At 67.2% G+C, this 111983-nt stretch carries 107 protein-coding genes, 1 tRNA gene and 1 riboswitch (1 of these 109 running past the window's edge); of the genes, 39 read left to right on the top strand and 69 right to left on the bottom strand.

Translation table 11 applies throughout. The features are described from left to right. Positions 1-284, top strand: partial view of a vWA domain-containing protein gene (locus AC3FMM_RS14715; protein WP_115708845.1) — the 3' portion only. It extends 892 nt beyond the left edge of the window; 284 of the gene's 1176 nt are visible here — the last part of the coding sequence; its start codon lies off the left edge, out of view; its stop codon occupies positions 282-284. A 107-nt stretch (positions 285-391) separates the two neighbouring features. Here AC3FMM_RS14715 and AC3FMM_RS14710 read toward each other — a convergent pair whose 3' ends face one another. Next, positions 392-1300, bottom strand: a complete 909-nt coding sequence (locus AC3FMM_RS14710; RefSeq protein ID WP_488686871.1) for a LysR substrate-binding domain-containing protein — start codon at positions 1298-1300, stop codon at positions 392-394. A gap of 130 nt (positions 1301-1430) precedes the next feature. Here AC3FMM_RS14710 and AC3FMM_RS14705 point away from each other — a divergent pair, with 130 nt between their 5' ends. The 3 genes from AC3FMM_RS14705 to AC3FMM_RS14695 all read left to right on the top strand — a co-directional run bounded on the left by AC3FMM_RS14705 (position 1431) and on the right by AC3FMM_RS14695 (position 4366). Then, positions 1431-2417 carry a tripartite tricarboxylate transporter substrate binding protein BugE gene (locus tag AC3FMM_RS14705; protein WP_115679867.1) on the top strand — a complete coding sequence of 329 codons (987 nt, stop codon included), beginning with the start codon at positions 1431-1433 and terminating at the stop codon, positions 2415-2417. A gap of 14 nt (positions 2418-2431) precedes the next feature. Next, entirely contained in the window at positions 2432-3319 is an 888-nt protein-coding gene (locus AC3FMM_RS14700) for an N-formylglutamate amidohydrolase (RefSeq protein WP_115679866.1), read from the top strand. Positions 3320-3568: 249 nt separating this feature from the next. Then, entirely contained in the window at positions 3569-4366 is a 798-nt protein-coding gene (locus AC3FMM_RS14695; RefSeq protein WP_373429496.1) for a BspC domain-containing protein, read from the top strand. Between the two features lie 82 nt (positions 4367-4448). On the opposite strand, the gene AC3FMM_RS14690 is transcribed toward AC3FMM_RS14695, so the two are convergent. After that, positions 4449-5582 carry a M14 family metallopeptidase gene (locus AC3FMM_RS14690; protein WP_116294731.1) on the bottom strand — a complete coding sequence of 378 codons (1134 nt, stop codon included), beginning with the start codon at positions 5580-5582 and terminating at the stop codon, positions 4449-4451. 38 nt (positions 5583-5620) lie between these two features. Further along, complete coding sequence (gene yaaA / locus AC3FMM_RS14685) at positions 5621-6406, bottom strand: peroxide stress protein YaaA (RefSeq protein ID WP_115711604.1); 786 nt, start codon at positions 6404-6406, stop codon at positions 5621-5623. A 49-nt stretch (positions 6407-6455) separates the two neighbouring features. On the opposite strand from yaaA, the gene AC3FMM_RS14680 reads away from it, so the two are divergent. After that, positions 6456-7004 (top strand): PIN domain-containing protein, encoded by a 549-nt coding sequence (locus AC3FMM_RS14680; RefSeq protein WP_116312346.1) that lies wholly within the window; start codon positions 6456-6458, stop codon positions 7002-7004. Positions 7005-7077: 73 nt separating this feature from the next. Next, positions 7078-8250 (top strand): pyridoxal phosphate-dependent aminotransferase, encoded by a 1173-nt coding sequence (locus AC3FMM_RS14675; protein ID WP_115708838.1) that lies wholly within the window; start codon positions 7078-7080, stop codon positions 8248-8250. 108 nt (positions 8251-8358) lie between these two features. Here the strand turns inward: AC3FMM_RS14675 and AC3FMM_RS14670 are convergent, their stop codons facing one another. Next, positions 8359-9000: a glutathione S-transferase gene (locus AC3FMM_RS14670; protein WP_115708836.1), complete on the bottom strand. Its 642-nt coding sequence runs from the start codon at positions 8998-9000 to the stop codon at positions 8359-8361. Between the two features lie 187 nt (positions 9001-9187). Here AC3FMM_RS14670 and AC3FMM_RS14665 point away from each other — a divergent pair, with 187 nt between their 5' ends. The 4 genes from AC3FMM_RS14665 to AC3FMM_RS14650 all read left to right on the top strand — a co-directional run bounded on the left by AC3FMM_RS14665 (position 9188) and on the right by AC3FMM_RS14650 (position 13470). After that, complete coding sequence (locus tag AC3FMM_RS14665) at positions 9188-10711, top strand: 3-hydroxyacyl-CoA dehydrogenase (RefSeq protein WP_488686870.1); 1524 nt, start codon at positions 9188-9190, stop codon at positions 10709-10711. Between the two features lie 41 nt (positions 10712-10752). Beyond that, a complete protein-coding gene (locus AC3FMM_RS14660; protein WP_488686868.1) occupies positions 10753-11532 on the top strand; it encodes an oxepin-CoA hydrolase, alternative type in 780 nt (259 codons plus the stop codon). Positions 11533-11605: 73 nt separating this feature from the next. Continuing rightward, positions 11606-12334, top strand: a complete 729-nt coding sequence (locus AC3FMM_RS14655; protein ID WP_116312343.1) for a histidine phosphatase family protein — start codon at positions 11606-11608, stop codon at positions 12332-12334. Between the two features lie 59 nt (positions 12335-12393). Further along, a complete protein-coding gene (locus AC3FMM_RS14650) occupies positions 12394-13470 on the top strand; it encodes a phosphotransferase (RefSeq protein WP_115679858.1) in 1077 nt (358 codons plus the stop codon). Positions 13471-13696: 226 nt separating this feature from the next. Here the strand turns inward: AC3FMM_RS14650 and ggt are convergent, their stop codons facing one another. Continuing rightward, positions 13697-15577 (bottom strand): gamma-glutamyltransferase, encoded by a 1881-nt coding sequence (gene ggt / locus AC3FMM_RS14645; protein WP_488686867.1) that lies wholly within the window; start codon positions 15575-15577, stop codon positions 13697-13699. 207 nt (positions 15578-15784) lie between these two features. Between ggt and AC3FMM_RS14640 the strand changes: the two genes are divergently transcribed. The 3 genes from AC3FMM_RS14640 (at position 15785) to AC3FMM_RS14630 (ending at position 19386) form a co-directional block, all read left to right on the top strand. Then, entirely contained in the window at positions 15785-17503 is a 1719-nt protein-coding gene (locus AC3FMM_RS14640) for a vWA domain-containing protein (RefSeq protein WP_488686866.1), read from the top strand. 75 nt (positions 17504-17578) lie between these two features. After that, positions 17579-18193, top strand: coding sequence for a sigma-70 family RNA polymerase sigma factor (locus AC3FMM_RS14635; RefSeq protein WP_473703068.1), 615 nt, complete (start codon positions 17579-17581; stop codon positions 18191-18193). Beyond that, positions 18190-19386, top strand: coding sequence for a hypothetical protein (locus tag AC3FMM_RS14630; RefSeq protein WP_488686865.1), 1197 nt, complete (start codon positions 18190-18192; stop codon positions 19384-19386). Before AC3FMM_RS14635 ends, AC3FMM_RS14630 begins: the two co-directional genes overlap by 4 nt. A gap of 19 nt (positions 19387-19405) precedes the next feature. On the opposite strand, the gene AC3FMM_RS14625 is transcribed toward AC3FMM_RS14630, so the two are convergent. Continuing rightward, positions 19406-20602: a CAP domain-containing protein gene (locus AC3FMM_RS14625; protein ID WP_488686864.1), complete on the bottom strand. Its 1197-nt coding sequence runs from the start codon at positions 20600-20602 to the stop codon at positions 19406-19408. A gap of 289 nt (positions 20603-20891) precedes the next feature. Beyond that, positions 20892-21830, bottom strand: a complete 939-nt coding sequence (locus AC3FMM_RS14620) for a LysR family transcriptional regulator (RefSeq protein WP_062797837.1) — start codon at positions 21828-21830, stop codon at positions 20892-20894. A gap of 177 nt (positions 21831-22007) precedes the next feature. Between AC3FMM_RS14620 and AC3FMM_RS14615 the strand changes: the two genes are divergently transcribed. Then, positions 22008-23270: an acyl-CoA dehydrogenase family protein gene (locus tag AC3FMM_RS14615; RefSeq protein WP_115679851.1), complete on the top strand. Its 1263-nt coding sequence runs from the start codon at positions 22008-22010 to the stop codon at positions 23268-23270. A 166-nt stretch (positions 23271-23436) separates the two neighbouring features. Beyond that, positions 23437-24129, top strand: a complete 693-nt coding sequence (locus AC3FMM_RS14610) for a glutathione binding-like protein (protein WP_115679850.1) — start codon at positions 23437-23439, stop codon at positions 24127-24129. A gap of 35 nt (positions 24130-24164) precedes the next feature. Here the strand turns inward: AC3FMM_RS14610 and AC3FMM_RS14605 are convergent, their stop codons facing one another. After that, complete coding sequence (locus tag AC3FMM_RS14605; protein WP_116312338.1) at positions 24165-25010, bottom strand: hypothetical protein; 846 nt, start codon at positions 25008-25010, stop codon at positions 24165-24167. Between the two features lie 296 nt (positions 25011-25306). Between AC3FMM_RS14605 and AC3FMM_RS14600 the strand changes: the two genes are divergently transcribed. Further along, positions 25307-25726: a helix-turn-helix domain-containing protein gene (locus AC3FMM_RS14600; RefSeq protein WP_240073985.1), complete on the top strand. Its 420-nt coding sequence runs from the start codon at positions 25307-25309 to the stop codon at positions 25724-25726. On the opposite strand, the gene ureG is transcribed toward AC3FMM_RS14600, so the two are convergent. The 14 genes from ureG to urtA form a co-directional block, all read right to left on the bottom strand. Then, complete coding sequence (ureG, locus tag AC3FMM_RS14595; protein ID WP_062797828.1) at positions 25723-26352, bottom strand: urease accessory protein UreG; 630 nt, start codon at positions 26350-26352, stop codon at positions 25723-25725. The two genes, AC3FMM_RS14600 and ureG, sit on opposite strands and share 4 nt — an antisense overlap. A gap of 14 nt (positions 26353-26366) precedes the next feature. Then, the gene (locus AC3FMM_RS14590) at positions 26367-27059 is read right to left on the bottom strand and encodes an urease accessory protein UreF (RefSeq protein WP_488686863.1); all 693 of its coding nucleotides are present in this window, start codon (positions 27057-27059) and stop codon (positions 26367-26369) included. Then, positions 27056-27406 (bottom strand): endonuclease domain-containing protein, encoded by a 351-nt coding sequence (locus tag AC3FMM_RS14585; RefSeq protein WP_326346775.1) that lies wholly within the window; start codon positions 27404-27406, stop codon positions 27056-27058. The genes AC3FMM_RS14590 and AC3FMM_RS14585 overlap by 4 nt, the downstream gene beginning before the upstream one ends. Before the next feature lie 260 nt (positions 27407-27666). Beyond that, the gene (gene ureE, locus AC3FMM_RS14580) at positions 27667-28305 is read right to left on the bottom strand and encodes an urease accessory protein UreE (RefSeq protein ID WP_488686862.1); all 639 of its coding nucleotides are present in this window, start codon (positions 28303-28305) and stop codon (positions 27667-27669) included. A gap of 30 nt (positions 28306-28335) precedes the next feature. Further along, positions 28336-30051: an urease subunit alpha gene (gene ureC, locus AC3FMM_RS14575; protein WP_116312334.1), complete on the bottom strand. Its 1716-nt coding sequence runs from the start codon at positions 30049-30051 to the stop codon at positions 28336-28338. Continuing rightward, on the bottom strand, positions 30051-30356 hold the full coding sequence (locus tag AC3FMM_RS14570) for an urease subunit beta (protein WP_062797820.1): 306 nt from the start codon (positions 30354-30356) through the stop codon (positions 30051-30053). Before AC3FMM_RS14570 ends, ureC begins: the two co-directional genes overlap by 1 nt. Positions 30357-30367: 11 nt before the next feature. Further along, positions 30368-30979 carry a HupE/UreJ family protein gene (locus AC3FMM_RS14565; protein WP_473703073.1) on the bottom strand — a complete coding sequence of 204 codons (612 nt, stop codon included), beginning with the start codon at positions 30977-30979 and terminating at the stop codon, positions 30368-30370. 50 nt (positions 30980-31029) lie between these two features. After that, a complete protein-coding gene (locus AC3FMM_RS14560) occupies positions 31030-31332 on the bottom strand; it encodes an urease subunit gamma (RefSeq protein WP_018005472.1) in 303 nt (100 codons plus the stop codon). 39 nt (positions 31333-31371) lie between these two features. Next, a complete protein-coding gene (locus AC3FMM_RS14555) occupies positions 31372-32241 on the bottom strand; it encodes an urease accessory protein UreD (RefSeq protein ID WP_116312332.1) in 870 nt (289 codons plus the stop codon). A gap of 34 nt (positions 32242-32275) precedes the next feature. Next, positions 32276-32968, bottom strand: coding sequence for an urea ABC transporter ATP-binding subunit UrtE (gene urtE, locus AC3FMM_RS14550; RefSeq protein WP_488686861.1), 693 nt, complete (start codon positions 32966-32968; stop codon positions 32276-32278). A 2-nt stretch (positions 32969-32970) separates the two neighbouring features. Next, entirely contained in the window at positions 32971-33819 is an 849-nt protein-coding gene (gene urtD, locus AC3FMM_RS14545; RefSeq protein WP_115708801.1) for an urea ABC transporter ATP-binding protein UrtD, read from the bottom strand. Beyond that, complete coding sequence (gene urtC, locus AC3FMM_RS14540; RefSeq protein ID WP_240074624.1) at positions 33816-35024, bottom strand: urea ABC transporter permease subunit UrtC; 1209 nt, start codon at positions 35022-35024, stop codon at positions 33816-33818. Before urtC ends, urtD begins: the two co-directional genes overlap by 4 nt. Next, positions 35024-36667, bottom strand: a complete 1644-nt coding sequence (gene urtB / locus AC3FMM_RS14535; protein WP_488686860.1) for an urea ABC transporter permease subunit UrtB — start codon at positions 36665-36667, stop codon at positions 35024-35026. The genes urtC and urtB overlap by 1 nt, the downstream gene beginning before the upstream one ends. Before the next feature lie 100 nt (positions 36668-36767). After that, positions 36768-38024, bottom strand: coding sequence for an urea ABC transporter substrate-binding protein (gene urtA, locus AC3FMM_RS14530; RefSeq protein WP_115679837.1), 1257 nt, complete (start codon positions 38022-38024; stop codon positions 36768-36770). A 453-nt stretch (positions 38025-38477) separates the two neighbouring features. Here urtA and AC3FMM_RS14525 point away from each other — a divergent pair, with 453 nt between their 5' ends. Further along, positions 38478-40535 carry a gamma-glutamyltransferase family protein gene (locus AC3FMM_RS14525; protein WP_488686859.1) on the top strand — a complete coding sequence of 686 codons (2058 nt, stop codon included), beginning with the start codon at positions 38478-38480 and terminating at the stop codon, positions 40533-40535. Positions 40536-40602: 67 nt separating this feature from the next. Here the strand turns inward: AC3FMM_RS14525 and cyoD are convergent, their stop codons facing one another. From cyoD to AC3FMM_RS14365, 32 genes are all read right to left on the bottom strand, one after another. Next, positions 40603-40971 (bottom strand): cytochrome o ubiquinol oxidase subunit IV, encoded by a 369-nt coding sequence (gene cyoD, locus AC3FMM_RS14520; protein ID WP_488686858.1) that lies wholly within the window; start codon positions 40969-40971, stop codon positions 40603-40605. Further along, positions 40971-41615 (bottom strand): cytochrome o ubiquinol oxidase subunit III, encoded by a 645-nt coding sequence (cyoC, locus tag AC3FMM_RS14515; RefSeq protein ID WP_115708793.1) that lies wholly within the window; start codon positions 41613-41615, stop codon positions 40971-40973. The genes cyoD and cyoC overlap by 1 nt, the downstream gene beginning before the upstream one ends. Positions 41616-41620: 5 nt before the next feature. Then, positions 41621-43594, bottom strand: a complete 1974-nt coding sequence (cyoB, locus tag AC3FMM_RS14510; protein WP_116313250.1) for a cytochrome o ubiquinol oxidase subunit I — start codon at positions 43592-43594, stop codon at positions 41621-41623. A 14-nt stretch (positions 43595-43608) separates the two neighbouring features. Further along, positions 43609-44571 carry a ubiquinol oxidase subunit II gene (cyoA, locus tag AC3FMM_RS14505; RefSeq protein ID WP_025582408.1) on the bottom strand — a complete coding sequence of 321 codons (963 nt, stop codon included), beginning with the start codon at positions 44569-44571 and terminating at the stop codon, positions 43609-43611. 605 nt (positions 44572-45176) lie between these two features. Then, positions 45177-45653, bottom strand: a complete 477-nt coding sequence (locus AC3FMM_RS14500) for a MaoC family dehydratase (RefSeq protein ID WP_115708790.1) — start codon at positions 45651-45653, stop codon at positions 45177-45179. A 32-nt stretch (positions 45654-45685) separates the two neighbouring features. Then, positions 45686-46129: a MaoC family dehydratase gene (locus tag AC3FMM_RS14495; protein ID WP_116312327.1), complete on the bottom strand. Its 444-nt coding sequence runs from the start codon at positions 46127-46129 to the stop codon at positions 45686-45688. Positions 46130-46284: 155 nt separating this feature from the next. Continuing rightward, positions 46285-47403 (bottom strand): acyl-CoA dehydrogenase family protein, encoded by a 1119-nt coding sequence (locus tag AC3FMM_RS14490; RefSeq protein WP_116312326.1) that lies wholly within the window; start codon positions 47401-47403, stop codon positions 46285-46287. 13 nt (positions 47404-47416) lie between these two features. After that, on the bottom strand, positions 47417-48619 hold the full coding sequence (locus tag AC3FMM_RS14485) for an acyl-CoA dehydrogenase family protein (RefSeq protein ID WP_092314032.1): 1203 nt from the start codon (positions 48617-48619) through the stop codon (positions 47417-47419). Positions 48620-48712: 93 nt separating this feature from the next. Further along, on the bottom strand, positions 48713-49159 hold the full coding sequence (locus AC3FMM_RS14480) for a DUF1178 family protein (RefSeq protein ID WP_115708784.1): 447 nt from the start codon (positions 49157-49159) through the stop codon (positions 48713-48715). A 116-nt stretch (positions 49160-49275) separates the two neighbouring features. Further along, positions 49276-49929 (bottom strand): NUDIX domain-containing protein, encoded by a 654-nt coding sequence (locus AC3FMM_RS14475; protein WP_115679831.1) that lies wholly within the window; start codon positions 49927-49929, stop codon positions 49276-49278. A 44-nt stretch (positions 49930-49973) separates the two neighbouring features. Further along, positions 49974-50282, bottom strand: coding sequence for a DUF2818 family protein (locus AC3FMM_RS14470; RefSeq protein WP_062797778.1), 309 nt, complete (start codon positions 50280-50282; stop codon positions 49974-49976). A 13-nt stretch (positions 50283-50295) separates the two neighbouring features. Then, on the bottom strand, positions 50296-51771 hold the full coding sequence (gene nuoN / locus AC3FMM_RS14465; RefSeq protein WP_414248020.1) for an NADH-quinone oxidoreductase subunit NuoN: 1476 nt from the start codon (positions 51769-51771) through the stop codon (positions 50296-50298). Between the two features lie 18 nt (positions 51772-51789). Beyond that, positions 51790-53256 (bottom strand): NADH-quinone oxidoreductase subunit M, encoded by a 1467-nt coding sequence (locus AC3FMM_RS14460; RefSeq protein ID WP_115708782.1) that lies wholly within the window; start codon positions 53254-53256, stop codon positions 51790-51792. A gap of 27 nt (positions 53257-53283) precedes the next feature. After that, on the bottom strand, positions 53284-55371 hold the full coding sequence (gene nuoL / locus AC3FMM_RS14455; RefSeq protein ID WP_115708780.1) for an NADH-quinone oxidoreductase subunit L: 2088 nt from the start codon (positions 55369-55371) through the stop codon (positions 53284-53286). A 58-nt stretch (positions 55372-55429) separates the two neighbouring features. After that, positions 55430-55735, bottom strand: a complete 306-nt coding sequence (nuoK, locus tag AC3FMM_RS14450) for an NADH-quinone oxidoreductase subunit NuoK (protein WP_029044763.1) — start codon at positions 55733-55735, stop codon at positions 55430-55432. Between the two features lie 16 nt (positions 55736-55751). Further along, on the bottom strand, positions 55752-56396 hold the full coding sequence (locus tag AC3FMM_RS14445; RefSeq protein WP_115706417.1) for an NADH-quinone oxidoreductase subunit J: 645 nt from the start codon (positions 56394-56396) through the stop codon (positions 55752-55754). A gap of 175 nt (positions 56397-56571) precedes the next feature. Next, positions 56572-57063 carry an NADH-quinone oxidoreductase subunit NuoI gene (gene nuoI / locus AC3FMM_RS14440; RefSeq protein WP_022534067.1) on the bottom strand — a complete coding sequence of 164 codons (492 nt, stop codon included), beginning with the start codon at positions 57061-57063 and terminating at the stop codon, positions 56572-56574. Positions 57064-57134: 71 nt separating this feature from the next. Continuing rightward, positions 57135-58199 carry an NADH-quinone oxidoreductase subunit NuoH gene (gene nuoH, locus AC3FMM_RS14435; RefSeq protein WP_115679827.1) on the bottom strand — a complete coding sequence of 355 codons (1065 nt, stop codon included), beginning with the start codon at positions 58197-58199 and terminating at the stop codon, positions 57135-57137. A 21-nt stretch (positions 58200-58220) separates the two neighbouring features. Next, positions 58221-60587, bottom strand: a complete 2367-nt coding sequence (gene nuoG / locus AC3FMM_RS14430; RefSeq protein WP_488686857.1) for an NADH-quinone oxidoreductase subunit NuoG — start codon at positions 60585-60587, stop codon at positions 58221-58223. A gap of 12 nt (positions 60588-60599) precedes the next feature. Continuing rightward, positions 60600-61895, bottom strand: a complete 1296-nt coding sequence (gene nuoF, locus AC3FMM_RS14425; protein WP_115708776.1) for an NADH-quinone oxidoreductase subunit NuoF — start codon at positions 61893-61895, stop codon at positions 60600-60602. Between the two features lies 1 nt (position 61896). Then, positions 61897-62394 (bottom strand): NADH-quinone oxidoreductase subunit NuoE, encoded by a 498-nt coding sequence (gene nuoE, locus AC3FMM_RS14420; protein WP_115681423.1) that lies wholly within the window; start codon positions 62392-62394, stop codon positions 61897-61899. A gap of 184 nt (positions 62395-62578) precedes the next feature. Beyond that, positions 62579-63832, bottom strand: a complete 1254-nt coding sequence (locus tag AC3FMM_RS14415) for an NADH-quinone oxidoreductase subunit D (protein ID WP_115706415.1) — start codon at positions 63830-63832, stop codon at positions 62579-62581. A gap of 9 nt (positions 63833-63841) precedes the next feature. Then, positions 63842-64441, bottom strand: coding sequence for an NADH-quinone oxidoreductase subunit C (locus AC3FMM_RS14410; RefSeq protein WP_115708774.1), 600 nt, complete (start codon positions 64439-64441; stop codon positions 63842-63844). A 1-nt stretch (position 64442) separates the two neighbouring features. Then, on the bottom strand, positions 64443-64925 hold the full coding sequence (locus tag AC3FMM_RS14405; protein WP_011297145.1) for a NuoB/complex I 20 kDa subunit family protein: 483 nt from the start codon (positions 64923-64925) through the stop codon (positions 64443-64445). Between the two features lie 6 nt (positions 64926-64931). Continuing rightward, positions 64932-65291: an NADH-quinone oxidoreductase subunit A gene (locus AC3FMM_RS14400; RefSeq protein ID WP_010809131.1), complete on the bottom strand. Its 360-nt coding sequence runs from the start codon at positions 65289-65291 to the stop codon at positions 64932-64934. Positions 65292-65457: 166 nt separating this feature from the next. Next, positions 65458-65542 (bottom strand) — tRNA-Leu (locus AC3FMM_RS14395). Positions 65543-65729: 187 nt separating this feature from the next. Further along, positions 65730-66104, bottom strand: a complete 375-nt coding sequence (secG, locus tag AC3FMM_RS14390; protein ID WP_111519561.1) for a preprotein translocase subunit SecG — start codon at positions 66102-66104, stop codon at positions 65730-65732. Between the two features lie 51 nt (positions 66105-66155). Next, positions 66156-66950, bottom strand: a complete 795-nt coding sequence (tpiA, locus tag AC3FMM_RS14385) for a triose-phosphate isomerase (protein ID WP_198035963.1) — start codon at positions 66948-66950, stop codon at positions 66156-66158. An 18-nt stretch (positions 66951-66968) separates the two neighbouring features. Next, positions 66969-67973, bottom strand: a complete 1005-nt coding sequence (locus AC3FMM_RS14380) for an NAD(P)H-quinone oxidoreductase (protein WP_115708770.1) — start codon at positions 67971-67973, stop codon at positions 66969-66971. A 144-nt stretch (positions 67974-68117) separates the two neighbouring features. Beyond that, complete coding sequence (pnp, locus tag AC3FMM_RS14375; protein WP_115679820.1) at positions 68118-70292, bottom strand: polyribonucleotide nucleotidyltransferase; 2175 nt, start codon at positions 70290-70292, stop codon at positions 68118-68120. 439 nt (positions 70293-70731) lie between these two features. After that, positions 70732-71001, bottom strand: coding sequence for a 30S ribosomal protein S15 (rpsO, locus tag AC3FMM_RS14370; RefSeq protein ID WP_010809136.1), 270 nt, complete (start codon positions 70999-71001; stop codon positions 70732-70734). Between the two features lie 160 nt (positions 71002-71161). Beyond that, positions 71162-72418, bottom strand: a complete 1257-nt coding sequence (locus AC3FMM_RS14365) for a branched-chain amino acid ABC transporter substrate-binding protein (protein ID WP_116294689.1) — start codon at positions 72416-72418, stop codon at positions 71162-71164. A 206-nt stretch (positions 72419-72624) separates the two neighbouring features. Here AC3FMM_RS14365 and AC3FMM_RS14360 point away from each other — a divergent pair, with 206 nt between their 5' ends. Further along, positions 72625-73155, top strand: a complete 531-nt coding sequence (locus tag AC3FMM_RS14360) for a hypothetical protein (RefSeq protein WP_115708766.1) — start codon at positions 72625-72627, stop codon at positions 73153-73155. Positions 73156-73279: 124 nt separating this feature from the next. Here the strand turns inward: AC3FMM_RS14360 and AC3FMM_RS14355 are convergent, their stop codons facing one another. The 7 genes from AC3FMM_RS14355 to AC3FMM_RS14325 form a co-directional block, all read right to left on the bottom strand. Further along, the gene (locus AC3FMM_RS14355; protein ID WP_488686856.1) at positions 73280-74821 is read right to left on the bottom strand and encodes a 2-isopropylmalate synthase; all 1542 of its coding nucleotides are present in this window, start codon (positions 74819-74821) and stop codon (positions 73280-73282) included. Between the two features lie 327 nt (positions 74822-75148). Continuing rightward, positions 75149-75652: a peptidoglycan-binding protein LysM gene (gene lysM, locus AC3FMM_RS14350; RefSeq protein ID WP_062797740.1), complete on the bottom strand. Its 504-nt coding sequence runs from the start codon at positions 75650-75652 to the stop codon at positions 75149-75151. Between the two features lie 118 nt (positions 75653-75770). Next, on the bottom strand, positions 75771-76652 hold the full coding sequence (pssA, locus tag AC3FMM_RS14345; RefSeq protein ID WP_115708762.1) for a CDP-diacylglycerol--serine O-phosphatidyltransferase: 882 nt from the start codon (positions 76650-76652) through the stop codon (positions 75771-75773). A gap of 25 nt (positions 76653-76677) precedes the next feature. Continuing rightward, positions 76678-77328 carry a phosphatidylserine decarboxylase gene (locus AC3FMM_RS14340; protein WP_115708761.1) on the bottom strand — a complete coding sequence of 217 codons (651 nt, stop codon included), beginning with the start codon at positions 77326-77328 and terminating at the stop codon, positions 76678-76680. Positions 77329-77576: 248 nt separating this feature from the next. Beyond that, on the bottom strand, positions 77577-78593 hold the full coding sequence (gene ilvC, locus AC3FMM_RS14335; protein ID WP_115708759.1) for a ketol-acid reductoisomerase: 1017 nt from the start codon (positions 78591-78593) through the stop codon (positions 77577-77579). Between the two features lie 117 nt (positions 78594-78710). Then, positions 78711-79202: an acetolactate synthase small subunit gene (gene ilvN / locus AC3FMM_RS14330; protein WP_012352317.1), complete on the bottom strand. Its 492-nt coding sequence runs from the start codon at positions 79200-79202 to the stop codon at positions 78711-78713. Beyond that, positions 79203-80966: an acetolactate synthase 3 catalytic subunit gene (locus AC3FMM_RS14325; protein WP_111519551.1), complete on the bottom strand. Its 1764-nt coding sequence runs from the start codon at positions 80964-80966 to the stop codon at positions 79203-79205. A 378-nt stretch (positions 80967-81344) separates the two neighbouring features. Here AC3FMM_RS14325 and AC3FMM_RS14320 point away from each other — a divergent pair, with 378 nt between their 5' ends. From AC3FMM_RS14320 to AC3FMM_RS14275, 10 genes are all read left to right on the top strand, one after another. Further along, the gene (locus AC3FMM_RS14320) at positions 81345-81914 is read left to right on the top strand and encodes an RNA polymerase sigma factor (RefSeq protein WP_115708758.1); all 570 of its coding nucleotides are present in this window, start codon (positions 81345-81347) and stop codon (positions 81912-81914) included. Then, positions 81911-82342: a DUF3619 family protein gene (locus tag AC3FMM_RS14315; RefSeq protein WP_062797732.1), complete on the top strand. Its 432-nt coding sequence runs from the start codon at positions 81911-81913 to the stop codon at positions 82340-82342. Before AC3FMM_RS14320 ends, AC3FMM_RS14315 begins: the two co-directional genes overlap by 4 nt. Position 82343: 1 nt before the next feature. Further along, positions 82344-83141, top strand: a complete 798-nt coding sequence (locus tag AC3FMM_RS14310) for a DUF3106 domain-containing protein (protein ID WP_116312323.1) — start codon at positions 82344-82346, stop codon at positions 83139-83141. A gap of 119 nt (positions 83142-83260) precedes the next feature. Further along, entirely contained in the window at positions 83261-83794 is a 534-nt protein-coding gene (locus tag AC3FMM_RS14305) for an RDD family protein (RefSeq protein ID WP_116313248.1), read from the top strand. Beyond that, the gene (locus tag AC3FMM_RS14300; protein ID WP_326346760.1) at positions 83791-84771 is read left to right on the top strand and encodes an esterase/lipase family protein; all 981 of its coding nucleotides are present in this window, start codon (positions 83791-83793) and stop codon (positions 84769-84771) included. The genes AC3FMM_RS14305 and AC3FMM_RS14300 overlap by 4 nt, the downstream gene beginning before the upstream one ends. A 129-nt stretch (positions 84772-84900) precedes the next feature. Then, entirely contained in the window at positions 84901-85878 is a 978-nt protein-coding gene (locus AC3FMM_RS14295) for a UDP-2,3-diacylglucosamine diphosphatase (RefSeq protein WP_115679811.1), read from the top strand. Positions 85879-85962: 84 nt separating this feature from the next. Next, on the top strand, positions 85963-87102 hold the full coding sequence (locus AC3FMM_RS14290; RefSeq protein ID WP_116312320.1) for a glycosyltransferase family 4 protein: 1140 nt from the start codon (positions 85963-85965) through the stop codon (positions 87100-87102). Continuing rightward, a complete protein-coding gene (locus AC3FMM_RS14285) occupies positions 87029-87514 on the top strand; it encodes a diacylglycerol kinase (RefSeq protein ID WP_115708754.1) in 486 nt (161 codons plus the stop codon). The genes AC3FMM_RS14290 and AC3FMM_RS14285 overlap by 74 nt, the downstream gene beginning before the upstream one ends. 107 nt (positions 87515-87621) lie before the next feature. Next, positions 87622-88323 carry a TetR/AcrR family transcriptional regulator gene (locus AC3FMM_RS14280; protein ID WP_115708753.1) on the top strand — a complete coding sequence of 234 codons (702 nt, stop codon included), beginning with the start codon at positions 87622-87624 and terminating at the stop codon, positions 88321-88323. Beyond that, entirely contained in the window at positions 88320-88904 is a 585-nt protein-coding gene (locus AC3FMM_RS14275; protein ID WP_116312319.1) for an LOG family protein, read from the top strand. The genes AC3FMM_RS14280 and AC3FMM_RS14275 overlap by 4 nt, the downstream gene beginning before the upstream one ends. 34 nt (positions 88905-88938) lie before the next feature. On the opposite strand, the gene AC3FMM_RS14270 is transcribed toward AC3FMM_RS14275, so the two are convergent. From AC3FMM_RS14270 to AC3FMM_RS14250, 5 genes are all read right to left on the bottom strand, one after another. Then, a complete protein-coding gene (locus AC3FMM_RS14270; RefSeq protein ID WP_115708749.1) occupies positions 88939-89535 on the bottom strand; it encodes a DUF924 family protein in 597 nt (198 codons plus the stop codon). 44 nt (positions 89536-89579) lie between these two features. Next, positions 89580-89996, bottom strand: a complete 417-nt coding sequence (locus AC3FMM_RS14265; RefSeq protein WP_115679806.1) for a group II truncated hemoglobin — start codon at positions 89994-89996, stop codon at positions 89580-89582. 36 nt (positions 89997-90032) lie between these two features. Continuing rightward, a complete protein-coding gene (locus tag AC3FMM_RS14260; RefSeq protein ID WP_116312318.1) occupies positions 90033-92648 on the bottom strand; it encodes an ABC transporter permease in 2616 nt (871 codons plus the stop codon). Between the two features lie 85 nt (positions 92649-92733). Next, positions 92734-93333, bottom strand: coding sequence for a DUF4126 domain-containing protein (locus tag AC3FMM_RS14255; RefSeq protein ID WP_115708746.1), 600 nt, complete (start codon positions 93331-93333; stop codon positions 92734-92736). Between the two features lie 108 nt (positions 93334-93441). Then, positions 93442-94539 (bottom strand): substrate-binding domain-containing protein, encoded by a 1098-nt coding sequence (locus AC3FMM_RS14250; protein WP_414248025.1) that lies wholly within the window; start codon positions 94537-94539, stop codon positions 93442-93444. Between the two features lie 143 nt (positions 94540-94682). On the opposite strand from AC3FMM_RS14250, the gene AC3FMM_RS14245 reads away from it, so the two are divergent. Further along, the gene (locus AC3FMM_RS14245) at positions 94683-95516 is read left to right on the top strand and encodes an ABC transporter substrate-binding protein (protein WP_488686854.1); all 834 of its coding nucleotides are present in this window, start codon (positions 94683-94685) and stop codon (positions 95514-95516) included. 24 nt (positions 95517-95540) lie between these two features. Here AC3FMM_RS14245 and AC3FMM_RS14240 read toward each other — a convergent pair whose 3' ends face one another. After that, the gene (locus AC3FMM_RS14240; protein WP_010809162.1) at positions 95541-96488 is read right to left on the bottom strand and encodes a LysR substrate-binding domain-containing protein; all 948 of its coding nucleotides are present in this window, start codon (positions 96486-96488) and stop codon (positions 95541-95543) included. Positions 96489-96719: 231 nt separating this feature from the next. Here AC3FMM_RS14240 and xdhA point away from each other — a divergent pair, with 231 nt between their 5' ends. The 7 genes from xdhA to AC3FMM_RS14205 all read left to right on the top strand — a co-directional run bounded on the left by xdhA (position 96720) and on the right by AC3FMM_RS14205 (position 106505). Further along, positions 96720-98222, top strand: coding sequence for a xanthine dehydrogenase small subunit (xdhA, locus tag AC3FMM_RS14235; protein ID WP_488686853.1), 1503 nt, complete (start codon positions 96720-96722; stop codon positions 98220-98222). A 27-nt stretch (positions 98223-98249) separates the two neighbouring features. Then, positions 98250-100610 carry a xanthine dehydrogenase molybdopterin binding subunit gene (gene xdhB, locus AC3FMM_RS14230; RefSeq protein ID WP_488686852.1) on the top strand — a complete coding sequence of 787 codons (2361 nt, stop codon included), beginning with the start codon at positions 98250-98252 and terminating at the stop codon, positions 100608-100610. A gap of 143 nt (positions 100611-100753) precedes the next feature. Next, positions 100754-101743 carry a xanthine dehydrogenase accessory protein XdhC gene (gene xdhC / locus AC3FMM_RS14225; protein ID WP_488686851.1) on the top strand — a complete coding sequence of 330 codons (990 nt, stop codon included), beginning with the start codon at positions 100754-100756 and terminating at the stop codon, positions 101741-101743. 55 nt (positions 101744-101798) lie between these two features. Then, the gene (locus tag AC3FMM_RS14220; RefSeq protein ID WP_062797700.1) at positions 101799-102854 is read left to right on the top strand and encodes an adenosine deaminase; all 1056 of its coding nucleotides are present in this window, start codon (positions 101799-101801) and stop codon (positions 102852-102854) included. 76 nt (positions 102855-102930) lie between these two features. Next, a complete protein-coding gene (guaD, locus tag AC3FMM_RS14215; RefSeq protein ID WP_116312312.1) occupies positions 102931-104253 on the top strand; it encodes a guanine deaminase in 1323 nt (440 codons plus the stop codon). Positions 104254-104443: 190 nt separating this feature from the next. Further along, on the top strand, positions 104444-105616 hold the full coding sequence (locus AC3FMM_RS14210; protein ID WP_488686850.1) for a fatty acid desaturase: 1173 nt from the start codon (positions 104444-104446) through the stop codon (positions 105614-105616). A gap of 49 nt (positions 105617-105665) precedes the next feature. Then, a riboswitch (yybP-ykoY riboswitch) is annotated at positions 105666-105902 on the top strand. A 27-nt stretch (positions 105903-105929) separates the two neighbouring features. Further along, positions 105930-106505, top strand: coding sequence for a TMEM165/GDT1 family protein (locus AC3FMM_RS14205; protein ID WP_115708726.1), 576 nt, complete (start codon positions 105930-105932; stop codon positions 106503-106505). A 165-nt stretch (positions 106506-106670) separates the two neighbouring features. On the opposite strand, the gene AC3FMM_RS14200 is transcribed toward AC3FMM_RS14205, so the two are convergent. Together AC3FMM_RS14200 and uraH are read right to left on the bottom strand one after the other, a co-directional pair. Next, on the bottom strand, positions 106671-107876 hold the full coding sequence (locus tag AC3FMM_RS14200; protein ID WP_115708724.1) for a urate hydroxylase PuuD: 1206 nt from the start codon (positions 107874-107876) through the stop codon (positions 106671-106673). Between the two features lie 31 nt (positions 107877-107907). Beyond that, on the bottom strand, positions 107908-108261 hold the full coding sequence (gene uraH / locus AC3FMM_RS14195; protein ID WP_012352291.1) for a hydroxyisourate hydrolase: 354 nt from the start codon (positions 108259-108261) through the stop codon (positions 107908-107910). Between the two features lie 299 nt (positions 108262-108560). Here uraH and AC3FMM_RS14190 point away from each other — a divergent pair, with 299 nt between their 5' ends. The 3 genes from AC3FMM_RS14190 to puuE form a co-directional block, all read left to right on the top strand. Next, entirely contained in the window at positions 108561-109337 is a 777-nt protein-coding gene (locus AC3FMM_RS14190) for a GntR family transcriptional regulator (protein ID WP_115708723.1), read from the top strand. Between the two features lie 170 nt (positions 109338-109507). Next, positions 109508-110914, top strand: coding sequence for a nucleobase:cation symporter-2 family protein (locus AC3FMM_RS14185; protein ID WP_115708721.1), 1407 nt, complete (start codon positions 109508-109510; stop codon positions 110912-110914). A gap of 155 nt (positions 110915-111069) precedes the next feature. Further along, positions 111070-111983, top strand: a 914-nt coding sequence (gene puuE, locus AC3FMM_RS14180; RefSeq protein WP_488686849.1) for an allantoinase PuuE, incomplete at its 3' end; no start/stop codon positions are given.

Below are 111983 nucleotides of genomic sequence, written 5' to 3'. Positions count from 1 at the left end.
ACACGCCCGACTACAAGATCATCTTCGTCGGCGACGCCACCATGAGCCCGTACGAGATCCTGCAGCCCGGCGGCTCGGTCGAGTACAACAATGCCGAGGCCGGCGCGGTGTGGCTGAACCGCATGACCGAGCAGTTCCCGCACTTCGTCTGGCTCAACCCCGAACCCGAAGGGCTGTGGCAGTACCGGCAGTCGATCACGGTGATCAACCAGCTGATGAAGGGACGGATGTTCCCGGTCACGCTGGCGGGGCTGGAGCAGGCGATGAAGGTGCTGTCGAAGTAGGACTTGAAACGCGCAACGCGCGCCGCAGCCAACGCCGCGCCAATAAGGCTCCCCTCGCTCGCTTGCGGGAGAGGGGAGCAAACCACCGGCATGCTGCAACCTCTGACTCACCCGGGCCGCGCCAGATCCGCCCCCTCCATCACCCAGGCCCTGAACGTGCGCAGCGCCGGCAGGTGCTGCTTCTGCTCCGGATAGCACAGGTAATAGCCCTTCTTGGCCAGCACCTGGGCGGGGTGCGCCACCACCAGCGCGCCGCTGGCCAGCTCTGCCTCGATCAGGCACCGCGGGATCAGCGCGATGCCCAGTCCCGACAGCGCCGCCTGCGTCAGCAGCGAAAACTGGTCGAAGCGCGCCCCGCTCCAGGCGTCGCGCGTGGGCAGGCCCAGCGTGGCGAACCAGTCGGGCCAGGCCTCGGGCACGGTGGTGTGGTGCAGCAGCGGATAGCGCAGCAAGGCCGCCGGCGTCGGCGCGACGCCATCGGGCTCGGACGCCAGCAGGCCCGGCCGGCATACCGGCAAGACCTCGCGGCCGGTCATGTAGTCGGCCAGGCTGCCGGGCCAGACGCCATCGCCGAAGCGGATCGCGGCATCGAGATCCGGCTCTGAAAAATCATAGCCCTGCGCATGCGGCACGAACTCCAGCGTCACCTCCGGATGCCGCGCGAAGAACTGCGGCAGGCGCGGGATCAGCCACTTGGCGCCCAGCGTCGGCATGCTGGCGATATGCAGCACGCCGCCCCGCCCCTGCCCCGCCATCAACTCCACCGTGGCGGCTTCCAGCTCGTTCAGGCTGGGCGCGATGCGCTCGAGGTAGCGCTCGCCCGCGGGGGTCAGCACCAGCCGCTGGCGCACCCGCTCGAACAGCTCGACGCCGAGGTAGGCCTCGAGGCTGCGCACCTGCTTGCTGACCGCGCCCTGCGTGACATGCAGCTCACGGGCGGCTACGGTAAAGCTGTTATGGCGCGCTGCCGCCTCGAAGGCGTGCAACTCGATCAGCGACGGACATAGGCGTCGCATAAATCACCTCTACTTCACGACCAAATGGAATGAGCTAGGGATTTTATTTCGTTTGCGAGGGTCCTGCTTGCACGAGCAGAATCGTGAAAACGCCTTTGTCTCTTCCTTGATACCTTTCGCCACAAAGATCATGCAACGTCGCCACCTGCTCCGCGTCCTGGCCGCCACCTCGGCCGCCCTCGCCACCGGCCTGTCGTTCAGCGCCGCCGCCCAGTCCGGCTACCCGACCAAGCCGATCACGCTGGTGGTGCCGTTCCCCGCCGGCGGCACCACCGACATCGTCGCGCGCATCGTCGCCGACAAGCTCGGCCAGCAGCTGGGCCAGGCCGTGGTGGTCGACAACCGCGGCGGTGCCGGCGGCAGCATCGGCACCACCTTCCTGTCCAAGGCCGCGCCGGACGGCTATACGCTGGGCATCGCCACGGCCTCGACCCACGGCATCAATCCGGCGGTCTACCCGCGACTGTCCTACGATGCCACCAAGGACTTCACTCCCATCACCAACCTGGCCTCGGTGCCGAACGTGATGAGCATCCACCCGTCGGTCAAGGCCACCGACATGAAGTCGTTCATCGCGCTGGCGCAGGCGCAGCCCGGCAAGCTGGCCTATGGCTCGGCCGGCAACGGCAGCGTCTCGCACATGATGGGAGAGCTGTTCAAGCTGAGCAGCAAGACCGAACTGCTGCACGTGCCGTACAAGGGCGTGGGCCCGGCGCTGAACGACGCGCTGGCCGGCCAGGTGCAGGTGCTGTTCGACAACCTGCCGTCGTCGCTGCCGTTTATCGAAGGCGGCAAGCTGCGCGCGCTCGCGGTGGCGGCACCCAAGCGCGTGGCCGCGCTGCCCAATGTGCCGACCTTTGCCGAACTCGGCCTGGGCGAAGTCAACGACGCCGCCTGGTTCGGCCTGATCGCGCCGGCCAACCTGCCGGCCGACCTGCAGACCAAGCTGCATGCCGCCGCGGTCAAGGTGCTGGCACTGCCGGAAGTCAAGGCCAAGCTGGAGAAGCTCGGCGCCACGCCGGTGGGCGACACCCCGGCGCACTTTGCCGCGCAGATCAAGACCGAAGTCGCCAAGAACAAGCGCGTCGCCGCCGCCGCCAAGATCTCGCTCGACTGAACGCAACGCATACCATGACCGACACCGACCGAACCATCGCGGACAGTCCGTTCTGCCTGTACCAGCCCGAGGGCGAGCCAGCGGCGCTGTTCCTGGACTCGCCGCACAGCGCGACCACCTACCCGACGGACTTCCGCCCCGATCCCGCGCTGCCGCTGCCGCTGCTGCGCCAGGCCGAGGACACCTTTGTCGACGAGCTCTACGCCGGTGCCCCGGCGCGCGGCATCCCGCTGCTGTGCGCGGGTTTTCCGCGCAGCTACCTCGACGCCAACCGCGCGCTCGAGGAAATCGACGAAGCTTTGCTCGACGCGCCCTGGCCCGGCGCGAAGCAGGAGACCGCCAAGACCCGTCTGGGCAAGGGCCTGGTCTGGCGCGTGCTGGACACCGGCGAAGCCATCTACGACCGCAAGCTGAGCGTGGCCGAGGTGCAGGCGCGCATCGAACGCTGCTACCTGCCCTACTACGCGCAGCTGCAGAAGCTGGCCGAACGCGCCGTTGCCAGCCATGGCAGCGCCTGGCATATCAACTGCCACTCGATGCCCAGCCACGCCGCGCCGTTCGCGACTGAATTCCCCGGACTGGAGCATCCGGATTTCGTCGTCGGCGACCGCGACGGCACCACCTGCGACAAGCGCTTCACCGACCGGGTCGAGGGGCTGCTCAAGGAGATGGGCTACGAGGTCTGGCGCAACCACCCGTACAAGGGCGTCGAGATCGTGCGTGTGGTCGGACAGCCGCAGGCCGGCCGCCACAGCCTGCAGCTGGAGGTCAACCGCAAGCTCTACATGGACGAGGCCGGCCTCACGCATACCGCCGGCTTCGCCAAGCTGCGGCACGACCTGAACAGCCTGCTCGACGAACTGCTGCGCTTTACGCGCGCGATGCCGTCGCGCGTGGCCTGAAAAATCCTGTGCCCCCGGCCCGTCTGCGCCGCCGGGGCCAGCTTCGGAAACTTCGAGCCCGCGCCGGGATCACTTCGCGCGGGCGTTAGCGTGTCGGCCAGGCTTTAGAAGAATGGGTAACAAGATTTAGGAACTTTGGCAGATGGGTTTCCTCTATCATGGCAATCCTTTGCGAACCCATCCTGGCCGCCGGCCCCTGGCGCCGGCAGGCAATCCCAGGCAAGCACACACGCTCACAACGCTAACACCGTGATCCGACGAATCTCCGCAATGCTCGGCAGCCGGCTGCGCATGGTGGCCGCCGCCGTAGCCGGTGCGATCGCGCTGGCAGGCTGCGCCAACCTGCCGGACGAAGCCGCCGGCACCGCTGCCAGCCCGGCGCCGTCCCCTGCAACCGCCGCACCCGCCCCGGTACCCGCCCGCCCCGCAGCTCTCCCCGCCCCGGCCGCTTCCGCTTCGCCTCCCATCAAGACCATCAACCTGCCCGACCGCGGCCGCGTCAGCCTGTCCGAGTACCGCGCGCGCATGCGCGAGCAGCTGATGAAGACCGAGAACGCCAGCAGCGACGTGGCCGACTGCGCCGCGCACGCCAGCTGGGTGGTGCCGCGCTCGGCCACCTACGATGCGCTGAAGATCCCCACCGGCGCGCTCGCAGCGGGACAGGCCACCACCGAACCCTGGAGCGGGCGCTTCTCGCCGGGCAAGCAGGCGGTGCCGGTCAGCTCGGTGGTCACCTTCGCCGCCACCGCGCACAAGCGCAAGGGCAGCGACGACTGGCAGCCGGTGAAGGTGCGCTGCGGCTATGACGACGGCATGATGCTGGCTTACGAGCTGCTCGACAGCAGCGGCGCCACCATCAGCGAACCCGCGGCCGCGCCGGCGGTGCCCACCGCCACGCGCACCTCGGCCAGCAAGGGCCGCAAGGGGGCCAAGGGCAAGAGCACGGCGTCGAAGTCCGGCAAGGCCTCGGCATCGAAGTCGGTGAAGTCGAGCTCGGCCAAGTCGACGTCGGCCAAGGCGACCAGCAAGAGCAAGAAGAAGCAGTAGGGCCTCCGTTCGAGCGCTTGTGTTCTCGCCTCTTCCGCTTGCGGGAGAGGCGAGAAAACCACCAGCGTGCCGATGCCTCGGCTCAGCCCAGATAATCCAATATCGCCTGCAGCATCGCCGTTCCCAGCAGCGCGCTGCGCGCCCCGTTCCAGCCGACCGCCGGATCCGGCAGGTCGGCATTGTCCTTGAACGGCATCTCCAGCGTCAGCGCCAGGCAGCCGAAGGTATGGCCGATGTACTTGGACGCCAGCTTGAGCGCGTCGGCGTTGTACTTGCTGGCGGCGTAGCCGTGCACGTCCTGGAAGTCCGGCGAGGCCCGCTTGAAGGCCTCGATAAAGCGCTGCTGCTCGCGCCGGCGCGCTTCGGTGAAGCCCGGCAGCATCTCGCTGCCGGCGACGAAGTTGTACGGCAGGCCCTCGTCGCCATGGATATCGAAGAACATGTCGCAGCCGCTGGCTTCGATCGCGCGGCGCACGTGATAGACCTCGGGGCTGGACTCGGGGCTCGGCGCCATCCACTCGCGGTTCAGGTTGGCGCCCGCGGCGTTGGTGCGCAGGTTGCCGCGTGCCGAGCCGTCGGGGTTCATGTTCGGCACGATATGGAACACCGCGCGCTCGAGCAGCTTGCGTGCGACCGGGTCGCCCGCCCACACGCCGGTGCCGGTCAGCCGCTGCAGCACGCCCTCGACGAACCACTCGGCCATGCTCTCGCCCGGGTGCTGGCGCGCGATCATCCAGATGGTGGACTTGCCCGGTCCCGGCTCGCCGATGGTGACGCGCGTCATGTCGCGCCCGTCGACGGTGCTGCCCAGGTGCGACAGCCGCGCCAGCGGCGAGCGCTGGCAGCTCGCCAGCAGCGACAGGTGGCGCTCGTCCGGATAAGGCTCGAAATACGCGAACCAGATGCTGTCGTGCTCGGGCGTGACTTCCACCGTCATCACCTGGCCGTCGAAACGCGTCGGCACGCGGAACCAGTTGGCGCGGTCGTACGACGCCACCGCGCGGTAGTCGCGCCAGCCGTCCGGATAGGTGCAGTCGCCCGCGTTCAGGAAATGCATGCGGCAGGCCTGCCCGGCCGCGCCCTGCAGCCGGAAATGGAACCACTGGCGGAAGTCGGCATGCGAGTCGGCACGGATGCGCAGGCGGATATCGTCGGCGCGGTCGAGCGCCTCGACCTCGATGGCACCGGAATCGAAATGCGAAGAGATATGCAGCATGGCTGGCGGTCTCGTGGCGATGGGTTCAGGACGCGTGGTCAGTCTTCGAGGCGACGGCGGAACACCCAGCGGGTCGCGTCCGAGGCCGCCTGGTCGAAGGCATAGCCGTCTTCGGCGAAGCGCTTGAGCTTCTCCGGCTCGGTCACGCGGTGCGTCACGGCGTAGCGCGCCATGGTGCCGCGCGCGCGCTTGGCGTGGAACGAAATGATCTTGTAGCGGCCGCCCTTCCAGTCCTCGAACACCGGCGTGACGATGCGCGCCTGCAGCACCTTGGGCCGCACCACCTTGAAATACTCTTCCGAGGCCAGGTTGACGAGCACCGGCGCGCCCTCCTGCTTGAGCTCGGCCATGTCGGCGTTGAGCATCTGCGTGACGTCGTCGCCCCAGAACGCGTACAGGTCCTTGCCGGCGGCATTGTCCAGGCGCGTGCCCATTTCGAGCCGGTACGGCTGCATCCAGTCCAGCGGGCGCAGCACGCCGTACAGGCCGGACAGGATGCGCAGGTGCTTCTGCGCAAAGCCAAGCTCGTCGGCCGACAGCGATTTGGCGTCGAGGCCGTCGTAGACGTCGCCGTTGAAGGCCAGCACCGCCTGCTTGCTGTTGGCCGCGGTGAAGGTCGGCGACCAGTCGGCGTAGCGCGTCACGTTGAGCACCGCGAGCTTGTCCGAGATGTCCATCAGCGCGCCCACGTCCTGCGGCGCCAGCCGGCGCAGGCGCTCGATCAGCGCGGCGGAACGGTCGATGAAGCGCGGCAGCGTGTGGGTCTTGATGCGGGCGGGAGTCTCGTAGTCCAGCGACTTGGCGGGAGACAAAACAATGAGCATGGCAAAATCGCGGCAGTAGCCAAGGACAAACAAGCCCAGATTGTAGCGAATGCGCCTCGACACCACCGCAACCACCCCGCCCGCCGGCACTGCCGGGGACGCCGGCCGCCCCGCCGGCATCACATCCGCGCCGCGCGTGGTGCTGGATTCCAATATCTGGGTGGACCTGCTGGTCTTCCAGGACCCGCATGTCGAGCCGATCCGCGCCGCGCTGGAAGCCGGCACCATCGCCCCGGTGATCCGCGCCGACTGCCGCGAGGAGCTGCGCCGGGTGCTGGCCTATCCGCAATTTGCCCGTTTTGAAATCGATATCGGCGCCGCGCTGGCCACCGTCGACCGCCTCGCCAGCCTCGAAGCGGCACCGCCGCAGGCGGACTGCGACGCGCTGCGCCTGCCGCGCTGCAAGGACACCGACGACCAGAAGTTCGTCGAGCTGGCACACTTTGCCGGCGCCGCCTGCCTGGTGTCGAAGGACAAGGCCGTGCTCAAGCTGCGCAGCCGCCTGCGCCGCAGCAGCGGCGTGGAAGTGATGACGCCGCCGGCGTTCGCCGCCTGGCTGGCCGCGCTGGACCCGGCCACGGCCGCCGATCCGCTTTAGAATGGCGGCTCGCGGCGCCGCCCTGCGCCGCCGCACACCTGCCTACCGTCCCCACTGCATTGACTCGCGCCCTATGTCCGCAGACACCACGCTCGCCCCACTGACGCCGCCGCCGTCGCGCCTGCCCAACGTCGGCACCACCATCTTCACCGTGATGTCGGCGCTCGCCGCCGAAAAGAACGCGGTCAACCTGGGCCAGGGCTTCCCGGACTTCGACTGCGACCCGAGCATCGTCGATGCCGTGGCCGGTGCCATGCGCGCCGGCCATAACCAGTACCCGCCGATGGCGGGCGTGCCGCGCCTGCGCCAGGCCATCGCCGCCAAGATCGCCAGCCTGTATGACCACCAGTACAGCTGGGACAGCGAGATCACGGTCACCGCGGGCGCCACGCAAGGCATCCTGACCGCGATCCTGTGCGCAGTGCATCCGGGCGACGAGGTGATCGTGCTGGAGCCGTGCTACGACAGCTACCTGCCGGCGATCGAACTGGCCGGCGCCACCGCGGTGCCGGTCGCGCTGGAAGCGCCCGCGTTCCGCGTGCCCTTCGACAAGCTCGCCGCCGCGATCACGCCGCGCACGCGCATGATCCTCATCAACACGCCGCACAACCCCACCGGCACGATCTGGCGCGCGGGCGACATGGACCAGCTGGCGCAGATCCTGGCCGGCACCGACATCCTGCTGCTGTCGGACGAGGTCTACGAACACATGGTCTACGACGGCCAGCAGCATGAATCGGTGTCGCGCCATCCCGAACTGGCGCGCCGCAGCTTCGTCATCTCCAGCTTCGGCAAGACCTATCACGTGACCGGCTGGAAGGTCGGTTACGTGGCGGCACCGGCCGCACTGATGGCGGAGTTCCGCAAGGTGCACCAGTTCAACGTGTTCACGGTGAACACGCCGGTGCAGCACGGCCTCGCCGACTACATGGCCGATGCCGCGCCCTACCTGCAGCTGTCGGCGTTCTACCAGGCCAAGCGCGATTTTTTCCGCGCGGGTCTGGCGGGCTCGCGCTTCAAGCTGCTGCCGTCGGACGGCACGTATTTCCAGTGCGTCGACTATTCCGCCATCTCGGACCTGAGCGAGGCCGACTTCGCCATGTGGCTGACGCGCGAGATCGGCGTGGCCGCGATTCCGGTCTCGGCCTTCTATTCGCAGCCGCGCGAATCGGGCGTGGTGCGCTTCTGCTTCGCGAAGAAGGAAGAGACGCTGGCGCTGGCGCTGGAGCGGCTGGGGAAGCTTTGAAGTAAATCGAAAACGCCCGCGGATCGCGGGCGTATTTGCATCTGAGGGCGTGTTTCTCGCCTTTCCCGCAAGCGGGCGAGGGAGTACACAAGCGGCAAGCCGAACCCCTTACTTCCTCCGGCTCATCATCAGCTCGGTATTCGCCTTGCGGTCCGCATTGACCTTCTGCACCGACTCGCGCTGCGACAGCGTCTTCAGGTAGTCCTTGACCGGCAGCTCCGCCAGCATGTCGGTGCCGTAGATGATCTTGGTGCACGACGACACCAGCGGCAGGTGCACCGCGGCGGCGCAATCGGCCAGCGTGAAGCGGTCGCCGGCGATGTACGGCGAAAACTTCGCCAGGCTGGCGAAGGCGGGGATATAGCGGCTCAGCAGCTTGTGCTGGCGCTCCTTGACCCCGTCGCTGACCTTGCCGCCGAAGAAGGCTTCCGGGTACAGCTCGCGCGCGGTCAGCTCCAGGTAGAGCTCCAGGAACACGATGATCTCGCGCACCTTGGCCGCCTGGTACGGGTCGGCCGGCAGCAGCGGCGTCTGCGGATACGCCGCTTCGACGTATTCGGCGATGGCCTCGGACTCGCACAGCGGGCCGGATTCGGTGATGATGTAGGGCACCTTGCCCGCCGGCGTCGCCGCCGGGTCGGTCTCGCCGATCCAGGCCAGCACCTCTTCGAACGGCACGTTCTTTTCCAGCAGCGCCAGCTTCACTTTGTTGTAGTAGTTGCTGGCGGCAAATCCGCAGAGCTTCAGCATGTCGTCTGTCTCCGTTATGGGATGGGTTCCCGCATCGAATCGCGTGGAACGGGGGATTGTGGACCATCCAGCGTCTTCAGTGAACCGGCTGGCCGATCAGCGCACGCGGCCTGCCCCGCCGGTCTGTCGCGGAAGGTGCAAAAAACGTACGATCGTGCTAATTTAACCACAACTTTTGGGACGAATGATGAGCACTTTCACCATCGATACGCTGGGTATCGTCGGCACCGGCGCCATGGGCCGGGGCATCGCGCAGATCGCCGCGCAGGCAGGCCTGACCGTCAACCTGTACGACGCCAACCCGCAGGCGGTGGAAGCCGCGCGCAAGTATCTGCAGGACACGCTGGCCAAGCTCGCCGACAAAGGCAAGCTCAGCGCCGCCGACGCCGAGGCCGCGCTGGCCCGCGTCAAGCCCTGCGGTGCGCTGGAAGACCTGGCCGGCTGCGACATGGTGCTCGAAGCCATCGTCGAAAAGCTGGAGGTCAAGCGTGACCTGGTGGCCAAGCTCGAAGCCATCCTGCGCGAAGACGCCATCATCGCCTCGAACACCTCGTCGCTGTCGATCACCGCGATCGCGGTCGGTTCGAAGCACCCCGGCCGCATCGCCGGCTATCACTTCTTCAACCCGGTGCCGCTGATGAAGGTGGTCGAGGTCATCGACGGCCTGTCGGGCAACCCGGCGGTGGGCGACGCGCTGATGGCGCTGTCGCGCCGCATGGGCCATACGCCGGTGCGCTGCAAGGATATGCCGGGCTTTATCGTCAACCATGCCGGCCGCGGCATGAATATCGAAGGCCTGAAGGTCGCGCAGGAAGGCGTGGCCGAGTTTGCCGACATCGACAACATCATGCGCGAGCAGGCCGGCTTCCGCATGGGCCCGTTCGAGCTGATGGACCTGACCGGGCTGGACGTGTCGCACCCGGTGATGGAATCGATCTACAACCAGTTCTACCAGGAGCCGCGCTACCGTCCGTCGCCGATCACCGCGATCCGCGCGGTCGGCGGGCTGATCGGGCGCAAGGCCGGCGCCGGCTTCTACGCCTACGCCGATGGCCAGAAGCAGGTGCCGGCCGCCGCCGCGGTGCCAAGCGCGCGCCCGTCGAGCGTGTGGGTCAGCCACGCCAGCGAGCGCGGCCACGCCATGGTCACCAAGCTGCTGGGCGCGCTCGGCGTGACCCCGGAAGGCGGCAACCAGCCCTCGGCCGACGCGCTGATCATCGTCACGCCGCTGGGCCTGGACGCCACCACCAGCGCGCTGCAGCAGGGCCTGGACCCGGCCCGCACCGTCGCCATCGACACGCTGCTGCCGTTCGAGGCCACTAAACGCCGCACGCTGATGACCACGCCGGCCACCAGCGCCGCCGCGCGCGACGCCGCGCACGGCCTGTTCGCCAGCGACGGCGTGCCGGTCACGGTGATCCGCGACTCCGCCGGCTTCGTTGCCCAGCGCGTGCTCTGCTGCATCATCAACATCGCCAGCGATATCGCGCAGCAGCGCATCGCCACGCCGGCCGACATCGACCTGGCCGTGAACCTGGGCCTGGGTTACCCCAAGGGCCCGCTGGCGCTCGGCGACGCGGTCGGTCCGCAACTGGTGCTGGAAACGCTGCGCAACATGGAAGCGCTGACCGGCGACATGCGCTATCGCCCGAGCCCGTGGCTGTGGCGCCGTGCCGGCCTGGGCCTGTCGCTGCTGGCCGAAGAGCAGTAACCGGCCTGTCGTCCGCCTCCGCCCTCACCGAGCCCCCGCCCATGCCCGCACAGCTGCTTTCCCACCGCGTCGATTCGACGCTGGTGCTGACCATCTCGAACCCGGAGGCGCGCAATGCGCTGCACCCGGACATCTACGCGGCCTCGCAACAGGCGCTGGAACAGGCCGCGGCGGATGACTCGCTGCGCGCGGTCATCATTACCGGCGCCGACGGCATCTTCTGCGCCGGCGGCAACCTGAACCGGCTGCTCGGCAACCGCAGCCAGCCGCCCGAGGTGCAGGCCGCCAGCATCGCGCTGCTGAACGGCTGGATCGAGTCGCTGCACGCCTTTCCCAAGCCGATCATCGCGGCGGTGGAAGGCGCGGCCGCGGGCGCGGGCTTCTCGGTGGTGCTGGCTTGCGACTTCGTGGTGGCGGCGAGCGATGCGAAGTTCGTGATGGCCTACGTCTCGGTGGGCCTGACGCCCGACGGCGGCGGCTCGTACGAGATCGCACGCGCACTGCCGCGGCCGCTGGCGAGCGAACTGATGATGGAAGGCAAGCCGGTCGACGCCAACCGGCTGGCGCAGTTCGGCCTGGTCAACCGCGTTACCGGGCCGGGCCAGGCGCTGGACGAAGCGCTGCGCCTGGCATCGGGCCTGGCACGGCAGTCGCCGCACGCGGTGGGCCGCATCAAGGCGCTGATCAACCATGCCGCCACGGCGTCGCGCGCCGAGCATCTGCTGGCCGAGCGCAACAGCTTCGTGGCCGCGCTGCACCACCCCGACGGCGGCGAAGGCATCAGCGCCTTCCTGGAGAAGCGCAAGCCGCAATACCGCTGATCCGCGCGGGCGGATCATCCACACGGCGAGCCCGCGCAGACGGGCATGCCGGCACAATGCAAGGAGACCACGCATGGAATTGCCGCCGTCCTCGCGTCGCCGCATCTACCTGATGCGGCATGGTGCCGTGTCTTACTTCGACGACGCCGGCCGCCGCACCGCCCTGCCCGAGCTGGTGCCGCTGAACGAGACCGGCCGCATGCAGGCCACTGCCGCCGGCCGCGCCTTTGCCGCGGAGCAGATCCGCTTCGACCGCGTCATCGTCAGCGGCCTGCCGCGTACGGTCGAGACTGCACAGCGCGTGCTGGCCGAGCTGCCGGAGATGGACGGCATCGCCCCCGAAGTCTGGCCGGAACTGCAGGAAATCCGCGGTGGCGACCTGGCCGCGATCGCCAGCGAAGACTTGCGCGATGCCTTCGTCGGCGCCTTCGAAGGCGAAGTGCCCGAAGCCAAGCGCTTTCTCAACGGCGAGACCATCGGTGCCTTCCTGGACCGCGTGCTGCCCGCGCTGGCGCGCCTGCGAGACGACCCCGACTGGGATACCGTGCTGATGGTGCTGCATGGCGGCACCAACCGCGCCATCCTGTCGCAGGCCATCACCTGCGGGCGGCGCGTGTTCTTCGGCTCGCTGCTGCAGACCGCCGGCTGCATCAATGTGCTCGACATGGGCGACGGCCCGCTCGACTGGGTGGTGCGCATGACCAACTATTCGCCGCCCACGCCCGTGCACAGCGGCTCGCGCCACACCACCATGGAAGTGCTGCTGCACCAGTATTTGCGCGGACGCCAGCCGCCCGGCTGAGCTTCCCCGCCCCCGATTTCCTCATCGAACCCGAACAGAAAACACCCAACGGAGACAGCATGACCAGCAACGTATCGCACTTCGAAGGCACGCGCCCGGTGGCCGAGCAGCAGCGTTTCGACACCGCCGCGCTGGAAGCCTGGATGCGCCAGCACGTGGAGGGCTTTGCCGGCCCGCTGACCGTGGAGCAGTTCAAGGGCGGCCAGTCCAACCCGACCTTCAAGCTGGTGACGCCGGGGCAGACCTACGTGATGCGCGCCAAGCCCGGCCCCAAGAGCAAGCTGCTGCCGTCCGCGCACGCGATCGAACGCGAGTACCGCGTGATGGCCGCGCTGGCCGGCACCGATGTGCCGGTGGCGCGCATGTATGCGCTGTGCGAGGACGAATCCGTGATCGGGCGCGCCTTCTACATCATGGAATTCGTCGCCGGACGCGTGCTGTGGGACCAGTCGCTGCCGGGCATGGGCACGGCCGAGCGCAGCGCCATCTACGACGAGATGAACCGCGTCATCGCCGCGCTGCACTCGGTCGACTACAACGCCATCGGCCTGGGCGACTACGGCAAGCCCGGCAATTACTTCCAGCGCCAGATCGAGCGCTGGACCAAGCAGTACAAGCTGTCCGAGACCGAATCGATCCCGGCCATGGACGCGCTGATGGACTGGCTGCCGCAGCATATCCCGCAGGAAGACGCCGACCTGACCTCGATCGTGCATGGCGACTACCGCCTCGACAACCTGATGTTCCACCCGACCGAGCCGCGCGTGCTGGCTGTGCTGGACTGGGAATTGTCCACGCTGGGCCACCCGATGGCCGACTTCAGCTACCACTGCATGAGCTGGCATATCGCCCCGGGCCAGTTCCGCGGCATCGCCGGCCTCGACTTCGCCGCGCTCGGCATCCCCGACGAAGCCAGCTACCGCCGCCTGTACGAGCAGCGCACCGGCCGTCCCATCACCGGCGACTGGAATTTCTACCTGGCCTTCAGCATGTTCCGCATCGCCGGCATCCTGCAGGGCATCATGAAGCGCGTGGTCGACGGCACCGCCTCGTCGGCGCAGGCCACCGACGCCGGCAAGCGCGCGCGGCCGATGGCCGAGATGGGGTGGGAGTATGCGAAGAAGGCGAAGGGCTGAGGGCTGAGGGCTGAGGGCTGAGCCGAATAGAGTAAGGCCTTGCCGATGATTTGCCCCCCTCTCCCGCTTGCGGGAGAGGGGCTGGGAGAGAGGGCAGGCACTGGCATACCGGCACGTCTCACTTCGTCGCTACTCCCGCCCTCTCCCCAACCCTCTTCCGCAAGCGGGAGAGGGAGTACACAGTCGGCATCTGGCAGACTGTGCAGCACGTAGCACGCCGCCAGTCTCAATCCCCCAGCGCCACCCCCTCACGCCGCGGATCCGCCCCGCCTGCCCACACCATCTTCCCATCCGGTCCCTGGCGGCGCACGATCGCCTGCGTGCCGCTGGTCATCTCGATAGCCGTCACCTGGTGGCCGCGCGCCTGCAGTGCCTGCACCAGCCCCGGCGACACCAGACCTTGCTCCACTTCGGTCGGGCCGTTGCGGCTGCCGAAGTTCCCCATGCCGATCGCCACCTGCGGGTCCAGGTTCCAGTCGAGCATGCCGACCAGGGCCTTGGATACGTACTCGATGATCTGCGAGCCGCCCGGCGAACCGACCGTTGCCACCAGCTGGCCGCTCTGGCGGTCGAACACCAGCGTCGGCGCCATCGACGAGCGCGGGCGCTTGCCCGGCTGCACGCGGTTGGCCACCGGCTTGCCGTTTTCGCTGGGCACGAAGGAGAAGTCGGTGAGCTGGTTATTGAGCATGAAGCCGCGCACCATCAGATGCGAGCCGAAGTACGACTCGATCGTGGTGGTCATGGAAATGGCGCCGCCGCGGTCGTCGACCGCGACGATCTGCGAGGTGGAAACGCGCGGCGGCGAGCGGTCCGGCGCGTAGGCCACCGTGGCGCCCGGCGGCGTGCCCGGCTGGGCCTTGCCCATGCTCTGCTCGCCGATCAGATCGGCGCGCGCGGCAAGGTAGGACGGGTTGACCATGCCGCTCACGTCGACCGGCACGAAATCCGCATCGGCGACGTACAGGCCGCGGTCGGCATAAGCCAGCCGGTCGGCCTCGGCAATCGCATGGACGGCATCGGGATGGGCTTCCAGCTGCGCCGGCGTGTTCACGGCCTGCGGCTTTAGCGCCGCCAGCGCGTATTTGGGATTCTTGGTTTCCAGCGCCTGCAGCGTGCCGAGGATCTGCGCGATGGCGATGCCGCCCGACGACGGCGGCGGCATGCCGCAGACCTTATAGCGCTTGTAGTCGGTGCATACCGGCACGCGCTGCTTGGCGCGGTAGCTGCCCAGGTCGGCCAGCGACAGCGAGCCGGCATTGCTGCCGTTGTTGACCTTGGCCACGATGTCGCGCGCGATCGGGCCGCCGTAGAGCACGCCCGCGCCGCGCCGGGCTATGTCGCGCAGCGTCTGCGCCAGCTTCGGGTTCTTCAGCACCGTGCCGGCCGGCTTGGGCTTGCCCTGGCCATCGAGGAAGTAGGCGGCCATCTCCGGCGAACCGGCCAGGAACTTGTCTGCCGCGACCTGCGTGTAGAGCCGCTGCGAGATCGGGAAGCCCTTCTCCGCCAGCTCGATGGCGGGCTGGAACAGCCTGGCCCAGGGCAGGCGGCCGTGCTTGCGGTGGACCATCTCCAGCGCGCGCATCACGCCGGGCGTGCCGACCGAGCGCCCGCCGATCTGCGCCTCGCTGAACGACATGGGCTTGCCGTCGGGGCGCATGAACAGGTTCTCGCTGGCGCCGGCGGGGGCGGTCTCGCGGCCATCGAAGGCCTGCACGTTCTTGCCGTCCCAGTACATGATGAAGGCGCCGCCGCCGATGCCGGTGGCCTGCGGCTCGACCAGCGTCAGCACCGCCTGCATGGCGATGGCGGCATCGATGGCCGAGCCGCCCTGGCGCAGCATGACGCGCCCGGCCTCGGTGGCGAGCGGATTGGCCGCCGCGGCCATATGGCGCTGCGCATAGACGGTGGTCAGGCCGGGGCGGTAGCCGGAGGACACCTCCGGCGCAGGGGGCATCGCCGCCGGCGGAGTCGCCGCTGCCGGCGCAGTGGAGGCCGCCGGGGTGGCAGGGCCTTCGCCCGGGGTACCACAGGCACCGAGCAGCGCCGACAGGGCCAGCGCCAGCGCGCCGCGCCACGCCATCGAAGTGAGGTCTGGGTGAGCCATGCGATATCTCCGGCAGAGGGATCCAACGATTGTAGTGTCGATCGGAGCATCCCGCGAGGACGGAAGTCTGGCGCCCGACACATCCGCTCCCTGGCAGCCGGCACGAAAAAATATTCCGCCCGCCTCAACCCCACTCCTCCGCGTGGCCCGTTACATCGACAAGCCGTCCACGCCAACGCCCTGCCCGCGGCCTTCCAGGAGAACAACATGCAACCACGCGCACCGGTCCTTCTTTCCAGCCTTGCCGCCGCCCTGGCGCTTGTGCTGGCCGCTTGCGGAGGCCCTTCGCGGCCGCTGCCGGAGCAGACTTCCCAGCCGGCGTCGCCGGCGATGGCCCCGGCGCCGCGCCCCGACCATGACCACGCCGCCAGGGCAGCCCAGTCCAAACCCGTCGCGGAAATGCACAGCATCGAACCCCACGCCACGCTGGCAATGCCGCACCCTTACCCCTTGCCGGCACCCGCGCCAGAAGAGCGCGAACGCTACGGCGCCATCGACGAGAACGGCGTCCGGCTGGTGGCCCAGGCGCCGGTGTCCACTTTCAGCATCGATGTCGATACCGGCAGCTACAGCAACGTGCGGCGCCTGCTCAATGCCGGCCGGGTGCCGCCGGCCGATGCGGTGCGCGTGGAAGAACTGCTGAACTACTTCCCCTACGACTATGCCCAGCCCGCCGACGGCCGCCCGTTCGCCGTGCACACCGCGCTGGCGCCGGCGCCCTGGCACCCGTCCAATGTGCTGCTGCGCATCGGCATCAAGGGCAAGGACGTGGCCAGCGGCGCGCTGCCCGCGGCCAACCTGGTGTTCCTGGTGGACGTGTCGGGCTCGATGAACGCGCCGGACAAGCTGCCGCTGCTGAAGTCCTCGCTCAAGCTGCTGGTGAACCAGTTGCGCGCGCAGGACCGCATCACGCTGGTCACCTACGCCGGCAGCACGCGCGTGGCATTGCCGCCCACGCCGGGCAGCGACAAGGCCGCGATTAGCGCCGCCATCGACCAGCTGGTGGCGGGCGGCAGCACCGCCGGCGCCAGCGGCATTGCACTCGCCTACCAGGCCGCGCAGCAGAGCTATATCGCCGGCGGCATCAACCGCGTGCTGCTGGCCACCGACGGCGACTTCAACGTGGGCGTGACCGACTTCCGCCAGCTCAGGAGCATGGTGGAGGACAAGCGCAAGTCCGGGGTGTCGCTGTCGACGCTGGGCTTCGGCACCGGCAACTACAACGAGCAGCTGATGGAGCAGCTGGCCGATGCCGGCGACGGCGCCTACTCCTACATCGACAACCTGATGGAAGGCAACAAGGTGCTGGTCAGCGAGATCAGCTCGACGCTGGCGACAATTGCGCGCGACGTGAAGATACAGGTCGAGTTCAACCCGGCCACGGTGACGGAGTACCGGCTGATCGGCTATGAGAACCGCATGCTGGCGCGCGAGGATTTCAACAACGACAAGGTCGACGCCGGCGATATCGGCGCGGGCCATACCGTGACCGCGCTGTACGAGCTGACGCTGGCGGGGCAGCCCGGGCTGGTCGACCCGCTGCGCTACCAGCGCGCGGCGCCGGCGCGGGGGCGCGATGGCGAGCTGGCGCATGTGCGGCTGCGCTACAAGCTGCCGGCGGCCAGCACCAGCCAGTTGCTGGATGTCACCGTGGCGCGGCAGGCGCTGCGTCCGCTGGCCCAGGGCGACGACGACTTCCGCTTTGCCGCGGCGGTGGCCGGCTTCGGCCAGGTGCTGCGCGGCGGCAGGTTCACCGGCGACTGGCGCCACGCCGACGCGCGCGCACTGGCGCAAGGCGCGCGCGGCGCCGACCGCTTCGGCTACCGCGGGGAATTCGTCAAGCTGGTGGACCTGGCGCAGAGCCTGGCCACGATCACGCCGGCTGCCTCCGGTGGCAACGACCCGGCCACGCGTGCGGCCCGTTGAGCCCCGCATAATCGCCACGCAGCGCAGGGCGGTGCGGATTGTCGCGCCGCCTGGCACTCTCCTATACTCGGGCGCATGCAGGCTTCCGACCCCGCTCCTTCCTCCGCCCCCGGTGCCGCACTGGCGGCACTGCCCGACCACGACCTGATGCTGCTGGTCGCGGGCGGCATCATCGAGCAGCCGGTCACCGAGCTGTTCCGCCGGCATAACGCCGGCCTCTACAACTACCTGGCCTGGTTGTGCCAGGGCAATACCGGCGAAGCCGAGGACCTCGCGCAGAAGACCTGGGTCAAGCTGATGACCCGCTGCGGCGACTACCAGCCGAGCGCGGCGTTCCGCACCTTCCTGTTCCAGATCGCGCGCAATGCCTGGCTCGACCAGGTGCGCAGCGCCGATGCGCGCCAGCGCGATGCGCTGGATGAACAGCTGCCCGAGCTGCCCGCCGGCGACCTGTCGCCGGAAGCCGAACTGCAGCTGCGACAGCATGCGCAGCACGTCCACCGCGCGCTGCTGCAGTTGCCGGTCGCGCAGCGCGAAGTGGTGGTGCTGCGCTTCTTCAGCAATATGAGCGTCGAAGAAATTGCCGCAATGCTTGGCGAGAAGTTCGAGACCGTGAAGAGCCGGCTGCGCTATGCCTTTGCGCGCCTGCGCGCGGACCTGGCGGGCAGCGTGCCGGAGTCGGGGCCATGAGCGCGGGCAACGCCGCATCGCAGGCGGCCGAACGTTTCATCGCGGGCGAGGACCGGCTCTCGGCCCTGCTGAAAGCACTTCCGCCCTACCCGCCGCCGGCGGCACTGGAAGCCGCCGTGCTTGCTGCCGCGCGCGCCGCGCAGGAGCAAGCCGGGCGCCACCAGGCCGAGGCCGCGGCACTGCCCTTTGCCGCGCCGCCGGCACTGGCCGCGGCCGTGCTGGAAGAAGCCGCGCGCCTGCAGGCGGCCCAGTCGGCGCGGCGCGATGCGGTGCTGGCTCGGGTGGCCGCCGGCGCCGCCGCGGAGGACGTGCTCGGCGCGCGCCTCGGTCCGGATGCGGCGGCGTGGCTGCGGGCACAGGCTGCGGATTCGACACGAAACGCCGCACGACCCGCCACGATGGAGCAGTCCACGCATGCCGCGCGCGCGCGCCGGTGGTGGCGTTCGCTCGGACTGGTCGCCAGCGTCGCGGCGGTGGCCGGACTGACCACCAGCATCGTGCTGCGGCAGATCGACGATGGCGCGCTAATGCCGGCGGGGACGGCCGAGATGGCGGCGACCGAGATGGCCGCGCCCGCGCCAACGCCGGCAGCGACGGCTGCACCATCGCCGCCCTTGCCGGAAACCGCCGCAGCACCGCCCCCCAAACCCGCAGCCCCGGCCGCCAAGGCAGTTGCACCTGCTGCCCGCCCGGCACCCCGCGCAGCGCCTGGCACGGAGGCCATCCGAAGCGTTCCGCGCGAACCCGCGCTGGATAGCGAGGCCCCGGCACAAGCGAACCCGCCTGCGCCGCCCGCGCCGGCGATCGCTGCCGCGCCGCAGGCACCCGCTGACGCAGCCATCGCGGAAGCCGCACCATCGGCGCCCGCGCCTGCCGCACCGTCCGCCTATGCGCGCAAGGCTGTCCCCGCGATGGCTTCGCGCGCACCGGCTGCGGCGTCCGCCCTGACCGTCTCGACCCAGGACGATCCCGCGGCCATCGCGGCGCGCCTGGGCACGGCAGCGCCGCTCAGGCTGTGGGCAGCCGAGCCCGACCATGTGGAGATCCGGGAATGGGCGCAACGGCTGTGGCAGGCGATGCCGGCGGGACAGCGCCCGCCCGTGCCGGTTGCGGTGCAGGCCGACCCCGCCCTGGCGCCAGGCCAGGTGCGGATCGAGCTGCGTGGAGAGTTTCCGCCCGGCGCGCCGCAATGAGCGCGCCGCGGCGTGGGGGTCAGCGCGTGGTGAATGACCAGCTCAGGTCCACCGGCTGCGCGCCGAGCCGGCCCGTGACGCGCACGGTATAGCGCTGCTGGCTGGCCAGCGGCGCCATCGGCGTGCACACCGCCAGGCCGCGCGCGGCGCTGCTCAGGCCAGAGGAACGGCTGTCGACCTTGATGCAGTCGACGTTGCTGCCTTGCGCATCGGTGATGACGAAGTTGTCGGCATCGAACTGCAGCGAGGTATTGATCGCCTGCAGCGACACCGGGTAGCCCATGGTGCGGTTTTCATAGCCCGGCGCCGGATTGGGGCTTTCGGTGTTGACCCAGTTGGCCGGCACGTCGTTCTGGCCATCGAACGGATAGGCCACCATCTGGCTGTCGCTGCCGCCCTTGACCCGGTCGGCGAGATCTACGGTCTGGTAGTAGCTGGCCGAGGTGCCGCTGCCGTTGGCGCCCACGCGCTCGGCAAAGCCGCTGCCGGCCGAGCCATAGCTGCCCAGCAGCGCGGCCCGGTGGAACGGCGCGTCGACCAGGTCCGACACCAGTGCGTCCTTGGGCGACATCGACAGCTGCGCATTGGCCACCGAGGTCCAGCGGTTGGCGCCGGCCACCACTTCGGCGGTGGCATCGGTCGGATAGGCGGCCTGGATGCGCTCGTGGGCGGTGGCGCCGGTGTAGCCCGGATTGCCGCTGCTTTCGTCGTGCGTCAGCGTGGCGTTGGCCAGCATGTAGTCGGTATGCGCCTGCGCGGCGGCATTGAGCGGATCGCGCGCGGCCAGCGGCGGCAGGCCCACCTGCTCGCGGCGATAGTTGGCGTAGCACAGGCCGGCGGTGCGCGGCTCTTCCAGCACGCGGTAGTTGCTGACCGCGCTGCCGCGCGCCGGCAGCAGCGAGATGCCGCTGCCCGGCGCGGCGGCGGGCGCGGAACCGCTGACGGTGTAGCAGGCCCCGGCCGTGGTAGTGGTAGTAGTGGTGGTGCCGCCGGTCGGTGTTGTCGGGGAGGTCGGCGACGGCGACGTGGCCGCACCCTGGCCGCCAGCGGGCGCGCTGGCCTGCGCACCGGCTGGGGCCGGCCCGCCGGGGGCGGCACTGGAGGTCGTGCCACCGTCACCGCCATCGCCGCCGCCGCAGGCGGCCAGCGCCAGCGCCGCGGCGGTACAGAGCGTGGTCAGGGCCAGCGTGGTGTGCCGCGCGCGGCGCGGCGGCATGGAAGGGCAATCGGCAGGCAAGCGTTTCCCAATCATCGGTCTGAGTCGTCGTGGTGGAGTTCGGCGAATTGGTCTGCCCGGGGGATCCGCGAGCGCGGACAGCCGGCGTGACAACCATCGCGGGCGCCGTGCGGCAGGGGCTCGCGGTGGCTCTGCCGGGGGCAGAAAGACCGGACGATGGTATGGGCCGAGACCGCGAGGGTCTAGCGCGCGAACAATTGCTTACGTGTGACCCGCGCGCGCCGCACCTGACCTGAATTCAGGCAGCTGCGGCTCCGTCGGGCGCTGGTCAGCCGGCCGCGGCCACGTCGGCCATGCCGCTGCCGAGCGAGGCCATCACCGCCATCAGCTGCTCGCGCAGCCAGCGGTTGGCGCCGTCGTTCTCGCCACCCGCGTGCCAGTACAGGTGCAGTTCCAGCGACGGCACCTTGAACGGCAGCGACAGCAGCCGGTTGGCATAGGGCTCGTTGGCGATGCGGGCATAGCGCAACGGCAGCGTGGCGAGCAGGTCGGTGCAGCTGACCACGCGGCACGCCGCGGCGTAGTGCTGGCAGCGCAGCCGCACGCGCCGCGTCAGGCCCATGCGATGCAAGGCCTGGTCCTCCAGACCGGCGCCGCGGCGGCGCGACGACACATGGACGTGCTCGGCCGCGAGGTAGCGCTCCAGCGTCAGTTCCTTCTTCACCAGCGGATGATCGCGCCGTGCCAGCACCACCATCGGGTCGGCCATGAACGGGGCATGGTGGATCGCCGGCGACACCGGCAGCAGGATGTCGAGCGCGGCGTCGAGCGTGCCGGCCAGCAGTTCCGATTCCATCTCGCGGCGGTCGAAGCGGATCGCGGCAATCTCCACCTGCGGCGCCACCGCCGTGACGCGGCTCATCAGCGGCGGCAGCAGCGTCGACTCGAGCGCGTCGCGCATGCCGATGGTGAAGCGGCGCACGGTGTTGGTGGGATCGAAGTGCGGCGTGTCCTGCAGCGTGCGCGCGAACGATTGCAGCGCGCTGCGCACCTCGGCTGCCAGCGAGCGGGCCAGCGGCGTGGGCGCCATGCCCTGCCCGCGCCGCTCGAACAGCGGATCGTCGAACAGCGTGCGCAGCCGCCCCAGCGCATGGCTGACCGCCGGCTGCGTCAGGTTGAGCTGGCGCGCGGCCGCGGTAATGCTGCCTTCGCTGTAGATGGCGTCGAACACGACGAAGAGGTTGAGGTCGATGCGGGAGAGCTGCATGCTGGTGATTCTGGCACGGAATGCAGGGAATTGATACTGGCAAATCCAGAAAATTCATTTTTCTAATTACCGGCTTTCAGATAGAGTGCATTGCATCGGCAAGGTTTATTGCCCGAAGACCCAGCCACCGGCGCCGGCGGCCGCCCGCGCCCACCGATCCCGTAGCGAGGAGACCACATGGATTTCGAGTACAGCCCGAAGGTCAAGGAGATGCAGGCCAAGCTGCTGGCCTTCTTCGACCAGCACATCTATCCGAACGAAAAGCGCTTCGCCGAGGAGATCGACGCCAACCGCCGCGCCGGCAACGCCTGGATCCCCACCAAGGTGATCGAGGAACTGAAGCCGCTGGCGCGCGAAGCCGGCCTGTGGAACCTGTTCCTGCCGCGTTCGCCGCGCGCCCCGCAAGGCCTGTCGAACCTGGAATACGCCACGCTGTGCGAGATCATGGGCCGGGTGCCCTGGTCGGCCGAGGTGTTCAACTGCGCCGCGCCCGACACCGGCAACATGGAGACGCTGGAGCGCTATGCCTCCGAGGAACTGAAGGACAAGTGGCTGGAGCCGCTGCTGGCCGGCGAGATCCGCTCGGCCTTCCTGATGACCGAGCCGGCGGTGGCCTCGTCGGACGCGACCAATATCGAATGCCGCATCGAGCGCGATGGCGACCACTACGTGATCAACGGCACCAAGTGGTGGTCGTCGGGCGCCGGCGATCCGCGCTGCAAGGTCTATATCGTGATGGGCAAGACCGATCCCGAGGCCGGCCGCCATGAGCAGCAGTCGATGGTCGTGGTGCCGGCCGATACCCCGGGCATCACCATCAAGCGCTTCCTGCCGGTGTTCGGCTACGACGACGCGCCGCACGGCCATATGGAGATCGAGCTGAAGAACGTGCGCGTGCCGGTCTCGAACATCCTGCTGGGCGAAGGCCGCGGCTTCGAGATCGCGCAGGGCCGCCTCGGCCCGGGGCGCATCCACCACTGCATGCGCAGCATCGGCGTGGCCGAGCGCGCGCTGGAACTGCTGTGCAAGCGCGCGCTGTCGCGGGTGGCGTTCGGCAAGCCGGTGTCGGCCCAGGGCGTGACCCAGGAGCGCATCGCCGAGGCCCGCTGCGAGATCGAGATGGCGCGCCTGCTGACGCTCAAGGCCGCGTACATGATGGACACGGTCGGCAACAAGGTGGCCAAGGCCGAGATCGCCATGATCAAGGTGGTGGCCCCCAACGTCGCGCTGAAGGTAATCGACTGGGCCATCCAGGTCCACGGCGCCGCCGGCGTTTCCAGCGACTTCCCGCTGGCCAACTGGTGGGCGCACCAGCGCACGCTGCGCCTGGCCGACGGTCCGGACGAGGTGCACCGCAACGCCATCGCCAAGCTGGAACTGGCCAAGCACATGAACGTCAACCCGGACACCATCAAGATGCCGGTGGCGCGCGGTTTCTGAGCGCCCCGGAGCACCCGGAAGCGCCGGCGGGGGCCCGCCCCTGCCGGCATTGTGGAAAACGCGCAGCCGGCCTGCGCGTTTTTTTCTTCTGTGCTTAAATCGCGCGGTTCGCCACGTCGGTGGTCGATGTGGCCGTTCCCATGAAAGCAGCCAGGAGATCCCTGCAATGATCGACGTCTACACCTGGGCCACGCCCAATGGCCACAAAGTCCACATCATGCTGGAGGAGTGCGGACTGGAGTACCGGGTTCATCCGATCAACATCGGCGCCGGCGACCAGTTCGGCGAAGACTTCCTGAAGATCAGCCCCAACAACAAGATTCCCGCCATCGTCGACCCGGACGGTCCCGACGGCAAGCCGATCTCGCTGTTCGAATCGGGCGCCATCCTGCTCTACCTGGCCGGCAAGACCGGCAAGTTCCTGCCCGAGGACGTGCGCGGCAAGTACGAGACGCTGCAGTGGCTGATGTTCCAGATGGGCGGCGTGGGCCCGATGCTGGGCCAGGCGCACCACTTCCGCATCTATGCGCCCGAGCAGATCGAGTACGCGGTCAACCGCTACACCAATGAGGCGAAGCGCCTGTACGGCGTGATCGACACGCAGTTGTCGAAACACGAATGGCTGGCCGGCGACCAGTACACCATCGCCGACATCGCCACCTTCCCGTGGCTGCGCAGCTGGCAGAACCAGGGCGTGGAGCTGGACGACTACCCGCACCTGAAGCGCTGGTTCAACCAGATCGCCGAGCGTCCGGCGGTCAAGCGCGGCGTCGAGGTGCTGGCCAGCGCGCGCAAGGCGCTGCAGGACGACAAGGCGCGCGAAGTGCTGTTCGGCGCCACGCAGTACAAGCGCCACTGAAAGGCAAGCGGCGGCCACCGCGGCCGCCGCGCTCATCAGGCCAGCGCCAGCGCAGCGCGCGCCACGGCGTGGCCATCCGCGCGCCGGCCGCCGCTGGCGTCCACGCCATCATGCGGCGCATTGCCCGCGCCGAAGCAGCACAGCAGGCCGGTGCCCGGCACCAGCACGTCGAGCCGGCATGACTCGTGCGCGTCCGGCGCGTAGAGCGCGCCGGGCTGCAGGAAGACCATGTCACCGCCGCTGCGCACCAGCGCGCCATGCCAGTGCAGGGCGAGCGCGCCCCGGTAGCACAGCGCCCAGCGCAGGCCGCGCGCCTGCAGGTGCCGGCCCCAGTCATCCACCGAACCATCCAGCTGCACAAACTCCGGGCGCATGCCCTGCTGCGCCTGCCAGTCATCCGCTGCCAACGTGTCCGCCAGCGCATGGGGCCCGGCCACGCCATCGGCATCGGCCCCGGCACCGACGGGCGCAATGGCGCCCAGCCCGCACTGCCACGCGCCCGCGGGCATCGCCACGGGGCGCGAGGCCTCGACCGGGCCTTGCGGCACCGCGCGCACAAGGATGGTGTCGGCGACCGCCTGCACCTGCATCGGCACACCGGGCGCGGGCGCGAACAGTTCGCCGCCGCCCACCAGCAAGCTGCCGCGGCCGGGCGAAGACAGCCGCAGGCCACCGCGCAGGCAACCCCACCATTCATGGCAATCCGCTGAAAATTCGGGCTGGCGCTCGCCGGCGCAGAGGAAGATGTAGTCGCAGGTGCAGCCGAGACCGGCAGCGGCGGCAAGCAGGCGAGGCTGGAATCCGGGAAGGAAATCCGACGGCGCGTGACGGTCGGCATCGATGGCGCGCATGCGCGCCTCGAACAGCGAGAAGATCTGCATGGCAATCCCCCTGCAGGGCGACAGGCGCGCTGCGCCTGTCCGCGCAGCCGGCGCACGCATGGCGGCGTGACGCGCGGTCTTGCGCAATAACCCGTCTGGCGCGGCGCTGCGAGGCAGGCCGTCCGGTTGATGCCATCGTGCCGCGCCATTGCCTGGCGCGCCCCTCAGTTTGCGGATCGGACACCGATAGTGAGGATGAGGATAAGTTGTCGTGGGCTCAAGGTCAAACCCTTAGCCTCAGACCACTCCGAACTTTTGTTGAACCCATGACCTCTCGAAATCTCAGACTTTTCGGATTGCATCTCGCCTGGCTACGCAAGCAACGAGGCTGGTCCCAGGAGACGCTTTCGCTCGAAAGCGGACTGTCGCGCTCGTATCTGAGCGGCATTGAAAGCGGCAAGCGCAACCTGGCGCTGGCCAACATCTGCAGGCTCGCCGAGACCCTCGCCGTGCCCACCGCCGAGATGCTCGACTTCAGCCGCCACGACGCCAGCCAGCTGCAGGTCGAGCAAGCGCGCGCGCCGTTCGGCAACCGCCAGCGCGCGGCAATCGAGGCCACCATGCACCACATGGCCGAGCTGACCGAGCCCGAGCTGAACCTGGTGGCCGCGGTGGCGCGGGCGCTGGCGGGCAAGGGCAGCTTCCGTCCGGCGCTCGGGCACGGCAGCTCCGGCACCAGGCCGGCACCCGATGCCGACGCGACCCCGGAAGGCTAGAGCCCCAGCATGCCCTGCCGTTCGATGAAGCCGATCACCTGGTCCAGCCCCTGTCCGGACTTGACGCTGCCCATCACGAACGGCCGGCTGCCACGCATCTTGCGCGCATCGCTTTCCATCACCGGCAGCGATGCGCCCACATACGGCGCCAGGTCGGTCTTGTTGATCACCAGCAGGTCGGACTTGGTGATGCCAGGCCCGCCCTTCCTAGGAATCTTCTCGCCCCCGGCGACGTCGATCACGTAGATCGTAAGATCAGAAAGTTCTGGGCTGAAGGTCGCAGCCAGGTTGTCGCCGCCGGACTCTATGAAAACCACGTCGGCATCCGGGAAGCGCGCCAGCATGCGATCCACCGCTTCCAGATTGATCGATGCGTCCTCGCGGATCGCGGTGTGCGGGCAGCCGCCGGTTTCCACGCCCAGGATGCGCTCGGCCGGCAGCGCGCCGGAGATCGTCAGCAGGCGCTGGTCTTCCTTGGTGTAGATGTCGTTGGTGATCGCGACCAGGTCATAACGGTCGCGCATCGCCTTGCACAGCATTTCCAGCAACGTGGTCTTGCCGGAGCCGACGGGGCCGCCGACGCCGACGCGCAGCGGAGGGTTCTTCTTGGTACGGGCGTGGGTCATGGTGCGGTTTCGGTTCAGGATCGGAACAGCCGGGAGTACTGCGTTTCGTGGCGTGCGCACAGCAGTCCCAGCATCGGTGAAAACGTCGACAGTTGCGGTGGCGTGGCTTCGGCGCGGCGGCCGGCTTCATCGACGGCATCGAGCACGGCGCCATGCAGTCGACGCAGCATGTGCTGCCCCGCCACCTGCCCCAGCGGCACCGCCTTGATCGCCGCGGCCACCTGGTTCTCGGCCCAGTTGAAGCAGTAGGCCGCCAGGCCGTCGCGCGCACCGATCTGCAGCGCCACGCAGGCGGCGGTGAACGCGGTCGGCAGGCATACGGGCGACAGCGTGGCCAGCGTGTCGCGCATCGTCGGCGTGCCCCACTCCATCTGCGCGATCAGGCGGGCCAGCGACCAGCCCATCTGCTCGGTCTCAAGCCGCAACTCGGAGGTCTCGCGGGTGGCGTGGAACCAGTCGTTCCAGGTCCGCACCTGCGCGGTGTCGCCCGCCTGCCAGTGGCGGTGCAACAGCAGCCACAACGGCGCCTCGCATTGCGCCTGGACATGCCGCAGGTTGTCGTGAATCCAGCGCTCGGCAGTCGGGGCGTCATGCACAACGCCGCATTCGATGGCGGCTTCGAGACCTTGCGAATAGCTGAAGCCGCCGATGGGCAAGGCTGGGGATGCGAGGTGCAGGAGGGAGATGAGTTGGTGGAGGTGGGTCATCGGCGCTCCGGGGGACGGACTCGCTCTAGCACAAAATGACGAATTGTTTCCAAGACCGCGTCCGTCTGCCCCAACACCTCTGAGTTCCAGAAGCGCAGCACATGGAAACCTTGCCGCCGTAACCAGGCATCGCGTGCCGTGTCCCGAGCATCGCCATGCTGGCCTCCATCTGCTTCGATCACCAGCATGGCGTCGATACAAATGAAATCGACAATGAACGGGCCCATCTGGTGTTGCCGCTTGAATTTCAACCCCATGAAGCGGCGGTCGCGTAGTTGATACCAAAGACGCTGCTCAGCGTTGGTCTGATTCGCACGTAGCAAGCGGGCGAACGCAGGCTTCGGCATACGCCCGCCCTCACCCCCTGCCCCTCTCCCGCAAGCGGGAGAGGGGAGCAAACCCACAGCGCTGGACTGCGCTGCAGCGCCTGATACTTGCCGAGTGTTGACTCCCTCTCCCGCTTGCGGGAGAGGGTTGGGGTGAGGGCCGGGTGCGCCCACAAGGTCGAAGCCAGCGGTGTGCCCGCGCACAGTAGACACCCTTTTGGATGAGTTGAAATCGTTATCTCTGACCATAGCTCAAGCCCCCTCCACACCGACCCTACCCATCACAGCCGATGCCCGCAATGCTCCCCATGGACATGCTCGCCACCATGACCATGACCATGATCATGACCATGCGAGTGCGAGTGCGAGTGCGAGTGCGAGTGCGAGTGCGAGTGCGAGTGCCCATGATGCTCCTCATACACCGCCTGCGCCGCCGCATAATCCTCAGCGAACGTAGCGTCGTGCCCATGCTTGTGCCCGCCGCCATAGGCCCCCGCCTCCGGCTCGAACGGCAGTTCGGCGCGCTCCGCAAGCACGCCCAGCCGCCGCAGCATGTCGGCCAGCACCGCGTCGTATTCGAGCCGCAGGTAGTCGCGCCCGATCTCCACCGGCGTGTGGCGGTTGCCGAGGTGGTAGGCCGCGCGCATCAGCGCGTGCGGGTCTTGCGCGCGCACTTCCAGCACGGACTCGGCCGCTGCCTGGACTTCGACGAAGCTGCCGTCTTCGGCCACCAGCAGGTCGCCGCCGCGCAGCACGGTGCCGCGCGGCAGGAACAGTGCGGCGTCGGCGCCGTTGTCCAGCACCGCGCGCAGGCGGCTCTTGCTGCGGTCGGCGAACGGCAGCACCAGCTTGGGGGCGCGGCGCACCAGCACGCTGGCAATGCCGTGCGGAGCGGCCAGGACTTTATCGATCTTCAGCATGGGCATATCCGCGGCACGGGCCGCGGCCGTTCAGAACAGGAAGTAGCGCTGCGCCATCGGCAGCTCGGTTGCGGGCTCGCAGGTCAGCAGCTGGCCGTCGGCGACGACCTGGTAGGTCTCCGGGTCGACCGTGACATGCGGCTGCCAGTCGTTGTGGACCATGTCGCGCTTGCTGACGGTGCGGGTGCCGCGCACGGCGGCAAGGGTCTTGGCCAGCCCGTAGCGTTCGCCGATGCCGGCCGCCAGCGCCGCCTGCGAGACGAAGGTCAGCGAGGAACGATGCAGCGCGCCGCCGGCCGCGGCGAACATGGGCCGGTAGTGCACCGGCTGCGGCGTCGGGATCGAGGCATTGGGGTCGCCCATTGCGGCCGCGGCGATCATGCCGCCCTTCAGGATCAGGCTGGGCTTGACGCCGAAGAACGCGGGCCGCCACAGCACCAGGTCGGCCCACTTGCCGACTTCGACCGAACCCACTTCGTGCGCGATGCCATGGGTCAGCGCCGGATTGATGGTGTACTTGGCGACATAGCGCCGGACGCGGAAGTTATCGTGCCCGCCGCGCGCATCGTGCGGATCGCCCGGCAGCTTGCCGCGCTGCGCTGCCATCTTGTGCGCGGTCTGCCAGGTACGGATGATGACTTCGCCGACGCGCCCCATCGCCTGCGAATCGCTCGAGATCATCGAGAACGCGCCGAGGTCGTGCAGGATGTCCTCGGCGGCGATGGTCTCGCGGCGGATGCGGCTTTCGGCGAAGGCAATGTCCTCGGCGATCGCCGGGTCCAGGTGGTGGCACACCATCAGCATGTCGAGATGCTCGTCCAGCGTGTTGATGGTGTACGGGCGCGTCGGGTTGGTCGACGAGGGCAGCACGTTGGCCTCGCCGCAGACCTTGATGATGTCCGGCGCATGGCCGCCGCCCGCGCCCTCGGTGTGGTAGGTATGAATGGTGCGGCCCTTGAACGCGGCGATGGTGGCCTCGACAAATCCTGCTTCGTTCAGCGTGTCGGTATGGATCGCGACCTGCGTATCGGTCGCATCCGCCACCGACAGGCAGGTATCGATCGCCGCCGGCGTGGTGCCCCAGTCTTCATGCAGCTTCAGGCCGATGGCGCCGGCTTCGACCTGCTCCAGGATCGGCCCCGGCTGGCTGGCGTTGCCCTTGCCCAGCAGCCCGATATTCATCGGGTAGGCATCAGCGGCCTGCAGCATGCGCTCCATGTACCACGGCCCCGGCGTCACGGTGGTGGCGAAAGTGCCGGTGGCGGGCCCGGTGCCGCCGCCGATCATGGTGGTGACGCCGCTCATCAGCGCCTCCTCGATCTGCTGCGGGCAGATAAAGTGGATATGGCTGTCGATGCCGCCGGCGGTGACGATCATGCCCTCGGCCGCGATCACCTCGGTACCGGGCCCGACCACGATGGTGACGCCGGGCTGGATATCGGGATTGCCGGCCTTGCCGATCGCCGCGATGCGCCCGTGCTTGAGCCCGATATCGGCCTTGACGATGCCCCAGTGGTCGACGATCAGCGCATTGGTGATCACGGTGTCCACGCAGTCCCCGGCCATGCGCTGGCTCTGCCCCATGCCGTCGCGGATCACCTTGCCGCCGCCGAACTTCACTTCCTCGCCATAGACGGTGAAGTCCTTCTCGACTTCGATGATCAGGCCGGTATCGGCCAGCCGCAGGCGGTCGCCGGTGGTGGGGCCGAACATCTCGGCATAGGCCTGCCTGGAGATCGATGCCATCACAGCGCTCCCATGATCTTGCCGTTGAAGCCGTAGACGATGCGGTCGCCCGCCAGCGCCACCAGTTCCACGGTGCGGGTCTGCCCGGGCTCGAACCGCACCGCGGTGCCCGCGGCGATGTTAAGGCGGAAGCCGCGCGCGGCCTCGCGCTCGAACGCGAGCGCGGCATTGGTTTCGTAGAAGTGGAAATGCGAGCCGACCTGGATCGGCCGGTCGCCGGTATTGGCCACCGTCACGCTCACGGTGGCGCGGCCGACGTTGAGTGCGATCTCGCCGTCGGCGGGCATCAGTTCACCGGGGATCATGGCGGTCCTCCTCAGGCCACCAGCAGGCCGGCGCCGTACAGCGCCACGCCGGCTCCGGCTGCGCGCGCCAGCCAACCGGCGCGGCGGCGCAGCAGCGTGCCGGCGCCGAGGCCCAGCAGGTGCAGCGCCATGGTGGCCGCGGCAAACCCGCCCACGTAGGCCAGCACCGCCGGCAGCGCGCTGGCGCTGGCGGGCAATTCCGCCCCATGCGCATAGCCGTGGAACACGGCAAAGCCGCCCACCAGCAGCGTGCCGGCCCACGCCGGCAGACTCGCGCGCAGCGCCAGCAGCAGCCCGATCACCAGCAGCGAAGCCGCGATCATCGGCTCCACCGCGGGCAGCGCCATGCCGCCGAGCCCGAGCGCGGCGCCCACCAGCATCAAGCCCACGAAGGCCAGCGGCAGACGCAGCGTATCGGCGGCGGAGCGCGCCACCAGTGCGCTCCATACGCCCACCGCGGCCATCGCCAGCAGGTGGTCGGCCCCGGTGAACGGATGCGCCAGGCCGGCCCACAGGCTGGCGCCGACGGTGGCGGCATCGTGGCCGGGGTGCGCCAGCGCGGCGGTGGCGGCAACGGTCAGGGTGGCGCCAAGGGCAAGGCGCAGGCAGGCGATACGGGTCATGTCGGCTCTCGGTTGCATAAGTTGTTCGAAGCGTTGGTCGCGGCGAAGGCTCAGACGATGGGATGGTGCACGGTCACCAGCTTGGTGCCGTCGGGAAACGTCGCTTCCACCTGGATTTCCGGGATCATCTCGGCGATACCGTCCATCACGTCGTCGCGCGTCAGTACCGTAGTGCCTTCGTGCATCAACTCCGCCACGGTGCGGCCGTCGCGCGCGCCTTCCATGATGGCGGCGGTGATCAGCGCCACCGCTTCCGGGTAGTTCAGCTTCAGGCCGCGGGCCTTGCGCCGCTCGGCCAGCAGCGCGGCGGTGAAGATCAGCAGCTTGTCTTTCTCGCGCGGCGTCAGTTCCATCTCTCGTTCCTGTTTCGTGTTCGATTGCGTGCTGGCCGATTACGTCGCCCACAGCCGCAGCGGGCGCGCCGCGACGCCATGGATCGGCAGGCGCAGCGCCTGCCAGGCCTCGGTCATGACGTGGCGCACCGCTTCCATGTGCCGCCCCAGCACGCGCAGCAGCAGCATCGACTGGCCGTTGGCGGCGAGGCAGGTCACGCCGGCGCGCACCGCCGGCGTATAAGGCAGCCGCTCGGCCAGCGTTTCGGCAAGGTCTTGCGTGGCGCCTGCCCCAACGGCCCACAGCGTGCCCAGCACGTTCAGCCCGTCCAGCGCGGGCACCGCCTGGCGCAGTGGCGATGCCGCCTCGATCTGCGATTGTTCGATCCACAACGCACGCTCGCCGGCGCCGATGCGGGTATCCAGCCACAGCGCGCCGCGCGCCCACTGCTCGCCCGATGCTTGCCTGCCGAGCACCACGGCATCCCAGCCGATCGCGCTGCCGCCCGGCGCGACGTCAAGCACGGTGGATATCCGCGCGCGCGCGTCGTCGAAGACGATGTTCTCCTGCGGCAGCCAGTCCAGCCGCGCGCCCTCGCCCACCGCCAGCCGCACCCGCTGGGCCGCGTCGCGGCCGAGCGACTTGTACCACTTGGTGGCGCCCGGCGTGGCCAGCACCGCATGCGCGCCAGCCTCCACCGCCACGTCGATCTCCAGGCTGTCGCCGCCGGCCACGCCGGCCGGGGGATGCAGGATCACCGCGTGGCAGATGCCCCCTTCCGGGTACAGCGCCTTCTGCACCAGCAGCGGGCCGCGGTGCCGCCGCCCGGTCAGCACGGTGCGCTCGCCGCGCCGCGCAAAGCGCAGCTGCAGCGTGGCCTGCCAGGCCGCCGGCATGGCGAGGGACGAAGGGAAATCGGGGTGGCGCATCGCGGGCGAATGACCTGGCAAACTTGCGCGCGCCCTACACGGCGATCAGCTCGCGCACGCCGTCCTGCTCCATGCTGGCGCCGGCGCCGCGTGCCACCACTTCGCCGCGGCTCATCACCACATAGTGGTCGGCAAGGTGCCGCGCGAACTCGTAGTACTGCTCGACCAGCAGCACCGTCATGCCGAATTCGTCGACCAGCAGCCGCAACGCGCGGCCGATGTCCTGGATGATCGATGGCTGGATGCCCTCGGTCGGCTCGTCGAGGATCAGCAGCTGCGGTTCGCTCATCAGCGCCCGGCCGATCGCCAGTTGCTGCTGCTGCCCGCCGGACAAGTCGCCGCCGCGGCGCAGGCGCATGGTGCGCAGCACCGGAAACAACTGGTAGATGCGCTCCGGCACGCCCGCCGGCCGCGCGCGGCTGGCGGCGCCGATCAGCAGGTTCTCTTCGACCGTCAGCCGCGGGAAGATCTCGCGCCCCTGCGGCACATAGGCCAGTCCGGCGGCGACGCGCTCGTACGGCGCCTTCTTTTCCAGCGCCTTGCCGTCCCACTGGATGCTGCCGCTGCGCGTCGGCACCACGCCCATCAGGCATTTCAGCAGCGTGCTCTTGCCGACGCCGTTGCGGCCGAGCAGCGTGGTCAGCTTGCCCGCCGGCACCTCGAAGGAAACGTTGCGCAGGATATGGCTGCCGCCGTAGAACTGGTTCAGTGCGTTGACCTGCAGCATGCCTATCTCCCCAGGTAGGATTCGATCACGCGTTCGTCGCGCTTGACGCTGTCGAGCGTGCCTTCGGCCAGCACGCTGCCCTCGGCCAGCACCGTGACCTTGCCGGCGGCGCCCGCCAGCGCGGCGACGAACTCCATGTCGTGCTCCACCACCATCATCGAGCAGCTGCCGCGCAGGCCGTTGAGCAGGCTGGCGAGCTGCATGGTTTCTTCATCGGTCATGCCGGCCACGGGTTCGTCGAGCAGCAACAGCTGCGGCTGCTGCATCAGCAGCATGCCGATCTCCAGCCGCTGCTTCTGCCCGTGCGACAGCAGGCCCGCGGGCCGGTACGCCTCGTCCTCCAGGCCGGTCAGCGCGAGCGTCTCCTCGATGCGGCGATGCCCCTCGCCGGTCAGCCGCGCGCGCAGCGACGACCACCACCGCTTGTCGGCCTTCATCGCCAGTTCCAGGTTCTCCCACACCGCGTGCTGTTCGAACACGGTCGGCTTCTGGAACTTGCGGCCGATGCCGACCTGCGCGATGCGCGGCTCGGTCATGCGCATCAGGTCGATGGTCTGCCCGAGGAACACGCGCCCGCTGACATTGGCGTTGCGCGGCCCGGTCTTGCCGGTGATGACATCCATCATCGTGGTCTTGCCCGCGCCGTTGGGGCCGATCACGCAGCGCAGTTCGCCGTGGTCGATCGACAGGTTCAGCTGGTTGAGGGCGCGGAAGCCGTCGAACCGCACGGTGACGTCTTCCAGGTACAGGATCGGCCCGTGCGACACATCGATGGTGCCTGGCTCCAGCACACGGCCGAGCCCGGTGGCATCGCCGCTTTCGGCCTGGCCGTGTCCGAGTGCGGCGTTCATGCTTCACCTCCGGTGCGGCCCGCTACCGCGGGCGTGGAAACGGGTTCCGGCGCGGTCGGCGCCACTGCCGGCGTACGGCGCTCGCGCAGGCGCTTCCACAAGCCGGTCACGCCATCAGGCAGGTACAGCGTCACCAGCACGAACATCGCGCCCAGCAGGAACAGCCAGTATTCGGCGAAGTGCGCGGTGAACAGCGTCTTGGCGCCATTGACCAGGAACGCGCCGATCACCGGCCCGACCAGCGTGCCGCGCCCGCCCACGGCAACCCACACCGCCATTTCGATCGAGTTGCCGGGCGACATCTCGCCCGGGTTGATGATGCCGACCTGCGGCACGTACAGCGCGCCGGCGATGCCGCACAGCACCGCCGAGAAGGTCCACACGAACAGCTTGTAGCCGAGCGGGTTGTAGCCGGAGAACATCACGCGCATCTCGGCATCGCGCACCGCCGTGACCACGCGGCCGAGCTTGGACGTGACGATGTAGCGGCAGGCGATGAAGCCGGCCAGCAACGCCAGGAAGGTCAGCACGAACAACGCGGTGCGCGTCTGCGGCGCGGCGATGGCAAAGCCGGCGACGCGCTTGAAGTCGGTGAAGCCGTTGTTGCCGCCAAAGCCGGTCTCGTTGCGGAAGAACAGCAGCATCGCCGCATATGTCATCGCCTGCGTGATGATGGACAGGTACACGCCCTTGATGCGCGAGCGGAAGGCAAAGAAGCCGAACAGCCACGCCAGCACGCCCGGCACCAGCACCACCAGCAGCAGCGCATAGCCTAGGTGGTCGGTGCCGTGCCAGAACCACGGCAGTTCCTTCCAGTCGAGGAACACCATGAAGTCCGGCAGGTCGCTCTGGTACACGCCTTCGCGCCCGATCGAACGCATCAGGTACATGCCCATGGCATAGCCGCCCAGCGCGAAGAACAGGCCATGGCCGAGACTGAGGATGCCGCAGTAGCCCCACACCAGGTCGAGCGCGATCGCCGCCAGCGCAAAGCACATGATCTTGCCGACCAGCGTCAGCGCATACGCCGACAGGTGCAGCGGGTGGCCCTCCGGCACGAGCAGCGCGCACACCGGCACGCCGATGCCGACGATCACGGTCAGCGCCGCCAGCGCCATCCAGCCGCGCGGCGAGAACAGCGACTGGCGTTCCGGCACGGCCAGCCGGAACGGTGCGGCGGAAGAATCAGGTTGGTATCGCTGCATCATGCCTCCGCGCTGCGCCCCTTGAGCGCGAACAGTCCCTGCGGCCGCTTCTGGATAAACAGCACGATCAGCACCAGGACCAGGATCTTGGCCAGTACCGCGCCATAGAAGGGTTCGATGAACTTGTTGAGGATGCCCAGCCCGAAGGCGCCGACGATGGTGCCGGCCAGCTGCCCCACGCCGCCCAGCACCACCACCATGAACGAATCGATGATGTAGGCCTGGCCCAGGTCGGGACCGACATTGCCGATCTGCGACAGCGCGCAGCCGCCCAGCCCGGCAATGCCGGCGCCGAAGGCAAAGGCGTAGCTGTCGACCTTCCAGGTGCGCACGCCGACGCACGCGGCCATGGTCCGGTTCTGCGTGGTCGCGCGCACGAACAGCCCCAGCCGCGTGCGGTTGAGCACCGCCCACGCCACCGCCACCACCGCCAGCGCGAACAGGATGATGACCACGCGGTTGTACGGGATCACCAGCCCCGGCAGCCATTCGAAGCCGCCGCTCATCCAGGCGGGATTGGACACTTCGACGTTCTGCGCGCCGAACAGCGTGCGCACCGCCTGCATCAGCAGCAGGCTCACGCCGAAGGTGGCCAGCAGCGTTTCCAGCGGGCGCCCGTACAGGTGGCGCAGCACCAGCCGTTCCAGCACGAAGCCCACCACCGCGGCTGCCAGGAACGAAGCCGGCAGCGCCGTGGGCAGATACCAGTCCAGCGCGCCCGGCGCATGGGCGCGGAACAGCGACTGCACCACATAGGTGGCATAGGCGCCGATCATCAGGAATTCGCCGTGCGCCATGTTGATCACGCCGATCAGGCCATAGGTGATGGCCAGGCCAAGCGCGGCCAGCAGCAGCACGCTGCCCAGGCTCAGGCCGGCGAACAGGTTGCCGATCACTTCGGCGCGGCGCTGGTCGCCCTGCAGCGTGTCCAGCGCCTGCTGCGCGGCCAGCCGCACGCCGCCGTCGGGCTCGCGGTAGCGGCCGGCGCTGTCGCGTTCCACCAGCGGCGCCAGCTTCTGGCGGCTCTGCGGGTTGCTGTCGCGGCCCAGGATGCGGATGGCTTCGAGGCGCGCGTCGCGCGCGGCGGGCCCGGGCGTGGCGGCCAGCACCAGGTTGGCCCAGATCACGTCCAGGCTGGCGCGCAGGCCGGCATCGGCCTCGGTCTTGCGCGCGGCTTCGACCGCCGCCAGCGACGCGCTTTCCGGCTGGTCACGCAGGGTGGCCACCGCCTGGGCGCGCACGGCAATGTCCGGCGACTGCAGCAGCAGGCTGCTGGCGGCGCTGTCGACCAGTGCGCGCAGGCTGTTGTTCAGCGTCAGCGACTCGAGCTCGTCGGCCTTGACCGTGACCGGCTTGCCGGTGATCGCATCGACCAGCTTGTCGCCATCCTGGCGCACCATGCCGGCCGACGGCGCGTATTGCAGGGCGTCGTCCTGCAAGGCCTTCAAAATCGGTCCGGCCTCATCGGGCGATGCGTTGGCCAGCGCGGACAGCGCGGCGGTCTTGGCGTCGAAGTCGTCTTCGGCCAGCGGCTTCAGGTCGGCCTGCGTCAGCGCGGCGGCCCACGGTGCCGAGGCCAGCAGCAGCGCTGCCAGCAGGGCGCGCAGCCACGGCTTGGCGGAAAAGGATATCGAATGGCACATGAGGGCTGGCAAGTGACGATGGTGGATAACCAAGCTGGGGGTGCGCTCCCCTCTCCCGCAAGCGGGAGAGGGGAGAAAACCAGCGGTAGGCGACCGCTCCTTACATCACCTTGTCCGGCTTGCCTTCATTGCCCGCGATGAACGGGCTCCACGGCTGCGCGCGCACCGCCTTCGGCGTCTTCCACACCACCGCGAACTGGCCGTCGCCCTTGACCTCGCCGATCATCACCGGCTTGTACAGGTGGTGGTTCTCGCCCATGGTCAGGGTGAAGCCGTCCGGCGCCTTGAAGGTCTGGCCGTACATCGCGGCGCGCACCTTGTTGGTGTCGGTGCTGCCGGCCTTCTTCACCGCCTGCGCCCACATGTGGATGCCCACGTAGGTGGCTTCCATCGGGTCGTTGGTCACGCGCTTGTCGCCGCCGGGCAGGTTGTTGGCCTTGACCCAGGCGGCCCACTGCTTGCGGAAGGCGTCGTTCTCGGGGTTCTTGACCGACATGAAGTAGTTCCACGCGGCCAGGTGGCCCACCAGCGGCTTGGTGTCGATGCCGCGCAGTTCCTCTTCGCCGACCGAGAACGCCACCACCGGCACGTCCTTGGCCTTGAGCCCGGCGTTGCCCAGCTCCTTGTAGAACGGCACGTTGGAATCGCCGTTGATGGTGGAGATCACCGCGGTCTTGCCGCCCTGCGAGAACTTCTTGATATTGGCGACGATGGTCTGGTAGTCGCTGTGGCCGAACGGGGTGTAGACCTCTTCGATGTCCTTGTCGGCCACGCCCTTGCTCTTCAGGAAGGCGCGCAGGATCTTGTTGGTGGTGCGCGGGTAGACATAGTCGGTGCCGAGCAGGAAGAACCGTTTGGCGCCGCCGCCCTCCTTGCTCATCAGGTATTCCACCGCGGGAATGGCCTGCTGGTTGGGCGCCGCGCCGGTGTAGAAGACGTTCTTCGACATCTCCTCGCCTTCATACTGCACCGGGTAGAACAGCAGGGAGTTGAGCTCTTCGTAGACCGGCAGCACCGACTTGCGCGACACCGAGGTCCAGCAGCCGAAGGTCACCGCGACCTTGTCCTTGCTGACCAGCTGGCGCGCCTTCTCGGCGAACAGCGGCCAGTTGGAGGCCGGGTCCACCACCACCGGTTCCAGCTTGCGCCCGAGCACGCCGCCGCTCTTGTTGATCTCGTCGATGGTCATCAGCGCCACGTCCTTCAGCGACGTTTCGGAGATCGCCATGGTGCCGGACAGCGAATGCAGGATGCCGACCTTGATCGGCTCCTTTGACTGCGCCAGCGCCAGCGGGCTGGTACCGATCATCGCCGCGGCGGCTATCGCCGACAGCTTCAGCATGTCACGTCGTTGCATTTGCAGCTCCCGTTTGTGGTGTTGGTCAGGGACTACGCTCCCCGGGGTGATGCATCTGCAACTAGCGTGCCACGGCGATATCGCCCGCGCGGCGTGGCCACAGGCGGTGCGGGGGCCCAGGCACCGCCCGCCTGGCGCGTCCGCACCATCACCGTGCAGCGAATCAGCGCACTGCGACAGTGCGTGCCGGCCGGCGCGGCCGATCCCGGTGCATGGCGCACATTGCCGGAACCGGCTTGCGCCACCGTGGCGCCATTGGCAAGCGCCGGCGTGCCAGCGCACTCGCCGGCGTCGATTAAGCGGGCGCTTAAACCCGGATTCGAATGCATGTAAATCCGTACATTCAATGATTAAGGCCGGCGCGCCGCGGCACTACGGTGAAAGATGGCCGCGGTCCCGCCTGACGACCCGGCCGTGGCATTTCCCGGACCCACATAAAAGGAAGGAGAAACCATGCCGTACGCTGCCGACCCCCACGCATCCCCCGCCGAGCCGCAGCCGCAGCCGCGCGCCACCCCGTACTGGCGCCCGCGTCGCGGCAAGCTGGCCCTGGCGGCGCTGGCGCTGACCCTGGGCGCCTGCGGCGGCGGCGACGATCCCCCGCCTCCGCCCCCGCCACCGCCGGTCACGCCCACTGCCGGCTGCGAACTCGATGGCAGTACCGGCGGCCAGGCGGTAGTGCTGCCGGGCGACCCCAACGCGCCGGAGCAGGCGACCGGCTATGCGCCCAAGGTCACGGTCTACAGCAAGACCTATATGGCGGTGACCAACAACCCGGTCTCGACCAAGGCGGCGTGCGACGTGCTGAAGGCCGGCGGCACCGCGATCGACGCCGCGGTGGCGGCGCAGATGGTGCTGAACCTGGTCGAGCCGCAATCGTCCGGCATCGGCGGCGGTGCCTTCATCCTGCATTACGACGCGACGACCCGGCAGCTCACCGCCTACGACGGCCGCGAGACCGCGCCGGCCGCCGCAGACGAGAACTACCTGCGCTGGAAGTCCGCGGCCGACCCGACCACGCCCCTGCCCAATGCCCAGCGCAGCGGCCGCTCGATCGGCACCCCGGGCACGCTGCGCGTGCTCGAGCTGGCCCACCGCGACTACGGCAAGACTGCCTGGAAGGAACTGTTCGCGCCGGCGATCAAGCTGGCCACCGACGGTTTCGCGATCCCGCCGCGCATGGCCGCCGCGATCTCCGACAGCGCCACCGTCGCCAATATCAAGCGCGATCCGGAGATGGCTGCCTACTTCCTGAATCCCGACGGCACCCCGCGCGCGGTCAACACCGTGCTGCGCAACCCCGCGCTGGCGGCGGTCTTCAGCGCCGTCGCCGCGGACGGCGCCGACGCCTTCTACAAGAACGGGCCGATCGCGCAGGCCATCGTTGCCAAGATCCAGACCACCTACGACGGCAACACCACGCCGGGCGTTACCACGCTGGACGACCTGGCCAACTACCAGGCCAAGAAGCGCACGCCGGTGTGCACCACCTACCGCCAGTACGAGGTATGCGGCATGCCGCCGCCGTCGTCGGGCGGGATCGCGGTGGCGCAGATCCTGGGCATCGTCGAGAACTTCGACATGGCGGCGCACAAGCCCACGCTGGTCGACCAGAACGGCGGCCGGCCCAGCGTGCTGGGCGCCCACCTGATGGGCGAAGCCGGCCACCTGGCCTATGCCGACCGCAACAAGTACGTGGCCGACACCGACTTCATCCCGTTGCCCGGCGGCACCCCGGACACCATGCTGAACAAGCCCTACCTGAGCCAGCGCGCCAGCCTGATCAGCACCACCGGCTCGATGGTCACGCCGGTGGCGGCGGGCAACCTCGGCGACGTGCCGCTGGCGCCGTCGATGGTGGAGGAGCGCGGCACCACGCACCTGTCGCTGCATGACAAGTACGGCAACGTGGTGGCGATGACCACCACCATCGAGGCCGGCCTGGGCTCGTACCACATGACCAACGGCTTCCTGCTCAACAACGAGCTGACCGACTTCAATGCCGATCCGGCGCCGGGCGGCGTGCCGGTGGCCAACCGGCTGCAGCCGGGCAAGCGCCCGCGCAGCTCGATGGCGCCCACGGTTGTGTTCCAGCGCAACAGCGACGGCTCGCGCGGCGACTTCTACATGACCACCGGCTCGCCGGGCGGCGCCACCATCATCCAGTTCGTGGCCAAGACCCTGGTGGCGTCGCTGGACTGGGGGCTGGATGCCCAGCAGGCGGTGTCGATGATCGACTTCGGCGGCAATAACGCGAGCGCGGGCTCGCCCATGATCGTCGGCGGCGAGCATCCCAACGTCGACACCAGCACGCCGGCTGGCGGCCTGCCGGGCGACAACGACCCGCTGGTCAGGGGCCTGCGCAACCTGGGCCACACCGTCAATACGGCGGCGCAGTCCAGCGGGCTGAGCGCCATCATCCGCACCACCATCGGCGGCTCGGCGGTGCTGGTCGGCGGCGCCGACCCGCGGCGCGAGGGCGTGGTGCTGGGGGACACGTTCAAGCCCTGACGAAGCCGCGACCAAAGAAAAAGGGGCCCCGCGGGGCCCCTTTTTTTCGATGCCAGGACGCCGGTCCTTACATCACCATCATGTTGGCGTTCAGGTTGTGCATGATCCACAGCGAACCCGCCACCACGATCACCAGGATCAGCGCCGTGAACAGCAGCGCGATCACGTTGCTGCGCTGCTCGGACGACGAGTCCAGGTGCAGGAAATACTTCAGGTGCACGATCATCTGGACCACGGCCATGCCCAGGATGGTCCACAGGATGGTGCCCTTGTCCATGGTGCCGTCCATCACGATCTTGAACGGGATCACCGTCAGGATCACGGCGAGGATGAAGCCGATTGCGTAGCCCTTGAAGCTGGCGTGGCCGCCAGCCTGGCTGTCATGCGCGTGTGAGTCGTGGGCGCCGTGCGCCGCCGGTGCGTTGTGTTGTGCCATCACAGATGTCCCATCAGGTAGACCACGGTAAACACGCCGATCCAGACCACGTCCAGGAAGTGCCAGAACAGCGACAGGCACATCAGGCGCTTGCTCAGCGTCGGGGTGATGCCCTTCTTGCCCAGCTGCCACATCAGCACGATCATCCACAGCATGCCGCTGGCGACGTGCAGACCGTGGGTGCCGACCAGCGTGAAGAACGACGACAGGAACGCGCTGCGGCCGGGGCCCGCGCCTTCGGCGATCAGGTGGTGGAATTCGTTGATTTCCATCGCCATGAACGCCAGCCCCAGCAGGAAGGTGATGCCAAGCCAGGTCTGCACGTGCTTGAGGCTGCGGTTCTGCAGCGAGATCATCGCCATGCCGTACGTGATCGAGGAGAACAGCAGGATGAAGGTCTCCACCAGCACGTAGTTGAGCTCGAACAGCTCCTTCGCCGACGGGCCGCCTGCCAGTTCGCCGCGCAGCACGGCGAAGGCCGCGAACAGTCCGGCGAAGATGATGCAGTCGCTCATCAGGTAGATCCAGAAGCCATACACCGTATTGGCACTGGTATCGTGGTGCGCATGGTCATGGCCATGCGCGTCGGCTTTGGCCGGTGCGCCGGCCTGCGCGGGGATGCGGTCTAGGACTTGAGTCGACATGGTTCTCAGGCTTGCGAAGCAATGCGCTGCAGATGGCGCGTTTCGATCTGCTCGACCTCGGTGGCCGGCACGTAGTAGTCGATATGGTCGTCGTTGCTGCGGTGGATGAACGCCCACACCATGCCCACCAGGCCAACGATGGCCATCCACCAGATATGCCAGGTCAGGGCAAAGCCGAACACCAGGCTGAAGGCACCGATGATGAAGCCCGCGCCCGTGTTCTTGGGCATGTGGATCTTCTCGTAGCCTTCGGTCGGCAGGGTCTCGCCACGCGCCTTCATGTCGGCGAACGCGTCCAGGTCACGCACCACCGGGGTGTGCGCGAAGTTGTAGAACGGCGGCGGCGACGAGGTGGCCCACTCGAGCGTGCGGCCGCCCCACGGGTCGCCGGTCACGTCGGCCAGCTTCTTGCGGTCGCGGATCGACACCACGATCTGCAGCACCTGGAAGAAGATGCCCAGCGCGACGAACACCACGCCCACCACGGCCAGGTACAGCCACGGCGTCCAGGCCGGGTTGTCGGTATGGTTCAGGCGGCGGGTCATGCCCATCAGGCCCAGCACGTACAGCGGCATGAAGGCGAAGTAGAAGCCCACCAGCCAGCACCAGAACGAAGCCTTGCCCAGGCGCTCGTTCAGCTTGAAGCCGAACGCCTTCGGCCACCAGTAGGTGATGCCGGCCAGGTAGCCGAACAGCACGCCGCCGATGATCACGTTGTGGAAGTGGGCGATCAGGAACAGGCTGTTGTGCAGCACGAAGTCGGCCGCCGGCACGGCCATCAGCACGCCGGTCATGCCACCGATCACGAAGGTGATCATGAAGCCCAGCGTCCACAGCACCGGCGAGGTCATCTGCACGCGGCCGCGGTACATGGTGAACAGCCAGTTGAAGATCTTCACCCCGGTCGGGATGGAGATGATCATGGTGGTGATGCCGAAGAACGCGTTGACGTTGGCGCCCGAGCCCATCGTGAAGAAGTGGTGCAGCCACACGATGAACGACAGCACCATGATCGCGGCGGTCGCGTACACCATGCCCTTGTAGCCGAACAGCTTCTTGCCCGAGAACGTGGCGATGACTTCAGAGAAGATGCCGAACGCCGGCAGGATCAGGATGTACACCTCGGGGTGGCCCCAGATCCAGATCAGGTTCACGTACATCATGGCGTTGCCGCCACCGTCGTTCGTGAAGAAATGCATGCCGAGGTAGCGGTCCAGGCCCAGCAGCGCCAGGGTCACGGTCAGCACCGGGAAGGCGGCAACGATCAGCACGTTGGTGCACAGCGCGGTCCAGGTGAACACCGGCATGCGCATCAGCGTCATGCCAGGCGCGCGCATGCGCAGGATCGTCACCAGGAAGTTCACGCCGGTCAGCAAGGTGCCCAGGCCTGAGATCTGCAAGCTCCAGAGGTAATAGTCCACCCCTACGCCCGGGCTGTAGTCCAGCCCCGACAGCGGCGGGTAGGCCAGCCAGCCGGTCTTGGCGAATTCACCGACGCCCAGCGAGATGTTGACCAGCATGGCGCCCGCCACGAACAGCCAGAACGACAGCGTGTTCAGGAACGGGAAGGCCACGTCGCGCGCGCCGATCTGCAGCGGCACGACCAGGTTCATCAGGCCGGTCATCAGCGGCATGGCCACGAAGAAGATCATGATCACGCCATGGGCGGTGAAGATCTGGTCGTAGTGCTCGGGCGGCAGCACGCCGGTGGCGCCATTGGTGGCCAGCGCCAGCTGGGTGCGCATCATGACCGCGTCGGCAAAGCCGCGCAGCAGCATGATCAGCGCCACCAGGCAGTACATCACGCCGATCTTCTTGTGATCGACCGAGGTGAACCACTCGTTCCAGAGATAGCCCCACTTCTTGAAATAGGTGATCGCGCCCAGCAGCGCGGCACCGCCCAGGGCGACACCGGCCAGCACGACCATGATGATCGGCTCATGAAACGGAATCGCCGACAAACTCAACTTGCCAAACATCATTGCTCCCAGGATTACGCGCCCGCCGGCAGCGCAGCCGGCGTGGTCAAGGACAGCTGCTCTTCACCGAGGGTGTTGCGCGACGTGCAGATCGGGCCGCCCTTGAACCCGTCGGCGGCCAGTGCGGCGCCGCCGTGGCCCATGTACTTGTGCAGGATGTTGTGGAAGAGCTGGTCTTCCACCTTGCCGTAGTACGTGACCGGCTCCTTCTCGCTGGGTTGTGCCAGCGTCTTGTAGCCTTCGACGCCCAGTTCGGTCGACGAAGCGCGAACCTTGGCCACCCACTGGTCGAACTCGTAGTTCGACATGGCGTCGGCCTTGAACTTCATGCCCGAGAAGCCGCCGCCGCTGTAGTTGGCGGACACGCCGTCATACGAGCCGGCATGGTTGGCGATCAGGTGCAGCTTGGTCTCCATCCCCGCCATGGCGTACACCTGGCTGCCCAGTTGCGGGATGAAGAACGAATTCATGATCGAATCCGAGGTGATCTTGAAGTTCACCGGGGTGTCGACCGGGAACGCGATCTGGTTGACGGTGGCGATCTTCAGTTCCGGATAAATGAACAGCCACTTCCAGTTCAGCGCGACCACCTCGATGGTGACCGGCTTCTTGTTCGATTCCAGCGGCTTGTACGGGTCCAGGTCGTGCGAGGACTTCCAGGTGATGATGCCCAGCGCGATGATGATCAGGCACGGGATCAGCCACACCACCACTTCGATCGCGGTCGAGTGCGACCAGTCCGGCTCGTAGCGCGCCTTGGTATTGGACGCGCGGTACTTCCAGGCGAACACCAGCGTGAGCACGATCACCGGCACCACCACCAGCAGCATGAGCCAGGTGGCGATCAGGATGATGTTCTTGATGTCGACGCCGACCTGCCCTTTCGGGTCGAGCAGCGTCATGTTGCAGCCGGCCAGCAGGAGCAGGCCGAGGCAGGGCAGGAACCGCGTCCAACGCGGCAGTATGGGTTTCTTCATGTCACGACTGGTTTGGTTACACCGCGCTTTGGGCAAAAGCGTGGCTAAACCGCCTGATGCTCGCGCAAGAGGCGTGGGGCTATGGGAAAACCGGAAGGACGTGTCCTTAGCTGGCGTTGCGGTCGGGCGGCGGATCTAACGCCGGAGGACCATGCGGCCTTGCAACGCCATGAACACGGAAGGACAACTGACTGCGCGCGCTGCAGGCCCTGTGGGACCTTGCCGGCGCTGCGGCACCTGGTGGCCGAAACCGCGAACGGTCCCGGCTCAGTACAGCGGCCGGGTAGCGTTGGAATACGAGGCTTTTGCGCCTCCCGACGGACCTGCCGTCAGGGCAGGCGCGGTTTTCGGCCGGGGGGCGCAACACGTAAAACATCGTGGGCGCGACTGTACCGCAACGCAACATTGAGGGTAAACCCAACGCCACAGAACACACTGTTCATTAAAACGGACAATCTGCACATTGGTGCACCGCGTTGTCCTTGATCCACGTCAACACCACAAAAACGCAGGTAAATATGCAGAAAGCCGCGCTTCAGGCGGCTCTCCGGGATGCGACACTGCGCTGTGGCATATTGTCGCAGTGCCGCATGCGACGCCGCGGCTCAGCCGTAGCGGCGCGTGATGGACTCGGCGATGCACACCGGCCGCTCGCTGCCTTCGCGCTCCACGGTGACCTCCCAGGTGGATTGGGCGCCGACCAGTTCCGGCGACTTGGGCAGGGGGTCCAGGCGCTCGACCTTCAGCAGCTTGATGCGCGCGCGCAGCTTGCTGCCGACCGGCACCGGTGCGGTAAAGCGCACCCTGTTCAGCCCGTAGTTGACGCCGATCTTGGACGGCATGCTGAGCGCGTTGTGCATGAACCTGGGCAGCAGCGACAGCGTCAGGAAGCCGTGCGCGATCGGGCCGCCATAGGGCGATTCCTTTTTCGCGCGCTCCACGTCGATGTGGATCCACTGGTGGTCGCCGGTGGCCTCGGCAAACTGGTTGACCTGTTGCTGGGTTACCTCGATCCAGTCGCTGACCGCGACTTCCTGGCCCTGCAGCCCTTCCAGTTCTTCCAGCGTTGCGATGGTACGCATGTCGATCGTCTCCTCGTGACGGTTAAGTGTGGTTAGGCGGGCCGGCGGCCGTACATGCCCATGCCCTTGACGGTGCACACCAGCTCGCCGCGCTGGTTGGTGGCCTCCCACTGGGTATGGACCACGCCGCGGTCCGGCTTGGACTCCGACGGCCGGCTGTCCAGCACGTTCAGCACCACCGTCAGCGTGTCGCCGGCATAGACCGGCTTGAGCCAGCGGATCTCGTCGACGCCGGGCGAGCCCATGCTGGCCGACTTGCCGGTGGTGCTCAGCACCAGCAGGCGCATCATGATCGAGCACGTCATCCAGCCGCTCGAGATCAGCCCGCCGTAGATGCTGTTGGCGGCGGCTTCCTTGTCGATATGGAACGGCTGCGGATCGTACTGGCGCGCGAAGTTCAGGATCTCTTCCTCGGTGACGAGGTAGGAGCCCAGCTCGCGGCGGCTGCCGACTTCAAAATCCTCGAAATACAGCATGGGGTGTCTCCGTTGTGAATGCGGTTGACTTGTCCGCACGATGATCGCATGGCAGGCCGGCGCGCGCGTCCGTATTTGCCGAACCCGCCCCTAACAGCGCGCAAAGAAAAAAACCGCGCCTGGACTGCAGCGCGGTTTTGACTGGGCCGACGGGATCAGGCAGCTTCCTGGAACCCCGGCTGGGCGGCAAACCTGCCCAGGTGATGATCCACGTCGCCGAAGGTGGTGTTGATCATGGTCAGCCGCTTGAACATGTGCGCGGCCGGCAGTTCGTTGGTCACGCCCATGCCGCCGTGGATCTGCACCGCCTCCTGGCCCACCGTGCGGGCGGCCTGCCCCACGCGCGCCTTGGCGGCGGACACGTAGCGGCGGCGCTGTTCCGGCGTCGCCTCCTCGAAGCGCGCCGCGGCCAGCAGCGTGATCGAGCGCGACTGCTCGGCGTGGATGAACATCTCGACCATGCGGTGCTGCAGCGCCTGGAAGCGCGCGATCGGCTGGCCGAACTGCTGGCGCGTTTTGGCGTATTCCAGCGTCGCGGCGTTGAGCGTGTCCATCACGCCTACTGCCTCGGCGCACAGCAGCACTGCGGCGTAGTCGGCCACCTGCTCGACCAGCGCGAAGCCCTTGCCGGCTTCGCCCAGCAATTGCGCGGGCGCATCCTGGAAGGTGATATCGGCGGCGCGCAGGTTGTCGATGGTGCGGTAGTCCCGGATGCTGACGCCCGCGCCCTTCGCATCGACCAGGAACAGCGAGATGCCATCCTGGTCGGCCTCGGCGCCGCTGCTGCGCGCCGACACGACCAGCCGGTCGGCCTGGCCGCCGTGCACCACCACGGTCTTGCGGCCGTTGAGCTTGCCGTCGCGGGCGGTGACGCGCACGTGGTTCAGCTCATAGCGCGCCTGCGGCTCGTTGAACGCCACCGCCAGCTTCAGCTCGCCGCCCGCCACCTGCTCCAGCAGCGCGTCCTGGCCGCCGGCCAGGCCCAGCGCGTAGGCGCCCGCCACGGTCGCCAGGTAGGGCTCGACGATCAGGCCGCGGCCCAGTTCCTGCTGCACCACCATCATGTCCAGGGCCTTGCCGGCAAAGCCGCCCTGCGCTTCCGGCACCGGCAGCGCGGTCAGGCCCAGTTCGGCCAGCGCGCCCCATGCGGTCTCGCCGTAGCCGGCGGTGCTCTCATAGTACTTCTTGCGCTCTTCGAAACCGTAGTCCTTGTCGATGAAACGGCGCACGGCGTCGGCCAGCTGCTTCTGTTCGTCGCTGAGATTGAAGTTCATGATGCGTGTCTCCTCACAGCCCCAGAATCATCTGGCTGATGATGTTCTTCTGAATTTCGTTGGACCCGCCGTAGATGGAGGTCTTGCGATAGTTGAAGTAGTACGCGGCCAGCGGCGCGGCGTCGTCGTAGCCGGTCACGGCGTGCTCGGTCTCGCACTCCAGGTAGGCGGTGTCGAACGGCTGCGCGTACGGGCCGACGGCCTCGACCATCAGCTCGGTCAGCAACTGCTGGATCTCGGTGCCCTTGATCTTCAGCATCGAGGCCTCGGGGCCGGGGCCCTTGCCCGCGGCTTCGCTCGACACCACGCGCAGCACGGTGATCTCCAGTGCCATCAGCTCGATCTCGAGCGCGGCGACCTTGGCGCCGAACACCGGATCTTCCAGCAGCGGCTTGCCGTTCTTCTGCTGCTGGCGCGCCACGCGCTTCAGGAAGCCCAGCTCGCGCTTGGAATTGCCGACGCGGGCGATGCCGGTGCGCTCATGGCCGAGCAGGTACTTGGCGTAGGTCCAGCCCTTGTTTTCTTCGCCGACGCGGTTCTCGACCGGCACCTTGACGTTGTCGAAGAAGACTTCGTTCACCTCGTGCTCTTCGTCGAGCATGATGATCGGGCGCACGGTGATGCCCGGGGTCTTCATGTCGATCAGCAGGAACGAGATGCCCTCCTGCTTCTTGGCCTCGGGATCGGTGCGGACCAGGCAGAAGATCATGTCGGCGTGCTGGCCGAGCGTGGTCCAGGTCTTCTGGCCGTTGACGATGTAGTGCTTGCCGTCGGACGTCAGTTCCGCGCGGGTCTTCAGCGAGGCCAGGTCCGAACCCGAGCCCGGCTCCGAATAGCCCTGGCACCACCAGTCGGTGCAGTCCAGGATGCGCGGCAGGTAGTACGACTTCTGCTGCTCGTTGCCGTACTTCATGATCACCGGCGCGACCATGGCCACGCCGAACGGCAGCACGCCGGGCGCACCGACGCGGGCATTCTCCTCGTCCCAGATATGGCGCTGGGTGGCGTTCCAGCCGGTGCCGCCGTACTGCACCGGCCAGTGCGGCGCCGACCAGCCCTTGCCGGCGAGCAGCTTGTGCCAGCGCACCAGGTCATCGCGGTTCGGACGGCGGTGGTTGAGAATCTTGCTGCGGATGTCCGCCGGCAAGTTGGCTTCGAGCCAGCTACGCACTTCCTCGCGGAAGGCATCGTCGGACGCCGAGTAGTTGAGATCCATGCCCGTCTCCAGTGGTGCCGGCATGGCGCGGGCCGCCGGCGGTTTGTTCTGCCTGCGCGTCATGCGCCGACAGCAACGGGCACAGGACGCAATTCAGTGAGCCGTCTGCTTCAGCGCATCCGGCACCACGAGCGGAAAAGTCTCGATGCCCTCGTCGGCCAGCGCCTGCACCTCCTCCGGCGAGGCCGAACCGCGGATGCCGCGTTCCGGCGCCTCGTCATAGTGCATGCGCCTTGCCTCCTCGGCAAAGCGATCGCCAACGTCCTCGGTCTGCGCCAGCACCTGCTTCACTGCCTTCATATAGAGCGCTTGCAGTGTCACCGGTGCGGCAGCCGGCGGCGCCGGCCTGGCCTTGCCCTCGCGCGCGGTCGCGCCCGACAGGTTCAGGCGCGGCGCGCTGGGCAGCCGGGTCACGGCGTGGTCGCCACAGACCGGGCATTGGACGAGGTCACGCGAAATTTGCGACTGCGCCTCTTCCTCCGAGGCAAACCAGCCCTCGAAACGATGGTCATGCGCGCAGCGCAGGTCGAGCACCTTCATGATCTTTCCAGCCCGTCAAAAGCTATATTATCCGCGAATCCAAATTTTGTGAACGGTCGTGCTAAATTTTTTAGAACGACCGTTCGGAACTACGCTGCGGCGCCTCGCCGCGCCGGTCACCGTTGTGCCGAGCCGTACACCGGCATGGGCTGTTCGCCTGGCTGCCACGCACCAGAGATCACTTTTTCGAGCCAGAACGCCCCGATGATGGTCTTTACGTCGGTGATGCGGCCGCTGCGCACCCAGTCTATAACCTGGCCGGCAGGCGCGATGAAGGTTTCCAGGAATTCGCCGTCATCGAGTTGCGCCTCGCCATGCGTCAGGTCGCGCGCGAGCAGGATGTCGATGAACTCGGTCGAATACGAAATGACGGGATGGATGCGCGTCAGGTAGTCCCAGCGCGCGGCGCGATAGCCGGTTTCCTCCAGCAGTTCGCGTTCGCCGCAGCGCTGCGCGCCCTCTTCGGGGTCGAGCTTGCCCGCGGGAAATTCCAGCATCACCTCGCCCACCGGGTAGCGGAACTGGCGTTCCATCAGCACGCTGCCGTCATCGAACAGCGGGATCATCATGACCGCGCCGGGATGGACCACGTACTCGCGCCCGGTCTGCTTGCCGTCGGGCAGCCTGACGATGTCCTGCTTGAGGGTAAGGAACTTGCCGCGATGGACCGTGGCCGACGCCACGCACACCTCCTTCAGTGCGTCGTCGCTCTCGTGGTTCGCGGACAGGCCGGCGGGAAGTGGGGTGCCGCGTTGGATCTTGTCGGTCATGGACGCTCCGGATCAGGCAGGGCCCGGCGCCGACAAGACCGGCTTCAGGCCGTGCGGTGTTTGACGAGGTATTGCCAGGTGAAGCCCGGGAAGGCAAACACCAGCATCATGCAGGCGGTGATGGCGTAGAACTGCCAGCCCTGCGTAAAAGTGCCGCCGAGGTTGGCTTCCACCGCGAAGCCGGCGGCGCCCGCCACCCCGAACCAGACAATCAGTTCCAGCAGGCGCAGCCACAGCGGCTTGCGCGCCTGCCGCAGCGGGATCACCACGAACAGGCGCTGGTTCACGAACGGCAGGTTCGCACAGACCAGTGCCAGCAGGATGACAAACCAGCCGCTTGCGGAGGCGCTCATGTTGCGTGGCGGGTCAGGAGCCCAGGGTCGAGCGGATGGCCTGGTAGCACAGGTTCATCAGCGCGGCCGGGAACAGGCCCAGCAGGATCACCGCGGCGCCATTCACGCTCAGCATCGAGCGCAGGCCAAAGGTGGCTTCCAGTTGCTCTTCGCCGGCAGGGGCATCGAAGTACATCAGCTTGACGATGCGCAGGTAGTAGAACGCGCCGATCAGCGAGAACAGCACCGCCACCACCGCCAGCCAGGTCATGCCGGCCTTGACCACCGCGTCGAGCACGGCCAGCTTGGCATAGAAGCCCACCGTCGGCGGGATGCCCGCCAGCGAGAACATCATCACCAGCATCAGGAAGGCAAACCACGGGTTGCGGCGCGACATGCCCTTCAGGTCTTCCAGCGTCTCGGCCTCGAAGCCCTTGCTGGTGCGCAGCAGGATGATGCCGAAGGTGCCCAGCGTGGTCAGCAGGTAGGTCACCGAGTAGAACATGGCCGAGCTGTAGGCATCGGCGGCACCGTCGGCCTTGTTGGCGACCACGCCCGAGAGCAGGCCGAGCAGCACGAAGCCCATGTGCGAGATGGTCGAGTACGCCAGCATCCGCTTCAGGTTGCTCTGCACGATCGCGGTCAGGTTGCCGATCGCCAGCGAGATGATCGACAGCACCACCAGCATCATCTGCCAGTCGCTGGCCAGCGGCAGCAGGCCTTCCACCAGCACGCGGATGAACAGCGCGAACGCCGCCACCTTCGGGCCGCCGGCGATCAGCAGCGTCACCGCGGTCGGCGAGCCCTGGTAGATGTCCGGAATCCACATGTGGAACGGAGCGGCGCCCAGCTTGAACGACAGGCCGGCGACGATGAAGACCACGCCGAAGGCCAGCATGGTGGTGTTGATGCGGCCGGACTCGACCGCGCGGAACACCTCGCCCAGGTTCAGCGAACCGGTGGCGCCGTACATCATCGAGATGCCATACAGCAGGAAGCCCGAAGCCAGCGCGCCCAGCACGAAGTACTTCATGGCGGACTCGGAGGTCACGCGCGACTCGCGGCGCAGGGCCACCAGCGCGTACGACGACAGCGACAGCAGCTCCAGGCCCAGGTACAGGGTCAGGAAGTTGTTGCCGGTGATCATCACGATCTGGCCGCCCAGCGTGAACAGCGCCAGCATGTAGAACTCGCCGGCGAACATGTCGCGCTCGGCCAGGTAGCGGCGCGTATAGACCAGCGTGACGAACAGGCCGGCGGCGCAGAACGCCGACAGCACGTTGGCCATCGGGTCGATCACGACCAGGTTGGCGAACGCGTAGTGCGTCTCGCCGGCGGCGGCGTTCATGCCGAACCAGGCGGTCAGCACCAGCGTGGTCAGCAGCGACAGCGGATAGGCCACGCTCTGCTTGCCCTTGCCGCGGGCCAGGTCGATCCAGTTGATCGCGGCGATGGCGATCGCCAGGAAGATGATCGGCGCCACGGGGGCGAGTGTCGAGGACGGTTGCATGTTGATATCTCTCCCCGATTACAGCTTCGACTGCGCCGCGTGCTGCAGCAGGTTGACCACGGACGGGTGCATCACGTCGGTAAAGGGCTTCGGGTGCAGGCCCATGTACAGCGTCATGATGGCCAGCAGGCCGAGCATGACGAACTCACGCTTGTTCAGGTCGACCAGCTCGCGCACGTGCTGGTGCACGACGTCGCCGAAGATCACGCGCTTGACCATCCACAGCGAATAGGCAGCGCCGAAGATCAGGGCGGTAGCAGCCAGCAGGCCGATCCAGAAGTTGAACTTGACGGCACCCAGGATCACCATGAATTCACCGACGAAGCCCGAGGTGGCCGGCAGGCCGCAGTTGGCCATCGCGAAGAACACCGACAGCGCGGCGAACTTGGGCATGGTGTTGACCACGCCGCCGTAGTCGGCGATCTGGCGCGAGTGCACGCGGTCATACAGCACGCCGATGCAAAGGAACATGGCGCCCGAGATAAAGCCGTGCGAGATCATCTGGATGATGCCGCCTTCGACGCCGATGTCGCTGAAGATGAAGAAGCCCAGCGTGACGAAGCCCATGTGGGCGATCGACGAGTACGCCACCAGCTTCTTCATGTCGGCCTGCACCAGCGCCACCAGGCCGATGTAGATCACCGCGATCAGCGAGATCGTGATGATAAACGGGGCCAGGTAGTGGCTCGCGTCAGGCGCGATCGGCAGCGAGAAGCGCAGGAAGCCGTAGGCACCCAGCTTCAGCATGATGGCGGCCAGCACCACCGACCCGCCGGTCGGCGCTTCCACGTGGGCGTCGGGCAGCCAGGTATGCACCGGCCACATCGGCACCTTGACCGCAAAGGCGACGAAGAAGGCAATGAAGATCGCGATCTGCTCGTTCATCGACAACTTGGCCTGGTGCCACTGCAGGATGTCGAACGTGCCGGTCTTGTTGTACAGGTACAGCAGCGCGACCAGCGTCAGCAGCGAGCCCAGCAGCGTGTACAGGAAGAACTTGAAGGCCGCATACACACGGTTCGGACCGCCCCAGACGCCGATGATGATGTACATCGGGATCAGCGTGGCTTCGAAGAACACGTAGAACAGCATGCCGTCGAGCGCGCAGAACACGCCGACCATCAGGCCCGACAGGATCAGGAACGAGGCCATGTACTCGGCGACCCGCTCGGTGATCACTTCCCAGGCGGAGATCACCACGATCACCGTGATGAAGGCGGTCAGCACCACGAACCACATCGACAGGCCGTCGACGCCCAGCAGGTAGTGGATGTTGAAGCGTTCGATCCAGCTCGCCTTTTCGACGAACTGCATCGCCGCGGTGGCGCGGTCGAAGTTGAACACCAGCGGCAGCGTGACGACGAAGCTGGCGATCGAGCCGAACAGCGACATCCACCGCACGAAGCCGGGGCTGCGGTCCGAGCCGAAGGCGAGGATCAGCAGGCCGAAAAAGACAGGCAGCCAGATTGAGAAAGACAGAACCATTTCTATGTTTTCCTTACTTGGTGCCTATCACTTGGTGCCGATCACGCCCGTGATCGTCAGCGTCAGCAGCACCAGCATGCCGACGATCATCGCAAATGCGTAGTGGTAGATATAGCCCGACTGCAGGTAGCGGCTGGCCGAAGCAAACGATGCCACCACGCGCGCCGCGCCGTTGACGAACAGGCCGTCGATCAGGCTCTGGTCGCCGCCCTTCCACAGGCCGGTACCAAGCAGGCGTGCGCCGCGGGCGAATACGGCCTGGTTGATGGCGTCCATGTAGTACTTGTTGTCCAGCAGCTTGTACAGGCCCGAGAAGCGATTCGCGATGGCTTCGGGGATATCCGGGCGCTTCATGTAGAAGAACCAGGACAGCACCACGCCGGCGATGGCCAGCCACAGCACGGGCGTGGTCAGCGAGTGCTGCGCCATCGCCACCCAGCCGTGGAACGCTTCCTTCAGCTCGGCCATGGCGTGGTGGTTCTCGCCGACGAAGATCACTTCCTTGAAGGCGATGCCGTTCTTGAAGAAGTTGCCGAACAGCATCGGCTCGATCGCGATGGCGCCGATGATCACCGACGGGATCGCCAGCAGCACCAGCGGCAGCGTCACCACCCACGGCGACTCGTGCGGTTTCTCGCCGGCAGCCAGGCCATGGTGATGGTCGTGCGAGACTTCCTCGTCCTCGTGGTCGCCCTCATGGTGCTGGTGCGCATGGTTCTGGCCCCAGCGCTCCTTGCCGTGGAAGACCAGGAAGTACATGCGGAACGAGTAGAACGCGGTCACGAACACGCCGGCCAGCACGGCGAAGTAGGCAAAGCCCGAACCGGCGATGTGCGACTCGGCCACGGCCTCGATGATCGAGTCCTTGGAGTAGAAGCCTGCGAAGAACGGCGTGCCGATCAGCGCCAGCGAACCCACCAGCGAGGTGATCCAGGTGATCGGCATGTACTTGCGCAGGCCGCCCATGTTGCGGATGTCCTGGTCGTGGTGCATGCCGATGATGACCGAGCCCGCGCCCAGGAACAGCAGTGCCTTGAAGAAGGCGTGCGTCATCAGGTGGAACACCGCCACCGAGTAGGCCGAGGCGCCCAGCGCGACGGTCATGTAGCCCAGCTGCGACAGCGTCGAGTACGCGACCACGCGCTTGATGTCGTTCTGGATGATGCCCAGGAAGCCCATGAACAGCGCGGTGATGGCGCCAATCACCAGCACGAACGACAGCGCGGCGTCCGACAGCTCGAACAGCGGCGACATGCGCGCGACCATGAAGATGCCGGCCGTCACCATCGTTGCCGCGTGGATCAGTGCAGAAATCGGGGTCGGGCCTTCCATCGAATCAGGCAGCCAGACGTGCAGCGGGAACTGCGCCGACTTGCCCATCGCGCCGATGAACAGGCAGATGCACGCGACCGTGATCATCATCCAGTCGGTGCCCGGGAAAACCACGGTAGCCAGCTGGTCGCGCGCGGCGAATACTTCGGTGTAGTTCATGCTGCCGCTGTAGGCCAGCAGCAGGCCGATGCCCAGGATAAAGCCGAAGTCACCGACACGGTTGACCAGGAACGCCTTCAGGTTGGCGAAGATCGCGGTCGGGCGCGTGTACCAGAAGCCGATCAGCAGGTACGACACCAGGCCCACCGCTTCCCAGCCGAAGAACAGCTGCAGGAAGTTGTTGCTCATCACCAGCATCAGCATCGAGAAGGTGAACAGCGAGATGTAGGCAAAGAAGCGGTTGTAGCCGGGATCCCCGTCCATGTAGCCGACGGTGTAGATATGCACCATCAGCGAGACGAAGGTCACCACGACCATCATCATCGCGGTCAGCGAGTCGACCAGGAAGCCGACCTCCATCTTCAGGTCGCCGATGGCCATCCACTCGTACACGGTGCCGTTGTAGCCGGCGCCGTTCATCACGTCGAGCAGCACCATCACCGACAGCCCGAAGGAAATGGCCACGCCCAGGATGGTCGAGGTGTGGGCCACGATCCGGCCGCCGCGCGACTCCGAGGAAAACAGGCCAAAAAACTTGGTACCGAACAGGCCGGCGATCGCTGAGCCGGCTAGCGGCGCCAGCGCAATCGCGAGCAGCAGGTTGGGGTTGAGCGTGGTTGCCATAGGACGCTTAGTGGTGTGCGGTCGGAGAGTCTTGGTTATCTGCGTAGTACGGCACGGATCAGTACTTCAGGGTGTCCATGTCGTCCACGTTGATCGTATCCAGGTTGCGGAACAGCACCACCAGGATTGCCAGACCGATTGCCGACTCGGCGGCGGCCACCGTAAGGATGAAGAAAACGAAAACCTGACCAGCCAGGTCGCCCAGGTAATGCGAGAAGGCGACGAAGTTGATGTTCACCGCGAGCAGCATCAGTTCGATCGCCATCAGCAGCACGATCACGTTCTTGCGGTTCAGGAAGATGCCGACGATGCTGATCGCAAACAGGATCGCACCGAGCACGAGGAAGTGGGCGAGAGAGAGCACAGCGTTTCTCCGGGCTTTAGTTCTTATTGGCGGCAGCCGCGGCTTCCGTCTGCGGGTTCTGGGCTTCGGCCTGCATCGGCACCAGGCGCACGCGTTCGTCGCGGCGGGTACGCAGCTGCGCCGACACGTCCTGGGCCTTGGTGTCCTTGCGGCGGCGCAGGGTCAGCGCGACCGCGGCGATGATCGCCACCAGCAGGATGATGCCGGCCACTTCAAAGGCGTAGATGTAGTCGGTGTAGATCAGCTTGCCGAGCGCGGCGGTGTTCGAGTACCCCGGTTCCTGCGAACCGCTGGCCACCACCGGCGCGGTGGTGCCGATGAAGTTGCGCACCAGCACGATCGCCATCTCGGCGATGATCAGCGCACCCACGATCGAGGCCATCGGCACGTAGGTCCAGAAGTCGCGGCGCAGGTGCTCGATGTCGATATCGATCATCATCACCACGAACAGGAACAGCACCATCACCGCGCCGACATAGACCAGCACCAGCAGGATGGCGAGGAATTCCGCCTTGAGCAGCATCCAGATCGCGGCGGCCGTGAAGAACGACAGCACGAGGAACAGTGCGGAATGCACCGGGTTCTTCGCAGTGATGACTTTCAGTGCGGAGAGCACCAGCACCAGCGCAAAGACATAGAAGATGGTGGTCGTGAGTTCCATGGTTCCTATCGGATCCTCTCAGGGCCGTCCGGCACAGGCCTTCCCCTTCGGGTGGCCCGCTCCCGCGGCATCCTTGCTTTGGCCCCTCGCATTGAAGGGACCGTATTCAAATTCGGTGGCAGAAGCGGCCAGGTGAGTTACGGGTGGCCGCCCTGCCGTTTGGCGCGTGCGCCGGTCAGCGATACTTGGCGTCGGCAGCCTTGGCCGCCGCGATCTGCGGCTCGTAGCGGTCGCCCACTGCCAGCAGCATGTCCTTGGTGAAGTACAGGTCGCCGCGCTTCTCGCCGTGGTATTCCAGGATCTGCGTTTCTACGATGGCGTCGACCGGGCAGGCCTCTTCGCAGAAACCGCAGAAGATGCACTTGGTCAGGTCGATGTCGTAGCGGGTGGTACGGCGCGTGCCGTCGTTGCGCACGTCCGACTCGATGGTGATGGCCAGCGCCGGGCACACCGCCTCGCACAGCTTGCAGGCAATGCAGCGCTCTTCGCCATTCGGATAGCGGCGCAGCGCGTGCAGGCCACGGAAGCGCGGCGAGATCGGCGTTTTCTCTTCCGGGAACTGGACGGTGACCTTGCGCGCGAAGAGATAGCGGCCGGTCAGCGCCATGCCCTTGAAGAGTTCCTTCAGGAGCAGGCTGTTGAAGAAGTCCTTGATGGCGAGCAGCATGACGATTGCTTCCTAGTATTTCCGCGCGGTGCGCGCTGCCGCATTGCAGCGCCGCACCGTCGCTTGGCTGTTCAGTGCCAGATGTTCCACGGCGACTTGATCCAGATCGCCACGATGATCAGCCACACCACGGTCAGCGGAATGAACACCTTCCAGCCCAGGCGCATGATCTGGTCATAGCGGTAGCGCGGGAACGAGGCACGGATCCAGATAAAGACCGACAGCAGCAGGAAAACCTTGACCAGCAGCCAGAAGAAGCCGGGGACCGCGTTGGTGACCACGCTCGAGAACGGAGGCGCCCAGCCGCCCAGGAACATCAGCGCGGTCATGGCCGAGATGATGATCATGTTGATGTACTCGGCCAGGAAGAACAGCGCGAAGCCCATGCCCGAATATTCGATCATGTGGCCGGCCACGATTTCCGATTCGCCTTCCACCACGTCGAACGGGTGGCGGTTGGTTTCGGCCACGCCCGAGATGAAGTAGACGCCGAACATCGGCAGCAGCGGCAGCCAGTTCCACGACAGGATGTTGATGCCCATGTCGGCGAAGTAGCCCGTGTTCTGGCCGTTGACGATGGCCGACAGGTTCAGGCTGCCGGCAACCATCAGCACCGTCACCAGCGCAAAGCCCATGGCGATTTCATACGACACCATCTGTGCCGCGGCACGCATGGCGCCGATAAAGGCGTACTTGGAGTTCGAGGCCCAGCCGGCCAGGATCACGCCGTAGACGCCGACCGAGCTGATCGCCATCACGTACAGCAGGCCGGCGTTGACGTCTGCCATCACCACTTCGGCCTGGAACGGAATCACGGCCCAGACCGCAACGGCAGGCATCAGCACCATCAGCGGCGCGATCAGGTACATGCCGCGGCTGACCTGCGTCGGCATCATGACTTCCTTGAGCAGCAGCTTCAGCACGTCGGCGATCGGCTGCAGCAGGCCCAGCGGGCCGACGCGGTTCGGGCCCAGACGCACGTGCATCCAGCCGATCAGCTTGCGCTCCCACAGGATCAGGTAAGCCACGCACAGCAGCAGCGGCACCACGATCAGCACGGCGCGGATCAGGATCCACAGCGGCGTCCAGTACGCGCCCAGTACGCCCTGCCCTTGCGAGGTAATCCAGTCAATCATGTCTTCTTCTCGCTCTTGTTCTTACGCCGTGACGGCGGCGCCGGTGTTGGCCGGAGCCAGGTCGATGGCCTTCTCTACGGTGACCGTGCCGAACATGCCGCCCAGGCCGATGGCCGCCGGCGTTGCCGCCGGCACGCGCACGGTGTTGGCCGGCAGCGTGGCTTCGAGCACGGCCGGCAGCACCACGCTGCCCTGCCCTTGCGTGACGCGGACCGGGTCGCCCGACTGGATGCCCAAGCGGGCAAACAGCTCGGCCGGCAGCGCGATCTGCATGGCGCGGCGCGCGGCGGCGGTCAGCTGCAGCGAGTCGGCGCGGCGCACGATCGGGTCGGCGTGGTAGATCGGCACGTCGGCGATGCGTTCGATGCCGTTGGCGGCAGCGGCGGCAACGCGGATAGGCGCCTCGGTGGCGTTATCCAGCTGTCCCTCGACCGGGGCCGACAGCGCTTCGGCACGGACCGACTCGGCGGTTTCGTAGTCGAATCCGGCGACGTCCAGCAGGTTGCCCAGCACGCGCAGCACCTTCCAGCCCGGGCGCGACTCACCCAGTGCGCGAACCACGCCGTTGAAGCTCTGTGCCTTGCCTTCGCAGTTGACGAAGGTGCCCGAAGTTTCGGTGAACGGCGCTACCGGCAGGATCACGTCGGCGTACTGCATGGCAGCTTCCGAACGGAACGGCGACAGCACCACCACCGTGTTGGCCTGCGACAGCGCAGCCAGGGCCTTGCCCGGATCGGCGGTGTCGAATTCCGGCTCGGTGTTCAGCAGGATGTAGGCCTTGCGCGGCGTGTCCAGCATTGCCTGCGCGTTGGCGCCGCCTTGCTTCGGCAGCGCGCCGGCGATGTAGCCGCCGACGGTGTTGGCCGCTTCGGTCAGGAAGCCCAGCGTCGCGCCGGTCTCGGTGGCGATCCACTGTGCCAGCGCATGCAGCGCCGAGAACTGCGGATGACGCACCGCCTCGTTGCCGAGGAACACGGCACGGCGCTCGCCTTGCAGCAGCGCTTCTGCCGTCTTGGCGGCAACCTCGCCACCATCGAAGCCATCGGTGCCGGCCGGCGCGGCAATGCCCTTGGCGGCGGCCACGGCACGGGCCACGCCGGCGAGTGCGGCGGTCCAGCCGGACGGCGCCACGTCGATGCGGGTCGCGGGCATCAGCAGGTCTTCACCGCCAGCACCCAGCACGGCCACGCGGGCGCCCTTCTTGGTCGCCTGGCGCAGGCGCGAGGCCAGCAGCGGATGGTCCTTGCGCAGCGACGAGCCGATCACCAGCACGCGCTGCAGCGCGGTGACGTCGGCCACCGGCAGGCCCAGCCACGGCGCGCCCTTCAGCGCGCCCGAGAAGTCTGACTGGCGCAGGCGGAAGTCGACGTTGTCGCTGCCCAGGCCGCGCACCAGCTTGCCCAGCAGGAACAGTTCTTCCAGCGTGCTGTGCGGGCTGGCCAGCGCGGCGATCTGGTCGGCGCCATGCTCGCGCTTGATGCCGGCCAGGCCATTGGCCACGTATTCCAGCGCGGTCTGCCAGTTGGTTTCCATCCATTCGCCGCCTTGCTTGAGCAGCGGGCGGGTCAGGCGGTCGGCGCTGTTCAGGCCTTCATACGAGAAGCGGTCCTTGTCGGAGATCCAGCACTCGTTGATGTCTTCGTTTTCCAGCGGCAGCACGCGCATCACGCGCTGGTTCTTGGTCTGGACCACCAGGTTCGCGCCCAGGCCGTCGTGCGGCGACACCGACTTGCGGCGGGCCAGTTCCCAGGTCCGGGCCGAGTAGCGGAACGGCTTGCTGGTCAGCGCCCCGACCGGACACAGGTCGATCATGTTGCCCGACAGTTCCGAGTCGACGGTCTTGCCGACGAAGGTGGTGATTTCCGAGTGCTCGCCGCGGCCCAGCATGCCCAGCTCCATCACGCCGGCCACTTCCTGGCCGAAGCGCACGCAGCGGGTGCAATGGATGCAACGGGTCATCTCCTCCATGGAGATCAGCGGGCCCACGTTCTTGTGGAACACCACGCGCTTCTCTTCCTTGTAGCGCGACTCCGAGGCACCGTAGCCCACGGCCAGGTCCTGCAGCTGGCACTCGCCGCCCTGATCGCAGATCGGGCAATCCAGCGGGTGGTTGATCAGCAGGAATTCCATCACTGACTTCTGCGCCTTGACCGCCTTCTCCGAATTGGTGAAGACCTTCATGCCGGGGGTCACCGGCGTGGCGCAGGCAGGCAGCGCCTTCGGGGCCTTCTCGACCTCGACCAGGCACATGCGGCAGTTGGCCGCGATGGACAATTTGCGGTGGTAGCAGAAGTGCGGGATGTAGGTGCCCAGCTTGCGGGCCGCTTCCATCACCAGGCTGCCCTCAGCAACCTCAACCTTCTTGCCGTCGATCTCTAGTTCAACCATGTTCTGCCACGCTTAGATGTAGGCCGGAACCATGCACTGCTTGTGTTCGACGTGATATTCGAACTCTTTCCAGTAGTGCTTGAGCATGCCGCGGACCGGCATCGCCGCGGCATCGCCGAGCGCGCAGATGGTGCGGCCCATGATGTTTTCCGCGACGTTGTTGAGCAGGTCCAGGTCTTCCTGGCGCCCTTCTCCGTGTTCGATGCGATTGACCATGCGGTACAGCCAGCCGGTGCCTTCGCGGCACGGCGTGCACTGGCCGCACGATTCCTCAAAGTAGAAGTACGACAGGCGCAGCAGCGAGCGGACCATGCAGCGCGTCTCGTCCATCACGATCACCGCGCCCGAGCCCAGCATCGAGCCGGCCTTGGCGATCGAGTCGTAGTCCATGTCGGACGCCATCATCAGGTCGCCCGGCACCACCGGCGCGGACGAACCCCCCGGGATCACCGCCTTGATGCGCTTGCCACCGCGCATGCCGCCAGCCAGTTCCAGCAGCTTGGCGAACGGCGTGCCCAGCGGGATCTCGTAGTTGCCGGGGCGCTCGACGTCGCCCGAGATCGAGAAGATCTTGGTGCCGCCGTTGTTCGGCTTGCCCATCTTCAGATAGTTCTCGGGGCCGACGGCCAGCAGGAACGGCACCGCGGCGAAGGTCTCGGTGTTGTTGATGGTGGTCGGCTTGCCGTACAGGCCGAAGCTGGCCGGGAACGGCGGCTTGAAGCGCGGCTGGCCCTTCTTGCCTTCCAGCGATTCCAGCAGCGCGGTTTCCTCGCCGCAGATGTAGGCGCCGTAGCCGTGGTGGGCGTGCAGCTGGAAGCTGAAGCCCGAGCCCAGGATGTTGTCGCCCAGGAAGCCGGCCGCACGCGCCTCTTCGAGGGCTTCCTCGAAGATCTTGTACTCGTTCCAGATCTCGCCGTGGATGTAGTTGTAGCCCACGGTGATGCCCATCGCGTACGCGCCGATGGCCATGCCCTCGATCAGCGAATGCGGGTTGTAGCGAATGATGTCGCGGTCCTTGAACGTGCCGGGCTCGCCTTCATCGGTATTGCAGACCAGGTATTTCTGACCCGGGAACGTGCGCGGCATGAAGCTCCACTTCAGGCCGGTCGGGAAGCCCGCGCCGCCGCGGCCACGCAGGCCCGAGGCCTTGACGTCGGCGATCACCTGCTCGGGCGGGATCTTCTCGGTCAGGATGCGCTTCAGTTGCTGGTAGCCGCCACGCTTGACGTAGTCTTCCAGGTGCCAATTCTTGCCGTCCAGGCCGGCCAGGATCAGCGGCTGGATATGGCGGTCGTGCAGACTGGTCATGTTACTTGCCCCCCTTGGCCGCTTCGCTCTTGAGCTCGTCGACAAGCGCGTCGAGCTTGTCGTCGCTCATGAAGCTGCACATGCGGGTGTTGTTGACGATCATCACCGGCGCATCGCCGCAAGCGCCCATGCACTCGCCCTCTTTCAGGGTGAAGCAGCCGTCAGCGGTGGTCTCGTTGTAGTCGATCCCGAGCTTGCGCTTCAGGTACTCGCCAGCCCGCTCGCCGCCCGACAGGGCGCACGGCAGGTTGGTGCAGACGGCGAGCTTGAATTTGCCCACCGGCTTGGTGTCGTACATGTTGTAGAAGGTCGCCACCTCTTCCACCCACACGGGCGGCATCTCGAGGTAGCTGGCGACGAACTGCATGACTTCGGGGGAAACCCAGCCCACCTCGCCCTGTGCCACGGCAAGCGCCGCCATCACGGCCGACTGCTTCTGGTCGGCCGGATACTTCGCGATCGCGCGATCGATTTCCTTGAGAGCTTCTGCTGATAGCATGGTCATTGCAGTAAAACGGCGGAGGCAGCGCCACTGGGCGTCCATCCGCAGGTTTGCAGCCGTCGCTGCCGTTCCGCCGGCGGGCCTTAGGCCTTGCCGGTCCGCCGCGGGTCTTCCGGGCCGCTCCGCTCGGCAGAGCACCTCGGAAAGCGCCCGGATCGTCGTCCGGGCCGGCGGTCCGTGATTAGCGGTCGATCTCGCCGAAGACGATGTCTTGCGTGCCGATGATCGTTACCGCGTCAGCAATCATGTGTCCCTTGGCCATTTCGTCCAGCGCGGCCAGGTGCGGGAAGCCAGGCGCACGGATCTTCAGGCGGTACGGCTTGTTCGCGCCGTCCGAGATCGCGTAGATGCCAAACTCGCCCTTCGGGTGTTCCACCGCTGCATACGCTTCGCCTTCGGGCACGTGCATGCCTTCGGTGAACAGCTTGAAGTGGTGGATCAGTTCTTCCATGTTGGACTTCATGTCCACGCGCGAGGGCGGCGCCACCTTGTGGTTATCGGTGATCACCGGGCCCGGATTGCGGCGCAGCCATTCGATGCACTGCCTGATGATGCGGTTGGACTGGCGCATCTCTTCCACGCGCACCAGGTAACGCGCGTAGCAATCGCCGCCCACGCCCACCGGGATGTCGAAGTCCAGCTTGTCGTACACCTCGTACGGCTGCTTCTTGCGCAAGTCCCACTCGATGCCCGAGCCGCGCAGCATCGGGCCGGTAAAGCCCATCTGCAGCGCGCGTTCCGGACTGACCACGCCGATGTCCACCAGGCGCTGCTTCCAGATCCGATTGTCGGTCAGCAGCGTCTCGTACTCGTCGACGTACTTCGGGAAGCGGTTGGTGAAGTCCTCGATGAAGTCCAGCAGCGAGCCCGAACGCGCTTCGTTCATGGCCTTGATGGCACGCTCGTTGTGGATCTTCGAGGCGCGATATTGCGGCATCGTGTCAGGCAGGTCGCGGTAGACGCCGCCCGGACGATAGTAGGCTGCGTGCATGCGCGCGCCCGACACCGCCTCGTACATGTCGAACAGGTCTTCGCGCTCGCGGAAGGCGTACAGGAACACCGCCATCGCGCCCACGTCGAGAGCGTGCGCACCGATCCACATCAGGTGGTTCATGATGCGGGTGATCTCGTCGAACATCACGCGGATGTACTGCGCGCGGACCGGCACTTCGACGTCCAGCAGGCGCTCGATCGCCATCACGTAGGCGTGCTCGTTGACCATCATCGACACGTAGTCGAGACGGTCCATGTAGGGCACGCTCTGGATCCAGGACTTCTGTTCGGCCAGCTTCTCGGTGGCACGGTGCAGCAGGCCGATATGCGGGTCGGCGCGCTGGATGACTTCGCCGTCCAGTTCCAGCACCAGGCGCAGCACGCCGTGCGCGGCCGGATGCTGCGGGCCGAAGTTCAGGGTGTAATTCTTGATGTCTGCCATGGCGCGTTCTCAGTGCTCCAAACCGCCGTACTTGTCCTCGCGGATCACGCGCGGCGTGATTTCGCGCGGCTCGATCGTGACCGGCTGGTAGATGACCCGCTTCTGTTCGGGGTCGTAGCGCATCTCGACGTAGCCGGAGACCGGGAAATCCTTGCGGAACGGATGGCCGACGAAACCGTAGTCGGTCAGGATGCGGCGCAGGTCCGGATGGCCGTCAAACACGATGCCGTAGAAATCGAAGGCTTCGCGCTCGAACCAGTTCACCGAGTTCCACACGTCGATCAGGCTGGCCACCACCGGGAAATCATCTTCCGGAGCGAACACGCGCAGGCGCAGGCGCCAGTTGTGGGTAACCGACAGCAGATGCGAGACGGCGGCAAAGCGCGGGCCGTCCCAGGCGCCGTCGCCGAATTCGGAATAGTCGACGCCGCACAGGTCGATCAGCTGCTCGAAGCGCAGCGAGGGATCGTCGCGCAGGATTCGGGCGGCTTCCAGGTAGTCGCCGGCCTTGACGATCAGCGTCAGTTCGCCGGTCGCCTCGATCAGTTTCTGCACGCGCTTGCCGAGAGCCTTCTCGAGCGCGGCCTTCAGGATGTCGAGCTTCGCCATTTCAGCCCTTGCGCGCGATGGTGTTGGTACGCTTGATCTTGTTCTGCAGCTGGATCACGCCGTAGATCAGCGCCTCGGCCGTCGGCGGGCAGCCCGGCACGTAGATATCCACCGGCACGATACGGTCGCAGCCACGCACCACCGAGTACGAATAGTGGTAGTAGCCGCCACCGTTGGCGCACGAGCCCATCGAGATCACCCAGCGCGGTTCCGCCATCTGGTCGTAGACCTTGCGCAGCGCGGGGGCCATCTTGTTGCACAGCGTGCCGGCCACGATCATCACGTCCGACTGGCGCGGCGACGGGCGGAACACCACGCCGAAGCGGTCCAGGTCGTAGCGCGCGGCGCCGGCATGCATCATTTCCACGGCACAGCAGGCCAGGCCGAAGGTCATCGGCCACAGCGACCCGGTGCGGGTCCAATTGATCAGCTTGTCAGCGGTAGTCGTGACGAAGCCTTCGTTGAGAACGCCTTCGATTGCCATTTCACATCACTCCCAATCGAGCGCGCCCTTTTTCCAGATGTAGACGAAGCCCACGATGAATTCCAGCAGAAACACGCCCATGGCGATGAAACCCGGCCAGCCGATATCCCTCAGGGCAACACCCCACGGAAACAGGAAGGCGGTTTCGAGATCGAACAGGATAAACAGGATGGCGATGAGGTAGTAGCGCACGTCGAACTTCATGCGCGCGTCCTCGAACGCTTCGAAGCCGCACTCGTACGGAGACAGCTTCGCGGGATCGGGCTTGTTCGGACCGAGGATCCGACCGATCGACATCAGTGCCACGCCAAGCACGACACCGAAGATGATGAAGATGAGAACGGGGAAGTAGGCTTCGAGATTCAAGGTACGGCCAGCCTTATCTGGAATGTTGTCAACAGCACCAGCTGAAGCGGCGTCCTGTTGCCCACCCCAGGCGCTAAGCCATGAGAATCACGGCGCGCCGCCTTGCGGACTGCCGGAGCCCCATGCGCGGGTGCATTGCCCGGCCAGGGACTCCGATCAAGTTGTTTGGTGCCGACGGCGAGACTCGAACTCGCACAGCTTTCGCCACTACCCCCTCAAGATAGCGTGTCTACCAATTTCACCACGTCGGCTGGGGGAGAAACAATATTGCCTGGCGCCGGGTTTTGAGGCCCTTCAGGTCCGTTACAAAGGCTTTCGTCTTTGCGCGGAACCCATCGCTGGGGAATCGTTTCAAGCCTTGCATTCTAACCCAAATTTCTTGCTTTGTTCAACGCACAACTGCAAAAAAACTCAGGAATCCGCCGCAAGGCAAACGGATTATTTCGGTACAGCGGGGGCTGCGGGCGCAGAAGCGTCTGCAGCAGCAGCCGGGGCTGCGGCCGGGGCCGATGCGCCTGCCGTGGCGGGCGCCGAGGCCGGGGCGGCGCCCATCACACCCAGCGACGCAGCGGGCTTGTAGTTGCCCAGCAGCGTCAGCGCCAGCGTGCAGACGAAGAACAGCGTGGCCAGCACGGCGGTGGTGCGCGACAGGAAGTTTGCCGAGCCGGTGGCGCCGAACAGGCTGCCGGAGGCGCCCGAGCCGAAGGCCGCGCCCACATCGGCGCCCTTGCCATGCTGGATCAGCACCAGGCCGATTACGCCCAGCGCCGACAACACCTGCAGCACCACCAACAAAGTCTTGAAGATTGCCATTTGATTTAAATAAGCTTACTTGCCTGATCGGTCGATCGGAACGGCCGGCATTCAGGCGTTGCCGATCGCGAGAAAATCTTCCGACTTGAGCGAGGCGCCGCCGATCAGGCCCCCGTCGATATCGGTCATCGAAAACAGTTCGGCCGCATTGTCGGGCTTGACGCTGCCGCCGTACAAGATTGCCATGCGCCCGGCCACGCCCGCATCGCGCGCGGCAACCTGGCCGCGCAGGAAGGCATGCACCGCCTGCGCCTGCGCGCTGGTGGCGGTCTTGCCGGTGCCGATGGCCCACACCGGCTCATAGGCCAGCACCACGCGGCCCAGCTGTTCCACAGTCAGCGCTTCGAGCACCGCCTGCAGCTGCCGGCCGACCACGGCCTCGGTCTCGCCCGCTTCGCGCTGTGCCAGGGTCTCGCCCACGCAAACCACCGGGACGATGCCGAACTCGAGCGCCCGCAGCGCCTTGGCCGCGACGGCCTGGTCGGTCTCGCCATGGTAGGTGCGGCGCTCGGAGTGACCCACCAGCACGTAGCTGCAACCGAACTCGCCCAGCATGGACGCCGCCACTTCGCCGGTGAAGGCGCCGCGCGCCTCCGCCGACACGTCCTGTGCACCCCAGGCCACCTTGGAGCCATTCAGCAACGCCTGGCATTGTGCAAGATAGGGGAACGGCGCGCAGACCGCCAGCGTCGCGCCGGTCACACCAGCGCCAGCCTGGATGGCTTCCAGCAGTGCCGCGTTGGCAGCCAGGCTGCCGTGCATCTTCCAATTGCCGATGACGAGCTTTTGTCTCACGAGGTGCCCCTCCCAAATCAAACCCGCTATTGTAGCGTGTGGCAGGGGCATGGCGCTACGCCCGCCGATTTACCAGGTCAGCACGATCTTGCCGATATGTTCGCTCGACTCCATCAGGCGGTGCGCGTCGGCGGCTTGCGCGGCCGGGAACACCTGGTGGATCACCGGCTTGATCTTGCCGCCGGCCAGCAGCGGCCACACCTGCTCGTGCAGTGCCGCGGCGATCTTGCCCTTGAACGACGCCGGGCGCGGACGCAGCGTCGAGCCAGTCACGGTGATGCGCCGGCGCAAGATGTCGCCCAGCGGAATCTCGGCCTTGGCGCCGCCCAGCAGCGCGATGATGACGATGCGGCCGTCGTCGGCAATGCACTTGAGCTCGCGCGCCAGGTAGGGGCCGGCAACCATGTCGAGGATCACGTCGACGCCCTTGCCGCCGGTCAGCGCGGCCACCTCGGCAACAAAGTCCTGGGTCTTGTAGTTGATGGCGCGATCGGCGCCGAGGTCTTCGCAGGCCTTGCACTTTTCGTCGGTGCCGGCGGTGACGAATACCTTGAAGCCCAGCGCCTTGGCGATCTGGATCGCGGTGGTGCCGATGCCGCTGGAGCCGCCCTGGATCAGCAGCGTTTCATCCTTGCCGCGCGGACCCTGGCCCAGGTAGCCGCGATCGAACACATTGCTCCACACCGTGAAGAAGGTTTCCGGCAGCGCCGCAGCCTCGATGTCGCTCAGGCCATCCGGGGCCGGCAAGACCTGCGCCAGCGGCGCGGTGCACAGCTGTGCGTAGCCGCCGCCCTGCACCAGCGCGCAGACGCGGTCGCCCACCTTGAGGCCGAAGCGGTTGTCGGCATGCGCGAGGTCGCCGCCGACCACCACGCCCGCCACTTCCAGGCCGGGCAGGTCCGAGGCACCCGGCGGCACCGGATAGTTGCCGGTGCGCTGGAATACATCCGGGCGATTCACGCCGGCGGCCGCCACGCGGATCAGCACCTCGCCCGCGGCGGGCACCGGATCGGGCCGCTCGGTCAGCTGGAGGACTTCGGGGGCACCGTATTCGCGGATCTCGATGGCTTGCATGCTGCTTTGCTCCTTGTCATTTGCTCGGTGTGAGCCTTGGCTCGATGGGTTGCCGCAGTGTAAACAAAAAAACGGCCGGGCATCGCCCGGCCGTTTTTGCGCGCCGCCGCCTTCCGGCAGCGCCGCCGGGACACGCTGTCCCGCTTATTGCTGCTGCTCCGAGCCACCGGCCGGTGCCGCCGGGGCAGCGCCTTCGCCAGCGTTGATCGGGCTGATGCTGCCACCCTCTTCCGCCAGCGCGGCCTTCAGCGACAGGCGCAGGCGGCCCTTCTCGTCGGCCTGGATCAGCTTGACGCGGACCTGCTGGCCTTCCTTCAGCCAGTCCTTGATGTCCTTCACACGCTCGTTGACGATTTCCGAGATGTGCAGCAGGCCATCCTTGCCCGGCAGGATGTTGACGATGGCGCCGAAGTCCAGCAGCTTCAGCACGGTGCCGGCGTAGATCTTGCCCACTTCGGCTTCCGCGGTGATGCCCTCGATGCGGCGCTTGGCTTCGGCCATGCCTTCGGTCGAGGTCGAGGCGATGGTGATGGTGCCGTCTTCCTGGATGTCGATGGTGGTGCCGGTTTCCTTGGTCAGCGCCTGGATGGTCGAGCCGCCCTTGCCGATTACTTCGCGGATCTTGTCCGGATGGATCTTCATGGTGATCATGCGCGGGGCGTGCGCCGACAGCTCGGTGCGGGCGTGGCCCATGGCTTCCTGCATGTTCGACAGGATATGCAGGCGGCCTTCCTTGGCCTGCGCCAGCGCGACCTGCATGATCTCCTTGGTGATGCCCTGGACCTTGATGTCCATCTGCAGCGCGGTGATGCCGTTGTCGGTACCCGCCACCTTGAAGTCCATGTCGCCCAGATGATCTTCATCGCCCAGGATGTCGGTCAGCACGGCAAACTTGTTGCCTTCCAGGATCAGGCCCATGGCCACGCCGGCCACGTGCGCCTTGACCGGAACGCCGGCGTCCATCAGCGCCAGGCAGCCGCCGCAGACCGAAGCCATCGACGACGAACCATTGGATTCGGTGATTTCCGACACCAGGCGGATGGTGTACGCGAACTCATCGTCCTTCGGCAGCACCGGGATCAGTGCGCGCTTGGCCAGGCGGCCATGGCCGATTTCGCGGCGCTTGGGGCTGCCCACGCGGCCGGTTTCACCGGTGGCGAACGGGGGCATGTTGTAGTGGAGCATGAAGCGGTCGCGGTACTCGCCGGCGAGCGCGTCGATGATCTGCTCGTCGCTCTTGGTGCCCAGCGTGGCCACCACCAGCGCCTGGGTCTCGCCGCGGGTGAACAGCGCCGAGCCGTGCGCGCGCGGCAGCACCGACGAACGGATCTCGATCGGGCGCACGGTGCGGGTGTCGCGGCCGTCGATGCGCGGCTCGCCGTTCAGGATCTGGCCGCGCACGATCTTGGCTTCCAGGTCGAACATGATGTTGCCGACTTCCACCTTGTCGGCTTCGACGCCGGCCTCGGCCAGCGCGGCGGCCACGTTGGCCGACACTTCCTTCAGCTTCTGGCTGCGGGCCGACTTCTGGCGCAGCTGGTAGGCTTCCTGCAGCAGCGGCAGCGCGACTTCGGTGACCTTGGCGATCAGCGGCTCGTTCTTGGCCGCCGGGGCCCAGTCCCACTCGGGCTTGCCGCCTTCGCGCACCAGTTCATGGATGGCGTTGATGGCGGTCTGCATCTGCTCGTGGCCATAGACCACGGCGCCCAGCATCACGTCTTCGGACAGCTGGTTGGCTTCCGATTCGACCATCAGCACGGCGCGCTCGGTACCGGCGACCACCAGGTCCAGGTCCGAGGTGGCGATCTGCGAGCGGGTCGGGTTCAGCAGGTACTGGCCATCCTTGTAGCCCACGCGCGCGGCGCCCACCGGGCCGCTGAACGGGATGCCCGACACGGCCAGCGCAGCCGACGCGCCGATCAGCGCGGGGATGTCGGCCGGCACTTCCGGGTTCAGCGACACCACGTGCACCACCACCTGCACTTCGTTGTAGAAGCCTTCGGGGAACAGCGGACGCAGCGGACGATCGATCAGGCGCGAGGTCAGGGTCTCGTTTTCCGACGGACGGCCTTCACGCTTGAAGAAGCCGCCGGGGATCTTGCCGGCGGCGTAGGTCTTCTCGATGTAGTCAACGGTCAGCGGGAAGAAGTCCTGGCCCGGCTTCGGGTTCTTGGCGGCGACCACGGTCGCCAGCACCACGGTGTCTTCCACATCGACCAGCACGGCACCGCCGGCCTGGCGGGCGATTTCGCCGGTTTCCATGCGGACCGTGTGCTGGCCCCACTGGAATTCCTTGACGACCTTGTTGAACATGGACATATGCATTCCTTGACTTGCGTGCTGGCCGCGCGATCTACGCAATGACACGCGCGCGGCCGGCGACGCCTGCGTTCTCAGCCGCAGGCAAACTGCCGGGTTGCCGGTCGCGGTCGCAGGGAAGTGCTATGCCATTCCAGCGCGGCACCAGCGTTGCCGATGCCGTGCTGGAATGACACAAAGCCCTGTTTCCTTGCCCGATCCGGGTGTTGGATAAAAAGAACAACTTACTCCGTTGCGCGGCTTGCCGCAACGGCGCCCGCGCCATCGACATGGCCGGACGGCGTGAAGCGAAAATCACTCCATTCACAGCCTGCACTCCGGCGGCACGGATTTGCCCCGCCAGAAATGCAAAATGCCTGCTCAGCAATGCTGAAGCAGGCATCGAGGCCTCACGCGAAACCGTGCAAACCCTGGAATCGCGCTGCCATCGGACGCAACCTTACTTGCGCAGACCCAGCTTTTCGATCAGGGCGCGGTAACGGTCGGCGTCGTTGGACTTGAGGTAGTCCAGCAGGCGGCGACGGCGGCTCACCATGCGCAGCAGGCCGCGGCGGCTGTGGTGGTCCTTCATGTTGGCCTTGAAGTGCGGGGTCAGTTCGTTGATGCGGGTGGTCAGCAGGGCCACTTGCACTTCGGGGCTGCCAGTGTCGTTGGCGCCACGGGCGAACTGCTTGATGACTTCGGACTTGTTGATATCGGCGACTGCCATGATGATTTCCTTTCACTTGCGAACGCTACAGCGCGGGATGCGCCGCATGCGTCGTGCCATGCATTTGACTGGCTGCTGCCGCCACCGGACCGGGGCCAGGTAACGACAGCCGCGGATTATAGCCGAAAAGCCGGCGCAGGAGTACCCGGCGCCCCGCCGCTCACGGCCGCTCCATCCTGCAGGTGGTCGGCAGCGTGGTCTGCGCGGCCTTGAGCTTGCGCACGGTGCGGAAGCCATAGCCCGAGCCCTCGTTGTCGAAGCGCACCGCTCCGCCCTGGCGCTCCATCACCGACACGTACAGCGGCTGCAGCACCTGGTGGTCGTCGGCCCGCACCGTGGCCTCGTGGAAGTCGTTGACGTAGCGCATGTGCTCGAGCGCGCGCGCCACCTTGACCGCGTCGGTGGAGCCGGCCTGCGTGATCGCGCGCGCCAGCATCTCGACCATCATCTGCATGCGCAGGTGGACGTAGTCGTCCTTCGGTTCCGGATAGCGCGCGCGGAATTCCTGGTAGAACGCGTCGGACGCCGCCCCGCCCACGTTGGGATGCCACTCCGCCACCGCCAGCACGCGCCCCACCCCGGCATCGCCCATGGCCGCCGGCGCGCCCAGTCCGTTGCCGTAGAAGGTATAGAACTTGGCCCGCAGCCCGCCCTCGCGCGCGGCCTTGACCATCAGCGTCAGGTCGTTGCCCCAGTTGCCGGTAATGACGGCGTCCGCGCCGCTGGCCTTGATCTTGGCGATATAGGGCGCGAAGTCCTTGATCTTGCCGATCGGGTGGAACTCGTCGCCGACGATCTGGATATCGGGCCGGCGCGCCGCCAGCATCTCGCGCGCCGAACGCGCCACCTGGTGGCCGAAGCTGTAGTCCTGGTCGATCAGGTACACGCGGCGCACCGCCTGGTCCTGGCGGATGACCTCGGTCAGCGCCTGCATGCGCATGTCGGCGCTGGCATCGAAGCGAAAATGCCAGAAACTGCAGTTCTCGTTGGTCAGGCTGGGATCGACCGCCGAATAGTTCAGGAACAGCACGCGCGCGTCGGGCTGGCGCGCGTTATGGCGGTTGATGGCCGACACCAGCGCCCCCGCCACCGCCGAGCTGTTGCCCTGCAGCACGAACGGGATGCGCTTGTCGGTCAGCGCGCGCAGCTGGATCAGGCTTTCATCGACATTGCCCTTGCTGTCGAAGGTGACCAACTCGAGCGGCCGCGCACCTTCGGCCGTTTTGACGCCGCCGCGCGCGTTGATGCGCTCGATCGCCAGGCGCAGGTTGCGCGCCACCGCTTCGCCGGCATTTGCGAACGGGCCGGACAGTCCATCGATCATCCCCAGCCGGATCGGCTCCTGCGCCGAGGCGCCCGCCGCTGCCGCCAGCAACAACCCGCCCAGCCATCCCCGCCACCGCGCCGCAACCGTCATTCGTCTCTCCTGGAAAGCGCAGGATAGTAAGGCAGCGTCCGGTTGCGGGCAAATACCGGCGCGGACCGCACCCACACCGCCAGTTCCATGGTGAACCGGCCGCGTTATCGGCTGATCCGCACAAAAGCAGCGCCGAACGCACACACTGGGCGCCGCCGCACTACACTGGCGGTATCCACACCCCATACATCGATCGAGGTCCAGCCATGCATTCCATCATCGCCAAGGGTGGGCGCCGTCTCGTGCTGGCGCTGGGCGTCGCCATGCTGTCGGCCTGTGCCACGCTGATGCCGGTGCAGGAAGGCAGCCGGCTGGTGGGCCAGCCCCAGGCCGCGGTGCAGGCCATGTTCGGGCCGCCCACCGATGTGTTCCCGCTGCGCGACGGCACCACGCGCTGGATCTACTCGAAGCAGCCGATGGGCCAGTATGCCTACGGCGCCGACTTCGACCGCAACGGCAACCTGACCGTGTTCCGCAACATGCTGTCGACGCCCGAGCTGTACAAGGCGCAGGTCAACACCTGGACCAAGCGCGACGTGGCCGAGCACTTTGGCGTGACGCGGCTGCCGGTCAGCTACTACCCGCGCATGCGCAACGAGGTCTGGTCCTACCGCTTCCTCCACGAAGACGTCTGGCCGTCGCTGTTCCACTTCTATTTCGACGATGCCGGCGTGCTGCGCCGGACCCAGATCACGCCCGATCCGCTCTACGACCCCGACGAGCGCCGCTTTTTCTGATGCGCACGCGGGGTAGCCCGCTGCGTGCCCATGAAAAAGCCCGCCATCCCCGGGTCGGGAATGGCGGGCCTGGTCCGTACGTTCAGGCCGGGTAGGCCTTCCGCCGTCTGCGCAGGAGTCAGGGTCAGATCTGCGGGTTGATCTTCTGCACGGCCTTGTCGTGCAGCTTGTTCAGTGCGGCCAGGTAGGCCTTGGCCGAGGCCGCGACGATATCCGGGTCGGTACCCACGCCGTTGACGATGCGGCCGGCCTTGGACAGGCGCACCGTGACTTCGCCCTGGGCCTCGGTGCCGCCGGTGATGGCGTTCACCGAATACAGCACCATCTCGGCGCCGCTGGCCACGCGCGATTCGATCGCATGCAGGGTGGCGTCGACCGGGCCGTTGCCCTCGCCTTCTCCGCTCTGCTCCTGGCCGTCCATGCTGAACACCACGCGCGCATGCGGACGCTCGCCGGTCTCGGAGCGCTGCGACAGCGAGATAAAGCGGAAGTGTTCGTTGGCGTCATGCTGGGCCTCGTTCGAGACGATGGCGACGATGTCCTCGTCGAAGATCTCGGCCTTCTGGTCGGCCAGCTCCTTGAAACGCGTGAAGGCGGCATTGACCTCGCTCTCGCTGTCGAGCTCGATGCCCAGTTCCTGCAGGCGCTGCTTGAAGGCATTGCGGCCCGACAGCTTGCCCAGCACGATCTTGTTGGCGGTCCAGCCCACGTCTTCGGCGCGCATGATCTCGTAGGTGTCGCGCGCCTTGAGCACGCCGTCCTGGTGGATGCCCGAGGCATGCGCGAAGGCGTTGGCGCCGACCACGGCCTTGTTCGGCTGCACCGCGAAGCCGGTGATCTGCGACACCAGCTTGGACGCCGGCACGATCTGCGTGGTGTCGATGCCGAGGTCCAGGTTGAAGTAGTCGCGGCGCGTCTTCACCGCCATCACCACTTCTTCCAGGCTAGTGTTGCCGGCGCGCTCGCCGAGGCCGTTGATGGTGCATTCGATCTGGCGCGCGCCGGCCATCTTGACCGCCGCCAGCGAATTGGCCACGGCCATGCCGAGGTCGTTATGGCAGTGCACCGACCACACCGCCTTGTCCGAGTTGGGAATGCGCTCGCGCACCGAGCGGATCAGCTCGGCATAGCCTTCCGGCACGGCGTAGCCCACCGTATCGGGCAGGTTGATGGTGGTGGCGCCCTCGGCGATCACGCCTTCGAGCACGCGGCAAAGGAAATCCATGTCCGAGCGGCTGCCGTCTTCCGGCGAGAACTCGATATCGTCGGTGAACTGGCGCGCAAAGCGCACCGCCAGGCGCGCCTGCTCGTACACCTGGTCCGGCGTCATGCGCAGCTTCTTCTCCATGTGCAGCGCGGAGGTGGCGATGAAGGTGTGGATACGGAACGAGTTGGCCGGCTTCAGCGCCTCGGCGGCACGGGCGATGTCCTTGTCGTTGGCGCGGGCCAGCGAGCAGATGGTGGAGTCCTTGACCACCTGCGCGATCGAGCGGATCGCCTCGAAGTCGCCGTTGGAGCTCGCGGCGAAACCGGCCTCGATCACATCGACCTTCAGGCGTTCCAGCTGGCGCGCGATGCGGATCTTTTCCTCGCGCGTCATCGATGCGCCGGGCGACTGCTCGCCGTCACGCAAGGTGGTGTCGAAAATGATGAGTTTGTCAGACATGGTGTGGAGCTCCTGATTGCTTATGGTGTGCTGTCCCCGGCATGCTGCGTCTGGGGCTTTACCGCCTGTTCCGCGCTCCACGGCTGTGGAATGCAAAACGCCCCGGCGTGCATGGAGCAGGCCGGGGCGTTGGAAAATTCCTTGCGGATTCCGCGCTAAGGGGTAAGTCCGTCCTTAGCGCGCGCGCGTCCCGACCTGATGGCCTAGTAGGCCACCTAGGGTGGTGCGGGCGATTAGGACTTGGCGCGAAATCATGGCAGCGACTATAGCCGACTTGGCGCGCGCGCGCAACACAGGGTTTTGCCGCACGCGCCGCCGGCGACGGCTTCAGCCCTTGGGCGGGATGCGCAGCTTCTGGCCCGGATAGATCTTGTCCGGGTGGCTCAGCATCGGCTTGTTGGCCTCGAAGATCTTGTTGTACTCGGCGCCGTTGCCGTAGGCGGCCTGCGCGATCGCCCACAGCGTGTCGCCCTTGACCACGGTATGCCATTGCGACTCGGCCGACTCGACGTTGACCGACATCTTGTCCTCGACCTTGTCGACGCCCTCGACATTGCCGGCGCACAGGATGATCTTCTCGCGCGTGGCCTGGTCGGGCGCCACGCCGAACACCGTGACGAGACCCTGCGAGCCGTCGACCTGCACCATCAGCCCGGTCGCGTCCAGCCCCATCTTCCTGATATAGGCCTCGATCGCGTCGCCCGCGGCGCGATTGGCGGCGTCGACCTTCTCCGCCGATGCATCCGCCGCGGCCGCTGCCTGCGCGGCCTTGGCCTCGCCGGTGCCGAACAGCTTTTCTCCCGCTTCCTTGATGAAGTCGAACATGCCCATGACATCCTCCTGACGGTGGGTGGAAAACACTGCAGAGTGCCACGCCCGGATGGCCGCGGCATGAAAACAATTGTGAATCCCGCAAAGCATGAAGGGCGCCTGAGCGCCCTTCTGCGATTTATTCCCGCGGCTTCTTCTCGATCGCCGGCTTGCCATGCATGGCCCGCCAGGCCCACAGCACATAGCCCGAAATCGCGTAGGCCACGAACAGCCCGAACAGCGCCACCGGCGGATCGGTCGAGACCACCACGAACAGCACCAGGACCAGCACCATCATGCCGAACGGCACGCGGTAGCGCACGTCGAGGGCCTTGCCGCTGTAGAACGGCGCGTTGGACACCATCGACAGCCCCGCGTACAGCGTGATGCCGAACGCCACCCACGGCATCCACAGCTCCTTGACCGGCAGCTTGTTGTCGATCACCAGCCAGACGAAGCCGGCCACCAGCGCCGCCGCGGCCGGGCTCGGCAAACCTTGGAAGAAGCGCTTGTCGATGACGCCGATATTGGCATTGAAACGCGCCAGGCGCAGTGCCGCACAGGTGCAGTAGACAAAGGCTGCTATCCAGCCCCACTTGCCCAGGTCATGCAGGATCCATTCGTACATCACCAGCGCCGGCGCGACGCCGAACGAGGTCATGTCCGAGAGCGAGTCATACTGCTCGCCGAACGCGCTTTGCGTATTGGTGATGCGCGCCACGCGCCCGTCCATGCCATCGAGTACCATGGCCGCGAAGATGGCGATGGCGGCAGCGTCGAAGCGCATGTTCATCGCCTGCACGATGGCGAAGAAGCCGGCGAACAGCGCCGCCGTGGTGAAGGCGTTGGGCAGCAGGTAGATGCCGCGCCGGCGCGGGCGCTGGTAGGCGATATCGTGGTCGTCGACGGCTTCGTCGTCGAAGTCGTCGTCGGCGCCGCGCAGCTGGTTGTGGCGGAACGGCCGCAGGTGGGTCACGTTGCCGCTGCCGCTGCGCTTGTTACGTCGATGGAAGGCAACCATCACTGTCCTCCGGTCAGGCCGCCGCTCACTGCACGTCGAGTTCGGCAAGGATGGTCGACGAGGCCGACACCTTCTCGCCGATGGTCACGCGCGGGCGTGCGTCGAGCGGCAGGTACACGTCGACGCGCGAGCCGAAGCGGATAAAGCCGTAGCGCTGGCCGCGCGAGAGGTTGTCGCCGGCCTTGGTGTAGCACAGGATGCGGCGCGCCACCAGGCCCGCCACCTGCACCAGCGTCACCAGCTGGCCGTCGGCCGCGCGCCGGATCAGCACCGCGTTGCGTTCATTTTCGGTCGAGGCCTTGTCGAGGTCGGCATTGACGAACTTGCCGGGAAAGTACTCGACCTTCTCCACCGCGCCGTCGACCGAGACGCGGTTCGAGTGCACGTTGAAGACGTTCATGAAGACGCTGATCTTCAGCGCCTCGCGCTTGGCGTACGGGTCCATGGCCTTTTCGACCACGACGATGCGGCCGTCGGCCGGGGCCAGCACGGCGTTGGGCTGCGACGGGATCGGACGCGGCGGGTCGCGGAAGAACTGCAGCACGAACACCGTGATGATCCACAGCGGCAGCGCCCACCAGAAGCCCGCGCTGGCATGTACCAGCAGCGAGATGACAAAGGCGCCGGCCAGGAATGGCCAGCCTTCACGGGCGATCAGCGGATGAGGATAGTTCATGCAGTACGTGTTTCGGTGGATACAGGCCAGAGCAAGGCGGCCTGGCCGCGGCACGCACGTGCCGCGCCCCCTGCCGGCCGCCGCGGGGAGCAGCATCCGGCACGCCTTGCCCGAAAAGTTCGACAAGGATAACAAAAAGCCGTTCAGGTCCCGGCAATCCCCTTCCGATGATAGAAGGGCAAGGCACGGAACGCTGAACGGCTTCGGCCCGCCGCCGTGCGGCGCGGGCCATCAGGCAGCGCTGGCGATCAGTTCTTCGACTGGTCGACCATCTTGTTCTTGGCGATCCACGGCATCATCGCGCGCAGCTTCTCGCCCACCACTTCGATTTCGTGCTCGGCGTTCAGGCGGCGGCGCGAGATCAGCGTCGGCGCGCCGGCCTTGTTCTCCAGCAGGAAGCTCTTGGCGTATTCGCCGGTCTGGATGTCCTTCAGGCACTGCTTCATCGCCTTCTTGGTCTCCTCGGTCACCACGCGCGGACCGGTGACGTATTCACCATATTCGGCGTTGTTGGAGATCGAGTAGTTCATGTTGGCGATGCCGCCTTCGTAGATCAGGTCGACGATCAGCTTCAGTTCGTGCAGGCACTCGAAGTAGGCCATTTCCGGCGCGTAGCCGGCTTCCACCAGGGTCTCGAAGCCAGCCTTGATCAGCTCGACGGTGCCGCCGCACAGCACGGCCTGCTCGCCGAACAGGTCGGTTTCGGTTTCTTCGCGGAAGTTGGTCTCGATGATGCCGGCACGGCCGCCGCCGTTGGCGGTGGCGTACGACAGCGCGATGTCACGGGCGGCGCCGGACTTGTTCTGGTGCACGGCGATCAGGTGCGGCACGCCGCCGCCTTGCGTGTACGTGGCGCGCACGGTGTGGCCCGGGGCCTTCGGCGCGATCATGATCACGTCCAGGTCGGCGCGCGGGATCACGGCACCGTAGTGCACGTTGAAGCCATGGGCGAAGGCCAGCGCGGCGCCTTCCTTGATGTTGTCGTGCACTTCATTCTTGTACACGTCGGCGATCTGCTCGTCCGGCAGCAGGATCATGACCACGTCGGCGTTCTTGACGGCCTCGGCCACTTCCTTGACCTGCAGGCCGGCGTTGGCGGCCTTGTTCCACGACGCGCCGCTCTTGCGCAGGCCGACGGTCACGTTGACGCCGGAATCCTTCAGGTTCAGCGCGTGGGCATGGCCCTGCGAGCCGTAGCCGATGATGGTGACGTTCTTGCCCTTGATCAGCGAGAGGTCGGCGTCCTTGTCGTAAAACACTTTCATGATAAATCCTTCAATCTCTGTCTTTTATATGAGGGGGGCGGCATCCTCGCGCGCATTGTGTGCGCACGGATCGCGCCGCCCGGGGATACTGCTTGAACCTGTGCGGTCGGCGCCGGATCAGACCTTCAGGATGCGCTCGCCGCGGCCGATGCCCGAGCCGCCGGTGCGGACGGTCTCGAGGATGGCGGTACGGTCGATCGCGTCCAGGAACGCATCGAGCTTGACGCCGTTGCCGGTCAGCTCGATGGTGTAGGTCTTCTCGGTAACATCGATGATGCGGCCGCGGAAGATGTCGGCGGTGCGCTTCATTTCCTCGCGCTCCTTGCCGACCGCGCGCACCTTGACGAGCATCAGCTCGCGCTCGATGTGCGCGCCTTCGGTCAGGTCGACCACCTTGACCACTTCGACCAGGCGGTTCAGGTGCTTGGTGATCTGCTCGATCACGTCATCCGAACCAGTGGTGACGATGGTCATGCGCGACAGCGAGGAGTCCTCGGTCGGCGCCACGGTCAGCGTCTCGATGTTGTAGCCGCGGGCCGAGAACAGGCCCACCACGCGCGACAGCGCACCAGCTTCGTTTTCCAGCAGGACCGAAATGATGTGTCGCATTTACAGGTCCTCCGCGCCGAGCAGCATTTCGGAAATGCCCTTGCCGGCCTGGACCATCGGCCAGACGTTTTCGGTGGGATCGGTCTGGAAGTCCAGGAACACGGTACGGTCCTTCAGGCGGAACGCCTCGCGCAGCGCCGGCTCGACGTCGGAGCTCTTTTCGACGCGCATGCCGACGTGGCCATAGGCCTCGGCCAGCTTGACGAAATCAGGCAGCGCATCCATGTAGGAATGCGAGTAGCGGTTGTCGTACTCGATCTCCTGCCACTGGCGCACCATGCCGAGGTAGCCGTTGTTGAGCGAGCAGATCTTCACCGGGGTGTCGTACTGCAGGCAGGTCGACAGTTCCTGGATGCACATCTGGATCGAGCCTTCACCGGTGATGGTGACGACTTCCTTCTCCGGGAACGCCTTCTTGATGCCCATCGCGTACGGCAGGCCCACGCCCATCGTGCCCAGGCCGCCGGAGTTGATCCAGCGGCGCGGCTCGTTGAACTTGTAGAACTGCGCCGCCCACATCTGGTGCTGGCCGACATCGGAGCAGATGAAGGCGTCGCCGTGGGTCAGTTCCCAGATCTTTTCCACCACGTATTGCGGCTTGATGATCTCGGAGCTGCGGTCGTACTTCAGGCAGTCGACCGAGCGCCATTGCTCGATCTGCTCCCACCACCTGGCGAGCGCCTCGCGCTTGGGCTTGACGTCGCTGGCCTTGATCTGGGCGATCAGTTCCTGCAGCACGTCCTTGACGTTGCCGACGATGGGGATATCGACCTTGACGCGTTTGGAAATCGACGACGGATCGATGTCGATATGGATGATCTTGCGCGCCTGCGAGGTGAAGTGCGAAGGATTGCCGATCACGCGGTCGTCGAAGCGGGCCCCGATGGCGATCAGCACGTCGCAGTTCTGCATGGCCATGTTGGCTTCATACGTGCCGTGCATGCCGAGCATGCCGACGAACTGCTTGTGGGTGCCGGGGAACGCGCCCAGGCCCATCAGCGTGTTGGTCACCGGGTGGCCGGTCAGCGCCGCGAGCTGGCGCAGCTCGTCACTGGCATTGGCCAGCACCACGCCGCCACCGCTGTAGATGTACGGGCGCTCGGCGTTCTGCAGCAGCGCCACGGCCTTGCGGATCTGGCCCGAGTGGCCCTTGTTGACCGGGTTGTACGAGCGCATGTCGATCGACTTGGGGTACTCGTACTTGCAGGCATTGCGCGAGACATCCTTGGGGATGTCGACCACCACCGGGCCGGGACGGCCGGTCGAGGCAATGAAGAACGCCTTCTTGATGGTCGCGGCGAGGTCGCGCACGTCCTTCACCAGGAAGTTGTGCTTGACGATCGGGCGGGTGATGCCGACGGTGTCGCACTCCTGGAAGGCGTCCTGGCCGATGGCGTGGGTCGGCACGTTGCCGGTGATCACCACCATCGGGATCGAGTCGAGGTACGCGGTGGCGATGCCGGTGACGGCATTGGTCACGCCGGGACCCGAGGTCACCAGGGCGACGCCCACCTTGCCGGTTGCGCGTGCGTAGCCGTCCGCGGCATGGACCGCGGCCTGCTCGTGGCGCACCAGGATGTGCTCGAACTTGGTTTGCTTGTGGAGCTCGTCGTAGATATACAGCACTGCGCCGCCGGGGTAGCCCCAGACGTACTCGACGCCTTCTTCGGCAAGTGCGTGAACGAGGATTTCCGCCCCGATCATTTCGGGTGCGGCAGATGAATTGCTATCGGCGTGGGAGAATTCCGCGCTGGGCATGTTCATTTCAGTCCTTTGCAATTTTCGGCAAAAAATTGTTTGGATGCTCTCTGCCGAACTTGTGGCTCGGGTTCAAGCGGTGCGCGTCTGCATGGAAGACCGCCTCATAAGCGGCCGGATGAGACAACCACTGATGTCGTGTGAACCGTCGATGATACTGCAATGCACCAGCGCGGTCTACGGTTGTTTACGCCGCCGGCATCGGCAAGTTCCCCGGATTTGCAAAAACTTTTGACCAGCGCCATGTCTGGCCCGCCATACAAAACGGTACAGCGCGGCGAAATTTTGCTAGCATCCCAGCACATTGGGGCGCCGCGCGCCCCCGGCAGCACATTCACCAGAACCGGGCACTTGGTCCCGGCGCAACAAGCCCCAACCGCCTGAATGGCCACCGACCAGGAACTGTCCGCCTTTCTTGCCAGCGTCGAGCGGCGCGCCTTCAAGCAGGCCGTATTCGCCGTCCGCGACGACGAGGCGGCGCTGGACATCGTCCAGGACGCCATGATCAAGCTGGCCGAAAAATATGGCGACAAGAGCGCCGCGGAACTCGCACCGTTGTTCCAGCGCATCCTGCAGAACACCATCCATGACTGGTTCCGGCGCCAGAAGGTGCGCAATACCTGGGTCTCGCTGTTTTCCAGCCTGCGCGACGACCGCGACGGCGGCGACGACAGCGACCTGCTGGAGACGCTCGAGGCGCAGGTCGGCTCGGAATCGGCCGAAAGCAGCGCCGACAAGGTCGAGCGCGCCCAGGTCATGCACATCATCGAGCAGGAGATCCAGCGCCTGCCCACGCGTCAACGCCAGGCATTCCTGATGCGTTACTGGGAAGATATGGACGTCGCCGAAACCGCGGCCGTGATGGGCTGTTCCGAAGGCAGCGTCAAGACGCACTGTTCCCGTGCCACGCATACACTTGCGCAGGCCCTGCGCGCACGGGGGGTCCGACTATGAGCAGAAACGACAAAGAAATCCGCGAGCGCCGGTTTGCGCATGAGGTTCGCGCGGCACTCGACGCCGGCGCCGACGCCTTGCCGGCCGACATTTCCGAACGGCTCGCCGCCGCGCGCCGGATGGCGGTCGCCCGCAAAAAGGCCGAGGCGCCCGTGCTGGTGCCGCAGCTTGCCATGCCGGGCGCGCACGCGCCGCTGTTCGACGACGACGCCTCGCCGCTGCATCGCGCCGGCGCCTGGCTGCGCCGGCTGGGGCTGGTCTGGACGCTGGTCGCGCTGGGCGCCGGCCTGGTGGGCATCTACCACTGGCAGGAGCAGAAGCGCATCGAGGAACTGGCCGATATCGACGCCGCCATGCTGCTCGACGACCTGCCGCCCACGGCCTATGCCGACGAGGGCTTCCACGTGTTCCTGAAGCACGGGCAATAGCATGGCGCCCCCGCTTCCCCGCCCCGACGCCCTGCGCCGCCGGCTGGCCGCCCTGCTGGCCGGCGCCGGCGCGGCCGCGTGTTGGGGGCTGCTTCCCGCGCCGGCCCAGGCACAGGGCGCTTCCGCGGCAGTCGGAGCCACCGCCCCCCACCCGGCCCAGCCGGTCGGCGCCAAGCCCGCCTGGGCCGACCTGAGCCCCGTCAACCAGCGCATCCTGGCGCCGCTGCAGCCGCTGTGGGACAGCCTGCCGGAGCTGAACCGCCACAAGTGGCTGCGCATCGCCGCGCGCTATCCGAAATATTCGCCGGCCGAGCAGGCCCGGCTGCAGGCGCGCATGGCGGAGTGGGTCAGGATGACTCCGCAGCAACGCCGGCTGGCGCGCGAAAACTACCAGATCACCCGCTCGCTGCCGACCGAGAAGAAGGCCGAGGCCTGGGACAAGTACCAGCAGTTGCCTGAAGAGCAGAAGAAGAAGCTGGCCGCCGCCGACCACGTGCCGCGCCGCCCCGGCGCCGTCAGCGCGCTGCCCAGCGGCAAGCGCCTGCCCAGCGACACCAGCCGCCAGCTGCGCCATGAACACAAGGCGGGGGCGGGCCACGCTGCCCACCCGGCCAGCGAGGGTGCGGCGCTGCCCGCAGCCGCGGCAACTGCCGTGGCCGCGGCGTCCGCCCCCGCCGCTGCCACTCCGGCAACGCCCGCAAGCGCCGCGCTTCCCGCGGCCAGCGCGCCGGCCACCGCGGCAGTCCAGGCCACCACCGAAGCGACGGCCGCGGCGTCCGACGCGACCGTGCGCCAGTAATTCGCAGGCCATTTGGCATAATGGCCGTTTGAGGCCGGCCAGCGCACGCGGGCCAGCTTCGCCAGGCCCGCACCGGCACCCGCATGCCGCGCGCCAGCGCCCTGTTCAGACCGCCACCGATGCCCGCTGCCACCCTCGACCCCGTCCCCCCCGCCGCGTCCGCGCCGGCCGCTCCGCCGCTGCGCCGCCGCATCGCCTGCATGCTTTATGAAGGCGCGCTGCTGTTCGGCGTGCTGAGCGCCTCGACCGCCGCCTACCTGCTGGTACGGCCGCTGCTGCAGAAGCTGGGCGCGGACGGGCCGCTGGTGATCCAGCTGTGGAGCTTCCTGGTGATGGGGCTGTATTTCACCTGGTTCTGGCAGCGCAACGGCCAGACCCTGGCGATGCAGACCTGGCGCATGCGCGTCGAAAACGCCGCCGGGTCGCCGCCGCGCTGGCCGCAGGCGGCGCTGCGCTACGTGCTGGCGTGGCTGTGGCTGCCGCCGTCGGCTGCCGTCGGCCATCTGCTCGGGCTGGTCAAGGGCCCGTTCGTCGGCGTGCTGTGCGCCGGCCTGCTGGTCTGGATCCTGCTGGCCTGGCTGGATCCGCGCCGCCAGTTCCTGCACGACCGCCTGGCCGGCACGCGCCTGACCGACCTGCGCACCAGGCCATGAGCCTCGGCGCCGCCGGCATCCGCCGCGTCGCCGTGACCGCGCAGGCGGCCGCGGCGCTGGGCATTGCCGCGGCGCTGGTTCGCACCGCCGCCTGGCCGTGGCCCGGTGCGCTCGCCGCCGGCGCGGGGCTGATCCTGGGCGGCTTCGCCTCCGGCATTGCCATCGCCTTCGCGCTGAGCGGGCGCGGCCTGTGGGTCGCACGCGGCGACCACCCGCCCGCGCCGCCCGCCGAACTTGCCGCCACCCGCCGGCCGCTGCGGCCGGCGGAGGCGTTGCGCTGCTACGCAACCGAATGCCTGGCGGTGCTGCGCATGTTCGACTGGCTGCAGCCCTTCCGCGCACGCGCACCGTTTGCGCCGGCCGATCCTGCCCGGCCCGGCCGCGATGCCCCGCCGGTGCTGCTGGTCCACGGCTACGCCTGCGGCCAGGCGATCTGGCTCGACATGCAGCCGGCGCTGGCCGCCGCCGGCTACCGCTGCCATGGGATCGACCTGGAACCCGTGTTCGGCGACATCGACGACTACGCACGCGCGCTGCTGGCCGCGATGCGGCGCATCCGCGCCGAAAGCGGGCGCGCGCCGCTGCTGCTTTGCCACAGCATGGGCGGGCTGGCCGCGCGCGCCGCGCTGCAACTGGCCGGCGACGAGGATCTCTGCGCCGGCATCGTGACGCTGGGCAGCCCGCACCACGGCAGCGCGCTGGCGCGCTTTGGCGGCGGCCACAATGCGCGCCAGATGCGCTGCGGCAGCCCCTGGCTGCGCGCGCTCGCGGCCGCCGAAACGCCGCGCCTGCGCGCGCGCATGATCTCGATCTTCAGCTGGCATGATTCGATCGCGGGCCCGCCCTGCACCGGCTGGCTCGACGGCGCCGGCCATATCCCGCTGTCCGGCATCGGCCATGTGTCGCTGCTGCGCCATCCCGCCGCCGTGCGTGCCGTGCTCGACGCACTGGCCGAGCTGTCCGCGCGCGGCCGCTGAGCCGGCCGCGAGTCGGCCCATGCAGCGGCTGTCCCGCAGCCGCAACGATTCACATGTCAGTCATGTTTTCGTCACCGTCGCGTCATTGCTGAATGGCTGAATGCAGCCATCGCCGCAACCGGGACTGGCATGGTGCAAGCAATCCGATCTGCCCGCGGGTATCTGTCGAAGGCCTCGCAACTGGCGCCATGGCTGCGCCGCAGCGCTGACAGCGGCCCCGCCGCGCCGGTGAGCGCCTTCATGGCACCGGCACTCGATGGCGCCGCGCTGGCGCCGCCGCGCGAAGCGCAGGAAACCTATCCCCCCGAGCCGCACCCGATCCAGCGCTACCGCGCCATCTGGCTGTCGGACATCCACCTGGGGACGCCCGGCTGCCAGGCCGACTACCTGCTGGATTTCCTCAAGCACAACGAATCCGACCAGCTCTACCTGGTCGGCGACATCATCGACGGCTGGCAGCTGCGCCGCGGCTGGTACTGGCCGCAAAGCCACAACGACGTGGTGCAGAAGCTGCTGCGCAAGGCGCGCAAGGGCACCGAGGTGATCTACGTGCCCGGCAACCACGACGAGGCCGCGCGCCAGTTCGACGGCATGGCCTTCGGCGACATCACCGTGCGCGAGGAGGCGATCCACGTGACCGCCACCGGGCGCCGCCTGTGGGTGGTGCACGGCGACCTGTTCGACGGCGTGGTGCAGCACGCGCGCTGGCTGGCCTACCTGGGCGATTCGCTCTACACCATGATCCTGGCGCTCAACCGGCACTTCAACCGGCTGCGCGCGCGCCTGGGCTTTCCGTACTGGTCGCTGTCGCAGTACCTGAAGCACCAGGTCAAGAACGCAGTCAACTACATCGGCGCGTTCGAAAGCGCGATGGTCGACGAGGCGCGCCGCCGCGGCTGCGACGGCGTGGTCTGCGGCCATATCCACAAGGCCGAGATCCGCGAGGTCAACGGCCAGCTCTACTGCAACGACGGCGACTGGGTCGAAAGCCTGTCGGCACTGGTCGAAACCCTCGAAGGCGAACTGAAGATCGTCTACTGGACCAGGCTGCTCGACGCGCCCGCGCCCGCCATGCGCCGCCGGCGCCGCGCTGCCGTGGCCGGCTGAGCCGCGCCGGTAACGTTTTTTCCGCGTGGCGCTATCTGCCCGGCGCCCTCCGCACTGCTCTTCCACCGCGCCCAAGGAGGCTGCATGAAGATCCTGATCGTCACCGATGCCTGGGAACCGCAGGTCAATGGCGTGGTGCGCACGCTCAAGTCGACGCGCCGCGAACTGGAGGCGATGGGCCACACGGTCGACATGATCACGCCGCAGGAATTCCGCACGGTGCCCTGCCCGACCTACCCCGAGATCCGGCTGTCGCTGCTGCCGGGCGCGCGCGTGCGGCGGCGCATCGAGGCCTTCGGCCCCGACGCGCTGCACATCGCCACCGAAGGCCCGCTCGGGCTGGCGGCGCGCAGCCACGCGCTGCGCCGCAAGCTGCCCTTCACCACCGCCTACCACACGCGCTTTCCGGAATATGTGCAGGCCCGCTTCGGCATTCCGCTGGCGTGGACCTACCGTTTCCTCGGCTGGTTCCATGGCCCCGCCCAGGCGGTGATGGCGCCGACGCCGGTGGTGCTGGACGACCTGCGGCGCTACCGCATTACCAACGCCGTGCTGTGGACGCGCGGCGTGGACCTCGACGTGTTCACGCCGCAGCGCGCCAATGTGCTCAACACCGCCCACCCGATCTTCCTGTACGTGGGCCGCGTGGCGGTGGAGAAGAACGTCGAGGCCTTCCTGGCGCTGGACCTGCCCGGCTCCAAATGGGTGGTCGGCGACGGCCCGGCGCTGCCGGCGCTGCGCGCGCGCTATCCCGGCGCCAACTATCTGGGCGTGCTGAGCCAGCCCGAGCTGGCGCGGGTGTATGCTTCCGCTGACGTGTTCGTGTTCCCGAGCCGCACCGACACCTTCGGGCTGGTGCTGCTGGAAGCGCTGGCCAGCGGCTTGCCGGTGGCCGCGTATCCGGTCACCGGCCCGATCGACGTGCTCGGCGACAGCCCCGCCGGCGTGATGCACGAAGACCTGCGCGAGGCCTGCCTGGAAGCGCTGCGCATCGACCGCGCCACGGCCCGGGCCCACGCCGAGCGTTTCTCGTGGCGCGCCGCGTCCGAGCAGTTCCTGGCCCACCTGCGGCCGTTCGCCGCCGCCAGGCCAGGCCGGGGCGGCGCAGCGGCCCAACCCGCCACAGCCCAGCCTTCCGCCCCGCAAACCCATGCCGAAACCGCATCCGGAACTGCCGTCCGACCCGCCAATGCAGAGGCCGCCGCCCGCCATGCAGAGCGCTGACTACTCCGTCGACCAGAATCCGCACAAGGGCAACCGGGGCCTGGCGCGTGCCTGGCATGCCGCCATCAATTCGCTGTCGGGGCTGCGCTATGCGGTGCTGGAGGAGAGCGCGTTCCGCCAGGAGCTGACCCTGGTGGTGTTGCTGACGCCGTGCGCCTTCCTGGTGCCGGTGACGGCGGTCGAGCGCATCCTGCTGCTGGGCACGCTGCTGGTAGTGCTGATTGTCGAACTGCTCAACTCCAGCGTCGAGGCCGCGGTCGACCGCATCTCGCTGGAGCGGCACAGCCTGTCCAAGCGCGCGAAGGACTTCGGCAGCGCCGCGGTGATGCTGGCGCTGGTGCTGTGCGGCGGCACCTGGATCACCATTGCCGGACCGCACGTGCTGCGGTGGGTGCAGGCGCTGGCGGGCTGAGCCGGCCCGCGGGGGACCGAGGGGCACAGAATGGGCAAGGCAGGCCGATTGCTTATAATCGCAACCCTGCCCCCGACTTACCGATCGCACCGATCGCCCGGACGCCCATGGAACCGAAACCGCAAACCGGCCCCCGACGCACCAGGGACCGCATCCTCGACGTCTCGCTGCGCCTGTTCAACGAAGTCGGCGAGCCCAACGTCACCACCACCACGATCGCGGAAGCGATGGAGATCAGCCCCGGCAATCTCTACTACCACTTCCGCAACAAGGACGACATCATCAACTCGATCTTCGTGCGCTTCGAGCAGGAGATGGAGCGCCGCCTGAAGATGCCGGACGACCACAAGGCCACGCTCGACGAAAGCTGGGGCTACCTGCAGTACATGTCCGAGTTCCTGTGGAACTACCGCTTCCTGTACCGCGACATCAACGACCTGCTGGCGCGCAACCGGATGCTGGAGACCAACTTCAAGCGCATCGTCGAGCAGAAGCAGCGTTTTGCGCACGAGATCTGCCGCCAGTTCATCGAGGACGGCGAGATGGAAGCCACGCCCGATCAGGTCGAGGCCATCTGCACCAACATGGTGGTGGTCGCCACCTACTGGCTGTCGTTCCAGTTCGTGCAGCATCCGCGCCAGTACAACGACCCCGAGCAGATCCGCGGCTACCTGCACGGCTCGAGCTACCACATCTTCTCGATCCTGGCCCCGTATCTGCGCGGCCGGGCACGGGAGGCATTCGACCAGCTGGCGCGCGACTACGCGGCAGCCAAGGCCGCCGCCGGCGCGGCAAAGGAAGCCAAGTGAAATCCGTCTGCGTGTATTGCGGGTCCAGCCCCGGCAACCGTCTCGAATACGCCGAGGGCGCGCGCCTGCTCGGCCGCACCCTGGCCGAAGGCGGCCTGACGCTGGTGTACGGCGGCGGCAAGGTGGGCCTGATGGGCATCGTCGCCGATGCCGTGCTGGAACATGGCGGCAGGGCCGTCGGCATCATCCCGGAAGCGCTGATGCAGAAGGAAGTCGGCCACCGCGGCCTGACCGAGCTGCACGTGGTGCGCAACATGCACGAACGCAAGCAGATGATGGCCGACCGCGCCGATGCCTTTGTCGCCATGCCCGGCGGCGTGGGCACCTTCGAGGAACTGTTCGAAACCTTCACCTGGCTGCAGCTGGGCTACCACGCCAAGCCGGTGGGCCTGCTGAACCTGGCCGGGTTCTACGACGGCATGCTGGGCTTCCTGTCGCACGCGGTGCGCGAAGGCTTCCTGAAGCAGGTACACGCCGACCTGCTGCACGTCGGCGACACGCCCGCGGGCCTGCTGGCGCAACTGGCCGCCGCGCCGCGCGTGCGCGTCGACAAGTGGCAGGAGGCGCGCGACAAGACCTGAGTGCGCCCCGCCGGGCCGGGCCTCCCGGCCCGGCTCAGAACGACGAGCCCGGCTGCTGCAGGAACGCCTGTTCCTCGGCCGTGAGAGGCCGGCCCAGTAACGCGTTGCGATGCGGGAAGCGGCCAAAGCGCGCGATGATCGCGCGATGCTTGTCGGCCCATTCCACCACGTCGACCGCGCCACCGCTGGCATCGCGCAGCTGCGTCATCAGCCGCACCGCCTCGTCCTGGTCTTCCAGCGCCTCGGAATGCTCGAACGGCATGTAGCAGAACATGCGGTGATAGTCGGTGGGCAGCGCGCGGTCCATGCCGGAGGCGACGATGCGCCGGGCCAGTGCCAGCGCCAGCGCATCGGTGCCGAAGCTGCGCGGATCGTTGCGGAACATGTTGCGCGGGAACTGGTCCAGCAGCACCACGCGCGCGCACGCGCCCTCGGGCGTCACCGACCAGTCGTCAGGCGCCCCGTCGCAGGCGACCTGCCAGTCGGACAGGAAGTTTGCCCGAATCTGCGCGTCGAACGCATCCGACTTGGTGAACCATTGCGGCCGCGCGGTATTCCAGGCGGCCGAGCCGGGGCGGTCGAACCAGAAATCCAGCACACGCAGGGCGTCTTCAGGCAGTTGGGCTGTCATCGGCAGGGGAAACCTCTCGGTGTAGAAACGGGAGCCTTGGCGCCCTAGCGCGCCACGTTGCGCATCCAGTCGGCAGTCTGGAAGAAGGCCTGCATCAGGCGCAGCTGCAGGTCTTCGGACAGGCCGATGTCCTGCATCGCCAGCGCCATGCAGCGCATCCACTGGTCGCGCTCGCTGACGCCGATCTCGAACGGCATATGGCGCGCGCGCAGGCGCGGATGGCCGAAGCGCTCGATAAAGTGGTTGGGGCCGCCCAGCCAGCCGCACAGGAACCAGAACAGCTTGTCGCGCGAGCCGTCGAGCGACGGCGGGTGCAGCGCGCGCAGCCCCGCGAACTGCGGCTCCAGGTCCATCAGGTCGTAGAAGCGGTCGACCAGTTCGCGCACGCGCGCCTCGCCGCCCACCAGTTCAAAGGCAGTGACCTCGGCATTGCCGGGCTTGTCGTCGGATTCAGTACTCATCACACACTCGGTCTGCGGCGGCAGCGGCACGCGGGCTCAGGCATCGCGCAAGGTCGCCAGCGCAGGCTGGCGCAGCACTTCGCGCAAGCCCAGCCAGCCGCCGGCAAAAGCGCACAGCATGCCAGAAACCACGCCGACCGGCACGATCCACGCATTGAAGCGGTAAGGGAAGTCGAACACGAACTGCGACAGCCCCCAGCCCACCGCGATCGCGCCGAGGCTGGCCAGCAGGCCGGCGAGGCCGCCCACCACCAGGAACTCGGCATATTGCGTCTGCCGCACCAGCGCCGCGGAAGCGCCCAGCGCCTTGAGCAGGCCCGCGTCGCGCATGCGCTCGTCGCGCGCGCCGGACAACGCCGCGTACAGCACCGTCACCCCGGCGGCCAGCGTGAACACGAACAGGAACTCCACCGCCGCGATCACCTGGTCCAGGATGTCCTGGATCTGGCGCAGGATCATGTCGGTGTTGACCACGGTGATATTGGGAAAGGCGGCGATCAGCCGGTTGCCCAGCGCGGCGCTCGCGGTCGGCAGGTGGAATGAGGTGATGTAGGTCTCGGGCATGCCCTGCATCGCCCGCGGCGGCAGGATCACGAAGAAATTGACCCGCATCGAGCCCCAGTCGAGCTTGCGCAGCGAGGTCACGCGCGCCTGCACGGGCTGCCCGGCCACGTCGAAGCGCAGCGTGTCGCCCAGCCGGATCCCCAGGGTCTTGGCGATGCCCTCTTCCACCGACGCGCCCGCCTCCGCACCGTCGGACCCGTTCGACCAGCGGCCGGCGATGACGCGGTTGCCCTCCGGCAGCGCGTCGGTATAGGACAGGTTGAATTCGCGCTCGACCAGGTTGCGCGCGCGCCCGTCCTCGAAGCTGTCGCCGCGGATGGTGCGCTCGCCGATATGGGTCAGGCGCCCGCGTACCATCGGATAAAGCAGGTCGGTGATGCCGGCGCCGGCCAGCATCTGGCGCAGCGGCTCGCGCTGGTCCGGCTGGATATTGATGATGAAGCGGTTGGGCGCGTCGGCCGGCGTGGCCTGGCGCCACGAATCGACCAGGTCGTTGCGGGTCATGCCGAGCAGCAGCAGCGCCATCAGCCCGACCGCCAGCGCCACGGTCTGCAGCACCGTGACCGCGCGGCGGCGCTCCAGCACCGCCAGCGCGAAGCGCCATCCCACCGCCGCGCGCCCGCGCAGGCGGCCCCGCAGCAGCCGCGACAGCAGCGTCAGCAGGCCCAGCGCCAGCACGCCGAACACCACGCCTGCGGCGACAAAGCCGCCGGCGGTGGTCAGCCCCAGCCGCAGGTCGCGCGCCGCCACCAGCAGCAGCGCGACAAAGGCGCCCAGCCCCAGCGCATAGGCCACCCAGGCCGACACCGGCGGCAGCCCGATATCGCGCCGCAGCACCCGCAGCGGCGCCACCCGCGTCAGCGCCAGCAGCGGCGGCAGCGCAAACCCGGCCAGCAGCACCAGGCCCGCCAGCACGCCCACCAGCGCAGGCAGCAGCGACGGCTGCGGCAGCGACACCTTGAGCAGCCCGCCCAGCGACAGCAGCAGCCCATAGTGCGCCAGGTAGCCGAGCAGCACGCCGGCCAGCGCGCCGGCCGCGCCGACCAGCAGGAATTCCAGTCCGAAGGCCCGCAGGATCTGCCCGCGCGACAGCCCCAGGCACTTGTAGACCGCGCAGGCATCGGTGTGGCGCTGCATATAGCGGCGTGCCGACATGGCGATCGCCACCGCCGCGATCATCGACGACAGCACCGCCACCAGCGACAGGAAGCGCTCGGCGCGGTCCAGCGTGGCGCGCATCTGGGGCTGGCCGGATTCCAGCGACTCGACCCGCGTGTTGCGCAGCTTGCGGCGTTCGATCTCGTCCTGCGCCCATTTCTGGAAGGCCGCGCCGGCGGCGTCGGGACCGGCCACCAGCAGCCGGTAGGTCACGCGGCTGCCCCAGCCGATCAGCCCGGTGCTGTCCAGGTCAGCCAGCGGCATCAGCACGCGCGGCGCGAAGTTCATGAAGCCAGTGCCGCGGTCGAGTTCCTGCGTGATGATGCGGTCGATGCGGAAGCTGCGGCTGCCCAGCTGCAACGTGTCGCCCACGGCAACCCCCAGGGCGCCCAGCAGCGCCTCGTCGACCCATACGGTGCCCGGCGCGGGAATGCCTTCGGCGGGCGCATCCGGCGCCCCCGCCGCGCTGGCCACCTTGAGCTTGCCGCGCAGCGGGTAACCGTCGGTCACTGCCTTGAGCGCGGCCAGCTGGCTGGGGGCGTCGCCGCCGGCCGGCGCCTTGCCGTTGGCGGTAGCCATGCTCGGGAAGGTGACGGTCTGGGCCACGGCCAGCCCCGCCGCTTGCGCACGCCGCGCGAAGGCGGCATCGAAGGGCTGGTCGGCGACCAGCAGCACGTCGGACGCGATCATCTGGCGCGCGTCGCGCTCCAGGCCCAGCCGCATGCGGTCGGCCATGAAGCCCACGCTGGTCAGCGCGGCCACGGCCAGCACCAGCGCAAACAGCAGCAGGTAGAGCTCGCCCGCCAGCCAGTCGCGCCGGGCCATGCGCAGCGCCTGGCGCCAAGCGGAAAATTTGCCGCCGGTGGCGGCGTGCAGTCCGGCGGGTTGGGCGGCAGTGGCCGGGACGTCGATGGCGGACTCGGAGGGCATCGGTTGGTTGGTTCTTGGTTGCTGGCGCCGGTGCGCCTCGGGTCAGTCGGGTAATGCAAAAAAGCTGGCAGGAACGGCCGCGCCGCTAGCGCGGCGCGTCATGCCGGGCTCCGCCGCGCAGGCTGGCATGAAGGCGGCGCACCCCGCGCCACAACTTCGGCAGCAGCCACACCGAGCCCAGCAGGAACACCGCCAGCAGGACCAGGAACAGCACCGGCACGAAGAAGGCCAGCAGGAGGCTGCCGGTGGCGGTCAGGTCCTCAGTGAATGAGGCCGTCCAGTTGGAAAACGGTTCCGGCGAGACGTTGATCAGCGCGCGCGTGCCGGCCTTGACGGCATGCGCGGTGCCGGCCAGCGTGCCGCCGACCAGGCCCGCCGCCACCACCCATTGCGGATCCAGCTGGCCGAACGCGGCGGCGGCCAGGATCGCCCCGGCGGGAATGCGGATGAAGGTATGGATGCCGTCCCAGACGGTGTCGAAGGCCGGCACCTTGTCGGCGACGAACTCGGCCACGGCCAGCACCGCGGCCACGCCGATCACCCACCAGGACTCCAGCGGCTGCAGCCCCGGCGGCAGTTCCAGCCAGCCCAGCCGCGCCAGCACCCCGGCGGCCAGCACGGCCAGATACAGGCGAAATCCGCTGGCCCAGGACATGCCCGCGGCCAGCGCGGCGGTTTCCAGCATGGCGCTCCTTGCAAGGGTCCGGCGCGGGCCGGCGCAGAGACCGGCGCGCCCTGGCAGGGAGTGTAATACGGACCGGCCCGACCGGTCGGGGATCGGCCCGGCCTTGGCTCAGCTGCCTTCCTTGCCGTCCGGGCCAAACCACGGCAGAGCCTCCTGCGGGGTCAGGATCCCCGCCGGCTCGGCCATGGTATAGCCGGGCAGCGCCTCGATGCGCCGGGCAAAGACCGGATCGGCCAGCAAGGCCAGCAGCGCGGCCATCCAGGCGGCGGTCTGGTCGTTCTTGCGCAGCGCCAGGTAATAGGCCTCGCGCGTCAGCGGCACGAACGCCAGACCGTGGGCCTCGGCGTTCATGCGCAGCCCGAAACCCGCCTGGGCGCGGCCGCTGTGCACCGCTTCCGCCACTTTTTCATTGCTGAACTCGGTCTCGTCGTAGCCGTTGACCAGATCGGGATACAGGCCCTCGGCCGCCAGCAGCTGGTCGAACAGCATGCGCGTGCCCGAGCTGCGCTGCCGGTTGACGAAACGCGCCTGGCTGCGCGCCAGGCCGCGCAGGTCGTGCACCTCGCGCGCCAGCCCGGGCGCCAGGATCAGGCCCTGCTCGCGCCACGCCAGCCGCAGCAGCCGCACGGCGCCGGGCCGCAGCCACTTGCGCAGGGTCACATGCGCCACCGAGCCCGCGGTCTGCACCGGCGAAACATAGAACCCGGCCAGCTCCGACTGGCGCTCCTGCAGGCAGATCAGCCCTTCCACGCTGCCGCAGAACACCGTGTCGAGCTGCAGCGGACTGCCGGCAGTGCCCAGCGCGGCGGCCAGCACTTCCACCGCCGGGTCATGGCTGCCGGTGAAATGTAGGCACGACTGCGGCTGCTGGGCGTCGTCCAGGTCGGCGATGAACTCCGCCATGGCGCGCTGCACCGCCGGCTCGATCGACTCGCGCAGGCGCAGCTCGGCGCGCAGCAGGCGCTCGCCGAAGCGCGTCAGCGAGGCGCCGCGCCCGCGCTCCATATCCAGCATGCTGCGGCCGAGCATCTCTTCCCACGACCGCATCACGCCCCAGGCGTGGCGGTACGACAGCCCGATCTCGCGCGCGGCACGGTGCAGCGATCCGGTTTCGCGCACCGCCTTGAGCAGCTGGAACACCTTGGCATTGGCGCGCGGATTGTCGTCGGAGGCGATCACCGGAAACAGGTCGAAGCGGAAGGTCATAGGTTCCCCGCTACATATTTACTTGTCGATCTCGGCTGGATCACAATGAATACCCCATTCTTATGTTGTTTTGCCGAATTCTCCCTGAGATCCGAAGGCAAAATCAATTATGTCTGCAATAACATAATAACGAGGAGTCGCCGATGCCCCGCCGTGCCCAACCCTTGCGCCACCGCGCGCGCCACGTCGCCGTGCCGCTGCTGTGCCTCGGCCTGCTGTCGGCCGCGCAGGCCGGCGAGATCAAGCTCGCCACCACCACCAGCACCGAGAACTCTGGTCTGCTGAAGCACCTGCTGCCGCGTTTCGAGCAGAAATCAGGCGTCACGGTGAAAGTCATCGCCGTCGGCTCCGGCAAGGCCATGAAGATGGGCGAGATGGGCGATGTCGACGTGCTGCTGGTGCACGCGCGCAAGATGGAGGATGCCTTCGTCGCCGCCGGCTACGGCGTCAACCGGCGCGATGTCATGTACAACGATTTCATCGTGGTCGGGCCGGCCAGCGACCCGGCTGGCGTCAAGGGCGGCAAGGACGTGCTGGCCGGCTTCCGCAAGCTTGCCGCCAGCGGCAGCAAGTTCATCTCGCGCGGCGACAATTCCGGCACCGACGTGATGGAAAAGGGCTACTGGAAGCAGCTGGGCATCGAGCCCAAGGGCCAGCCGTGGTACGTCAACGCCGGCCTGGGCATGGGCGAGGTCCTGACCATGGCCGCGCAGATGCCGGCCTATACGCTGTCGGACCGCGCCACCTATGGCGCGTATCGCGCCAAGACCGGGCTGGCGATCGCCATCGAGGGCGATCCGAAGATGTTCAACCCGTACGGGATCATCGCGGTCAACCCGGCCAGGCATCCGGGCATCAATTACAAGGATGCGATGAAGCTGGTGGAGTGGATCACGTCAAAGGAAGGACAGGACGCGATCGCGGGGTACAAGGTGGAGGGGGAACAGCTGTTCTTCCCCACCGCCCACGCAAGGTAGCGCCGCGACCGCGCTCGTCCCGACTCAGCCCGCCTCGGCCTCCAGCCGCGGCAATTGCGGCAGATCCGCCGCCACCTCCGCAATCATCCGCCGGATCCACATCACATCCGGCGCCGCATGGCAGCGCTCGTGCCACAGCTGGTAGAAGCGCATGCGCGGGAACGACACCGGGGACGGCACCATGCGGATCGGCAGGTACTGCGCGTAGTGCGCGGCAAACTGCCGGCCGGTGGTGAAGACCATGTCGGTCTTCATCAGCACATAGGGCACCAGCCCGAAGTACGGCAGCGTGACCTGGATATTGCGCTTGTAGCCCTGCTCGGCGAGCGCCTGGTCGATCATGCTGCGCTGCATCGACGCGTAGGGCGCCGGCGCCAGGTGGGGCATCTCCAGGTAGTGCTTGAGCGTCAGCCCCTTGCGCGCCAGCGGGTGCTGCGCGCCTAGCATGCAGACCACCTCGTCGTCGAACAGCGGCGAGATATGCAGGTGCTCCGGCGGCGACAGCCAGTTGCCGACCACGATATCCAGCTGTCCCTGCTCGAGGTCGTCGAGGAAGTCCGACGACGACGTCATCGGGTGCACGAACAGCTTGGCGCCCGGCGCCAGCCGGCGCACGCGCTCGACGATATTGGGCAGGAAGAAGGCGTCCAGGTAGTCGGGCGCGCCGAGGTGGAAGGTACGCGTGGTGGTGGCCGGGTCGAACTGCTGCGGCGGCCGCGCGATGCGGTCCATCGCCGCCAGGCTCTGCTCGGCCAGCGCCAGCAGCTCGCGGCCGCGCTCGGTCGGCACCATGCCGTTTTTGCCCCGCACCAGAATGGCGTCGCCGGTGATCTCGCGCAGCCGCTTCAGGGTATTGCTGATGGCTGGCTGCGACTGGCCCAGACGCACGGCGGTGCGGGTCACGCTCTGCTCGGTGAGCAGGGTGTGGAGCACCCGCAGCAAATAAGTATCGAGATGGTCGCGTCCGTGCATGGCGATGGCGGCCCGCCGGCGGAGCCGGATGGGTGGCGTGGGGGATGGGAACGGCGCATAGTGTATGACAGGCACCCCACAAACGGTCAAATCACCCTCCCTCGGGGGGCTGCCGCCTGGTGCGGCGGCGCACCGTCCGAGGTGCCCGCTGATGGGGCATATCACCTGGGCCGAATATTGCTGGAAAGGCCCGGGTGCTATGTTTCCGCCATCACCAAGAGAGAGAAGACCATGGAGACGCAAACCATCCGCTTTTTCCATCGCGGCCAGGTCAAGGAAGTATCCGAAGCCCCCATTACCCGCACCGTGCTGCAGTACCTGCGCGAGGACGCGCGCTGCACCGGCACCAAGGAAGGCTGCGCCGAAGGCGACTGCGGCGCCTGCACTGTCGTGATCGGCGAGCTGCAGGACGGCGGCGACGTCGAATTCAAGGCCGTCAACGCCTGCATCCAGTTCCTGCCCACGCTCGACGGCAAGGCCCTGATCACGGTCGAGGACCTGCGCCAGGCCGACGGCAACCTGCACCCGGTGCAGGAAGCCATGGTCGAATGCCACGGCTCGCAGTGCGGCTTCTGCACTCCCGGCTTCGTGATGTCGCTGTGGGCGCTGTACCAGCAGCACACGCCGGGCGGCGCGGCCCCGTCGCGCCAGACCATCTGCGACACGCTGACCGGCAACTTGTGCCGCTGCACCGGCTACCGCCCGATCATCGACGCCGGTGAGCGCATGATGGCCCTGCCCGCCCCCACCGCGGACAAGCTCAACCCGAAGCAGATCGCCGACACCCTGCGCAACCTCAAGCGCGGCGAGACCTTCCGCTACCGCGCCCAGGGCCAGGAGTTCTTTGCCCCGCGCACCGCGGCCGAGTTCGGCGCGATCAAGGCAGCGCAGCCCGATATCCGCATCCTGGCCGGCAGCACCGACGTGGGCCTGTGGGTCACCAAGCAGTTCCGCGAGCTGGGCAACCTGCTCTACGTGGGCCAGGTGGAAGACCTGAACCGGATCGAACAACGCGACGGCATGATCGAGATCGGCGCGGCGGTGACGCTGGAAAAGGCCTACGCGGCACTGAACGCCGCGCATCCCGAGCTCGAAGAACTGTGGAAGCGCTTCGCCTCGCTGCCGATCCGCAATGCCGGCACGCTGGGCGGCAATATCGCCAACGGCTCGCCCATCGGCGACTCGATGCCGGCGCTGATCGCGCTGGGCGCGGAAGTGGTGCTGCAGCACGGCGAGACGCGCCGCGCGCTGCCGCTGGAAGACCTGTACCTGGCGTACCAGAAGACGGCGATGCAGCCGGGCGAGTTCGTCGCTGCGCTGCGCGTGCCGGTGGCCGGCCCGCAGCACTTCCGCACCTACAAGCTGTCCAAACGCTTTGACGAGGACATTTCCGCCGTGTGCGCCGCGTTCGGCATCACCGTGCAGGACGGCATCGTCACGCAGGCCCGCGTCGCCTTCGGCGGCATGGCGGCGACGCCCAAGCGTGCCGCCGCGACCGAGGCGGCGCTGACCGGCCAGCCGTGGAACGAAGCCAGCGCGCGCGCCGGCATGGCCGCGCTGGCGCAGGACTACACGCCGCTGTCTGACATGCGCGCGACCGCTTCGTACCGCAGCCGCGGTGCCGCCAACCTGCTGTACCGGTTCTGGCTCGAAACCAGCGCCAACGCGCTGCCCGCCGCAGCCGTCAATGTCCGCGCGCTTGGCGCCGGCGCCCCCGAAACCGCCACGGCCTGAGCCAGAGAGAACAAGGAAAGCATCGGCATGAACAAGCAAACCGAACCCTTCCTGCTCGACGCCGCCGCCGAACAGGTTCCGCAGGTCGGCATCTCGCGTCCGCACGAATCCGCCCACCTGCACGTGGCCGGCACCGCGACCTACACCGACGATATCCCCGAGCTGGCCGGCACGCTGCACGCCGCGCTCGGCATGAGCACGCGCGCGCACGCGCGCATCAAGTCGGTCTCGCTCGACAAGGTACGCGCCGCGCCGGGCGTGGTCGACGTGCTGACGGTGGACGACATCCCCGGCACCAATGACTGCGGCCCGATCATCCATGACGACCCGATCCTGGCGCGCGGCGTGGTGCAGTTCGTCGGCCAGCCGGTCTTTATCGTAGTGGCGACCTCGCATGACGCGGCCCGTCGCGCCGCCCGCCTCGGCGTGATCGACTACGAAGACCTGCCGCCGGTGCTGTCGCCGCAGGCCGCGCACGAGGCCGGCAGCTATGTGCTGCCGCCGATGCACCTGACACGTGGCGAACCGGCCGCGCGCATTGCCGGCGCGGCCCACCAGGACAGCGGCACGATCCACCTGGGCGGCCAGGAGCAGTTCTATCTCGAAGGCCAGATCTCGTACGCGGCCCCACGCGAGAACGACAGCATGCAAGTGTGGTGCTCGACCCAGCACCCCACCGAAATGCAACACGCCGTGTGCCATATGCTGGGCTGGCAGGCGCACCAGGTGCTGGTGGAATGCCGCCGCATGGGCGGCGGCTTCGGCGGCAAGGAATCGCAGTCGGCGCTGTTCGCCTGCTGCGCCGCGCTGGCGGCCTGGAAGCTGATGTGCCCGGTCAAGCTGCGCCCGGACCGCGACGACGACATGATGATCACCGGCAAGCGCCATGACTTCGTGTTCGACTACAGCGTCGGCCACGACGACGACGGCCATATCGAAGGCGTCAAGGTCGAGATGGTGTCGCGCGCCGGCTTCTCGGCCGACCTGTCGGGCCCGGTGATGACCCGCGCAATCTGCCACTTCGACAACGCCTACTGGCTGCCGAACGTGCAGATCGACGGCTACTGCGGCAAGACCAACACGCAGAGCAACACCGCCTTCCGCGGCTTCGGCGGCCCGCAGGGCGCGTTCGCGGTCGAGTACATCCTGGACAATATCGCCCGCACGGTCGGCAAGGATTCGCTCGACGTGCGCCGCGCCAACTTCTACGGCAAGACCGAGAACAACGTCACGCCCTACGGCCAGACCGTGGAAGACAACGTCATCCACGAGCTGATCGACGAACTGGTGGCCAGCAGCGAATACCGCGCCCGCCGCGAGGCCACGCGCGCGTTCAACGCCACCAGCCCGGTGCTGAAGAAGGGCATCGCCATCACCCCGGTGAAGTTCGGCATCTCGTTCAACGTGGCCCACTTCAACCAGGCCGGCGCGCTGGTGCACGTCTACAACGACGGCTCGGTGCTGGTCAACCATGGCGGCACCGAAATGGGCCAGGGCCTGAACACCAAGGTGGCGATGGTGGTGGCGCACGAACTGGGCATCCGCATGGAACGGGTGCGCGTGACCGCGACCGACACCAGCAAGGTGGCCAATACCTCGGCCACCGCGGCATCGACCGGCGCCGACCTGAACGGCAAGGCCGCACAGGACGCCGCGCGCCAGATCCGCGAGCGCCTGACCGCGTTTGCCGCGCGCAAGGCCGGCGTGGAGCCGTCCGAAGTGCGCTTCAACGACGACCTGGTCAGCGCCGGCGAGCTGCGCCTGTCGTTCGGCGAGCTGGCGCGCGAAGCCTACGTGGCGCGCGTGCAGCTGTGGTCCGACGGCTTCTACACCACGCCCAAGCTGCACTGGGACCAGAAGACGCTGCAGGGCCGCCCGTTCTACTACTTCGCCTACGGCGCCGCATGCTCCGAGGTCCTGGTGGACACGCTCACCGGCGAATGGAAACTGCTGCGCGCCGACGCGCTGCACGACGCCGGCCGCTCGCTGAACCCGGCGATCGATATCGGCCAGGTCGAAGGCGCCTTCATCCAGGGCATGGGCTGGCTGACCACCGAGGAACTGTGGTGGAACAAGGACGGCAAGCTGATGACGCACGCCCCGTCCACGTACAAGATCCCGACGGTCAACGACTGCCCCGAGGAATTCAACGTGCGCCTGTTCCAGAACCGCAACGTCGAGGACAGCATCCACCGCTCCAAGGCGGTGGGCGAGCCGCCGCTGCTGCTGCCGTTCTCGGTGTTCTTCGCGATCCGCGACGCCGTGGCCGCGCTGGGCGATTACCGCATCAACCCGCCGCTGAAGGCGCCGGCCACCAGCGAGGCGATCCTCGATGCCGTCGATGCCGTGCGTGCTGCGGCGGCGCAAGTGGCTGCGCAGGCAGCCTGAACGGTGGCAAGGAAGCGCGCGCCTGCGGAGGCCCCGGACTTTCCCCCCTCGACTGCGTTGACAGGCGAGGGGCCGGCGGAAGAAGCAGGCGCGCGCCACCACTGACACAAGCCATACCACGCATCACCACAAGGCCCCCGACCATGCAGGACGCACCGCTCAAACCCTTCCGCTTCGCCGACGCCGCCCGCATGGTGCGTGCCGGCGTGCCGGTGGCGATGGTCACCATCGTCGAGGTCAAGGGCTCGGCGCCGCGCGAGGCCGGCATCCGCATGCTGGTGAGCGCCGACGACCTGGTCGGCACCATCGGCGGCGGCCATCTGGAATGGCGCGGCATGGATATCGCCCGCGACATGCTGGTGCGCGGCGAGCCGCGCCGGATCGAACGCATTCCGCTGGGCCCGGCGCTGGGGCAGTGCTGCGGCGGCGTGGTGCAGCTTGCCTTCGAAGTGCTGGGCCAGGCCGACCTGGCCTGGCTCGATGCGGTCGAGCGCAATTTCGCCGCGCAGCGCGCGCTGCAGCGGCAGGTGCCGGCCCGCGGCGCGGTGACCTTTTGCGACAGCCGCGCGGTGCTCGCCGGCGTGGAGCTGCAAGCGGACGGCAGCTGGACCGACACGCTGGTGCCCGACACCATGCACGTGGTGCTGTTCGGCGCCGGCCATGTCGGCCATGCACTGGTCAAGGTGCTGGCCACGCTGCCGTGCCGCGTGCACTGGGTCGACGAGCGCGACACGCTGTTCCCCGGCGGCCTGCCCGACAACGTCGAGGCCGAGGCCAGCGACACGCCCGAGGCGGTGGTGGCGCAGGCGCCGGCGGGCAGCTACTTCCTGGTCATGACGCACAGCCACGCGCTGGACCAGACCCTGTGCGAGGAAATCCTCAAGCGCACCGATTTCGCCTACTTCGGCCTGATCGGCTCCAAGACCAAGCGCGCGCGCTTTGAACACCGCATGGCCGAGCACGGCATCGACCCGGCCAGGTTTGCGGAAATGACATGCCCCATGGGGGTTCCCGGGATCACCGACAAGGCTCCGGCTATGATTGCGGTTGCCATCGTCGCCCAGCTGCTCCAGGTCCGCGAACAGCGCCTTGCCGCGCTGCGTGCGGGCCGCACGGAGGCGGTGCATCCCTGAACCCGTGCCGCCGGTGCTGCCGGCCGGCACAGAAAAGCCCAGAAACGAGGCCCCCATGACCATCGATGCCGCGCTCGCGGAACAGATCCGCCGCACCCCCAAGGCCGAACTGCATGTGCATATCGAAGGCACGCTTGAGCCGGAACTGATCTTCCGGCTGGCGCAGCGCAACCAGGTGGCGCTGCCCTACCCCAGCGTCGACGCGCTGCGCGCCGCCTATGCCTTCACCGACCTGCAGTCGTTCCTGGACATCTACTACGCCGGCGCCAGCGTGCTGCTGACCGAGGAAGATTTCTTCGACATGACCATGGACTACGTCAAGCGCGCCGTCGCCGACAACGTCCGCCACGCCGAGATCTTCTTCGATCCGCAGACCCATACCGCGCGCGGCGTGCCGATCGGCGTGGTGATCGACGGCATTGCCGATGCCCTGGCGCAGGCCCGCACCGAGTACGACTTCTCGAGCAGCCTGATCCTGTGCTTCCTGCGCCATCTGTCGGAGGAAGACGCATTCGCCACGCTGGAGGCGGCGCTGCCGTATCGCGACCGCTTCGTCGGCGTCGGGCTCGACTCGTCGGAAAAAGGCAACCCGCCCGAGAAATTCGCGCGCGTGTTCGCCCGGGCGCGCGAGCTCGGCCTGCACCTGGTGGCGCACGCGGGCGAGGAAGGTCCGGCGCAATACGTGACCGATGCGCTCGACATCCTCAAGGCCGAGCGCATCGACCACGGCGTGCGCGCCATCGACGATGCCGCGCTGGTCGAGCGCCTGGCGCGCGAGCGCGTGGCGCTGACGGTGTGCCCGCTGTCGAACGTCAAGCTCAAGGTCTACCCCGACCTGCGCGACCACCCGCTCAAGCGCATGCTGGACGCGGGCGTGGCGATCACCCTGCATTCGGACGACCCGGCCTACTTCGGCGGCTATATGAATGCGAACTGGGAAGCCACCTTCGACGCACTGCCACTGGACGCGGCCGACGCGCACAAGCTGGCCCGCAACAGTTTTGAAGCGGCCTTCCTGCCTGCCATGCAGAAGGCCGAGTTCCTGGCGGAAGTCGACCACTTCTGGTCCGCTCCGCCCAAGTCCCCGCCCGCGACGGCCCCGGCGGCCTGAGCACGGCGCATGCCAATAGCCCGGCCTGCTGCTTGCACCGTGTGGTGCCGCGCGGGCCGGCCACGAGAGACAAACCATGACGACCCACCCCACCACTGACTCCCGTACCCGCGCCATTCGCGGCCGCGTGCTGCATTTCCTGCGCGACCCGCAATTCCATGAAGACGCGTATCAGTATTGGGACGACGGGGTGCTGATCGTCACCGACGGGCGCATCGCCGCCGCCGGCGACTACTCGCAACTGGCCGCGCGCATCCCGACCGGCGCCGAGGTCATCGACCACCGCGGCAAGCTGATCGTGCCGGGCTTTATCGACACCCACGTGCACTACCCGCAGACCGACATGATCGCGTCGCCGTCGCCGGGCCTGCTGCACTGGCTCGACACCTACACCTTCCCCGAAGAGCGCCGCTTCGCCGATCCCGACTACGCGCGCGGCGTGGCCGGTTTCTTTACCGAGGAACTGCTGCGCAACGGCACCACCAGCGCGGTGGTCTGGAGCACGGTGCACAAGGCCTCGGCCGACGCCCTCTTCGCCGAAAGCGAGGCGCGCAACCTGCGCATGGTCACCGGCAAGGTGATGATGGACCGCAACTGCCCCGAATTCCTGCGCGACACCGCCGAAAGCGGCGCCCGGGATTCCGCCGACCTGCTGTCGCGTTGGCATAACAAGGGCCGGCTGTCGTACGCGATCACGCCGCGCTTCGCGCCGACCTCGACCGAGGCGCAGCTGGCCGCCTGCGGCGAACTCGCGCGCGCCTATCCGGACGCGTTTATCCAGACCCACGTGGCGGAGAACCGTGACGAGGTCAAATGGGTGGCCGAGCTGTTCCCGGACGCGCGCAGCTACCTGGACGTCTACGACCGCTATGGCCTGCTGCGTCCCGGCGCGATGTACGGCCATGCCATCTACCTGGACCAGGACGACCGCCGCCGGCTGGCCGACAGCGGCGCCGCGGTGGCGCACTGCCCGACTTCCAACCTGTTCCTTGGCAGCGGCTTCTATGACTTCCACCAGTCCGATGCCAACCGCCTGAACGTGACGCTGGCCACCGACGTCGGGGGCGGCACCTCGTTCTCGATGTTCCGCACCATGAACGCTGCGCACAAGGTGGCACGCATGGGCGGCTACTACCTGACCGCGCTGCGCATGTTCTACCTCGCCACCCGCGCCGCGGCCGAGGCGCTGGGCTGGACCGGCCGCGTCGGCAGCTTCAGCGAGGGCTGCGAGGCCGACTTCATCGTGCTCGACCCCAAGGCCACGCCGCTGATCGCACGCCGCAGCAACCGCTCGGAAACGCTGGAAGAGGAGCTGTTTGCCTTCGCCATGCTGGGCGACGACCGCGCGATCGACAGCGTCTACGTGATGGGCGAGGTGGCCAGCGTCCCGGCAGCCTGATCCGCCACACGGCAGCATCCCGTTGCCCGCCGCGCCCGCGGCGGGCCCGCCCTTTACCGCTTCCGCCGTCCCACCGGCTTGACGACCGTCAAGACTGTCTTCGACAAAGCCTTCTAACCTTGCGGTTCCGCCGCGGCCACTCTGCCTTGCCGCGCACCAATACCGATCGACCGCAATCAGAAGGTTCTGCATGACCGCATATCAATCCGCTCAATCCGTCGAGCCCGCCCCCGAGCACGCCCAGGCGCATCCCGGCGCGCGCGCCCATGCCCCGCACCCGGCTCCGCTGCCTGAACCGATCGCGCCGGACGCGCCGCTGCCATCGCGCAAGATCATCCGCGGCTGGCTGATCCCGCTGGGCCAGCGCAGCACGCCGCGCGCACTGATGCTGTTCGCCTTCGATTACCTGCTGTTCGGCGCCGTGCTGGCCGGCGTGGTAGTGGCGCCGCACTGGGCCGCCAAGCTGGCGCTGGGCGTGCTGGCCGGCCTGGTGATCGCGCGCCTGTTTATCATCGGCCACGATGCCTGCCACCAGAGCCTGACTCCGCGCCGCGGGCTGAACAAGTGGCTGGGCCGGCTGACCTTCCTGCCGTCGCTGACGCCGTACAGCCTGTGGGAAGTCGGCCATAACGTGGTCCATCACGGCTACACCAACCTGAAGGGCTTCGACTTCGTCTGGGCGCCGTATTCGCTCGACGAATTCAACGCGCTGCCGCGCTGGCGCCGCGTGATGGAGCGCATCTACCGCACCGGCTTCGGTCCGGGCCTGTATTACCTGGTCGAGATCTGGTGGTGCAAGCTGTTCTTCCCCAGCAAGCGCCAGATGGCCACGCGCCGGTCGATCTTCACCGGCGACTGCGTGCTCGTGGCGGCGTTCGGGCTGGCCTGGATCGGCGCGCTGGTCGGCCTGGCGCTGGCCACGCAGCAGTCCGTCTGGATGCTGGTCGGCGCCGGCTTCGTGCTGCCCTTCCTGGTGTGGAACGTAACCGTCGGCTTCGTGCTGTACGTGCACCATACCCACACCAGCGTCGCCTGGTACGACACCAAGGCGATGTGGGCCAGGGCCCAGCCGTTTGTCTCGACCACCGTGCACCTGCGCTTTCGCCATGGCATCGGCGCGGCGCTGCACCACATCATGGAACACACCGCGCACCACGTCGACATGAGCGTGCCGCTGTACCGCCTCAAGCGCGCGCAGGCGCTGCTGGAGCATGCGCTGCCGGGCCGCATCATCATCGAGAACTTCTCGTGGCGCTGGTATTTCGACACGGCGCGCCGCTGCAAGCTCTATGACTTCAAGGCGCTGTGCTGGACCGATTTCCGCGGCCGCCAGACCAGCGAGAACGCGCCGGTACCGGCCTGATCGCCTTGCCGGCCGCGACGGCGGTGGACGATCCACCGCCGTCGCGGTTATAATCGCCGCTTCCATTGGGGAGTAGCCGCCCTGCTCTCACCGCGCCGCGCAATGCGGACTCCGGGGGACAGGGGCGTACGTCAACAGACTTGACCGCTTGCGGTTATGGCGTGCGCAGCTCCGGACCCGCCTGGCCAAACCGGCCCAGGCAGCGTCCATGCCTGGCGAGACCGATGACCATCCCTTTCTGGCCGGGCCGGGAAAGGGTTGCGTCATTGGCATCTCGCGATGCATTGCGGCCCGGTTACCCCACAAGACCAATATGGAAGCCTTCCTCGTCTCCACAGGCATCGTCGCTCTCGCAGAAATGGGCGACAAGACGCAATTGCTGTCGCTGGTGCTGGCCGCGCGCTACCGCAAGCCGGTGCCCATCATCCTCGGCATCCTGATCGCCACCCTGTTCAACCACGGCTTCGCCGGCGCGCTCGGCGGCTGGATCACGCACGTGGTGGGCGAAAGCCTGCTGCGCTGGATCCTCGGCCTGGGCTTTATCGCGATGGCCGCATGGATGCTGATCCCCGACAAGTTCGACGACGCCGAGCAGGCCAAACCGGTCAAGGGCTTCATTGGCATCCTCGGCACCACCCTCGTCGCCTTCTTCTTTGCCGAGATGGGTGACAAGACCCAGATCGCCACGGTGGCTCTGGCGGCGCGCTTCAGCGATGCCGTGCTGGCGGTGGTCATGGGGACGACCTTCGGCATGATGGTCGCCAATGCGCCGGCTGTGTTGCTGGGAGACAGGTTTGCCAACAAGATGCCGATCGGCCTGGTGCACAAGGTTGCCGCCGGCATCTTCCTGGTGCTGGGCGTGCTGGCGTTGCTGAATATCGGCGGATAAGCGCAAGGCAAAAAAAACGGGGCACAAGGCCCCGTTCAAACCCTCGCCGGTCCGGTACTGACGGTTGCCAACCGCTCAACCCTCCGGACCGTCGATCACCGATGCTCGGATTTCGCAGGCTGGCTCTGCACGAGCCAGCCCCGATGCTTCTCAGTTCAGGACACGTTAATTCGTAGTCTTGGCACCGCCTTCGAACCACTGCCCCAGCAGCGCGCGCTCGTCGTCGGTGATCTGCGTCACGTTGCCCAGCGGCATCGCCTTCTGCTGCACCGCCTGCTGGTAGATCAGCTGGGCGTGGGCCTTGATGTCCTCGGGCGTCTCGAGCTTGATGCCCTTGGCCGCGGTCGGCATCATCTTCGGCTGCTCGGCGTGGCATTGCACGCAGCGCGCGTTCATCACTTCCTGCACCTTGGCGAAGCTGACCGCCGCGGCGGCCTCGCCATCGGCCTTGGCCACGGCCGGGCGCGGCTGCGGCGCGATCATCACGGCGACAACTCCCAGCGCGGCGACGCCGGCGGCAGGCCACAGCACGTTGATCTTGCCCTTGTGCTTCAGGATGAAGAACTGGCGGATCAGCACGCCCGACAGCATGATCAGGATCAGCACCACCCAGTTGTACTTGTGGGCGTAGGTCATGCTGTAGTGGTTCGACAGCATCGCGAACAGCACCGGCAGCGTGAAATACGTGTTGTGCACGCTGCGCTGCTTGCCGCGCTTGCCGTGGATCGGGTCCACCGGCTGGCCGGCCTTCAGTGCCGCCACCACCTTGCGCTGGCCCGGGATGATCCACGCCAGCACGTTCGCGCTCATGATCGTCGCGACCATCGCGCCGGTCAGCAGGAACGCCGCGCGGCCCGAGAAGACATGGCATGCGACGTAAGCGGCTGCCGCGATGTAGATCGCCACCAGGATGCCGACCAGGCGGTCGTTCTTGTTGAACAGGCGGCAGATGCTGTCATAGACGATCCAGCCGATCAGCAAGTACGACACCGCAAAGCCGACCGCCGCGCCGGGCGACATGTCGAACACGTTCTTGTCGATCAGGAACGTGCTGGCGTTGAACAGGTACAGCACCACCAGCAGCGCAAAGCCGCTCATCCAGGTGGAATACGACTCCCAGTAGAACCAGTGCAGGTTCTCCGGCAACTGCTTGGGCGCGGTCAGGTACTTCTGCGGGTTGTAGAAGCCGCCGCCGTGCACCGCCCACAGCTCGCCGTCGACACCCTTCTCCTTCAGGTCCGGCGCGGTGGGCTTGGTCAGGCTGTTGTCCAGCCACACGAAATAGAACGAAGAGCCGATCCATGCGATGGCGGTGATGACGTGCACCCACCGCAGCAGCATATTGGCCCAGTCGAGGATATAGCCTTCCATGTCTTGTCTCCTGTTTCCCTATGCCACCGCGTCAGCTGCCGCGGTAGGTCGAGTACGACCAGGGCGAAACCAGGAGGGGCACGTGATAGTGCGCGTTGACATCGGCAATGCCGAAGCGCAGCGGCACCACGTCCAGGAAGGCCGGCTCGGGCAGCTTCACGCCCTGGGCGCGGAAATAATCGCCGGCGGCGAATTCCAGCTCGTACACGCCCGCGGCGAGATCGGCGCCCTCCAGCAGGGGCTGGTCGCAGCGGCCGTCGTGGTTGGTGACCACGGTCTTGAGGGTTTCGCGACGATTGTCGACAATTTTATGGAGAGTAATCGACATGCCCTGCCCGGGCGTGCCCGCAGCGGTGTCGAGAACATGGGTGGTCAAGCGTCCCATCGTATTTGTCCTTTTGCGATTGGGTTGTGAGGGGCGCCGCTGCCTTCACTAGCACCATGTGTGGGAATGGTGCCCGCTCGGTACGTCTGGTAACGCATCCCGGCGCTGGGTTGGTGCGTGGCGACAATGCGCCTGCACTTCCCCGTTGGCAATTCAGGGATTTCCCTGAGTTGTCGAAAACCTGAGTTGGTTTTGTTGACAATATTGAGGCCGCAACCAAATAATTGTCAACAATTTTTGGATCACCGTACCCTGATACGCAGGATTTACGGTGCCATGCCTGACCTGCCGGTGCCACGATGTCCAAGAGCCTGAAGCTGATTGCCGCCAACGCCGAATCCAAGGCCCAAGCCGAGGCCGGCGAGCCGACCGAGATCCCGGGCAAGCCCGCCAAGCCTGCGCGCAAGGGCTCGGTCGAGGAGCGCATGTACCACGAGATCTACGACGCGATCATGGAGCACCGGCTGCCGCCGCGCACCAAGCTCACCGAGCATTCGCTTTGCGAGATCTATGCCACCGCGCGCCACACCGTGCGCAAGGTGCTGTCGCACCTGGCGGCCGACGGCATGGTCGACCTGGAGCCCAACCGCGGCGCCTTTATCGCCAGCCCGTCGACCGACGAGGCGCACGACATGTTCGAGCTGCGCCAGATGCTGGAGCGCGCGGTGCTGGAAAAGCTGGCCGCCATGCCTGACGTCAAGGCCGTGATCGCGCCGCTGCGGCAGATGGTGGCCAACGAGCGGCAGGCCTTCCTGACGCACGACCGTCCCAAGTGGATCCGCCTGTCCGCCGAATTCCACACCGCGCTGGCGGAACTGTCGGGCAATGCACTGCTGGTCAACATGATGCGCCGCCTGGTGTCGCGCACCACGCTGATGATTGCCAGCGTGGAAGCGCCGGGCAACAACGCCTGCTCCTTCGACGAGCACGAAGAAATCCTCGACGCCCTGGAACAGGGCAACGCCGCACTGGCCCAGTCGCGCATGGCGCACCACCTCGGCGCCTGCGCCGACCGCGTGCAGCCGGACGAACCGGGCAGCTTCGATCTTCGCAGCGTGCTGGGCCGCTCCACCTAGCACGGTGTTCCCGTCACGCCCCCGCAAGAAGAAGGCAGCAGGCCCGTCGTCAGTACCGCGCCCAGGCAGTGCAAACGAGAGCGCGGCGACGGCAGGCCCATAACAACACCGACCAAACTGCCGGCACGGACGTGGCGTTCCCATCAAACCAAAGGAGAGGAGACGCACCAATGAATTCCGCAAGCACCACGGTCCCGACGGACCTCACCAACGAGCGTTTGCCTTCCGGGCGCCTGCTCGCGCTCGGGTTGCAGCACGTTCTGGTGATGTACGCCGGCACGGTTGCCGTGCCACTGATCGTGGGTGGCGCGCTCAAGCTGCCCAAGGACCAGCTGGCCTTCCTGATCAACGCCGACCTGTTCGCCGCCGGCCTGGCCACGCTGATCCAGGCCATCGGCTTCTGGAAGTTCGGCATCCGCCTGCCGGTGATGATGGGCGTGACCTTCGCCTCGGTGGCACCCATGATCGCCATCGGCACCGACCCCAATGTCGGCCTGCTCGGCATCTACGGCGCGGTGATCGCATCCGGGATCTTCGGCATCCTGATCTCGCCGATGATGGGGCGCATGCTGGGATTGTTCCCGCCGGTGGTGACCGGCACCGTGATCACGCTGATCGGCGTGTCGCTGATGCGCGTGGCCATCAACTGGTCGGCCGGTGGCCAGCCCACCACGCGCGCCGTCATCGACGGCGTCGTCAAGGAAGTGCCCAACCTGGCCTACGGCGACCTCACCAGCCTCGGCATCGCCGGCCTGACGCTGGTCATCATCCTGATGCTGACCAAATACGGCCGCGGCCTGGTCGCCAACTGCGCGGTGCTGCTCGGCATCATCATCGGCACGCTGGTGGCGATGGGCATGGGCAAGGTGTCGTTCGACGGCCTCGATGAAGCCAGCTTCGTCGCCGTCATCACGCCGCTGCATTTCGGCATGCCGACCTTCGAAGTGACCGCGATCCTGTCGATGTGCATCGTCATGCTGATCACGCTGGTGGAGTCGACCGGCATGTTCCTGGCGTTGTCGGACATCACCGGCAAGAAGCTGAGCAACGAGGACCTGACCCGCGGCCTGCGCGCCGACGGCCTGGGCACGGTGATCGGCGGCATCTTCAACACCTTCCCCTACACCTCGTTCTCGCAGAACGTGGGCCTGGTGACGGTGACCGGCGTGCGCTCGCGCTACGTCGCGGCAGCGGGCGGCATCATCCTGATCGCCTTCGGCCTGTTTCCCAAGATGGCCCACGTGGTGGCCTCGGTGCCGCAGTTCGTGCTGGGCGGCGCCGGCATCGTGATGTTCGGCATGGTCGCCGCCACCGGCATCCGCATCCTGGGTTCGTGCGATTTCAACCGCAACCGCCACAACCTGTTCATCGTCGCCATCTCGATCGGCTTCGGCATGATCCCGACGCTGGCGCCGACGTTCTTCCAGTACCTGCCCAAGTGGACCGACCCGTTCACGCACAGCGGCATCGTGCTCGGCACCATCGTGGCGGTGGCGCTGAACCTGTTCTACAACGGCATCCAGTCGCGCGAAGAGGCCATGCGCAACGCCGCGGCCAATTCGCACGGCACCGAGTAATCGAAGTACCGGCAAGGCTGGGCCGGCCCGCAGGGATCCGGCCCCGAAGCAGTACCGGCGCCGCCGCCGGCACCACTGGCATGCTCATTGCATGACGGTCGGCGCCTGCGGCGGGACGGCGGTGCCGGGTGGTTTCCTGAAGCAAGCAACGACACATGACAAACGATAACTATCCACGCGATCTCATCGGTTACGGCGCCCGCCCGCCGCACGCCCGCTGGCCGGGCGGCGCGCGCGTCGCGCTGCAGTTCGTGCTCAACTACGAAGAAGGCGGCGAAAACTGCGTGCTGCACGGCGACGCCGCTTCCGAGCAGTTCCTCTCCGAGATCGTCGGCGCCGCGGCCTACCCCGAGCGCCACATGAGCATGGAGGGCATCTACGAATACGGCTCGCGCGCCGGCGTCTGGCGCATCCTGCGCGAGTTCGAAAAGCGCGGCCTGCCGCTGACCATCTTCGGCGTGTCGATGGCGCTGCAGCGCCATCCCGAACTGACCCGCGCCTTCGTCGAGCTGGGCCACGAGATCGCCTGCCACGGCTGGCGCTGGATCCACTACCAGAACATCGACGAAGCCACCGAGCGCGAGCACATGCGCATCGGCATGCAGATCATCAAGGACCTGACCGGCGCGCTGCCGCTGGGCTGGTACACCGGCCGCGACAGCCCCAACACGCGCCGCCTCGTCGTTGAGCACGGCGGTTTCCTGTACGACTCGGATTACTACGGCGACGACCTGCCGTTCTGGACCGAGGTCGAAGTCAGCGGCGGCGAGAAGAAGCCGCACCTGGTGGTGCCGTACACGCTGGATTCGAACGACATGCGCTTCGCCACGCCGCAGGGCTTCAATACCGGCGAGCAGTTCTTCCAGTACCTCAAGGATGCGTTCGACGTGCTGTATGAAGAAGGCGATCCCGCGGGACAGGACAGCCCCAAGATGCTGTCGGTCGGCATGCACTGCCGCCTGCTCGGCCGCCCGGGCCGCTTCCGCGCGCTGCAGCGCTTCCTCGATTACGTGCAGGGACACGACAAGGTGTGGATCTGCCGCCGTGTCGATATCGCCCGGCACTGGGC

This window comes from Cupriavidus sp. 207A1 (genome assembly GCF_057798955.1).
Note: the sequence above shows the minus strand (reverse complement) of the source record. Positions and strands in the feature narration are given on the sequence as shown.

Excerpts from the sequence above, each read along its gene's own strand:
- AC3FMM_RS14250 (WP_414248025.1), bottom strand. The coding sequence starts at position 94,539 with ATGACCTTCCGCTTCGACCTGTTTCCGGTGATCGCCTCCGACGACAAT.
- AC3FMM_RS14405 (WP_011297145.1), bottom strand. The coding sequence starts at position 64,925 with ATGGCAATCGAAGGCGTTCTCAACGAAGGCTTCGTCACGACTACCGCT.
- AC3FMM_RS14300 (WP_326346760.1), top strand. The coding sequence starts at position 83,791 with ATGAGCCTCGGCGCCGCCGGCATCCGCCGCGTCGCCGTGACCGCGCAG.
- urtD (WP_115708801.1), bottom strand. The coding sequence starts at position 33,819 with ATGAACGCCGCACTCGGACACGGCCAGGCCGAAAGCGGCGATGCCACC.
- AC3FMM_RS14565 (WP_473703073.1), bottom strand. The coding sequence starts at position 30,979 with ATGACCCGTATCGCCTGCCTGCGCCTTGCCCTTGGCGCCACCCTGACC.
- xdhA (WP_488686853.1), top strand. The coding sequence starts at position 96,720 with ATGGAGACGCAAACCATCCGCTTTTTCCATCGCGGCCAGGTCAAGGAA.
- AC3FMM_RS14585 (WP_326346775.1), bottom strand. The coding sequence starts at position 27,406 with ATGCCGAAGCCTGCGTTCGCCCGCTTGCTACGTGCGAATCAGACCAAC.
- AC3FMM_RS14460 (WP_115708782.1), bottom strand. The coding sequence starts at position 53,256 with ATGGTTCTGTCTTTCTCAATCTGGCTGCCTGTCTTTTTCGGCCTGCTG.
- cyoB (WP_116313250.1), bottom strand. The coding sequence starts at position 43,594 with ATGTTTGGCAAGTTGAGTTTGTCGGCGATTCCGTTTCATGAGCCGATC.
- AC3FMM_RS14295 (WP_115679811.1), top strand. The coding sequence starts at position 84,901 with ATGGTGCAAGCAATCCGATCTGCCCGCGGGTATCTGTCGAAGGCCTCG.
- nuoF (WP_115708776.1), bottom strand. The coding sequence starts at position 61,895 with ATGACCAGTCTGCACGACCGCCATATCCAGCCGCTGATCCTGGCCGGC.
- AC3FMM_RS14245 (WP_488686854.1), top strand. The coding sequence starts at position 94,683 with ATGCCCCGCCGTGCCCAACCCTTGCGCCACCGCGCGCGCCACGTCGCC.
- AC3FMM_RS14265 (WP_115679806.1), bottom strand. The coding sequence starts at position 89,996 with ATGAGTACTGAATCCGACGACAAGCCCGGCAATGCCGAGGTCACTGCC.
- nuoN (WP_414248020.1), bottom strand. The coding sequence starts at position 51,771 with ATGCAACCGTCCTCGACACTCGCCCCCGTGGCGCCGATCATCTTCCTG.
- yaaA (WP_115711604.1), bottom strand. The coding sequence starts at position 6,406 with ATGCTCATTGTTTTGTCTCCCGCCAAGTCGCTGGACTACGAGACTCCC.
- xdhC (WP_488686851.1), top strand. The coding sequence starts at position 100,754 with ATGCAGGACGCACCGCTCAAACCCTTCCGCTTCGCCGACGCCGCCCGC.
- urtB (WP_488686860.1), bottom strand. The coding sequence starts at position 36,667 with ATGTGCCATTCGATATCCTTTTCCGCCAAGCCGTGGCTGCGCGCCCTG.
- AC3FMM_RS14570 (WP_062797820.1), bottom strand. The coding sequence starts at position 30,356 with ATGATCCCCGGTGAACTGATGCCCGCCGACGGCGAGATCGCACTCAAC.
- AC3FMM_RS14190 (WP_115708723.1), top strand. The coding sequence starts at position 108,561 with ATGTCCAAGAGCCTGAAGCTGATTGCCGCCAACGCCGAATCCAAGGCC.
- AC3FMM_RS14320 (WP_115708758.1), top strand. The coding sequence starts at position 81,345 with ATGGCCACCGACCAGGAACTGTCCGCCTTTCTTGCCAGCGTCGAGCGG.
- AC3FMM_RS14480 (WP_115708784.1), bottom strand. The coding sequence starts at position 49,159 with ATGAAGGTGCTCGACCTGCGCTGCGCGCATGACCATCGTTTCGAGGGC.
- tpiA (WP_198035963.1), bottom strand. The coding sequence starts at position 66,950 with ATGCCCCTGCCACACGCTACAATAGCGGGTTTGATTTGGGAGGGGCAC.
- AC3FMM_RS14445 (WP_115706417.1), bottom strand. The coding sequence starts at position 56,396 with ATGGAACTCACGACCACCATCTTCTATGTCTTTGCGCTGGTGCTGGTG.
- AC3FMM_RS14670 (WP_115708836.1), bottom strand. The coding sequence starts at position 9,000 with ATGCTGAAGCTCTGCGGATTTGCCGCCAGCAACTACTACAACAAAGTG.
- AC3FMM_RS14470 (WP_062797778.1), bottom strand. The coding sequence starts at position 50,282 with ATGAGCGCCTCCGCAAGCGGCTGGTTTGTCATCCTGCTGGCACTGGTC.
- AC3FMM_RS14325 (WP_111519551.1), bottom strand. The coding sequence starts at position 80,966 with ATGAACATGCCCAGCGCGGAATTCTCCCACGCCGATAGCAATTCATCT.
- AC3FMM_RS14290 (WP_116312320.1), top strand. The coding sequence starts at position 85,963 with ATGAAGATCCTGATCGTCACCGATGCCTGGGAACCGCAGGTCAATGGC.
- nuoH (WP_115679827.1), bottom strand. The coding sequence starts at position 58,199 with ATGATTGACTGGATTACCTCGCAAGGGCAGGGCGTACTGGGCGCGTAC.
- AC3FMM_RS14285 (WP_115708754.1), top strand. The coding sequence starts at position 87,029 with ATGCCGAAACCGCATCCGGAACTGCCGTCCGACCCGCCAATGCAGAGG.
- AC3FMM_RS14355 (WP_488686856.1), bottom strand. The coding sequence starts at position 74,821 with ATGTCTGACAAACTCATCATTTTCGACACCACCTTGCGTGACGGCGAG.
- cyoD (WP_488686858.1), bottom strand. The coding sequence starts at position 40,971 with ATGGCACAACACAACGCACCGGCGGCGCACGGCGCCCACGACTCACAC.
- lysM (WP_062797740.1), bottom strand. The coding sequence starts at position 75,652 with ATGGGCATGTTCGACTTCATCAAGGAAGCGGGAGAAAAGCTGTTCGGC.
- AC3FMM_RS14200 (WP_115708724.1), bottom strand. The coding sequence starts at position 107,876 with ATGGAAGGCTATATCCTCGACTGGGCCAATATGCTGCTGCGGTGGGTG.
- AC3FMM_RS14640 (WP_488686866.1), top strand. The coding sequence starts at position 15,785 with ATGCAACCACGCGCACCGGTCCTTCTTTCCAGCCTTGCCGCCGCCCTG.
- ureC (WP_116312334.1), bottom strand. The coding sequence starts at position 30,051 with ATGGCATCGATCTCCAGGCAGGCCTATGCCGAGATGTTCGGCCCCACC.
- urtC (WP_240074624.1), bottom strand. The coding sequence starts at position 35,024 with ATGCAGCGATACCAACCTGATTCTTCCGCCGCACCGTTCCGGCTGGCC.
- AC3FMM_RS14680 (WP_116312346.1), top strand. The coding sequence starts at position 6,456 with ATGCGCCTCGACACCACCGCAACCACCCCGCCCGCCGGCACTGCCGGG.
- AC3FMM_RS14620 (WP_062797837.1), bottom strand. The coding sequence starts at position 21,830 with ATGCAGCTCTCCCGCATCGACCTCAACCTCTTCGTCGTGTTCGACGCC.
- AC3FMM_RS14690 (WP_116294731.1), bottom strand. The coding sequence starts at position 5,582 with ATGCTGCATATCTCTTCGCATTTCGATTCCGGTGCCATCGAGGTCGAG.
- guaD (WP_116312312.1), top strand. The coding sequence starts at position 102,931 with ATGACGACCCACCCCACCACTGACTCCCGTACCCGCGCCATTCGCGGC.
- AC3FMM_RS14650 (WP_115679858.1), top strand. The coding sequence starts at position 12,394 with ATGACCAGCAACGTATCGCACTTCGAAGGCACGCGCCCGGTGGCCGAG.
- AC3FMM_RS14630 (WP_488686865.1), top strand. The coding sequence starts at position 18,190 with ATGAGCGCGGGCAACGCCGCATCGCAGGCGGCCGAACGTTTCATCGCG.
- AC3FMM_RS14560 (WP_018005472.1), bottom strand. The coding sequence starts at position 31,332 with ATGGAACTGACGCCGCGCGAGAAAGACAAGCTGCTGATCTTCACCGCC.
- pnp (WP_115679820.1), bottom strand. The coding sequence starts at position 70,292 with ATGTCCATGTTCAACAAGGTCGTCAAGGAATTCCAGTGGGGCCAGCAC.
- cyoA (WP_025582408.1), bottom strand. The coding sequence starts at position 44,571 with ATGAAGAAACCCATACTGCCGCGTTGGACGCGGTTCCTGCCCTGCCTC.
- AC3FMM_RS14210 (WP_488686850.1), top strand. The coding sequence starts at position 104,444 with ATGACCGCATATCAATCCGCTCAATCCGTCGAGCCCGCCCCCGAGCAC.
- AC3FMM_RS14315 (WP_062797732.1), top strand. The coding sequence starts at position 81,911 with ATGAGCAGAAACGACAAAGAAATCCGCGAGCGCCGGTTTGCGCATGAG.
- AC3FMM_RS14255 (WP_115708746.1), bottom strand. The coding sequence starts at position 93,333 with ATGCTGGAAACCGCCGCGCTGGCCGCGGGCATGTCCTGGGCCAGCGGA.
- AC3FMM_RS14310 (WP_116312323.1), top strand. The coding sequence starts at position 82,344 with ATGGCGCCCCCGCTTCCCCGCCCCGACGCCCTGCGCCGCCGGCTGGCC.
- AC3FMM_RS14475 (WP_115679831.1), bottom strand. The coding sequence starts at position 49,929 with ATGACCGACAAGATCCAACGCGGCACCCCACTTCCCGCCGGCCTGTCC.
- AC3FMM_RS14485 (WP_092314032.1), bottom strand. The coding sequence starts at position 48,619 with ATGGATCTCAACTACTCGGCGTCCGACGATGCCTTCCGCGAGGAAGTG.
- nuoE (WP_115681423.1), bottom strand. The coding sequence starts at position 62,394 with ATGCTATCAGCAGAAGCTCTCAAGGAAATCGATCGCGCGATCGCGAAG.
- AC3FMM_RS14415 (WP_115706415.1), bottom strand. The coding sequence starts at position 63,832 with ATGGCAGACATCAAGAATTACACCCTGAACTTCGGCCCGCAGCATCCG.
- ilvC (WP_115708759.1), bottom strand. The coding sequence starts at position 78,593 with ATGAAAGTGTTTTACGACAAGGACGCCGACCTCTCGCTGATCAAGGGC.
- ilvN (WP_012352317.1), bottom strand. The coding sequence starts at position 79,202 with ATGCGACACATCATTTCGGTCCTGCTGGAAAACGAAGCTGGTGCGCTG.
- pssA (WP_115708762.1), bottom strand. The coding sequence starts at position 76,652 with ATGGTTGCCTTCCATCGACGTAACAAGCGCAGCGGCAGCGGCAACGTG.
- AC3FMM_RS14260 (WP_116312318.1), bottom strand. The coding sequence starts at position 92,648 with ATGCCCTCCGAGTCCGCCATCGACGTCCCGGCCACTGCCGCCCAACCC.
- AC3FMM_RS14240 (WP_010809162.1), bottom strand. The coding sequence starts at position 96,488 with ATGCACGGACGCGACCATCTCGATACTTATTTGCTGCGGGTGCTCCAC.
- urtA (WP_115679837.1), bottom strand. The coding sequence starts at position 38,024 with ATGCAACGACGTGACATGCTGAAGCTGTCGGCGATAGCCGCCGCGGCG.
- AC3FMM_RS14525 (WP_488686859.1), top strand. The coding sequence starts at position 38,478 with ATGCCGTACGCTGCCGACCCCCACGCATCCCCCGCCGAGCCGCAGCCG.
- AC3FMM_RS14270 (WP_115708749.1), bottom strand. The coding sequence starts at position 89,535 with ATGACAGCCCAACTGCCTGAAGACGCCCTGCGTGTGCTGGATTTCTGG.
- nuoG (WP_488686857.1), bottom strand. The coding sequence starts at position 60,587 with ATGGTTGAACTAGAGATCGACGGCAAGAAGGTTGAGGTTGCTGAGGGC.
- AC3FMM_RS14305 (WP_116313248.1), top strand. The coding sequence starts at position 83,261 with ATGCCCGCTGCCACCCTCGACCCCGTCCCCCCCGCCGCGTCCGCGCCG.
- ureG (WP_062797828.1), bottom strand. The coding sequence starts at position 26,352 with ATGACCCACGCCCGTACCAAGAAGAACCCTCCGCTGCGCGTCGGCGTC.
- AC3FMM_RS14360 (WP_115708766.1), top strand. The coding sequence starts at position 72,625 with ATGCATTCCATCATCGCCAAGGGTGGGCGCCGTCTCGTGCTGGCGCTG.
- AC3FMM_RS14590 (WP_488686863.1), bottom strand. The coding sequence starts at position 27,059 with ATGACCCACCTCCACCAACTCATCTCCCTCCTGCACCTCGCATCCCCA.
- AC3FMM_RS14490 (WP_116312326.1), bottom strand. The coding sequence starts at position 47,403 with ATGAACTTCAATCTCAGCGACGAACAGAAGCAGCTGGCCGACGCCGTG.
- AC3FMM_RS14710 (WP_488686871.1), bottom strand. The coding sequence starts at position 1,300 with ATGCGACGCCTATGTCCGTCGCTGATCGAGTTGCACGCCTTCGAGGCG.
- secG (WP_111519561.1), bottom strand. The coding sequence starts at position 66,104 with ATGGCAATCTTCAAGACTTTGTTGGTGGTGCTGCAGGTGTTGTCGGCG.
- AC3FMM_RS14340 (WP_115708761.1), bottom strand. The coding sequence starts at position 77,328 with ATGAACTATCCTCATCCGCTGATCGCCCGTGAAGGCTGGCCATTCCTG.
- uraH (WP_012352291.1), bottom strand. The coding sequence starts at position 108,261 with ATGGGACGCTTGACCACCCATGTTCTCGACACCGCTGCGGGCACGCCC.
- AC3FMM_RS14655 (WP_116312343.1), top strand. The coding sequence starts at position 11,606 with ATGGAATTGCCGCCGTCCTCGCGTCGCCGCATCTACCTGATGCGGCAT.
- AC3FMM_RS14205 (WP_115708726.1), top strand. The coding sequence starts at position 105,930 with ATGGAAGCCTTCCTCGTCTCCACAGGCATCGTCGCTCTCGCAGAAATG.
- AC3FMM_RS14365 (WP_116294689.1), bottom strand. The coding sequence starts at position 72,418 with ATGACGGTTGCGGCGCGGTGGCGGGGATGGCTGGGCGGGTTGTTGCTG.
- rpsO (WP_010809136.1), bottom strand. The coding sequence starts at position 71,001 with ATGGCAGTCGCCGATATCAACAAGTCCGAAGTCATCAAGCAGTTCGCC.
- AC3FMM_RS14635 (WP_473703068.1), top strand. The coding sequence starts at position 17,579 with ATGCAGGCTTCCGACCCCGCTCCTTCCTCCGCCCCCGGTGCCGCACTG.
- AC3FMM_RS14380 (WP_115708770.1), bottom strand. The coding sequence starts at position 67,973 with ATGCAAGCCATCGAGATCCGCGAATACGGTGCCCCCGAAGTCCTCCAG.
- AC3FMM_RS14280 (WP_115708753.1), top strand. The coding sequence starts at position 87,622 with ATGGAACCGAAACCGCAAACCGGCCCCCGACGCACCAGGGACCGCATC.
- AC3FMM_RS14705 (WP_115679867.1), top strand. The coding sequence starts at position 1,431 with ATGCAACGTCGCCACCTGCTCCGCGTCCTGGCCGCCACCTCGGCCGCC.
- xdhB (WP_488686852.1), top strand. The coding sequence starts at position 98,250 with ATGAACAAGCAAACCGAACCCTTCCTGCTCGACGCCGCCGCCGAACAG.
- urtE (WP_488686861.1), bottom strand. The coding sequence starts at position 32,968 with ATGCTGCAGGTCAACGCACTGAACCAGTTCTACGGCGGCAGCCATATC.
- AC3FMM_RS14625 (WP_488686864.1), bottom strand. The coding sequence starts at position 20,602 with ATGCCGCCGCGCCGCGCGCGGCACACCACGCTGGCCCTGACCACGCTC.
- AC3FMM_RS14410 (WP_115708774.1), bottom strand. The coding sequence starts at position 64,441 with ATGGCGAAGCTCGACATCCTGAAGGCCGCGCTCGAGAAGGCTCTCGGC.
- AC3FMM_RS14495 (WP_116312327.1), bottom strand. The coding sequence starts at position 46,129 with ATGCTGTATTTCGAGGATTTTGAAGTCGGCAGCCGCCGCGAGCTGGGC.
- AC3FMM_RS14660 (WP_488686868.1), top strand. The coding sequence starts at position 10,753 with ATGCCCGCACAGCTGCTTTCCCACCGCGTCGATTCGACGCTGGTGCTG.
- cyoC (WP_115708793.1), bottom strand. The coding sequence starts at position 41,615 with ATGTCGACTCAAGTCCTAGACCGCATCCCCGCGCAGGCCGGCGCACCG.
- nuoL (WP_115708780.1), bottom strand. The coding sequence starts at position 55,371 with ATGGCAACCACGCTCAACCCCAACCTGCTGCTCGCGATTGCGCTGGCG.
- AC3FMM_RS14500 (WP_115708790.1), bottom strand. The coding sequence starts at position 45,653 with ATGCGTACCATCGCAACGCTGGAAGAACTGGAAGGGCTGCAGGGCCAG.
- AC3FMM_RS14610 (WP_115679850.1), top strand. The coding sequence starts at position 23,437 with ATGATCGACGTCTACACCTGGGCCACGCCCAATGGCCACAAAGTCCAC.
- AC3FMM_RS14615 (WP_115679851.1), top strand. The coding sequence starts at position 22,008 with ATGGATTTCGAGTACAGCCCGAAGGTCAAGGAGATGCAGGCCAAGCTG.
- AC3FMM_RS14185 (WP_115708721.1), top strand. The coding sequence starts at position 109,508 with ATGAATTCCGCAAGCACCACGGTCCCGACGGACCTCACCAACGAGCGT.
- AC3FMM_RS14220 (WP_062797700.1), top strand. The coding sequence starts at position 101,799 with ATGACCATCGATGCCGCGCTCGCGGAACAGATCCGCCGCACCCCCAAG.
- AC3FMM_RS14675 (WP_115708838.1), top strand. The coding sequence starts at position 7,078 with ATGTCCGCAGACACCACGCTCGCCCCACTGACGCCGCCGCCGTCGCGC.
- ureE (WP_488686862.1), bottom strand. The coding sequence starts at position 28,305 with ATGCTGAAGATCGATAAAGTCCTGGCCGCTCCGCACGGCATTGCCAGC.
- AC3FMM_RS14605 (WP_116312338.1), bottom strand. The coding sequence starts at position 25,010 with ATGCAGATCTTCTCGCTGTTCGAGGCGCGCATGCGCGCCATCGATGCC.
- AC3FMM_RS14665 (WP_488686870.1), top strand. The coding sequence starts at position 9,188 with ATGAGCACTTTCACCATCGATACGCTGGGTATCGTCGGCACCGGCGCC.
- ggt (WP_488686867.1), bottom strand. The coding sequence starts at position 15,577 with ATGGCTCACCCAGACCTCACTTCGATGGCGTGGCGCGGCGCGCTGGCG.
- AC3FMM_RS14555 (WP_116312332.1), bottom strand. The coding sequence starts at position 32,241 with ATGCGCCACCCCGATTTCCCTTCGTCCCTCGCCATGCCGGCGGCCTGG.
- nuoI (WP_022534067.1), bottom strand. The coding sequence starts at position 57,063 with ATGCTGCTCGCCATCAAGGACTTCTTCAACAGCCTGCTCCTGAAGGAA.
- AC3FMM_RS14700 (WP_115679866.1), top strand. The coding sequence starts at position 2,432 with ATGACCGACACCGACCGAACCATCGCGGACAGTCCGTTCTGCCTGTAC.